The organism is Streptomyces sp. BK79 (genome assembly GCF_044142145.1).
Taxonomy (GTDB): Bacteria; Actinomycetota; Actinomycetes; order Streptomycetales; family Streptomycetaceae; genus Streptomyces.
This window is the reverse complement of the sequence record NZ_JBHVOC010000018.1, coordinates 1-115,343: the sequence shown is the minus strand read 5'-3', so window position 1 is coordinate 115,343 and position 115,343 is coordinate 1. Positions and strand designations below refer to the sequence as shown.

At 71.9% G+C, this 115,343-nt stretch carries 88 protein-coding genes and 4 pseudogenes (1 of these 92 running past the window's edge); 46 read left to right on the top strand and 46 right to left on the bottom strand.

Translation table 11 applies throughout. From position 1 onward, the window contains the following. The 9 genes from ACFIF2_RS23110 to eccD form a co-directional block, all read right to left on the bottom strand. On the bottom strand, window positions 1-4,557 hold the beginning of the coding sequence (locus tag ACFIF2_RS23110) for a lonely Cys domain-containing protein (RefSeq protein ID WP_395575112.1). It extends 23,340 nt beyond the left edge of the window; 4,557 of the gene's 27,897 nt are visible here — the first part of the coding sequence; the start codon lies at window positions 4,555-4,557; the stop codon falls past the left edge of the window. Window positions 4,558-4,560: 3 nt separating this feature from the next. Continuing rightward, the gene (locus tag ACFIF2_RS23105; protein ID WP_190011293.1) at window positions 4,561-4,914 is read right to left on the bottom strand and encodes a hypothetical protein; all 354 of its coding nucleotides are present in this window, start codon (window positions 4,912-4,914) and stop codon (window positions 4,561-4,563) included. Window position 4,915: 1 nt separating this feature from the next. Further along, a complete protein-coding gene (locus ACFIF2_RS23100) occupies window positions 4,916-5,404 on the bottom strand; it encodes a YbaB/EbfC family nucleoid-associated protein (RefSeq protein ID WP_395575111.1) in 489 nt (162 codons plus the stop codon). A gap of 50 nt (window positions 5,405-5,454) precedes the next feature. Then, entirely contained in the window at window positions 5,455-9,585 is a 4,131-nt protein-coding gene (locus ACFIF2_RS23095) for an AAWKG family protein (protein WP_395575110.1), read from the bottom strand. 66 nt (window positions 9,586-9,651) lie between these two features. Continuing rightward, window positions 9,652-10,125, bottom strand: coding sequence for a type VII secretion system-associated protein (locus ACFIF2_RS23090; protein WP_395575109.1), 474 nt, complete (start codon window positions 10,123-10,125; stop codon window positions 9,652-9,654). Window positions 10,126-10,237: 112 nt separating this feature from the next. Then, window positions 10,238-10,558, bottom strand: coding sequence for a WXG100 family type VII secretion target (locus ACFIF2_RS23085; RefSeq protein ID WP_395575108.1), 321 nt, complete (start codon window positions 10,556-10,558; stop codon window positions 10,238-10,240). A gap of 130 nt (window positions 10,559-10,688) precedes the next feature. Continuing rightward, entirely contained in the window at window positions 10,689-11,036 is a 348-nt protein-coding gene (locus tag ACFIF2_RS23080) for a hypothetical protein (protein ID WP_395575107.1), read from the bottom strand. Window positions 11,037-11,386: 350 nt separating this feature from the next. Next, complete coding sequence (gene eccB / locus ACFIF2_RS23075; RefSeq protein WP_395575106.1) at window positions 11,387-12,871, bottom strand: type VII secretion protein EccB; 1,485 nt, start codon at window positions 12,869-12,871, stop codon at window positions 11,387-11,389. Between the two features lie 21 nt (window positions 12,872-12,892). Further along, a complete protein-coding gene (eccD, locus tag ACFIF2_RS23070; protein WP_395575105.1) occupies window positions 12,893-14,290 on the bottom strand; it encodes a type VII secretion integral membrane protein EccD in 1,398 nt (465 codons plus the stop codon). Window positions 14,291-14,553: 263 nt separating this feature from the next. Here eccD and eccCa point away from each other — a divergent pair, with 263 nt between their 5' ends. Next, on the top strand, window positions 14,554-18,540 hold the full coding sequence (gene eccCa / locus ACFIF2_RS23065) for a type VII secretion protein EccCa (RefSeq protein ID WP_395575159.1): 3,987 nt from the start codon (window positions 14,554-14,556) through the stop codon (window positions 18,538-18,540). 182 nt (window positions 18,541-18,722) lie between these two features. On the opposite strand, the gene ACFIF2_RS23060 is transcribed toward eccCa, so the two are convergent. Further along, window positions 18,723-19,964: a S8 family serine peptidase gene (locus ACFIF2_RS23060; protein ID WP_395575104.1), complete on the bottom strand. Its 1,242-nt coding sequence runs from the start codon at window positions 19,962-19,964 to the stop codon at window positions 18,723-18,725. A gap of 101 nt (window positions 19,965-20,065) precedes the next feature. Between ACFIF2_RS23060 and ACFIF2_RS23055 the strand changes: the two genes are divergently transcribed. From ACFIF2_RS23055 to ACFIF2_RS23035, 5 genes are all read left to right on the top strand, one after another. Further along, complete coding sequence (locus ACFIF2_RS23055; protein WP_395575103.1) at window positions 20,066-23,434, top strand: right-handed parallel beta-helix repeat-containing protein; 3,369 nt, start codon at window positions 20,066-20,068, stop codon at window positions 23,432-23,434. A gap of 281 nt (window positions 23,435-23,715) precedes the next feature. Then, window positions 23,716-24,744, top strand: coding sequence for a sugar-binding transcriptional regulator (locus tag ACFIF2_RS23050; protein WP_395575102.1), 1,029 nt, complete (start codon window positions 23,716-23,718; stop codon window positions 24,742-24,744). 391 nt (window positions 24,745-25,135) lie between these two features. After that, window positions 25,136-26,014 (top strand): type VII secretion system-associated protein, encoded by an 879-nt coding sequence (locus ACFIF2_RS23045; protein WP_395575101.1) that lies wholly within the window; start codon window positions 25,136-25,138, stop codon window positions 26,012-26,014. Then, window positions 26,011-28,950: a hypothetical protein gene (locus tag ACFIF2_RS23040; RefSeq protein ID WP_395575100.1), complete on the top strand. Its 2,940-nt coding sequence runs from the start codon at window positions 26,011-26,013 to the stop codon at window positions 28,948-28,950. The genes ACFIF2_RS23045 and ACFIF2_RS23040 overlap by 4 nt, the downstream gene beginning before the upstream one ends. An 83-nt stretch (window positions 28,951-29,033) precedes the next feature. After that, window positions 29,034-30,245 (top strand): RICIN domain-containing protein, encoded by a 1,212-nt coding sequence (locus ACFIF2_RS23035; protein ID WP_395575099.1) that lies wholly within the window; start codon window positions 29,034-29,036, stop codon window positions 30,243-30,245. Between the two features lie 103 nt (window positions 30,246-30,348). On the opposite strand, the gene ACFIF2_RS23030 is transcribed toward ACFIF2_RS23035, so the two are convergent. Further along, window positions 30,349-32,859 (bottom strand): FtsX-like permease family protein, encoded by a 2,511-nt coding sequence (locus tag ACFIF2_RS23030; RefSeq protein ID WP_395575098.1) that lies wholly within the window; start codon window positions 32,857-32,859, stop codon window positions 30,349-30,351. Between the two features lie 135 nt (window positions 32,860-32,994). Here ACFIF2_RS23030 and ACFIF2_RS23025 point away from each other — a divergent pair, with 135 nt between their 5' ends. Together ACFIF2_RS23025 and ACFIF2_RS23020 are read left to right on the top strand one after the other, a co-directional pair. Beyond that, window positions 32,995-34,296 carry a sensor histidine kinase gene (locus tag ACFIF2_RS23025; protein ID WP_395575097.1) on the top strand — a complete coding sequence of 434 codons (1,302 nt, stop codon included), beginning with the start codon at window positions 32,995-32,997 and terminating at the stop codon, window positions 34,294-34,296. Then, window positions 34,293-34,982 carry a response regulator gene (locus ACFIF2_RS23020; RefSeq protein ID WP_395575096.1) on the top strand — a complete coding sequence of 230 codons (690 nt, stop codon included), beginning with the start codon at window positions 34,293-34,295 and terminating at the stop codon, window positions 34,980-34,982. The genes ACFIF2_RS23025 and ACFIF2_RS23020 overlap by 4 nt, the downstream gene beginning before the upstream one ends. Window positions 34,983-35,043: 61 nt before the next feature. Here ACFIF2_RS23020 and ACFIF2_RS23015 read toward each other — a convergent pair whose 3' ends face one another. Further along, the gene (locus ACFIF2_RS23015) at window positions 35,044-35,859 is read right to left on the bottom strand and encodes a hypothetical protein (protein ID WP_395575095.1); all 816 of its coding nucleotides are present in this window, start codon (window positions 35,857-35,859) and stop codon (window positions 35,044-35,046) included. A 365-nt stretch (window positions 35,860-36,224) separates the two neighbouring features. Here ACFIF2_RS23015 and ACFIF2_RS23010 point away from each other — a divergent pair, with 365 nt between their 5' ends. Next, entirely contained in the window at window positions 36,225-37,856 is a 1,632-nt protein-coding gene (locus ACFIF2_RS23010) for a long-chain-fatty-acid--CoA ligase (protein ID WP_395575094.1), read from the top strand. Window positions 37,857-37,868: 12 nt separating this feature from the next. Continuing rightward, a complete protein-coding gene (locus ACFIF2_RS23005) occupies window positions 37,869-38,966 on the top strand; it encodes a zinc-binding dehydrogenase (protein WP_395575093.1) in 1,098 nt (365 codons plus the stop codon). Window positions 38,967-39,051: 85 nt separating this feature from the next. Here the strand turns inward: ACFIF2_RS23005 and ACFIF2_RS23000 are convergent, their stop codons facing one another. Continuing rightward, a complete protein-coding gene (locus ACFIF2_RS23000) occupies window positions 39,052-40,035 on the bottom strand; it encodes a VOC family protein (RefSeq protein ID WP_395575092.1) in 984 nt (327 codons plus the stop codon). Window positions 40,036-40,193: 158 nt separating this feature from the next. Then, window positions 40,194-40,601, bottom strand: a complete 408-nt coding sequence (locus ACFIF2_RS22995; RefSeq protein ID WP_395575091.1) for a nuclear transport factor 2 family protein — start codon at window positions 40,599-40,601, stop codon at window positions 40,194-40,196. Between the two features lie 166 nt (window positions 40,602-40,767). Between ACFIF2_RS22995 and ACFIF2_RS22990 the strand changes: the two genes are divergently transcribed. Further along, window positions 40,768-42,300, top strand: coding sequence for an HD domain-containing phosphohydrolase (locus ACFIF2_RS22990; RefSeq protein WP_395575090.1), 1,533 nt, complete (start codon window positions 40,768-40,770; stop codon window positions 42,298-42,300). Window positions 42,301-42,324: 24 nt separating this feature from the next. Here the strand turns inward: ACFIF2_RS22990 and ACFIF2_RS22985 are convergent, their stop codons facing one another. Next, window positions 42,325-43,038: a GNAT family N-acetyltransferase gene (locus ACFIF2_RS22985; protein WP_395575089.1), complete on the bottom strand. Its 714-nt coding sequence runs from the start codon at window positions 43,036-43,038 to the stop codon at window positions 42,325-42,327. A 121-nt stretch (window positions 43,039-43,159) separates the two neighbouring features. Continuing rightward, window positions 43,160-43,957, bottom strand: a complete 798-nt coding sequence (locus ACFIF2_RS22980; RefSeq protein ID WP_395575088.1) for an SDR family NAD(P)-dependent oxidoreductase — start codon at window positions 43,955-43,957, stop codon at window positions 43,160-43,162. 174 nt (window positions 43,958-44,131) lie between these two features. Here ACFIF2_RS22980 and ACFIF2_RS22975 point away from each other — a divergent pair, with 174 nt between their 5' ends. Continuing rightward, a complete protein-coding gene (locus ACFIF2_RS22975; RefSeq protein WP_395575087.1) occupies window positions 44,132-44,977 on the top strand; it encodes a helix-turn-helix transcriptional regulator in 846 nt (281 codons plus the stop codon). A 683-nt stretch (window positions 44,978-45,660) separates the two neighbouring features. On the opposite strand, the gene ACFIF2_RS22970 is transcribed toward ACFIF2_RS22975, so the two are convergent. The 3 genes from ACFIF2_RS22970 to ACFIF2_RS22960 form a co-directional block, all read right to left on the bottom strand. Further along, entirely contained in the window at window positions 45,661-46,518 is an 858-nt protein-coding gene (locus ACFIF2_RS22970; RefSeq protein WP_395575086.1) for a hypothetical protein, read from the bottom strand. A 186-nt stretch (window positions 46,519-46,704) separates the two neighbouring features. Then, a complete protein-coding gene (locus ACFIF2_RS22965) occupies window positions 46,705-49,278 on the bottom strand; it encodes an FtsX-like permease family protein (protein ID WP_395575085.1) in 2,574 nt (857 codons plus the stop codon). Next, window positions 49,278-50,066: an ABC transporter ATP-binding protein gene (locus ACFIF2_RS22960; RefSeq protein WP_395575084.1), complete on the bottom strand. Its 789-nt coding sequence runs from the start codon at window positions 50,064-50,066 to the stop codon at window positions 49,278-49,280. Before ACFIF2_RS22960 ends, ACFIF2_RS22965 begins: the two co-directional genes overlap by 1 nt. Window positions 50,067-50,464: 398 nt before the next feature. Between ACFIF2_RS22960 and ACFIF2_RS22955 the strand changes: the two genes are divergently transcribed. Both ACFIF2_RS22955 and ACFIF2_RS22950 read left to right on the top strand, forming a co-directional pair. After that, window positions 50,465-50,746, top strand: a complete 282-nt coding sequence (locus tag ACFIF2_RS22955; RefSeq protein WP_395575083.1) for a hypothetical protein — start codon at window positions 50,465-50,467, stop codon at window positions 50,744-50,746. Beyond that, window positions 50,743-51,267: a CAP domain-containing protein gene (locus tag ACFIF2_RS22950; protein WP_395575082.1), complete on the top strand. Its 525-nt coding sequence runs from the start codon at window positions 50,743-50,745 to the stop codon at window positions 51,265-51,267. The genes ACFIF2_RS22955 and ACFIF2_RS22950 overlap by 4 nt, the downstream gene beginning before the upstream one ends. Before the next feature lie 68 nt (window positions 51,268-51,335). On the opposite strand, the gene ACFIF2_RS22945 is transcribed toward ACFIF2_RS22950, so the two are convergent. Further along, window positions 51,336-51,695, bottom strand: a complete 360-nt coding sequence (locus ACFIF2_RS22945; RefSeq protein WP_395575081.1) for a peptidase inhibitor family I36 protein — start codon at window positions 51,693-51,695, stop codon at window positions 51,336-51,338. Window positions 51,696-52,147: 452 nt separating this feature from the next. On the opposite strand from ACFIF2_RS22945, the gene ACFIF2_RS22940 reads away from it, so the two are divergent. Beyond that, complete coding sequence (locus ACFIF2_RS22940; RefSeq protein WP_395575080.1) at window positions 52,148-53,794, top strand: MFS transporter; 1,647 nt, start codon at window positions 52,148-52,150, stop codon at window positions 53,792-53,794. A 32-nt stretch (window positions 53,795-53,826) separates the two neighbouring features. Continuing rightward, window positions 53,827-54,462 (top strand): GNAT family N-acetyltransferase, encoded by a 636-nt coding sequence (locus ACFIF2_RS22935; RefSeq protein ID WP_395575079.1) that lies wholly within the window; start codon window positions 53,827-53,829, stop codon window positions 54,460-54,462. 454 nt (window positions 54,463-54,916) lie between these two features. On the opposite strand, the gene ACFIF2_RS22930 is transcribed toward ACFIF2_RS22935, so the two are convergent. Both ACFIF2_RS22930 and ACFIF2_RS22925 read right to left on the bottom strand, forming a co-directional pair. Then, the gene (locus ACFIF2_RS22930) at window positions 54,917-55,621 is read right to left on the bottom strand and encodes a response regulator transcription factor (RefSeq protein ID WP_395575078.1); all 705 of its coding nucleotides are present in this window, start codon (window positions 55,619-55,621) and stop codon (window positions 54,917-54,919) included. An 84-nt stretch (window positions 55,622-55,705) separates the two neighbouring features. Further along, a complete protein-coding gene (locus ACFIF2_RS22925; RefSeq protein ID WP_395575077.1) occupies window positions 55,706-56,311 on the bottom strand; it encodes a hypothetical protein in 606 nt (201 codons plus the stop codon). A gap of 487 nt (window positions 56,312-56,798) precedes the next feature. Between ACFIF2_RS22925 and ACFIF2_RS22920 the strand changes: the two genes are divergently transcribed. Further along, window positions 56,799-57,260, top strand: a complete 462-nt coding sequence (locus tag ACFIF2_RS22920; protein ID WP_395575076.1) for a DUF3237 domain-containing protein — start codon at window positions 56,799-56,801, stop codon at window positions 57,258-57,260. Between the two features lie 163 nt (window positions 57,261-57,423). Here ACFIF2_RS22920 and ACFIF2_RS22915 read toward each other — a convergent pair whose 3' ends face one another. After that, window positions 57,424-58,377: an NAD(P)/FAD-dependent oxidoreductase gene (locus ACFIF2_RS22915; RefSeq protein ID WP_395575075.1), complete on the bottom strand. Its 954-nt coding sequence runs from the start codon at window positions 58,375-58,377 to the stop codon at window positions 57,424-57,426. A 259-nt stretch (window positions 58,378-58,636) separates the two neighbouring features. On the opposite strand from ACFIF2_RS22915, the gene ACFIF2_RS22910 reads away from it, so the two are divergent. Beyond that, entirely contained in the window at window positions 58,637-61,033 is a 2,397-nt protein-coding gene (locus tag ACFIF2_RS22910) for a fibronectin type III domain-containing protein (protein ID WP_395575074.1), read from the top strand. Between the two features lie 123 nt (window positions 61,034-61,156). Here ACFIF2_RS22910 and ACFIF2_RS22905 read toward each other — a convergent pair whose 3' ends face one another. From ACFIF2_RS22905 to ACFIF2_RS22885, 5 genes are all read right to left on the bottom strand, one after another. Continuing rightward, window positions 61,157-62,011 carry a prephenate dehydratase gene (locus ACFIF2_RS22905; RefSeq protein WP_395575158.1) on the bottom strand — a complete coding sequence of 285 codons (855 nt, stop codon included), beginning with the start codon at window positions 62,009-62,011 and terminating at the stop codon, window positions 61,157-61,159. Continuing rightward, window positions 61,986-62,507 (bottom strand): hypothetical protein, encoded by a 522-nt coding sequence (locus ACFIF2_RS22900; RefSeq protein WP_395575073.1) that lies wholly within the window; start codon window positions 62,505-62,507, stop codon window positions 61,986-61,988. Before ACFIF2_RS22900 ends, ACFIF2_RS22905 begins: the two co-directional genes overlap by 26 nt. Before the next feature lie 409 nt (window positions 62,508-62,916). After that, on the bottom strand, window positions 62,917-63,888 hold the full coding sequence (locus ACFIF2_RS22895; RefSeq protein WP_395575072.1) for an NAD(P)-dependent oxidoreductase: 972 nt from the start codon (window positions 63,886-63,888) through the stop codon (window positions 62,917-62,919). Window positions 63,889-64,247: 359 nt separating this feature from the next. Further along, on the bottom strand, window positions 64,248-65,216 hold the full coding sequence (locus ACFIF2_RS22890) for an alpha/beta hydrolase (RefSeq protein ID WP_395575071.1): 969 nt from the start codon (window positions 65,214-65,216) through the stop codon (window positions 64,248-64,250). A 100-nt stretch (window positions 65,217-65,316) separates the two neighbouring features. Continuing rightward, on the bottom strand, window positions 65,317-65,946 hold the full coding sequence (locus tag ACFIF2_RS22885) for a helix-turn-helix domain-containing protein (RefSeq protein WP_395575070.1): 630 nt from the start codon (window positions 65,944-65,946) through the stop codon (window positions 65,317-65,319). Window positions 65,947-66,453: 507 nt separating this feature from the next. Here ACFIF2_RS22885 and ACFIF2_RS22880 point away from each other — a divergent pair. From ACFIF2_RS22880 to ACFIF2_RS22870, 3 genes are all read left to right on the top strand, one after another. Further along, window positions 66,454-67,314, top strand: coding sequence for a DUF3152 domain-containing protein (locus tag ACFIF2_RS22880; RefSeq protein ID WP_395575069.1), 861 nt, complete (start codon window positions 66,454-66,456; stop codon window positions 67,312-67,314). 220 nt (window positions 67,315-67,534) lie between these two features. Next, window positions 67,535-70,507, top strand: a complete 2,973-nt coding sequence (locus ACFIF2_RS22875; RefSeq protein WP_395575068.1) for a BTAD domain-containing putative transcriptional regulator — start codon at window positions 67,535-67,537, stop codon at window positions 70,505-70,507. Between the two features lie 71 nt (window positions 70,508-70,578). Continuing rightward, window positions 70,579-71,442 (top strand): alpha/beta fold hydrolase, encoded by an 864-nt coding sequence (locus ACFIF2_RS22870; protein ID WP_395575067.1) that lies wholly within the window; start codon window positions 70,579-70,581, stop codon window positions 71,440-71,442. Between the two features lie 109 nt (window positions 71,443-71,551). On the opposite strand, the pseudogene ACFIF2_RS22865 reads toward ACFIF2_RS22870, so the two are convergent. After that, window positions 71,552-71,842: pseudogene (locus ACFIF2_RS22865) on the bottom strand (IS5/IS1182 family transposase); the annotation flags it as partial. Window positions 71,843-72,199: 357 nt separating this feature from the next. Here ACFIF2_RS22865 and ACFIF2_RS22860 point away from each other — a divergent pair. The 5 genes and pseudogenes from ACFIF2_RS22860 to ACFIF2_RS22840 all read left to right on the top strand — a co-directional run bounded on the left by ACFIF2_RS22860 (window position 72,200) and on the right by ACFIF2_RS22840 (window position 76,387). Next, window positions 72,200-72,820 (top strand): sigma-70 family RNA polymerase sigma factor, encoded by a 621-nt coding sequence (locus ACFIF2_RS22860; RefSeq protein WP_395575066.1) that lies wholly within the window; start codon window positions 72,200-72,202, stop codon window positions 72,818-72,820. 24 nt (window positions 72,821-72,844) lie between these two features. Further along, window positions 72,845-73,263 (top strand): annotated as a pseudogene (locus ACFIF2_RS22855) (D-alanine--D-alanine ligase A); the annotation flags it as partial. Between the two features lie 71 nt (window positions 73,264-73,334). Next, the gene (locus ACFIF2_RS22850) at window positions 73,335-74,027 is read left to right on the top strand and encodes a trimeric intracellular cation channel family protein (protein WP_395575065.1); all 693 of its coding nucleotides are present in this window, start codon (window positions 73,335-73,337) and stop codon (window positions 74,025-74,027) included. A gap of 92 nt (window positions 74,028-74,119) precedes the next feature. Continuing rightward, complete coding sequence (locus tag ACFIF2_RS22845; protein WP_395575064.1) at window positions 74,120-74,851, top strand: hypothetical protein; 732 nt, start codon at window positions 74,120-74,122, stop codon at window positions 74,849-74,851. A 636-nt stretch (window positions 74,852-75,487) separates the two neighbouring features. After that, window positions 75,488-76,387 carry an alpha/beta hydrolase gene (locus tag ACFIF2_RS22840; protein WP_395575063.1) on the top strand — a complete coding sequence of 300 codons (900 nt, stop codon included), beginning with the start codon at window positions 75,488-75,490 and terminating at the stop codon, window positions 76,385-76,387. A gap of 683 nt (window positions 76,388-77,070) precedes the next feature. On the opposite strand, the gene ACFIF2_RS22835 is transcribed toward ACFIF2_RS22840, so the two are convergent. After that, entirely contained in the window at window positions 77,071-77,496 is a 426-nt protein-coding gene (locus ACFIF2_RS22835; protein ID WP_395575062.1) for an OsmC family peroxiredoxin, read from the bottom strand. A 324-nt stretch (window positions 77,497-77,820) separates the two neighbouring features. On the opposite strand from ACFIF2_RS22835, the gene ACFIF2_RS22830 reads away from it, so the two are divergent. Next, window positions 77,821-78,174, top strand: a complete 354-nt coding sequence (locus ACFIF2_RS22830) for a DoxX family protein (RefSeq protein WP_395575061.1) — start codon at window positions 77,821-77,823, stop codon at window positions 78,172-78,174. Between the two features lie 49 nt (window positions 78,175-78,223). Here the strand turns inward: ACFIF2_RS22830 and ACFIF2_RS22825 are convergent, their stop codons facing one another. Further along, a complete protein-coding gene (locus tag ACFIF2_RS22825; protein WP_395575060.1) occupies window positions 78,224-78,904 on the bottom strand; it encodes a TetR/AcrR family transcriptional regulator in 681 nt (226 codons plus the stop codon). Between the two features lie 251 nt (window positions 78,905-79,155). Between ACFIF2_RS22825 and ACFIF2_RS22820 the strand changes: the two genes are divergently transcribed. The 4 genes from ACFIF2_RS22820 to ACFIF2_RS22805 all read left to right on the top strand — a co-directional run bounded on the left by ACFIF2_RS22820 (window position 79,156) and on the right by ACFIF2_RS22805 (window position 82,587). Next, window positions 79,156-79,956: an SDR family NAD(P)-dependent oxidoreductase gene (locus tag ACFIF2_RS22820; protein WP_395575059.1), complete on the top strand. Its 801-nt coding sequence runs from the start codon at window positions 79,156-79,158 to the stop codon at window positions 79,954-79,956. 52 nt (window positions 79,957-80,008) lie between these two features. Continuing rightward, window positions 80,009-80,473 carry an SRPBCC family protein gene (locus tag ACFIF2_RS22815; RefSeq protein WP_395575058.1) on the top strand — a complete coding sequence of 155 codons (465 nt, stop codon included), beginning with the start codon at window positions 80,009-80,011 and terminating at the stop codon, window positions 80,471-80,473. A 148-nt stretch (window positions 80,474-80,621) separates the two neighbouring features. After that, window positions 80,622-81,863: a sensor histidine kinase gene (locus ACFIF2_RS22810; RefSeq protein ID WP_395575057.1), complete on the top strand. Its 1,242-nt coding sequence runs from the start codon at window positions 80,622-80,624 to the stop codon at window positions 81,861-81,863. A 37-nt stretch (window positions 81,864-81,900) separates the two neighbouring features. After that, entirely contained in the window at window positions 81,901-82,587 is a 687-nt protein-coding gene (locus ACFIF2_RS22805; protein WP_395575056.1) for a response regulator, read from the top strand. A gap of 124 nt (window positions 82,588-82,711) precedes the next feature. Here ACFIF2_RS22805 and ACFIF2_RS22800 read toward each other — a convergent pair. Beyond that, window positions 82,712-82,854 (bottom strand): annotated as a pseudogene (locus ACFIF2_RS22800) (transposase); the annotation flags it as partial. Window positions 82,855-82,983: 129 nt separating this feature from the next. Next, window positions 82,984-85,074 carry an ATP-binding protein gene (locus tag ACFIF2_RS22795; protein ID WP_395575055.1) on the bottom strand — a complete coding sequence of 697 codons (2,091 nt, stop codon included), beginning with the start codon at window positions 85,072-85,074 and terminating at the stop codon, window positions 82,984-82,986. Between the two features lie 748 nt (window positions 85,075-85,822). On the opposite strand from ACFIF2_RS22795, the gene ACFIF2_RS22790 reads away from it, so the two are divergent. From ACFIF2_RS22790 to ACFIF2_RS22780, 3 genes are all read left to right on the top strand, one after another. Beyond that, the gene (locus ACFIF2_RS22790) at window positions 85,823-86,659 is read left to right on the top strand and encodes a thioesterase family protein (protein WP_395575157.1); all 837 of its coding nucleotides are present in this window, start codon (window positions 85,823-85,825) and stop codon (window positions 86,657-86,659) included. A gap of 201 nt (window positions 86,660-86,860) precedes the next feature. After that, a complete protein-coding gene (locus tag ACFIF2_RS22785) occupies window positions 86,861-87,979 on the top strand; it encodes a glycosyltransferase (protein WP_395575054.1) in 1,119 nt (372 codons plus the stop codon). A 40-nt stretch (window positions 87,980-88,019) separates the two neighbouring features. After that, window positions 88,020-89,024: a zinc-binding dehydrogenase gene (locus ACFIF2_RS22780; protein ID WP_395575053.1), complete on the top strand. Its 1,005-nt coding sequence runs from the start codon at window positions 88,020-88,022 to the stop codon at window positions 89,022-89,024. Between the two features lie 15 nt (window positions 89,025-89,039). On the opposite strand, the gene ACFIF2_RS22775 is transcribed toward ACFIF2_RS22780, so the two are convergent. Next, window positions 89,040-91,100, bottom strand: a complete 2,061-nt coding sequence (locus tag ACFIF2_RS22775) for an ATP-binding protein (RefSeq protein WP_395575052.1) — start codon at window positions 91,098-91,100, stop codon at window positions 89,040-89,042. A 116-nt stretch (window positions 91,101-91,216) separates the two neighbouring features. Next, complete coding sequence (locus tag ACFIF2_RS22770; protein ID WP_395575051.1) at window positions 91,217-91,789, bottom strand: TetR/AcrR family transcriptional regulator; 573 nt, start codon at window positions 91,787-91,789, stop codon at window positions 91,217-91,219. A gap of 280 nt (window positions 91,790-92,069) precedes the next feature. On the opposite strand from ACFIF2_RS22770, the gene ACFIF2_RS22765 reads away from it, so the two are divergent. Beyond that, window positions 92,070-92,831, top strand: a complete 762-nt coding sequence (locus tag ACFIF2_RS22765; protein ID WP_395575050.1) for an SDR family NAD(P)-dependent oxidoreductase — start codon at window positions 92,070-92,072, stop codon at window positions 92,829-92,831. A gap of 155 nt (window positions 92,832-92,986) precedes the next feature. After that, window positions 92,987-94,429, top strand: coding sequence for an MFS transporter (locus ACFIF2_RS22760; protein ID WP_395575049.1), 1,443 nt, complete (start codon window positions 92,987-92,989; stop codon window positions 94,427-94,429). Between the two features lie 374 nt (window positions 94,430-94,803). On the opposite strand, the pseudogene rsgA reads toward ACFIF2_RS22760, so the two are convergent. Further along, a pseudogene (rsgA, locus tag ACFIF2_RS22755) lies at window positions 94,804-95,232 on the bottom strand (GTPase RsgA); the annotation flags it as partial. Between the two features lie 244 nt (window positions 95,233-95,476). Beyond that, on the bottom strand, window positions 95,477-96,796 hold the full coding sequence (locus ACFIF2_RS22750; protein WP_395575048.1) for a radical SAM protein: 1,320 nt from the start codon (window positions 96,794-96,796) through the stop codon (window positions 95,477-95,479). A 106-nt stretch (window positions 96,797-96,902) separates the two neighbouring features. Between ACFIF2_RS22750 and ACFIF2_RS22745 the strand changes: the two genes are divergently transcribed. After that, the gene (locus ACFIF2_RS22745; RefSeq protein ID WP_395575047.1) at window positions 96,903-98,159 is read left to right on the top strand and encodes an FAD-binding protein; all 1,257 of its coding nucleotides are present in this window, start codon (window positions 96,903-96,905) and stop codon (window positions 98,157-98,159) included. A gap of 82 nt (window positions 98,160-98,241) precedes the next feature. Next, on the top strand, window positions 98,242-98,994 hold the full coding sequence (locus ACFIF2_RS22740) for a 1,4-alpha-glucan branching protein (protein ID WP_395575046.1): 753 nt from the start codon (window positions 98,242-98,244) through the stop codon (window positions 98,992-98,994). Window positions 98,995-99,017: 23 nt separating this feature from the next. On the opposite strand, the gene ACFIF2_RS22735 is transcribed toward ACFIF2_RS22740, so the two are convergent. The 3 genes from ACFIF2_RS22735 to ACFIF2_RS22725 form a co-directional block, all read right to left on the bottom strand. Then, the gene (locus ACFIF2_RS22735) at window positions 99,018-100,286 is read right to left on the bottom strand and encodes an MFS transporter (protein WP_395575045.1); all 1,269 of its coding nucleotides are present in this window, start codon (window positions 100,284-100,286) and stop codon (window positions 99,018-99,020) included. A gap of 100 nt (window positions 100,287-100,386) precedes the next feature. Beyond that, the gene (locus ACFIF2_RS22730; RefSeq protein ID WP_395575044.1) at window positions 100,387-100,911 is read right to left on the bottom strand and encodes a hypothetical protein; all 525 of its coding nucleotides are present in this window, start codon (window positions 100,909-100,911) and stop codon (window positions 100,387-100,389) included. Further along, entirely contained in the window at window positions 100,908-102,641 is a 1,734-nt protein-coding gene (locus ACFIF2_RS22725; RefSeq protein WP_395575043.1) for a PHP domain-containing protein, read from the bottom strand. The genes ACFIF2_RS22730 and ACFIF2_RS22725 overlap by 4 nt, the downstream gene beginning before the upstream one ends. Before the next feature lie 150 nt (window positions 102,642-102,791). Between ACFIF2_RS22725 and ACFIF2_RS22720 the strand changes: the two genes are divergently transcribed. Next, entirely contained in the window at window positions 102,792-103,409 is a 618-nt protein-coding gene (locus ACFIF2_RS22720) for a TetR/AcrR family transcriptional regulator (RefSeq protein ID WP_395575042.1), read from the top strand. On the opposite strand, the gene ACFIF2_RS22715 is transcribed toward ACFIF2_RS22720, so the two are convergent. Together ACFIF2_RS22715 and ACFIF2_RS22710 are read right to left on the bottom strand one after the other, a co-directional pair. After that, window positions 103,379-104,131 carry an isocitrate lyase/phosphoenolpyruvate mutase family protein gene (locus ACFIF2_RS22715; protein WP_395575041.1) on the bottom strand — a complete coding sequence of 251 codons (753 nt, stop codon included), beginning with the start codon at window positions 104,129-104,131 and terminating at the stop codon, window positions 103,379-103,381. The two genes, ACFIF2_RS22720 and ACFIF2_RS22715, sit on opposite strands and share 31 nt — an antisense overlap. Beyond that, a complete protein-coding gene (locus tag ACFIF2_RS22710) occupies window positions 104,128-104,595 on the bottom strand; it encodes a hypothetical protein (protein ID WP_395575040.1) in 468 nt (155 codons plus the stop codon). Before ACFIF2_RS22710 ends, ACFIF2_RS22715 begins: the two co-directional genes overlap by 4 nt. Window positions 104,596-104,711: 116 nt before the next feature. On the opposite strand from ACFIF2_RS22710, the gene ACFIF2_RS22705 reads away from it, so the two are divergent. Continuing rightward, complete coding sequence (locus ACFIF2_RS22705) at window positions 104,712-105,248, top strand: hypothetical protein (protein ID WP_395575039.1); 537 nt, start codon at window positions 104,712-104,714, stop codon at window positions 105,246-105,248. On the opposite strand, the gene ACFIF2_RS22700 is transcribed toward ACFIF2_RS22705, so the two are convergent. The 4 genes from ACFIF2_RS22700 to ACFIF2_RS22685 all read right to left on the bottom strand — a co-directional run bounded on the left by ACFIF2_RS22700 (window position 105,239) and on the right by ACFIF2_RS22685 (window position 109,158). Continuing rightward, window positions 105,239-106,342 (bottom strand): family 43 glycosylhydrolase, encoded by a 1,104-nt coding sequence (locus ACFIF2_RS22700; RefSeq protein WP_395575038.1) that lies wholly within the window; start codon window positions 106,340-106,342, stop codon window positions 105,239-105,241. The genes ACFIF2_RS22705 and ACFIF2_RS22700 overlap by 10 nt on opposite strands. A gap of 160 nt (window positions 106,343-106,502) precedes the next feature. Next, the gene (locus ACFIF2_RS22695; RefSeq protein ID WP_395575037.1) at window positions 106,503-107,162 is read right to left on the bottom strand and encodes a response regulator; all 660 of its coding nucleotides are present in this window, start codon (window positions 107,160-107,162) and stop codon (window positions 106,503-106,505) included. Continuing rightward, window positions 107,159-108,322 (bottom strand): sensor histidine kinase, encoded by a 1,164-nt coding sequence (locus tag ACFIF2_RS22690; protein ID WP_395575036.1) that lies wholly within the window; start codon window positions 108,320-108,322, stop codon window positions 107,159-107,161. The genes ACFIF2_RS22695 and ACFIF2_RS22690 overlap by 4 nt, the downstream gene beginning before the upstream one ends. Beyond that, window positions 108,319-109,158: a lysostaphin resistance A-like protein gene (locus ACFIF2_RS22685; RefSeq protein ID WP_395575035.1), complete on the bottom strand. Its 840-nt coding sequence runs from the start codon at window positions 109,156-109,158 to the stop codon at window positions 108,319-108,321. Before ACFIF2_RS22685 ends, ACFIF2_RS22690 begins: the two co-directional genes overlap by 4 nt. Before the next feature lie 157 nt (window positions 109,159-109,315). Here ACFIF2_RS22685 and mmuM point away from each other — a divergent pair, with 157 nt between their 5' ends. From mmuM to ACFIF2_RS22655, 6 genes are all read left to right on the top strand, one after another. Further along, window positions 109,316-110,224 (top strand): homocysteine S-methyltransferase, encoded by a 909-nt coding sequence (gene mmuM / locus ACFIF2_RS22680; protein ID WP_395575034.1) that lies wholly within the window; start codon window positions 109,316-109,318, stop codon window positions 110,222-110,224. A gap of 119 nt (window positions 110,225-110,343) precedes the next feature. After that, on the top strand, window positions 110,344-111,276 hold the full coding sequence (locus tag ACFIF2_RS22675) for a DUF4129 domain-containing protein (RefSeq protein ID WP_395575033.1): 933 nt from the start codon (window positions 110,344-110,346) through the stop codon (window positions 111,274-111,276). Continuing rightward, window positions 111,273-111,860 carry a hypothetical protein gene (locus tag ACFIF2_RS22670; RefSeq protein WP_395575032.1) on the top strand — a complete coding sequence of 196 codons (588 nt, stop codon included), beginning with the start codon at window positions 111,273-111,275 and terminating at the stop codon, window positions 111,858-111,860. Before ACFIF2_RS22675 ends, ACFIF2_RS22670 begins: the two co-directional genes overlap by 4 nt. Further along, entirely contained in the window at window positions 111,850-112,851 is a 1,002-nt protein-coding gene (locus ACFIF2_RS22665) for an AAA family ATPase (protein ID WP_395575031.1), read from the top strand. The genes ACFIF2_RS22670 and ACFIF2_RS22665 overlap by 11 nt, the downstream gene beginning before the upstream one ends. Then, window positions 112,848-114,209, top strand: a complete 1,362-nt coding sequence (locus tag ACFIF2_RS22660) for a DUF58 domain-containing protein (protein ID WP_395575030.1) — start codon at window positions 112,848-112,850, stop codon at window positions 114,207-114,209. The genes ACFIF2_RS22665 and ACFIF2_RS22660 overlap by 4 nt, the downstream gene beginning before the upstream one ends. Next, a complete protein-coding gene (locus tag ACFIF2_RS22655; RefSeq protein ID WP_395575029.1) occupies window positions 114,206-114,808 on the top strand; it encodes a hypothetical protein in 603 nt (200 codons plus the stop codon). The genes ACFIF2_RS22660 and ACFIF2_RS22655 overlap by 4 nt, the downstream gene beginning before the upstream one ends. The last annotated feature ends 535 nt before the right edge of the window (window positions 114,809-115,343 follow it).

Genomic DNA, 115,343 nt, shown 5'->3' with positions numbered 1-115,343 from the left:
CGGGAGCTTGTAGGTGGGGCCGATCTCGTCCGTTGCCGGGTCCAGTCGTGCGAAGTGCCTCGCTTCGGACAGGGTTCGGTAGAACCGCTCGTTCTCCGCCATGTCCTGGTTGTCGTAGAGAACGCGTCCTGTCGATTCCCGGGTTCTGGGATCCACGATCGTGTGGGAGAGGAGATCCTTCTCCCAGAAGGTGGCGCCCGCCGTGGATTTGATCGTGTTCTCACCCGGAGGGGCCACCATGCCGGGCCGGCTGTGAATCCACTGACCGACCGGGACGTCGCCGTCGGTGTCGATGAATCCCACGAGTGTGTCGCCGTTGGTCTGCTCGACAAGCCGGTGACGGGCGTCCGTGGACCATACCGGTGTCCCCAACCGGTCGGCCAGCAGGCGCGGCTCTTCCAGGGTGCTGGAGACCGGCGCCACGAGGAGCACGGGAACACCGGCCGGCCGCTCCGGGTCGTCGACGATGCCGTCGATCAGCCCGGGTTCCCAGACGTTGGCGACGACCGCCCAGACCCTGGCGCCTCCCCAGGGTGTGTCGTCCCGCGACTGCATGCGCCCGGCCGTGTCCACCACGGCGTAGCCGGAGGTGCGGAGTCCGGAGAGCGGCCTGCCGCTCCAGTTGCGTCCTTGCCTGTTGCCTCTGGGGGTGCGGAGCAACGTGTGTGCTCCGTGGGAGACGTCGTTGGCCGGGGCCGTGGCGGAGGATGTGCTCTGAGGTGCCGGGGCCCCAGGGCCCGCCGCCCACGGGTCCGCCGACCGGAACGGTGAGGGCATGGCGGGGCGGCCACCTGGCCCGGGGCTGAACGGGCTGTAACCAGGCGGCAGTTGGCCCAGTCCCGGTACCCCGCTCCGGGAACCGGGGCTGAACGGGCTGGAGACCGGCGGCAGGTCGCCGGGCCCGGGTTCTCCACTCCGGGAACCTGAGCTGAACGGGCTGTAACCAGGCGGCAGGTCGCCGAGCGGTTGGCGCCGTCTCCCCCCGGAGTTGACGTCCCGCGGGTCGGGGTAGCCGATGTCCGTCGTGGAGTCGGTGGTCGTTGCGGGTACCGGCTGTGAGGCGGGCGGGGGCGGGGTCCCGGGGGTCACCTGGACGAAACTCGATCGGTTTCCGGGGTCGTCGTCGAGGACGTGGATGGTCGCGGAGTCGGTGCGCCCGTCCGCCGATGGTGTCACCGCGACGGGTCCGTACGGGGCGTACACCGTCAGTCCGCTGGCTTCGGCGAGGCGGCCGGCCAGTTCCCGGGCTCGCTCCCTGCCGCCCGGCCTGAGCCGCGTGCCACAGGCCAGCACCGTGATGCTGGTGAAACCGTCCCGTGCCACGCCGCTCAGCAGCCGGCCCACGTACGAGCCGTCGTCCACGCGCCTGCTGCCGTCCGCCGATGACAGTTCCAGCCCCAGTTCGCCTCCGTGCGAGGCGAAGAAGAAGGTGCCGGGTCCACCGGGCAAGGGGCGGACGGTGGCGGTCCGCCCGGACCTTGTGCCGGTCCAGCTGACGTACGTGGAGGCCGCGTTCAGGTTCTGGTACGCGGGTTCCCTCCTGGCCCAGTCCGTGTCACTGAACGAGGTCAGAGCGATGCGCCGCCCGTCCCCGGTGAACACCGACCGCAACGTGACGTCGGACTGCCGCGCCCATCCGGTGGCCGGGCTCGGCCTGTCGGACACCGCGTCGACGGGTGGTGTGTTCCAGGTCGCTGCCGAGACCGCGGGCGTGGGTGTGGGTACGTAGGTGGACGGACCGCTGTGAACGACCGGGCCGGTCGCCGGAACGGCGGTCCGGACCTCGTCGGCCGGAAGTGCGGTGTCGGTACTGCTGGTCTGGACCGTGGGAGTGCCACCCGGCAGCGCGGTGGTGGCGGTGTCGGGCCGGGACGCCTCCGGTCGGGTGTGCCGTGTGCCGGGGGTGTCGGAGTCGCGGGGCCCGTCGAGTGACGTGACGTCCTGGACCGGCGACGACGGAGACGAGGACGAGGACGGGATTGCGTCGACCGGGGTCGAATCCGTGGTCCCGGGGATACCTGCCGTCTGGTCCGGTCGTCCCTGAGTCTGCTGGCCGACGGACGGCGGCGGGCCGCCCGCGGCGGAGAGGACGCCCGTGGGAGCGGCCACGACCGGTGACGGCCGGGTGTCGGCGGGCGCGATCACGGTGTCCACCGGGACCGGGCCGGTGGGGGCGCCGAGGGGATCGGCCGGGACGGGAGAACCCGATTCGGTCGACGCGTGAGGTGTCGGAAGCGGTTCCACCCCGGAGGTGACGGGGCCCGTGACCGACTGTGTGTCGGGGGTGGTGTCGGCCGTCGGGGCGGCGGTCGCGGACGTCACGGGTCGCACCGGTTGATCGCCGGCCGAGGCGGCACCGTTCTGGTTGCCCGGCCGCGGCGTGGAGGGGTCGGACGGCCGGGTCGAGGGTGACTCGGTGGACCGCTGGTCCGCGGAGGTGGGGGCTCCTGTGCCGACGGCTGTGGCGAGGTCGGCGGTGCGGGAGTCGGGAACGGTGGTGATGTCATCGCGCGCTTCCGTGGATGGAGCGGCGGCGTCCGGGCCTTCGGTCGCCGGTGAGCCGGGTTCCGTTGCCCGCGTCGCCTCGGGGACCGGGTGCGTCGCGGACACGGGCGTACCGGAGCCCGGCGTGCTCACCGGCGCGGGAGCCGTCTGCACCGAGGCAGTGCCTGTGCCCGACGCAGGGTCGGAGAACGTACCACTGCCGGTGACAGCGGCCGGGACAGCCGCGGGCGCGGCCACGTCCACAGGGGCGGGCGAAGGGTTTCCGCCCGACGTCGTATCCGCCGACGGGATCGCGGTCGGGGTCTCGGTCGTGGCAAGGACCTCTGCCGCCGCCGGGGTCCCGGACGGGCTGAGTGCCGAGAAGACGGTGCCGGCGAGGGGTTTCGTCTCCTCGACCGCCGTGAGCGGTGGCGTGGTGCTGGTGACATCGGTGACGTCGGGTTGTGTGGACGTGCCGCCCGTGTAGTCGGAAGCGGTGGGGAGAGCCCCGACGTCGTTCAGGTCGGCCACATCGCTGAGGTCGCTCACCACACTCGCGTTGTCGAGATCGACCTCTTCGCCCGGGCCCAGCGCGCTGACGACGCTGTAGACGGACGCGCTGTCATCCGCCGGATCGGCCACGGGACCGGTGACCGGGGCGCCGCCGGGATACGTCACACCCGTCAGCGGGGGAACACCGTACTGGACCGGAGGAACGGCAACGACCGGGTCGGTCACGGAAGCGGTCGGAGGCTGCTGGTACGTGTCGACGGGGACGTCGACGGGGACCGGGGCAGGGGTCACAAGCGGCGGACCCGTGACGCTCGTGTCCGTGCCGGTGCCGGTGCCGGTGCCGGTCGCATCGGAGGCGTACGTGCTGCTCGAGTCCGGTGCGGAGGAAGTACTCGGGGGCGGGCTCGTGTAGGTGTCAGCTCCGCTGCCGGACGGGCGGCCGGCAGCCGGTGTGCCCGACGGCTGGGCGCCGGCGGCGACCGGCACGTACGCGGTGACGTCCCCGCTGCTGCCGACGGGGCCGCCGGCCTGGTTCACACCGTCGACGGACTGACCACTTCCACTCCCCACGGTCGTGGGGTCGGCCCCCGCACCGCTCGCGTTGTACTCAGGGAACTTGTCAGCGCCGAAGACCTTGCCGTGAAGCCACTTGCTCCCCCCGCCGGCGGCAGTCATGGCCGCGTCGGTCAGGAGTCCACTGAGACCACCACTGACGAACGTCGACGCGTCGAGGCCGAACTTCCCCTCGTACGCCAGCTTCGTGAAAGCCTCGGCGAAGGTCTCCGCCTGTCCCTCGTTCACGAATGACGCCGGAAGCTCCGCCGCCTCCTTCTTCCACTCCGGAGCGTCGTCGAGGAACTTTTTCGCGGCCGGCTGGAACGCCTGGCCGAAAGCTCCCGCGAAGAGCCCCGCGAACGCGCCCGTCACCGCCGACCGGCCGATGTCCGACCAGTCGAAACTCTTGCGGCGCTGCCCGGGGTCATCGGGCACGCTCATCGAGAGCATCTGGGCGCCGAAGGTGACGAACGCTTCCTGCACCGCCTCCAGCGCCGCCGCCAAGGGGGTCGGCACCGCCCGCCCCAGCCGCTGCAGAATGAGGGCCATCGCCAGCGCGCTCCGCGCTTCGGCGAGGGCTATCTGCCACACCGACGTACCACCGGTGAAGAAGGACGTCGCGATGATCGCCGCGATCGACGCCTTCAGCTCGACCCACTCAAGGATGAGTTCGTACTTGTTCTCCCGCAGACTCATCGACATGGTGGACCGCTTGTCCGCCCGGTCACGGAGGTCGTCCGCGAAACGCGTCAGATGATTCTGCCCCTGGTCATCGACGAACTCGTTCAACGCGGATTTGAACGCCCTGCCGACATCACCGGGGAGCTTGTCCCCCACGGCGGAGATAGCACCGTTCATCTCGTCCGCCCACAAACGGATATCCGTCTCCAACCGGGTCAGAGACCGTCGGCTCTGGAAGCCGAGGTCCTCGTCGCCGGTGGGGACGCTCGCTCCGAGGAAGACTTGCAGAAACTCCCGGAGAGCGGGCGAGAATTCGATTGCCATGACCTACCGCTTGGCCCCGTCCGCGGAAGCACCGCTCGCCTGGTGAATAGTGTCCAAGGCCTCCGACTGGGCCGCCCGAGCGTACCCCGCCTCGTTATTCACAGCGCCGATCAGGTGGAGGAAACCAGAGGTGAGGGCATCCAAGGTCTCGGCGATCTGCTCCCGCTCCAACCTCATCTGCGGACCCACCTGATCGGCGAAGTCATCACCCACGTTCTCCTGGCCCCACCAGTTCTCGTACTTGGAGAATTCCTCGTCGAGCAGCCCCCGCAAGCCCTTGATCTTCGAAATGATCTCACCAAGGGGGCCCGTATTGAATTCTTCGAAGTTGAACTCGTAGCTCTTCGACTGCGACATGTTACTCACCCGCCGTTCGGTTGGTCTCCCCGCCCGGGGGGCCCGGGACTTCGTCCTCGTACATCTCGTCACGGAGCCGGTTCATCGGACCGGGGCGAGAAGGAGTCTCGGTTTCGCTGATCAGGGAACCGAATATCTCGTCCCAGTCCAGCCCCGAGTCGTGCGAACGGCTTCGGTCACCGGGCGTCCGCCGCACGACGGGATCGAACACGTCCATCACGCGACGCGCCATGTCCGCGCGGGCCGCGTTGATGGCCTGGAGAATCACGGAGGAGAGGTCGGTAGGGGACATCTTCTTGTACTTGCCGTCGAGGAACTCCAGGCTCGTCACCTCACCCTGAGGTCCGACAGACACCCGCACCGACCTGTCCGGGGAGTGCTTCGACACGGATGCCCGGGACAGGTCCTCCTTGGCCCTGGCCACGGCCTCTTCCGTGGCCTTGAGCTGTGCCATCGCCCGGGCGACCCGGTCCTCCATCGGCTGGCTCACTGTCTTCCCTTCACTCATCACGGAGTACGGCGGTCATCGGGGCGGGCGCCTCATCGGCCCAGCGCCTGTGGCACGCCGCCCTCGTCGGTGCCCCACACGTCCTCGTCCTCGGGCAGCCAGGCCGTACGCTCCCGGTCTCCCTGGCTCTCGGTCTGCTGCCCTGCGCCGCCCATGGGGGCGCCGCCCATCGGAGGCATGAAGGGTGCGCTGCTCGCCGTCTGCATGCCACGCGTCGCGACGGCGTGCTCCTCGTCCTCGACCGTCTGGGCCGGGCCGGCCGCCCTCGCGGTCCGGGCGGTGGTGGGTTCGACGACGGTACGGACACGTTCGCCGGCCGTACCGCCCTGAGCCATCGGCGACATCATCCCCGGCGAGCCGGTACCCGCGTACGGGCTGCCCACGGAGCCCGACGAGCCGGCGGAGGCGTCCTGGGAGCGGCCGAGGGCGGAGGACAGGTCGTCCTGGTTGTAGAGGTTGTCGGTGAACGCCGACGCGTAAGGGGAAGCGGCGGAGGTGCCGGCGGGCAGATATGCCGAGGCGTCGTCGTGCTCGGGCAGTGCCGCGATGCGCTGCCGGATCAACTCCTCGTAGTCCGTGCCCTGCTGGGCGGTGTCGTCGTAGGCGGCCTGGATCTCGTTCATCCGCGCGTCGTACGCGGTCCGGGCGTCCTGACGAGCCTGCGCGGCGTCCGCGCGGGCCTGCTCCCGGGTGTCCTGTGCCGCCTGCTTCTCCTGCTCGTACTCCCGCTTCGCCTCGGCTTCCGCGGCGTCGGCCTGGTCGACGGCGTCCTGCTCCGCGGCGTCGATCTCGGCTATCCGGCGGTCGTAGTCCTCGCGAGCGGTGTCCTCGCTCACCCCTTCGGCGAGCTGGCGCTCGTACTCCTGCCTGGCTTCGGTCCGTTCCTGCTCGGCCTGCTCACGAGCCTGGTCCCGGTCCTGCTGCGCCTCGGCCTTCTGCTGCTCGTACTCCTGCTTGGCTTCCGCCTGCTGCTGATCGGCCTGCTGCTCCGCCGCGTCGCGTTCCGCCTGGGCGTCGGCCTTCTGCTGCTCGTAGTCGGCCTGCGCCTCGTTCTTGGCCTGCTCGGCCTCCAGCCTGGCCTGCCGCTGCTCCTCGAGCTGCTCGTTACGTGCCTGCTCCTGCTGCCGCTCGACTTCGGCTTTCTGCTGCTCCTGCTCCGCCTTCGCGGCCTCCTTCTCGGCCTCAGCCTCCGCCTTCGCAGCCTCCTGCTCCTGCCGGGCAGCGGTCTTCTCCTGCTCAGCCTCCGCCTTCTGCTGCTCCTGCTCCTCCTTCGCCTCCGCCTTCTCCTGCTCCTGCTCCGCCTTCGCAGCCTCCTTCTCCGCGGCAGCCTCAGCCTTCGCCGCCTCCTGCTCCTGCTTCGCCGCGGCCTTCTCGGCTTCCTGCTCCTGCTTCGCGGCAGCCTGCTCCTGCTCCTGCTCCGCCTTCGCGGCCTCCTTCTCCGCGGCAGCCTCAGCCTTCGCCGCCTCCTGCTCCTGCCGGGCAGCGGTCTTCTCCTGCTCAGCCTCCGCCTTCTGCTGCTCCTGCTCCTTCTTCGCCTCCGCCTTCTCCTGCTCCTGCTCCGCCTTCGCAGCCTCCTTCTCCGCGGCAGCCTCAGCCTTCTGCTGCTCCTGCCGGGCAGCGGTCTTCTCCTGCTCAGCCTCCGCCTTCTGCTGCTCCTGCTCCTGCTTCGCGGCAGCCTTCTCCTGCTCCTGCTCCGCCTTCGCAGCCTCCTTCTCCGCGGCAGCCTCAGCCTTCGCCGCCTCCTGCTCCTGCCGGGCAGCGGTCTTCTCCTGCTCAGCCTCCGCCTTCTGCTGCTCCTGCTCCTGCTTCGCGGCAGCCTTCTCCTGCTCCTGCTCGGCCTTCGCGGCCTCCTTCTCCGCGGCAGCCTCAGCCTTCTGCTGCTCCTGCTCGGCCTGCGCCTCGGCCTTCTCCTGCTCCTGCTCGGCCTTGGCCGCCTCCTTCTCCTTGGCCGCCTCGGCCTTCTGCTGCTCCTGCTCCTTCTTCGCCGCGGCCCGGTCCTTCTCCGCGTCGGCCCGCTGCTGAGTCGCCTGCTGGGCCGCCAGAGCGGACTGCTGGGCCGCCTGCTCCTTCGCCTCAGCACGGTCCTGTTCGTTCTGAGCCTTCGCCGCCTCCTGCTCCTTCTTCGCCTCCGCCTTCTCCTGCTCCTGCTCGGCCTTCGCGGCCTCCTTCTCCGCGGCAGCCTCAGCCTTCTGCTGCTCCTGTTCCGCCTTCGCCTCGGCCTTCTCCTGCTCCTGCTCGGCCTTGGCCGCCTCCTTCTCCTCGGCTGCCTCGGCCTTCTGCTGCTCCTGCTCCTTCTTCGCCGCGGCCCGGTCCTTCTCCGCGTCGGCCCGCTGCTGAGTCGCCTGCTGGGCCGCCAGAGCGGACTGCTGGGCCGCCTGCTCCTTCGCCTCAGCACGGTCCTGTTCGTTCTGAGCCTTCGCCGCCTCCTGCTCCTTCTTCGCCTCCGCCTTCTCCTGCTCCTGCTCGGCCTTCGCGGCCTCCTTCTCCGCGGCAGCCTCAGCCTTCTGCTGCTCCTGCTCGGCCTTCGCGGCGTCCTTCTCCGCAGCGGCTTCCGCCTTCTGCTGCTCCTGTTCCGCCTTCGCCTCGGCCTTCTCCTGCTCCTGCTCGGCCTTGGCCGCCTCCTTCTCCTTGGCCGCCTCCGCCTTCTCCTGCTCCCGTTCCGCCTTCGCCTCGGCCTTCTCCTGCTCCTGCTCGGCCTTGGCCGCCTCCTTCTCCTTGGCCGCCTCCGCCTTCTCCTGCTCCCGTTCCGCCTTCGCGGCCTCCTTCTCCTTGGCCGCGTCCGCCTTCGCCTCGGCCTTCTCCTTGGCCGCCTCTTCCTTCTCCTTCTCCTTCTCATTCTTCGCGTCGGCCTTCTCCTTGGCCGCGTCAGCCTTCTCCTTCTTGTTCTCCTCCTTGGTGGCGATGTCCGACAGGGACCGCTTGTCCTTGTCCGTCACGGTGGCGTCGAACGCTGCCGACGCCGTATGCAATGCATCATTTATTTTCGTGATCGCCTGGGCGCCGGCCGCCCCCAGCACCTGCTGCGCGGATTCGTTCCAGCGACGAACCGCCTCCTCACCGATCTTCTTCCAGGTCTCCATGTCATCGATCACGCCATAGGACTTCCCGCCGATGGAGATGTCGACCTGGAACCCGGCGGCCGCGCGCACAATGGTCCGGTAATGCCGCGGTCCCCCTTCGGTGTCGATCTCCGTGGGGGTGATGTTCTTGTCCAGGACATGCATGCGGGCCTCTTGCAGCATGTCGTACAGCCAGCGGTGCGGAGAGCTTTCGGGCCGCCAGGCCCGCCAGGCGGTGTGCAGATCGTTCGCCGCGTTGTAGAGAAGCGTCTGGGCCTCGGCGAGAGCACGCGCCGGTTTCGATGTGACGACGTTGTCCTCAAGCATGTTGGACGAGCCGTGATCGCCGCCGCCGACCTGCTCGGCATAACCCTTGTAGTTCTGCGCGAGCTTGTGGATCAGTTCCTTGAAGATGCTCGCCCCGGTGCCGGCCCACGACTCGCTGCCGTCTCCGATGCCCTTCGTCTCCCACTGCCCGACGGTGTCGGCGGCGTCCTCGAAGAATTTGACCACCCGGTCGAACGTCTTCGCCGCGTCGTTGAAAGAGCCCAGGTCGACGGCGTCACCATCGGCTACGGAGATCCCGTACTTCTCGTACCCCTGGGTGGTGAAGGGCCAGAGCATCAACTGCCACAAGGCGTCGGAGGAACCGTTCACATACTGCGCGAGAGGCTGCGTGTTCCACTCGACATAGCCTCCTTCCTTGTTCCAGCCGCCCTTGTCCTTCAGGTACTCACTCGTCCTCTCCGTTCCTTGCAGCACGTCGTCCCCACTGGGGGGCAGCGCGCTGCCGGACCGCCCGATGAACGTGATGTGCACCCGATAGGCGTCGAGCTTGGTGCCGGAGGAGGTCTGATCGTGATGGTCGTAGTTGCGGTAGAACGGGATCGTGTAGTCCGTGCCGTGAGTCCGCCAGCCGCCCGACGCGATGAAGCCGGAGACCGGAGCCCGCCCGACGCGGTCGAGCCGGACATGCATCAACGGAATGTCGTCATTGCCTTTGAGATGGTCGAACAACGCACTCCGCTCGGGCAGCACATAGCCCGTCAGCATGTCAACTGCCTTTTTCCAGTTGTCATCGTTGTTCCGCTGTGCGTCGACCATTTCAGCGCTCCGGGGCGGCAATTCAAAAAACGGATGAGGTTACTTTCTACGTCCCGCTCCGGGGGCCTAACTGCCCTTCGACCCGGCGCCGGTGGTCGAGGTGGAGGCCTGGGCCCCGTCACTCAGGTCACCTTGTACGGGCTCGAAGATGTCGGTGAACTTGGTGGCCGACATCTTCTCCAGGCTCGCCTGCTGTTCCTGCTTCATCTCCGCGATGGTGTCCCGGAGCGCCTGCTCGATGTCCCCGAAGAGAACCTGGTGATCCTTGATGACCTTGCTGATGCTCTCCGCCAGCGCCTGGATCGCCTTGTTGAGCGAGGCGCCGGCGACGCCGCTGCTGTCGCCCGCCATCCGGCCGATGGCCAGGGGCTTGGTCGACGCCAGGGTGCCCGGGGTCAGCTTCCCCTCGGCGATATACGTGATCGCGTTCCCGTTCGCGTCATCCTTCATGATCTTCGACAGATCATTGGCGAACTCTTCTATGTGGTTCCTGATGAACTGGTTCAGGAATTCGGTGTCGAGAACCGTGGTCTTGGCCATGCCATTTCCCCTCCACTCGCGATGCCGCGGCAGCCGGCGGCCGGACGACCGATGCCGTCGGCCCGGCCCGGCACGGCCGGGCCGACGACATGCGGGTGACTCGGTCGGCCGTTCAGCCGCCGATCTTGACGGTCGACCAGGACTGCACCCGGCTGGCCTCGCGGCGCTGGTAGTCGCCGGAGATGTCCCCCAGGAGGGCACTGTGGGTGCTCAAGAGCTTCGAGATGTTCTCCACGGCCTGGTTCCACGCCGCCTGCACCCGGGCATAGACGTCCTTGTCGTCACCGATCCAGCTCTCCTTGAGCTCGTTGAGCTCCATCTCGAGGTTGCTGACGATGGTGGCGATGGCCTGCGACTGCTGGATCATGTCCTGCCCCGCGTTGTCCGCGTGGTTGTAGTCGACATGGATGAAGCCGTCACTGAAGTTGCTCATGTGGTCCTCGTTTTCGCCGAGTGAGTGGCAGTTCCCGGTGGGCCAGTGGGCGGGGCCCGCGGGGTGAGCGGTCGAGCGGGTGCCGGCGGCGGCGTTCACCGCAGGCGGTGGGGCCGTCAAGCGGGCGGGCCTAGGCGCTGAGGGTGGTCCCGTTGAGGGCGTCGAACACGGACGTCGAGCGGGCGTACGCCCCGTCGATCGCCTCGTTCGCCGAACCCTGCATCAACTGGTTGTCCTTGAGCGTGTTGTTGAGCTCGTCGACCATCTGGTCCATGTTCTTGAGGATGATGTCGACGTGGCCGTCCCACTGCTCCAGCAGCTTCTGGAACGCGCCGCCGTCGGCCCCCTGGTAGGCGGTGGCGAGGTTGCCCGAGGTGCTCTGCACGTCCTGCTGGCACCGGAGAACGGCGGTGAAAGCCGTCTCCAGCGCCATGATTCCGTTACGTGTCGCCCGCTCTTCTGACTGCTGAATGGCCATGGGAGGAATGCCTTTCGGTGGGAGTCACCGAGCCATGGGCGTCTACGGCCCAGGGCCGGCAACACAGTTCTGCCGGCACGTCGGATCACCGGATCATGGAGACCAGATGCTAAGCAGAAAAATCTGGCCATGGCAATTACTCACTTGCGCTCCACCAGGCCGAGTAACCCCTCCCAATAGCGCTCAATAGAGCGGCATTCCCTTTTCTCGGCCGCTCTGATGAGCACCACCCCGCAGAGGTTCGGACGGATAGGACATTCGCGGCCACCCCGGTCACCGCCGGTCAGCCCGGCATCACGTTGCGTCCCGGGAAAAGTTTGAGGTTTCCCTGAGGTGTGCGGCAGGTCGGCTCAGTCGTCCGTCGCGCGCACCGGGCAGCGCAGGCTGATCCGCGCCGTCCCGTTCTGCGCCGCGGTCGTGGAGAGGTCCGGTCCGCTGGGGAGCATGGAGAGCAACTGGGCCGGGACGGCGACACGTTCGGCATCGCCGTAACCCAGTGCCTTCAGTGCTTCCTGGGAGGTGACGCGGTACTTGATCCCGTCGTCGGTGACCGCGTACGTGGTGTCCCCCAGGACGTTGCCACCGGCTCCCACCACGTTGACGAGGGCACCTTTCCCCGGACGGACCGCCACCGCGTCCACCGCCAGGCAGGCGGGCCGGACCTGCGGCGCCGGCTCCTGCGCGGGCCGCGGCAGCGCGGCGTCCGGCAGCAGCCGCACGTCCACCGCCAGTTCGCCGTCGGCCGAGCTCACGCCCGCGCAGGCCACGGCGCCGGCGGGCACGGGGACCAATCGGGGCGGCGCGGCGGGCAGACCGGCGTCGGTGACCGCGGCGGAGGACGGGGCCAGGTGTTCGCCGAGGGCGTCGGCCCCCAGGGTGCGCACGGTGACGTCCGCACCCGCGTACGCCTTCGCGCGCGTCCGCGGGTCGCCCATCAGCAAAAGCGCCTCCGTGTCGCTGACGGGGACCAGCCCCTCCTTCAGGAGCAGGTGGTACCGCGCGGCGGAGCCGGGGACGAGCACCCGGAAGAGCTGGCCGATCCGGCTGCTCCGCCCGGCGAGCGAGGGGCCTTGTGCGCCCTGACCGGGCACTTCGAGCGCCGCCAGGTCCGACCCCTGCGGGAAGGCGTCGAGGAAGGCGGCCGAGACCGGGCGCGGGTCGGTGGCCCCGTAGCCGAGGGAGTCGGCCGCCCGGGCGGCCGCGTCGAGCCGCAGTCGCATGCCCCGCCACAGCAGGTACGGGGTCCGGTCGGGGCCTTCGACCAGGACCGCCTCCGACGCCCCGAGGCCGTGCCCACCCGGGACCCGGTCCGACCCGTCCGCCCCGATGGCGAGGACCGTGGCGGGCTGCACGACGTCCGTGCTGCGGGCGCGCAGCGCCGAACACACCAGCCAGGGGCCGGTGTCCAGGTCCGCCGGCGCGGGCAGCGCCTCGGGGCCGTCCGGGATGCCCAGGGGCGTGCCGTGCGGGGTGCCCTTGAGCGAGGAGGTGCGCACCGACTTGACCGCCAGCTCACCGCCGGCGATCAACTGGGCGGAGGCGAAGTTGCGTACTGGCCGCAACCGTCCGTCCAGGTAGAGGTACCGGGCGCCGGTCTGCTCGTCGAGGACCAGGTTCCGCGAGGATCGCCAGGTGTCGTTCCCGCCGGGTTTGACGAGCCCGAACACGAAGAAGCCGGCGCAGAGCAGCAGGGCGATGAGGACGCCGATCGCGGCGCCGCGGTTGGTGCGGCCCAGAGGGCTCTCGGGTTCGTCGGGGTCGCTCCTGAGCATGGCCGAGGCCAGCCTGCCCATGATGAACAGGTGCGCCTGTATCTGGTCGCGTTTGCTGTGCATGGTCGCCGTTCTCCGAGGTCGTCAGCCGTTGAGGCCGCGCAGATAGCCGTAGAGCCCCACCGACCAGAGCAGCAGCGGGATCAGGCTGAGGGCGGCGAGGGAGTGCAGCAGTTCGGCCGCCCGCCCCCAGTAGGGCAGCAAGCGGCGGCCGGGTACGGTCCAGGAGGCGACGACCACGACGACGGCCAGGCCCATCAGGCCGGCGGTCAGGGCGAGCCGGTCCCCTGCGTCGACCGCCCGGGCGGCCGCGAAGGTCAGCAGGACGGCGCCCCAGGCGCCCGCGGCGGTCAGCGCCAGGCGCTGCCAGACGTTGCCGAGTCCTCTGCTGTGCAGGAGCAGCAGCAGGGACAGGGCGATGACGGTGCAGATCTCGGCGGGGTCGGCGAAGACGAGCAACCCCGTCAGACAGGGCAGGCAGAGGATGCCGATCGCGCCGTAGAACGCGGTCATCCAGCCGTCCGCCAGGGCCGACCGCTCCTCGACCTGGGCGGCCGGGTAGGGGTCGATGCCCTGCTGGAGCTGCTGGACGTTGGTCGGCAGTGGCGGCATGTGCATGCCTGCCAGGCGGAACGAGAGCGAGGGGACGAAACCCCCGAACAGCACGAGGACGACCGCGACGACGTTGGACGCCTCCGCGACGCCGAGGTCCGCCAGGACCAGGCCGGCGCCGAGCGCGCCCGCGACGGCCAGGGTGGCCTGGCCCAGGAAGAGCGCCGGGTACATGCCCACCGCGGCCAGGGCGAGCACCGCCGCGCCGCCTCCGCCCGCGCAGGCGGCCAGCAGCCGGGAGCCGAACACCTCGTGGCCGTCGGCCCCGCCCAGGCCGCCGCCCGGCAACAGCCATCCGGCCAGGGCGAAGTAGGGCCCCGCCATGAGGCCGAGCAGCGCGCCCGCCCCGGAGTCGCCGACGGCGCGGGTGGCGGAGCCGGCGCCCGCGACGAGGAGCATCCCGGCGACGGCGGCGACCAGGGACCTGGCCCAGCCGGGCGCCCCCGGCAGGGCGAGGACGACCAGGCCGACGACGAGGACGACCACGGCCAGGCCGTGCAGCAGGCGCCGGCTCGCCTCGGCGGACCAGCCGTGGGGGCGCCGCTGCATGCTCGTGGAGATGCCGTCGACGAGGTCGTCGAGGTGGACCTCGGGCAGCGCCTCGGTGTGCGGCCGCAGGTAAAGCCACTCGCCGTCACGCAGCCCGAGTGAGTCCAAGGTACTCTCGGGGTCGAGCGGTGGGCCGCCGAGGCGTTGCAGTACCCAACCGCCGTGCTCCAGCCCGGACTCCGCAAGGTCCTCCCCTCCGTAGCCGATCACAGTGGGCAACAGATCGGCCACGGGGACGTCGGAGGGCACCGCCAGGTCAACGGTCCTGGCCGGCGCGCGTACGGTGAGGCGGCACAGCGAGGCCGCCTGAGTATCTGTCATGGGTGGTCACGCTCTCTGCAGACCCGGTGCGGGTGTGACGGAAGCTGGATCGGGCGCGCCGGCCAGGCTGCCGAAAGCAGCGAGAAATGTGAGCGGGGCGCGTGTTCCGTGATTTCTACGCCACCACGCGAGAATACGCAAGCGCGCTAGCCGTCCGGTTTCCCGTAGCCACCTTTCGCAATGCTTCTTTTTTCCCTACAGCAATGTCGGGCACCCCTTTCTCGTATTTCCCCGGACTTCTTTGAGGAGGCCATTCCTTGAGCGTGATCCTGTTCCGGCGGCCGGCTCGCCGTCGCGGCCCGGAACTGCCGTCCGGAGAGCTGAGTCTTCAGGAGCCACCGACCCTTCCGGAGGTCGTGCCGGACAGTTCGGCGGTGTGGACGTACCTGCCGATGGCCTTGATGTCGGTGTCGATGATGCTGATGTTCATGCGTCCGGGGATGAGCGGCGCGAGCGGCGGGTTCATGTACGTCGCGCTCGGCATGATGGTGCTGGGGTCCGCGGCGATGATGGTGGGCCAGGTGATGCGCCGCAATGCCGAACGCAAGCAGCGGACGAAGGGCGAGCGCCGCGACTACCTGCGCTACCTGGCCCAGACCCGCCGCAAGGTGCGGGCCTCGATCGGCGAGCAGCAGCGCGCGTTGGCCTGGCGGCATCCGGAGCCGGGCACGTTGTCGTCCTTCGTGCGCACCACCAGGCTCTGGGAACGCCGGGCGTCCGACGAGGACTTCGCCGAGGTGCGCATGGGGGTGGGTGACCAGCGCATCGCGATGCGGCTGACTCCGCTCGCGACGAAGCCCGTCGAGGATTTGGAGCCGCAGTCCGCGCACGCGCTGCGCAGCTTCACCCGGGCCTACTCCACGGTGCGCGACCAGCCGGTGGCCATCTATCTGCGAGCCTGGTCGAAGGTGCTCCTGCGCGGTGACGAGGAGGAGATCCGGGGCCTGGTACGCGCGTTGCTGGCACAGTTGGCGGTCTTCCACTCCCCCGACGACCTGTGGATCGCGCTGTGCGTGTCGGACGAGCGGCGGGCGGAGTGGGAGTGGGCGAAGTGGGTGCCGCACAGCCTGCACCGGCACGAGCAGGACGGGGCCGGCCCGGTCCGGCTGGTCACCTCGGCCTTCGGTGAGCTGGAGAACCTGCTGGGCCCGGAGTTCCAGGAGCGTCCCGCCGCCGACCCGGACGCGGTGCCCGGCCGGGAGGAGCCCTACATGGTGATCGTCCTGGACGGGTCCTCCGTGCCGGGCGGCCACCGCTTCGACGGCCACGGGTACCGCAATGCCGTGGTGCTGGACCTGTCGGGGGCGCTCGCCTGGAAGCCGGGGCGGACCACCCTGCGGCTGGAGGTGCTCGACGGCGCGGTGTCGCTGGTCCGTACGGACCGGGACCGCAAGGAGCAGACGGCGCTGCTGGGCCGCCCGGACCGGATGGGCCCGGCGGGGGCGGCGGCGCTGGCCCGGCTGCTGGCGCCGTACCGGATGAGCGTGGGCGGGGACGACACCAAGCCCCTCTCCACGGACGTGGAACTGACCGCGCTGCTGAACATCCCGGACCTGTACCGGCACGAGCCGGCCGATCTGTGGGAGCGGCACACCGGCAGTGCGCGGCTGCGGGTCCCGATCGCGGTGAGCAGTGACGGCAGGCCGCTGGAACTGGACATCAAGGAGTCGGCGCAGGGCGGTACGGGGCCGCACGGGATGCTCATCGGCGCGACCGGTTCCGGCAAGAGCGAACTGCTGCGGACGCTGGTGCTGGGGCTGGCCCTGACCAACTCCTCGGAGACCCTCAACTTCGTCCTGGTGGACTTCAAGGGCGGGGCGACCTTCCTGGGGCTGGACGAACTCCCGCACACCTCGGCGGTGATCACCAACCTGGCCGACGAGGTGTCCCTGGTCGCCCGCATGCAGGACGCCCTGCACGGCGAGCTGATGCGCCGGCAGGAGCTGCTGCGCGCGGCGGGCAACTACACCTCCGCCCTGGAGTACGAGAAGGCACGGCAGTCGGGGCTGCCGCTGCAGCCGCTGCCGAGCCTGTTCGTCGTCGTGGACGAGTTCAGTGAACTGCTGGCCGCGCACCGCGACTTCATGGAGCTGTTCGTGATGATCGGCCGGCTCGGGCGCAGCCTCGGGGTGCACCTGCTGCTGGCCTCCCAGCGGCTGGACGAGGGACGGATGCACCAGCTCGAAGGGCATCTGTCGTACCGGATCGGTCTGCGGACGTTCTCCGCGATGGAGAGCCGCGGGGTGCTGGGTGTCCCGGACGCCTACGAGCTGCCCTCGCAGCCGGGCAGCGGCTTCCTCAAGAGCGGGGTGGACGCGCTGACCCGGTTCCGGGCGGCGTACGTCTCGGGCCCGTACCGGCAGCGGCACCGCGGCCCGGCGGTGCTGGCGCAGGTGGCCCGGCAGGTGGTGCCGTGGACGGCCGACTGGGTGGTGCCGCGGACCCCGGCGGACGGCGGCCCGGGGGAGGACGGCGAGGACACCGGGTCCGGTGCGGACGCCGCCGACGACGGTGACACGCTGCTGTCGGTGGCGCTGGACCGGCTGCGGGCCTCGGGTCCACCCGCCCACCAGGTCTGGCTGCCGCCGCTCGACACACCGCCGACCCTGGACCAGATCCTGCCGCCGGTGGCTCCCGATCCACTGCACGGTCTCACCACGCCCGACTGGCCGCTGCGCGGCAGACTGACGGTGCCGGTGGGCATCGTGGACCGGCCGTTCGACCAGTTGCGCGACCTGCTCACCGTGGATCTGTCGGGGGCCGGCGGGCACCTGGCCGTCGGCGGTGGACCGCAGAGCGGCAAGAGCACGCTGCTCAGGACGGTCATCACCGCCCTGGCCCTGACGCACACACCGCGCGAGGTGCAGTTCTACTGCCTGGACTTCGGCGGCGGCACGCTCGTCGGCCTGACCGGGCTGCCGCACATGAGCGGGGTGGCGTCCCGCGTCGACAGCGAGCGGGTGGGCCGTACCCTCGCCGAGGTCAACTCGATCCTGACCCGGCGGGAGCGGTTCTTCATCGAGCAGGGCATCGACTCGATGGCCACCTACCGCCGGCGCCGTGCCGCGGGCGAGTTCCTCGACGAACCGCACGGTGACGTCTTCCTGGTCGTCGACGGCTGGTCCACCGTCCGGCAGGACTTCGACCGGCACCTGCCCACCTTCGCCGCACTCGCCGCGCGCGGACTCAACTACGGCGTGCACCTGATGATCGCGACCGCACGCTGGGTGGAGCTGTCCTCGGCGGTCCGCGACCAGATCGGCACCCGGCTCGAACTGCGCATGGGTGACCCGATGGACTCGCAGATCGACTCCCGCAAGGCGGCGACGGTACCGCGCAGCCCTGGACGCGGTCTGACCGCGGACAAGCTGCACTACCTGGCGGCACTGCCGCGCATCGACGGGGTCGAGGACGCCGAGGACCTGGCGGAGGGCGTGGCGGGGCTCGTGGCCTCGATCGCCGAGAGCTGGACGGGACCGGTGGCGCCCCAGGTGCGGATGCTGCCGGCGCGGCTGCCCCTCACCGAGCTGCCGCCGCCTCCCGCGCAGCGGCCCCTGCGGATCGCCATCGGTCTGGACGAGAACGAGCTGGAACCGGTCTGGCACGACTTCAGCGAGACTCCGCACCTGCTCGTGGTCGGCGACGACGAGTGCGGCAAGACCAACCTGCTCCGGGTGGTCGCCAAGGGCATCACCGACCGCTACACCCCGGCGGAGGCCCGGATCATGGTCGTGGACTACCGGCGCGAACTGGTGGAGGCCGTTCCCGAGGAGTACCGCATCGGGCACGCCGTCTCCTCGGACATCCTCAAGGAGCTGCTCGACGGAGCGGCCCAGGCGGTGCGCGGCCGGCTGCCGGGCGAGGACGTCTCCACGTCCCGCATGAAGCTCTGCGACTGGTGGACGGGCCCGCGGCTGTTCGTCCTGATCGACGACTACGACATGATCGGCTCCGGCCCGATGACGCAGCCGTTCGCTCCGCTGCTCGACCAGCTCGCGCTGGGCTGGGAGGTCGGACTGCACATCGTGGCGGCCCGCTCGTCCGCCGGCGCCGGCCGGGGCCTGGGCGAGCCGATGCTGCGCAAGCTGCAAGAGCTCAACACGCCCGCGCTGCTGATGTCCTGCCCGCCGAGCGAGGGCTTCCTGTTCGGCAGCGTCAAGGGCCGTGAGCTGATACCGGGCCGCGCGCTGCGCATCGCCCGCCGCAGGAGCGTCCAGGTGCAGACGCCGCTGTTGGAGGACTCCCGGTGACGACACGGGCGGGCCGGGCCGGCACCCCTCGGCCGGGCCGCGCGCACCGCCGGACACCCTGGCACGGTCACCGCGCGAGCGCGCGTCCCGGCCCCGTCCTGCCGCCCCGCCCCGAGGACGGCCGGCACCGGGCCCGCCGCCCGGTGCGCGTGCCGCACGGTGGCCGGTGGACGGGGCCGGCCTCACGAGGGGGGTGTGGCGCGGCCGGTCCGGCGGCCCGGCGGCAGCCAGCCCCTGGCCCGGCCGCGAGGTATCACCACCGCCGCCCAGGCCAGCAGCAGGACGAGTCCGGTCACGGCGCCGGCGGCGGCGAGGGCACGGTGACGGGGCGTCGGATCGGCGGCGGCGGGCAGCCGCGCGGGCGGCGCCCCGCCGGACTGGGCCCCGCGGTCGTCCGCGTCCCGCACGAGGGTCAGCGCCGCGGTGGGATCGAGCCGCGGCGGGTCCGCCGGGTAGGCGGTCTCCAGGAGCCGACGGCGGACGGCCGCACCGCTCAGCGCGGGCTGGCGGGCCCGGACCAGCGCGGCAGCGCCGGCCACCTCGGCCGCGGCCAGCGAGGCGCCGGACCCGATGTAATGGCCCGAGCCGCGCGGGCCGACGCTGACCATGCCGCTGCCCGGTGCCGCCAGGTCCGGTTCCCAGGCGGGCGGAGCGCTCTCCTGCCGGGTGCCGCCGGCGCCGAAGTCGACCACGGCCAGGGCACCGGGCGCGGCGGCCGGCCAGTAGGGGCCGGCGGGTTGCGCCCCCTGCGGGCCCAGTTCCTGGTCGGGCACGGCGTCGGGGGCCGCGGGTGCGACCACCAGCGCATTGCGGCCGTAGGCGTGGGCGACGGCGTCGGTCAGCTCCTTCCGTCCGGTGCGCAGGGTGTGGCCCACGTAGATGACCTGCGCCCCGCGGTCGGCGGCCGTGCGGATCGCGTCCGCGACGAGCGTGGCGTCGGGCACCCCGCGGTCGTCGGTGCCGCGCAGGGCGAGCACGTCCGCTGCCGGTGCGACGCCGACGACGCCGCTGCCCTTGCGCTCGGCGGCGGCGATGAGACCGGCCGCGAAGGTGCCGTGCCCGACGCAGTCGTCGCCCGCTCCGGCGATGGCCGTCACCCTGCCCGCCAGGGCGGGGGCGTCCGGGGAGACACCGGTGTCGACCACCGCCACCGTCACCCCGGCGCCCCGGGTGACGCGCTGGGCGGCGGACAGCCCGAGGGTCGTCTGCGACCAGACGGCACCGGTCGCGGTGGTCCGCGACGCGCCGGTGCAGGGCCGTCCGTCACCCAGGCGGACCGGCAGCGGCGGCAGGAGGGTGGTGCCCGGGTCCTGGCTTCGGACCCCGGCACCCGGTGCCGCGGCGGCGGGCACCGCGGTGACCGTGAGCAGCACGGCGGCGGCCACCGCACAGGACGTATGACGATATGCCAGGAAAAGTGCCATGCGCCGCATCATACGCGTGGCGCGCACCCCGTCGACCGTCAACTCGGTTGTCCGGCAATCGAGTTGCGTTTTCCACACCAGCACCAGGAGGTCTGAGGCACGTGTCACGGCAACTACTCATGGTCGGCGCGCACCGGCCGGACGGACTCCGGACGATCGGTGAGGCCCTGGCGCAGGCCCGCACCGGCGCGGTCATCCGGGTCCACCCCGGCCGGTACGCGGAGAACCTCGTCATCAGGAACCGGGTGACGATCGTCGCCGAGGGCGATCCGGGCGCGGTCGAGATCTGCCCCGGCTCGGGCACCGCCGTCACGCTCCTGGCGGATGCCGTGATGCTCAGCGGTGTGACCCTGCGCGGCCGCGACAAGGAACTCGCGGTCGTCGACATCCCGACCGGGCAGGTGGCCCTGGACTCCTGCACCGTGGTGGGCGCGGGGTGGACGGCGCTCCTGGCCCGCTCGAAGGGTTCCCTCGCCGCGCGCGGCAGTCGGGTGTCCAACCCCGGGGGCGCCGGGTTCGTGGACACCTCCGAGGCGGAGAGCGTCGTGGAGGACTGCGGGTTCGAGAACTTCGGCACCTCGGCGGTGGTGATCGGCGAGACCGGCCGGCCGTTGATCCGCGGCTGCCGCGTCCGCGGTGCGCGGGCCAACGGCGTCCTGGCCACCGGGGAGGCCACCGGCACCGTCGAGAACTGCGACATCTCCGGTACCGACAAGCCCGGTATCGCCCTGGAGGGGCACAGCTCCACCCGGGTGGTCCGGACCACCGTGCATCACACGTCGGTCGGGCTGCTGGTGACCAGCGTGGCCCGCCCCGAGATCCAGGACTGCGTCTTCGAGTCGCTCGCGGAGAACGCCGTCGTCGTCACCGGCGGCGCCGACCCGGCGCTGCGCCACTGTGTCACCCGGCGCACGAAGCTGAGCGGTCTGCTGGTCATGGACCGTTCCCGGGGCACCTACGAGAGCTGCGAGTTCCTGCGTGCCGAGGCCTCCGCCGTCCGCGTCCTGGAGGGCAGTTCGCCCCTGCTGCGGGACACAGTGGTACGGGACTGCTCCGACCCGGCCGCCGCCGTGCTGGTGGCGGACGACTCCACCGCCGAGTTCGACCGCCTGAGCGTGTCGGGGGCGGCCGCGACGGGTGTACTCGTCCGTGCCCTCGCCGACCCCCTGCTGCGCCACGCCCGGATCACCGGCTGCGGCGGGCACGGCGTGGAGGTCACCGGCGACGGCCGGGGCCGGCTGGAGCACTGCGAGATCGAGGCGGCGGCCGGGGCCGGCCTGAGGATCGACGACTACGCGGCTCCGGAGATCCACGACACGGTGGTGCGCGGTGCCGGACAGACCGGCGTACTGGTCGGCGAGCACGGTCAGGCCGTCCTGCGGGACTGCGCCGTCGAGGGAAGCGCCGACGCGGGCGTGAGCGTCGGACGCGATGCCGAGGTGACCCTGGAACGGGTCCGGGTGAGCGGGGCGAGGGCGCACGGCGTCCAGGTGCTCGCCGGGGGCCGGGGGGCGCTCACCGCCTGCGAGGTGACGGGGAGCACCGGGGACGGGGTGCGGGTGGACAGCGCCGAGACCGTCTCCGTGCTGCGCTGCGTGGTGCGTGACAACCGCGGTGCGGGCCTGCGGCAGGCGGTGGCGGGTGCCGGGCTCACCGTCGAAGCCCTCACCAGCTCCGACAACGGCGACCCGGACGCCTGGGGCGAGGACGCCGGTGCGTCGGCCGCCCCCGGTGGGGCGGGCGGGTCCGGGGAGCCGGGCTCCGACGAGGGTCCCCTGGCGGCGCTGCGGTCGCTGATCGGGCTGGAGAACGTCAAGCACCAGGTGGAGACGCTGGTCAACCTCAACCAGCTCGCCGAGCGCCGCCGCGGGCTCGGGATGCCCGTCGCCTCGATGAGCCGGCACCTGATCTTCGCCGGACCGCCGGGCACCGGCAAGACGACGGTCGCCCGGCTGTACGGCAGCATCCTGGCCGAACTGGGGGTGCTGCGCTCGGGTCACCTGGTCGAGGTGTCCCGCGCCGATCTGGTCGCGCAGGTCATCGGCGGTACGGCCATCAAGACGACCGAGGCGTTCAACCGGGCCCTGGGCGGTGTGCTGTTCATCGACGAGGCCTACACCCTCACACCCGAGGGCGGAGCCTCCAACGACTTCGGCCGCGAGGCGGTCGACACCCTGCTGAAACTGATGGAGGACCACCGCGACGACGTGGTCGTGGTCGCGGCCGGCTACTCCGGGGAGATGGAGCAGTTCCTGTCCGCCAACCCGGGTCTGGCCTCGCGCTTCACCCGCACCATCGGCTTCACCAACTACACGGTGGACGAACTCGTCACCATCACCGAGCACATGTGCGCGCGGCACCGCTACGAACTCGGGCCCCTGACCCGGGAGGCGCTGGTGCTGCGTTTCGAGGGCATGACCCGCGACGCGGCCTTCGGCAACGGCCGGGCGGCCCGCGCGGTCTTCGAGGAGATGGTCGACCGGCAGGCCTTCCGCCTCGCGGCCGCCACGGACCCCGGCGAGCGGGACCTGGTCCTGCTGCTGCCCGCGGACGTCGGGGACATGGAGGCGGCCGCCGTCGGCGGCGACGGCGCACCGGCCGCGGACGACGACGGTGACCCGATGGCCGAGCTGACCGCCATGGTGGGTCTGGAGTCCGTCAAGCACGAGGTGACCGACCTGGTCAGCCTGCTGTCCAACGCACGCCAGCGGATCGCGGCCGGCCTGCCGAGCCCTCGTATCAGTCACCATCTGGTCTTCACCGGGCCGCCCGGCACCGGCAAGACGACCGTGGCCCGGCTGTACGCCAGGCTCCTGCATTCACTGGGTGTGCTGCCCGGCTCCCGCCTGGTGGAGGTGGCCCGGGCCGATCTGGTGGGCCAGTACATCGGGCACACCGCGCAGCGCACCAAGGAGGTGTTCAACAGCGCGCTGGGCGGTGTGCTGTTCATCGACGAGGCGTACACCCTGACGCCCGAGGGCCAATCCGCCAACGACTTCGGCCGCGAGGCCGTCGACACCCTGCTGAAGCTGATGGAGGACCACCGCGACGAGGTCGTCGTCATCGTGGCGGGCTACACCGAGGAGATGGAGCGGTTCCTCGCCTCCAACCCCGGGCTCTCCTCCCGGTTCTCCAAGTTCGTCACCTTCGAGGACTACACCACGGAGCAGCTCGTCACGATCGTCTCGCGGCACGCCGCGGCGTCCGGGTACACCTGCGGCACCGACACCCTTGCCGCGCTGCGCGCCCACGTGGACGCGCTGCCCAGGGACCGCTCCTTCGGCAACGCCCGGCTGGCGCGGCAACTGCTGGAGACGATGATGACCCGGCAGGCCCGGCGGCTCGCCGCGGTCGGCTCACCGAGCGTCGAGCAGCTCACCGCGCTGCTGCCCGAGGACCTGCCCGCGACAGACGGTGGCCGGGTGCGCCCCCGGCCCGCGCCGGCGGCGGAAATACCGGTCGCGCGGTGAACCAGGGCGCCGTGCGGTCCGTTCCCCGCACGGATCGTTTTCCCCGTGAACCGTGACCTGACCGAGGAAGGAGCGCCGTGTTGCCAGCATCCGAGGCGGCGGTGGCCGTACTGGCCGGTCCCCGTCCCGTGCCCCCCGTTCCGGCGGACCGGGCGAGCCCGGACCCCGGCACCGGTCCGGGGCGGGCCCGGACCCCTCACGCCCCGGTCTCCGCCGGACCGGTGCGCCACGACGGCCCGCCGCGGCAGGACGCGGCCCGGACGGACAGGAGGAGGGACGGCATGACACAGGACCAGGGCACCGGGACGGCGCCGCCCGTGGACGTCCTGCTCGCCGCCACCGTCGCCCGGCGGTTCTACCTGGCCCAGCAGTCGAAGGTCGAGATCGCCAGGGACCTGGGCATCAGCCGGTTCAAGGTGGCCCGGTTGCTCGACGCGGCCGTCGCAAACCGCATCGTCCGCATCGACATCAGCGTCCCGGCGCAGATCGACACGGGCCTCTCCCGGCGGATGCGGGAGCGGTTCGCGCTGCGCCACGCGGTCGTCGTCGACCTGGCGCGCGAGTGCCCACCCGCCGAAGCGGCGCCCGTCCTGCCGTGGCTCGCGGAGGCGGGCGCCCGGCTGGTGACCGAACTCGCCCGGGAGGGCGATGTGATCGGCCTGGTGTGCGACCCGGTGACCGACGCGCTCACCACGGCCGTCGACCGGCTGCCCCCGTGCGAGGTGGTCCAACTGTCGGGCACCGTGGGGCCCGACCCGTTCGGCGAGGAGGCCGTGGCACCGGTGCGCCGGCTGGCCGCGGCAGCGGACGGCAGGGCCTTCACCCTCCATACGCCCTTGGTACTGCCCAACCCGCTGACGGCGTCCATCCTGGCCCGCCAGCCATCGATCGCCGACACCCTCCGGCAGTTCGGCCGGGTGACCCGGGCCGTCGTCCCGGTCGGCGGGTGGGAGGCGGGCGGCTCCGCCCTGTACGACGCGTCGACACCGGACGAACGCACGGAGTACCACGCCTGCGGGGCCCGCGCGGAAGTCTGCGGCCTGGTGCTCGACGAGGACGGCCGTACGGTGCCCACGGACATGGACAACCGCATGATCTGCGTCGACGCCGGCACCTTGCGCGCCGTCCCGGAAGTGATCGGCGTCGCCGGCGGCGCGGGCGCGCACACGGCGCTGCGGGCGGCCCTGCGGTCCGGCTGTCTGAGCGGCATCGTCACCGACGCGGAGACGGCCGTACGGGTCCTGCGTTCCCCGGGGACCCGGCCGGACGGCACCGCACCGCGGCCGGGATCCCGGCCGCCCGCTCGATGACGCCCCGTCACAACGGCGTCGGCGGCCCGCCCTCGACAGTCGGTCCGTGGCGCGGATGTCACCGCCCCCGGTCACGCACGGAGCCGGTGTGACCGCTAAGGTGGGACGGCAGGATCACGCGGTCCCGGGCCCGGGCGGAACGACGCCAGGCCCGGCGGCGATCCGTCCCGGACGGCACTCCGGGGGCGGAGCGGCACCGGACCCGCGTTCCCGCTCTTCCCTGTGGACACCGGCCCGGCACCGCCCGGACGGCCCATGGTTCCTCCCTCCCCACGGCCGTCGTGGCACCCGCACGGCCCCCTCCCTCCGCCGTCGTGACGCGTGCGGGGGCGGCCCGCCGTCGGCTCTGGTGACGGCCCGGCAGCGCGCACCCATCCGATCGAGGACAGTGATGACCGAACAGACTTCTGCCGAGACGACAGCCGAAGAGGCACCCGTGCCCACGGCCCCGGCCTCCGGCCTCGCGCCCGGCGACGACCTCGCCCAGGCCGGCGGCGCCGGCGGTGAACCGGTGGCCGACCCGCCCGGTGAGGACGGCCCGCCCGTCCCGGACGAGATCCGTGAGGCGGGCCGGCTCGCCCCGGACCACTGGCTGGGCATGGTGGACCCGACCTGGACCGGTGACGGCGAGCCCCCCGAGTGGGCCACGGTCGGCCGGTGGCGGTCGGGGCTCGACGGTGAGATCGAGGAGTGGCAGGACAACCCCGAGTACCGTCCCTCGCCGCGTGCCCTGGGCTGGCCCGAACCGGAGGACGAGGTCGATGCCGCGGTGCAGCTGGCGGCGACCGGCTACGGCCCCGGCGAGGCCGTCGCGCAGGCTCTCACCGGCCGCGAGGTCGCCGTCCTGACCGGTCCGGCGGGCACCCCGGTGACCGCCGCCACTCCCGAGGGCGAGCCCGTCGTCCCCCTGTTCACCTCTCCGGTGTTCCTGCACACCGCCGGTCGCTTCGCCTTCGAACTGGTCCGCGTCGACGACCTGCTGCCGCAGCTCCCCGAGGGACACGCGCTGTACCTCAACCCGTCCGGGCCGGTCAGCATGACCCTGGACCCGCAGGCCCTGCGCGAAGCCGCCGGCGCGGCGGGCACTGGGGAGGCGGCGGCGCCCGCCGGGGCCGACGGCGTGCCGACGACGCACCGGATCGCCACCGCCGGTTCGGACGCTCCCGGTTCGGACGCTCCCGCGACGGACCCACCCGGCGTGCCGGAAGCGGCGGAGCAGGAAGCCCGGGACACCGGTTCCACGGCGGCACCCGGCGGGTCGCAGGGGTGAAGCGCTGGTCATCCGCCCGCACGCACCGGCGCAGGGGTGCCGGTCCCGGCGCGGACGGGGCCGGACCGCCGCCGTCGGCCGTCCCGCTCGTCGAGGACGTGGACGGGCTGCTGCTGCTGCGCTCCTCCGAGGACGACTCACTCAGCCTCGCGGACCTGGCCGAGGTGGCTCGTGCGGTGGGGGTGGAACCGGAGACCGTCACCGTGCTGGTCGGCACGCCCGACGACGGCCCGGCCGGGCACGGCGTCTGGACCCGCCTCGGCACGCTCCTGGACTCGCTGCGGAACAAGGGCACGCGGCAGGTGCGGCTGGTCATGCCCGGAGCCGGGGACGACCGGGGAGAGCGCACCAGCGTGGCCCGCCGGATCGCCGACGCCTGGCACCTGGACGTCATCGCGCCCGACGGTCCAGTCCTGATCACTCCGGGTGGCACGCTGTTCGTGGACGGCGAGAGCCCGGCCGCCGGTGCCTGGTGGCACTTCCCGCCCGGCGACCGGCCCCGCAAGCTCGGTCCGCGGGCTCCCGCACCCGACTGGCAGGCCGCGCTGGGCCGGCTTCCGGCGCGGACGGACGGCGGGTGCCTGGTGGAACAGATACCCACCGGTGTGCTGATCCGTCCCGCGCAGTCCCCGCGGCCGGACCCGCGCCACCTCTGCTTCGCGATCCCCATGGACGCCGTACGGCCCACGGTGGTGGTCGGTCTCCCTCAGGCCGAGGACGTCTCGGCCGACGAGGTGGCCGCCGCCCTCGGCGCGTTGCCGGCCGCGCAGCGTGGCGCCGCGCGGCTGGCCCCCGGCGGTCGGCGGGACCTGCTGCGGCTGGCCCAGTCGGTGGCCGACATGCTCGCCGCCGAGGTGGAAGTACTCACCGGCGTACCGCTGTTGCCCGAGCACCCGGACGGGCGGACGGGCGTGAGGCCGACCGTGGTGGGCTCGGACGGGAAGCCGGGATGGCGGCCGTTCGTGGGTGCCGTCGCCTGCCGCCCGGCCGGCCCGGACGGGCAGCCGCCCCCGCTGCGGGTGGTGGAGGGACATCCGCTGCCCCTGGGCCGGCCGGGCAAGGGGACCGTGCCCCTGACGGAGCGGTGGAACGCCACTGCGACCCGGGCGGGACTGGTCGTGTGGGACAGCGGGGGGCCACCCCCGCCCCTGGCCGAACTGGCCGTGGACTCGGACACGTGCACGGTCGAACTGGGGCTTCCGGGACAGCCGGTGGACGACTCGATCCTCCCGGCGCTGACCCGGCTGCTCATCGCGTTCGGGCCGCGGGCCGCCGCGCGGGTCACGCTCCTGGTGCGGGGCAGGCTCCTCGGCGACGAGAGCGGCCTGCGCCGCCTCGCGGCCCAGCACGCCATTCCCGGCATCCGTTACATCACCTCCCTCGGCACCCGCGGCACGGTACGGCGGGACGGCGCGACCCCACGGACCGCGCCGGTGCGACACGGCACGGGCGGCCTGCGGACCGGTTCGGCGCCCGCCGCCCCGCCGCCGTCCGCGAAGCGGGAGACACGCTCCGAAGACTCCGCCGGCGACGGCGGTCACGTGCCCGCGGGAACCGCGGATCGCGGCGGGCCGGAGCGGGCCGGAGCACCGCCGCGTACGAGCGGTACCGCTCCGTCGCAGGAGGCGGTACTCGACGTGCTCTCGGGGACCGGCCCCCGGCCCGGAACCGGCGAAGGTGACGACCCGCAGCCCCGCGTGCCCCCTTCCGCCGCCTCCCCGACGGCCTCGAACCCGGCACCCGCGTCCCGGCCACGGACCACCGCGGCCGCCGACGCGGCGGCCCACCGGACCGCCGGACCGCCGGAGACAGGTTCTGGGCCGCCGGAGTTGGAGGAGATGCCCGCGCACCATGAGCCGGCCGGGCGGACGGCCGGGCCGGCCACGCCGACCCCTCGTCCCGACGGCGACGAGGAGGCCGACCCCACCGGCCGAGAGCGGTCGCCGGCCGGACCGCCCGCGGACCCGGCGGAACCGTCCCGGCACACGGACGCCGAGGAGTCGCCCGCCGGAGCCTCCCCGTCCGGCCCGGGAGCCGCCGGCCCGGCGACCGTTCCGTCCGGTCCCGCCACCACCCCGCGCCCCGCCGGCCCGGAGGTGTCCGGCGAGACGTCCCCGGCCGCCCCGAGCGAGCAGCCGGCACCCCGGCCGGCGCGGGCCCCGGCAGGCGCGGCGCCTGCCCTGCTGCCGGGCCATGTGAGCAGCGACGGCGAACGGACGGCCCTGCGCGACCTGGTCGCCGACTGGGAGCGGCACGCCGCCGCCGTGGCCCGCGTGCTCACCCGGATGCCGGCCCTGCGCGGCCAGCAGATGGAAGCGGCGCGGACCGACCTGGTGGCCGCACACGTGTACCTGACGGCGACGGAGGGCCCGCTCAGCCACCGCGAACTGGTCCGGGACCTGCGCGCCGGCGAGGGCCGGCTGACCGCCTACGCCGCCTGTCTGGCGTCGGCGCTGCGCAGGCTTCCGTCCTATCGCGGGGTGGCCCTGCGCGGCGCGGCGGCCGAGGGGGGCTGGGAGCCGCCCGAGGTGGGCCGGCTGCTCCAGGACCCGGGCCCGGTCAGCGCACTGGCCGCCACCGGCCCGCTGCCCGGCGGGACTGCCGTGGCCTACGCCGTCTGGTCCGTCACCGGACGGAAAGTGCGGCAGCTCCTGGACCACGCGGACGGTGCCCGGGAGTGCCCGGACGAGATCGTCTTCGCGCCCGGCAGCGGGTTCCGCGTGCTGGGCACGCGGGACGTGGCCGGGTCGACCACCGTCCTGCTGCGCGAACTCCCGCCCACCACGACGGTGTACGTGGACGAGGTGGCGGAGCTGAGCCAGCTCGACCGCAAGGCATTGTCCCGGCTCGAGGAGGCGCTGACGGGACCGCTCCCCGTGGAGCGGGACCAGACCTGGCCGGAGCGCTGTACCGGCCATGTGGGAGCGGAGGCGTGACCCGCCGTCTGTCCCCCGGCCCGCCGGTCCCCGCTGCGGGGCCGACGGGTGACCGAACGACCGACCTAGCCACAGGAGAACAAGTGTCACGACGTCAGACACGGTCCCCCGAGCCGTCGTCACCGCACGCGGCGGCCGGCCGCGGGGTCCCCGAGGCGGACGTCCGCCGGGCCGTCGCCATGCCCGCCGTCCCGGCGGATCCCGGCACCGCCCTGGCCCCGTCCGGTGGCGCGGCGGCCGCCTCGGCGGAGTCCGGACGGCCCGACGAACGGCAGCCGGAAGCCGCCGCGCCGGTCCCCCCGGCCACCCCGTCGCCCGCCCGCGCGAGCGGGATGGCCTCGTTGCTGGGCCGCCGGGCCGGCCGGTCGGAGAGTGCCCCGGCCGCCGAGGGCGGCACGCGGGCCCGCGCGGCGGACACGGCGGAGACCGAGGCCATGGCGGTGACAGTCCCCACCGCCACCACCGCGGCCGCGGGGAGCGGGCGGGATGATGACGACGACGGTTCCCGCGGGGGCAACCCCAAGAAGCCGTTGCTGGCCGCGGCCGGCCTGGCCGGTGTGGTCCTGATCGGGATGCCGCTGCTGATCCTGGCCACGGACGACGACGAGAAGAAGGACCGGACGGTGTCGATGGGGCAGACCGCGCCCCGGCCCGACGAGGGCGTCGTGGAGGTCCCGCAGGGCGACTACGCGCCGCAGGAACCGTCCGACGAACCCTCGGCCGAGCCCTCGGCCGTGGGCAAGAAGTCCGCGGCACCGGATGCGGCACGGAAGAAGGACGACGCCGGGGTCGGGGACGCCAAGGCGCCCGTGAGGGCGTCTCCTTCCGCCGGGGCGACGACCGACACGCGCAGGCCCTCCTCGAGAGAGGTGACGGTGCTGAAGCGTGAGACGAGCGCCCCGGCTGCCAAGGACCCCTCGGTGCGCACTTTCAAGCTGGTGAGTTCCGACACAGGCAAGTGCCTGACGGGCAGCGCAACGGCCGCGGCCCAGTTGGTGGTCCGGGCCTGCGACGGTTCCACGGCCCAGCAGTGGAAGTTCGCCAACGACGGGACGATCCGTACGAAGGGCATGTGTCTGGACCTCTACGACGGCACCAAGTCCACCGAGGCGAAGGTCGAAGTGTGGCCGTGCAACGGTGAGGCCTGGCAGCAGTTCCAGCTCAACGCCGCGGGTGAACTGGTCTCCAAGTACTCCGGGCACTGCCTGGACGTATGGCACGGGAAGTCCGACGGCACCAAGGTCACGACCTGGCTCTGCAACGGCCAGCCCAACCAGCGCTGGAGCCGCGCCTGACGCGCGGCCCCGGCCCGGACGGCCGGCGGCCCGCCGCGGGACGACACCGCGGCGGGCCGCCGGTTTGTGCTCCCCGGCCGCCGCGCACCGGCGGCGGCGCCGCTCATCCGACCTCGCCGCCCACCGCACGCGTCACCGGGACGCGCGCCGCGCGGACACCGGGGCCGAGCGCGGCGAGCACACCGACGACGCCCGCGCCCGTGAAGACCGCGAGCAGGAACACCCACGGCACACCGACCACGGCACCGGCGCCGGCGGCCGCCGCCATGCCCGCCGCGGTACCGGCGAGGACGCCCAGTCCCGCGCCCAACACCGACACCACCACCGCCTCCACCCGCAGCATCGACCGCACGTCGGCCCGAAGCAGGCCGACCGCCCGCAGCAGGCCGATCTCCCGTCCGCGTTCGAAGGCCGCCATGCTCATGGTGTTGGCCACGCCCAGCGCCGCCACGGCCACGGTGACGCTGAGCAGGGCGTACAGCACGGACAACAGTGAGCCGAAGCCCTGCCGGGCCGCCCGTGCCGCGTCCGCCCGGTCCTCGACGAGCAGCATCGGATTGCGCAGCGCCCGGTGGATCTCCGCCTTGGCGGCGCCCGTCCGTCCCGGCTCCGCCCGCACCAGCACCGCGTTCACCTCGGCCGCCGGCAGCCCGCCTCCGGTCACCGCCCGTTCCGGCAGCAACGCGGGGCCGAGGACCTCGGGACCGTCGTACACCGCGACGATCTCCCGGTCCAGCGGCGGGCCGTCGGGCGTGCCCGGGTCGGACAGCCGCCGGCCGGTGACCCGGTCGCCCACCCGCCAGCCGCGCTCCTCGGCCAGGTCCGTCGTCACCGCGATGCCGCGGGACAGGCGCGAGAGGTCACCGGAGCGCACGCGGAGGCCGACCAGGCGGCCCTCGTTCACCGCGTGCGGATCGACGGCGGCCGTCCACAGGTGGGAGCCGTCGGGCAGGCCGAAGCCCGCCTCGCGCACCGAGCCGGCCGCCGCCACGTGGGGCAGCCGCGCCACCCGGGCAGCCGTTCCGTCGCCGATCTCCGCGAAATCGACGGCGGTGATGCGCAGGTCACCGGGTACCGCCGTCCTGGCCTGCTGTTCCGCCGTGGCACCGAGCGAGGACACCGCGACGGTGACCGCGCCGACGAGCGCCACGCACACGGTGAGGGCACCGGAGGTCGCCGCCGTACGCCGCGGATCACGACGGGCGTTGGCCAGGGCCAAGGTGCCGCGCACACCGGTCAGTCGGCGCACCGGGATCCGCAGCGCGCGGGTGACGCCCCGTGCGAACAGCGGGGTGAGCAGGACCAGCCCGGCCAGCAGCACGGAGGTGGCCAGGCAGAGTACACCGAGGTCCTCACCTACCGTGACCAGCGCCGACGCGCCCAGCACCGTACAGACGCCACCGGCCCAGGAGCGGCGACGCGAGACGTCCGCCGCGACCGGCAGGCCGCTGCGCAGCGCCGCCACGGGGGCGGTGGCGGCGGCCCGCCGTGCGGGCAGCCAGGCGGAGACGGCGGTGCACCCCACGCCGAGACAGAGGGCGGTCACCAGGGGAAGCGGGGCCAGGATGTCGGGCCGGACCGCACTCGCGGGACCGGCCGCCGGACCGAACAGGGCGCCCAGCAGCATGGCCACGCCGACGCCCAGCACATGACCGACGACGGCCGCGACGGCGCCGACCACGGCCGCCTCCGCGAGCACCTGCGCCAGTACCCGGCCCCGGCCCGCGCCCACCGCGCGCAACAGGGCGTGTTCGCGGGCCCGCAGCGCGCTGAGCATGGAGAAGGTGTTGCCCACCAGGAAGACGGAGACGAACAGGACGACCCCCGCGAACAGCAGCAGGATCGTGCCGAGCTTCTTCCGGTCGGGGGCCTGTGCCGCCTCGGCGTCGAGTTCCGCGCGGGTGGCCACGTCCAGGCCGCGCGGCACGACGGCGGCCACGCGCTCCGCCAGCGCCGCCTCGGACGTGCCCCCGGCGGCCGTCAGGGTCACCGACTCGTACCGGCCGGGACCGGGTGCGAACAGGGCGCGTGCGGTGGCCGCGTCGAAGGCGGTGACCGTGCCGCCGGCCGCGGTGGCGGGGTCGTGCACGGCGAACACACCGGTCAGCCGGGCCGTGCGGACCTCACCGGCGACGACCACCCGCACCCGGTCGCCGACCCGGTACCCGGCCCGGTCCGCCGCCCACCGGTCCACGGCGACCTCGTCGGGGCCGTGCGGGCCGCGGCCGCCGGTCATCGGGTAGCGGGGATCGGCACCCCGCGCGCCGGGGAGGTGGTCCACGCCGACGTCCGCGGACGGCTCCCCGACCAGGGTGCCGTCCGGTGCCACCAGGAAGGCCCGGCCGCGCAGGGTGCCGCGGGCCGCCGCCACCCCGGGCAACCGCGCGAGCCGGCGCCGCAGGGCCTCGTCGGTCGCCGCCCGCTCCCCGGTGGCACGCACCTCCACCGACACATCGGGGCGGGAGGCCCGCTGGAGGCACTCCGCGTCCCGGGCCAGCGAGCCGGTGTAGAGCAGCGAACCGCTGACGCAGGCCACGCCGATCAGTACGACGAGGGCCGGCAGGGCGAAGCGGTGCCGGTCGCGGAGCACGGAACGCAGGACGATACGGAACATGGGGCCTTCCGGAGCCGTGGAGGGGTACGTCGGCGCCGTGGTCCGGCGGCCGGTCCGATCCTGCGTCGGACGGGTGGGCGCGCGGATCGGCCGCACGACCGAACCCCGGCCGCGGCCCCCGTAGGCTCCGTCCACATGAACCAGTTCTTCGACCTCCCCCCGGCGAGGGGCCGGCGAATCGCGGCGCTCTGCACGGCGCTGGCGCTGCTGGTCGTGGTGGCGGCCGAGGGTGCGCAGACCGGGTCCGTGCCGCTGGCGGCGGCATGGACGGTGTCCGGCGGTCTCGTCCTGGCGGCCGTCGTCGCGCGCCCGGACCGCTTCGCCGCGGTGGCCACCTCGGGGGTCACCGTCTCCTGCCTGGTGACCCTGGTGAACAGTCAGGTGGACGCGCGCGCCGAGACCACCTTCGGCCTCGTCGAGTCGGCGGCCCTGCTGCTGGTCGTGGCCCGCGCCGTACGACTGCTGCGGGCGCGGGGCGCCGTGCCACTGGCAGCGGGCGCGTTCACCGCGCTCAGCGCGCAGTTCCTGCGCTGTCCCCCGTCCGAGTACCCGGACCTGGTGTCGTTCGTGGTGCCCGTCCTCTGGTTCGGCGCCGTCCTCGGCACCGTGCTGGGTCTCTACCTGCGGCTCCTCGACCGCTACCGGAGCCGGGAGCGGACGGCCGAACTCCAGGAACAGCGGCTTGAGTACGCCCGTGACCTGCACGACTTCGTCGGCCACCACATCACCGCGATCATCGCCCAGACCAAGGCGGTGCGGTACACGACGGCGGCGGGCCGGCCGCCGTCGCCCGACGAGTTGGACGGCATGCTGGCCGCCATCGAGGACGCCGGGTCCCAGGCCATGCGGTCGATGAGGTCCATGGTCACCGTGCTGCGCGCCCCGAGCGACCAGGGCGCTGCACCGGACCCGGACGGCACACTCGACGAACTGCGCGTCCTGACCGGCCGGTTCTCCGAGACCGGTCCGCCCGCCGCCCTCGTGCTGGAACCGCGTCTCGCCGGGGGCGCCCTGCCGTCCGGCACCACCGCCACGGTGTACCGGATCGTGCGTGAGGCGCTGACCAATGTGCGCAAGCACGCGGGCCGGGCCACGGCGGTCACCGTCGACGTACGGCTGGAGGAGAGCGGTACCGAACGGCCCACCGTCGTCGTGGCGGTGACCGACGACGGGCCGGACACCGACCGGAACGTCCCGCCGACGGGTGGGTCACGGGCCGGCTTCGGCCTGACGGGTCTGGCGGAGCACGCCGCCCTGGTCGGCGGCACGGTCACCGCGGGGCCGCGGGCGGGCGTCGGCTGGATCGTCGAGGCACGCATCCCCCTCCCCGGGCCACTGGCGGACACCGGCCCGGCGGGCGGTGACCAGGTCGCCGTCGTGTCCGGCCCGGAGGCCGGGGCCGGGACGCGATGCCCGGCTGTCACCCTGGACACATGACGACCACCATCCTGATCGCGGACGACCAGCCGATGATCCGCTCCGCGTACGGCATGATCCTCGGCGCTCAGCCCGACATGGAGGTCGTCGCCTCCGTGGCCGACGGTGCGACCGCGGTGCGCGAAGCCCGGAGGCTCCGCCCGGACGTGTGTCTGCTGGACATCCGGATGCCGGGCCTGGACGGCCTGGAGGCGACCCGGCTGCTGGCCGGCCCGCAGGCGTCCGATCCGCTGCGCGTCCTCATCGCCACCACTTTCGACCTGGACGAGTACGTGTACCGGGCGCTGCGTCACGGCGCCTGCGGGTTCCTGCTGAAGGACGGGTCGCCCGCGCTGCTCGTGGAAGCGGTGCGCGCGGTGGCCGCCGACACCGCGTTGATCTCGCCGGCCGTCACGGTCCGTCTGCTGAGACACATGACCGAAGCCGGCGCCGGCACCGGCGACGGGCGGTGCGGTGCGGCGGGCACCGGTCCGCAGCCGCCGGGGCACCCGCTCACCGCGCGTGAGCTGGACGTCGTACGCCTCGTCGCCCGTGGCCGCACCAACGAGGAGGTGGCGGCCGAACTGCACGTCTCCCTGTCCACCGTCAAGACCCACCTCGGCAGCGTCCAGCGCAAGCTCGCCGCCCGGAATCGGGTGGAGATCGCCGCCTGGGCGTGGGAGAACGGCGTGTGCGCGGGCCGGTAGCGGAGCGACGGACCTCAGCCGGGGGTGACGGGGGACCACACGCCGCCGCGCCACCGGCCGTTCACCGCAGGCGGACGTAGACGGCGGTGAGCAGCGTCTGGACCGGGCGGAGGCAGACCGTGACGCAGAGCAGCGTGAGCGTCATCGCCGGCAGCACTGTCGCCGCCGCCTCGGCGGCGTACCCGTTCGAGGTGACATGGGCCAGGACCGCCTCCCGCAGAACGGGACGCAGGGGTGTGACCGCCCGCCATGCCGACAGCCAGACGGCGACGGCGACGAACGCGCCGAGTACGGCCGCGGCCAGGAACCAGGGCCAGACGCGCCGGCGCCGGACCAGTGACCAGGAGCGCCGCAGCGCGGTCCGGGCCGGCACACCGTCCACGGCGACGGCGGCGGGAGCCAGCAGGAACCCGATGCGCAGGGCGACCGGCACCGGCGCCAGCACCGACGCGAGCCCGGCCGGTGTCTCGAACGGTCCGCCCATGCGGAAGGGGGCGAGATCGGTGAACAGTTCCAGGACGGATGCCACCCCCACGGCCACCACCCCGGCGGCGAGCGTCGCCGCGAGCAGGAGGGCGGCGCGCAGGGCGTAGAGGACGAGTACGCCCGCGGCCGCGGGGCGCAGTCGCCGCCACGCCTCCCGCGCGGGCAGCCGCCGGTGGTCTTCTCCGCCGCTGACACCGGCGGCGGCGTCCGCGTGCACCACCGCACTGCCCGCGGCGACGACCAGCGCGCCGAGGGGCACAGCGAGGAGCAGGGGAGGGACGACGCCCAGCCAGTCGGGCGAGTAGGAGTCCTCGGCCGCGCGGGCGGCCAGCGCCTCGTCCCACAGCCCTTCGAACGCGGGCCGTGCCAGGGCGAACGCCAGCACGGTCATCAGCAGGCAACCGAGCCAGACACTCCCGAGGGCGCACAGGACGACGGCTGCCGACGGACTCCGGCGAGGTGGACGGACGTTCGCCTTCGGCCACATGCCCGCCGTCCCGCTCCGGTGCTTCCGGTTCTCTCGCATCGGCCCACAGGTACCACCGGGCGACGGCGCGGAAGTGCCTCGCGACGTGGGGTGAACAAGAACGGAGCAGTGTTTGGACAGCTTGTCCGACCTGCGGGGACGTCCTTCGGAGTACCGCTCTGGTTAGGCTCGCGGAGCAGCGGTCCGCCGCCCGGTCCCTCCTGTGCGACCCGGCGGCCCTCGTGCCGGAGCGGCACCGGAACCACTTCACCCCTCACCCCGGAGACCCCATGCGCAGCACCATGCACACCACACAACTGCAGATACGCCGCATCCTCGAACACGGGGCACGGGTGCACGCGAACAGCAGGGTCGTGACCGCCGGGCCCGGGGGCGCACGGTACGAAGAGGTGAGCTACGCGCGGACCGCGCGCAACGCCGCCCGGCTCGCGAACGCCCTGCGCGCCCTGGGCGTGGGCGAGGGTGATCCGGTCGCCACCTTCATGTGGAACAACCAGCAGCACGTCGAGGCATACTTCGCCGTACCGGCGATGGGCGCCGTCGTGCATCCGCTGAACATCCGGCTGCCCGCGGAACAGCTCATCCACATCGCGCGTCACGCCGGGGACGCCTACGTGATCGTCGACCACTCGCTGGTGCCGTCCTTCCTGCCCCTGCTGCCGCACCTGGAAGCGGTGCGGCACGTCATCGTGAACGGGCCCGCCGACCTGGCCGCACTGCGGGAAGCCGCAGCGGGAGCCGAAGTGCACGACTACCGGGCGCTGTTGGACGCAGCCGCGGACACCTACGACTGGCCGGACCTCGACGAGCGGTCCGCGGCCGCCATGTGCTACACCTCCGGGACCACCGGCCGCCCCAAGGGCGTCGTCTACAGTCACCGGTCGGTCTACCTCCACTCGGTCGAGGCGTGTCTGCCCGACGCGTTCGCTCTCTCCCGGGAGGACATGGCGCTGGCCGTCGTCCCGCAGTTCCACGTGCTGGCGTGGAGCCTCCCCTACGCGGCGTTCCTCACCGGAGCCTCGCTGGCGCTCCCCGACCGGTTCCTGGCGGCCGCGCCGCTCGCTGCCTTCATCGCCGAGGCACGGCCGACGAAGGGCGCCGGCGTCCCGACGATCTGGGGCGCCCTCCTGCGCCACGCCGAGGAGAACCCCGAGACCGACCTGTCGTCCCTGCGGGAGATCGTGGCCGGAGGCGCCGCCGTCCCCGCGTCCATGGTGCGGGCCTACGCGCACCGGCACGGCATCGCCCTGTTGCAGGCATGGGGCATGACGGAGACCTCACCGCTCGGCTCCTTCTACCGGCCGGGCGGCCCGCACAGCGCCGGGGCGCCGGTGACCCAGGGCCGTTTCACCCCGTCCGTGGAGGCCAGGCTGGTCGGCGCCGACGGACAGGAGCTGCCCTGGGACGGGCAGGCCGTGGGCGAACTGCAGGTGCGGGGGCCCTGGGTGACCGCCTCCTACCACGGGGACGACGAGACACACGGCAGCGCGTTCGACGACGGCTGGCTCCGGACCGGTGACGTGGGACGCATCCTCGACGACGGCCAGCTCGATCTGACCGACCGGCTCAAGGACGTCATCAAGTCGGGCGGTGAGTGGATCTCCTCCCTCGCGCTGGAGAACCACCTCACGGAGCATCCCGCGGTGGTCGAGGCCTGCGTGGTCGGCGTACCCGACGACACCTGGGGGGAACGCCCCCTGGCGTGCGTCGTCCTGGGAGCGGAGCCCGTGGATGCCGCGCTGCTCAAGACGTTCCTCACCGAGCGGCTGGAACAGCGCTGGCAGGTGCCCGAGTACTGGTCCTTCCTGTCGTCGATCCCCAGGAACTCCACCGGGAAGCACGACAAGCGGGAGATCCGCGAGCGGCACCGGAACGCCGCACTGACCGTCATCACCGTCTGAGAGGGAGACATCATGGTCGCCGTCGTCGTCATGCCCGAGCCCGGCGCGTCGCTGGAGCTGCGGGACGTCGATCCGCCCGCTCTCGAACCGGGCGGCATTCTCCTGCGGACTCTGGGCAGCGAAGTCTGCGGGACCGACGCGCACCTGTGGCAGGGGCAGCTCGCGGGAGTCCCCTACCCCATCATCCCGGGACACGTCAGTGTCGGCCGCGTCGCCGCCCTCGACGCCCGCGCGGGCACACCGCGGGACGTGTCCGGGGCACCCCTCGCCATCGGCCAGGTGGTCACCTTCCTCGACGTGTACGGAACGTGCGGCCGCTGCTGGTACTGCACCGTGGGCCACGCCACCACGCGCTGCCCCGAACGCAAGGTGTACGGCGTGACCCTGTCGGCGGACGACGGACTGTACGGCGGCTGGGCGGAGCAGATCCACCTGAAGCCGGGGGTGCATGTGGTTCCGCTCCCCGATGAACTCGGTTGGCGGGAGTTCCTGGCCGGCGGGTGCGGCATGCCCACGGCCCTGCACGCGGTCACCCTCGCGGACATCGCCTTCGGTGACACCGTGGTGATCCAGGGTGCCGGTCCGGTGGGCCTGTGTGCCGCCGTACTCGCCCAGTTGCGGGGGGCGGGCCGGGTCGTGGTGGTGGGCGGGCCCGAGGTGCGGCTGCGCACGGCGTCCCGGTTCGGGGCCGACGCCGTCATCGACATCACCCGCACCACCGTCGACGAACGCCGGGAAGCGGTGCTGGAGTTGACGGGAGGGCGGGGCGCCGACGTCACGATCGAGGCGACGGGCGTCGCCGACGCGGTCCCCGAGGGTATGCGCCTGACCCGGGACGCGGGACGGTACGTGGTCGTCGGACAGTACACGGACGCGGGTGCCGCGTCCTTCAATCCGCATCTCGACCTGAACCAGAAGCACCTCGACGTCCGGGGCTGCTGGGGAAGCGACGCGGGTCACCTGTACCGGGCCGTCCAGGTGATGGCCCGCTACCGTGACCGGTTCCGCTGGACCGAGCTGATCAGCCGGGAGTACTCCCTGGCGGAGGCGCAGAACGCGCTGGAGGACGTGACCGGGCAGCGCGTCGTGAAGGCACTCGTCGTGCCCTGAGCCGCGGAGGAACACCAGTACGGGCCGGCGCTGTGTGCGCCGGCCCGTACCGTGCCGGGTCCGGGGCGGACGACCGCCCCGGCCGTCAGTACTGCGGAAGCCGCCCGGTGCTCGCCCAGTGCTCCATCACGGGCTTCGCGCCGGGGTGCGCCAGCTCGATGCTGATGCCGGTGGCGTCACGGGACGTGATGGCGGCGATCGGATCGGAGTCGGCGTCCATCCGTATGACGGCGTCCATGGTGAAGCCCTGTTCCGTCAGCCGCGCAAGGCGCTGGGCCATTTCCGGCTCCCAGCAGGCGTAGTACATCAGCGCTCCGGCGCGGTCCGGTCCGAAGACGCCGTCACCCGTCGCTTCGATCAGCTCGACGTAGGGCTCGCGCGTGCGGGAGATCGCCTGGCGCTGGCGGAAGGGGGTGTGCACCACGTCGCCCTCCACCTGGTGAGGGCTCTCGGTCCAGGCCGCCTCGGTGAACGGCACCCCGAGCACCGCGGTGCACCGCTCGATCGCCGCGTCGATGTCCGGTACGACCATGCCCACGTGGTAGTAGGACTCGGGCAGCCGGCCGCCACCGTGTTCGCGTTCCACCCGGTCGGCCCACTCGTCCCGTAGCGCGGCACCCACGTAACAGAGCCGGGTACCGCAGAGGTCGGGCTCCGTGACGATCATGGCCGGCGGCGCGTCGGGGCCGATCGCGTAGGTCGCGGTGATCCCCACGCCCTGCGCTCGCAGATGCCGCAGCCGTGCTTCCGTGTCCTCTTCCCACCAGCCCCAATAGGCGAGGGAACCCACCTGGCTCCTCGCGTAGACACCCTCTTCCCGGTCCTGTACCTCGACGAGCACGAAGTAGGGCTCCTGCGTGAGGGAGACACACGTCCGCACGGTCTCCTGTGTGACCCCGCCGGTCCCGCGTACATACGGGAAGACACTGGTCACAGGCGTGGTGAAGGCGACACCGAAAACCTCGGCGAACCGCTTCACCGCCGCTTCCATGTCGTCGACGACCAAGGCCGTGTGGGAGAAGGAGAACGGCAGCTCGGCCGCCGCTTCCTCGTTCGTCGTGCCAGTCATGTCCGCACCTGTCCTGTGTGAGATCGAGCACCGTGCATGGGTCAGCCCGTCCGCCCGGACGGCAGGACGGGCTGGGTGGAGCCTAGGTTTCGCGCACCACGGCCGACCAGGTCATCTGGGGCTCAGTGCGCGCTCACCTCTGCTCAGGCGGGCAGGTGTCACATGGCCCGCACCATGGTGTGGGTGTCGAGGACGGTCTCGAAGTGGACGGGCACACCGTGCTCGAAGCGCCAGACGTGGGCGAAGCGAGTCCGCATCGCCTTGCCCGTGGACAGGTTGGTGCCGCTGTAGTGCCCCAGCGCCACGACCGTCTCCTCGGCGGCGATGACCTCGGCGGGCTCCACGGCGAAGCCCTCCCACTCCGTGACGAAACGAGCGAAGACGTTGTTCAGGACCGCCTCCCGGCCCCGATAGGTGCCTCCGTAGTGCAGGCCCGGCGGGACGACCCACTGGATGTCCTCGTACAGTCGGGTGAGCAATCCCTCGACATCTCCCTGGGCGAGGCGGTCGTACAGTCCGCGCACGACGGCGCCGGTGTCGGTGTTCGGTCGAGCGGCAGTGTTCATCAGTGTTCTCCGGGGCAGGTGAGCGGTCGGGCCGCCGCGCGGCACGTCGTGTTCCGCGCTCCGCCCATCCTCACGGGCCAGGAGTCCCGGCACATCGGCTGATCGACCTATGCGCGGGGCGGTGACGGTTGCCGGTGGGCTCAGGACAGGCGTTAGCCTCTGGCGGATGGAGACGATTCGGGTCGCGGAGATACTGGCGGCGTTCTCCCTCACCACCGACATGGCGGCCGGCATGCCCGTGGAGAAAGGGCTGCGCACCTGCGCGGTAGCCACCGTGTTCGCGCGGGACGTGCTCGGCGCGGGAGCGGACACGTGCCGGACCGTCTACGAGACGGCCCTGCTGCGTTCGGTCGGCTGCACGTCCTACGCCCCGGAGCTGGCGGCCCTCTTCGGTGACGAGGTCGCGTTCCAGCGCGCGCTGAAACACCTCGACCCGGCCGACGGGACGCCGATGGCCGAGCAGTTGTACCGGCTGGGCGGGTGGACCCGACAGGCCGCACACCAACTGACCGGTGTCCTGGCCGAGGTACTGCCGAGCGCCGGCGTGGAAGCCATGCGCAACGGCTGTGAGACGAGCCGGGTGCTCGGCAAAGGGCTGGGGCTGGGCACAGGTACCCTCGCGGCGTTGGACGACGTCTACGAACGCTGGGACGGGCTCGGCATCCCGCACGGCCGGAAGGGCCCGTGCCTGCCCCTGGCCGCGCGTGTCGTCCACGTCGCCGAGCAGGCCGTACTGGCCCATGCCACGGGCGGGGCGCCGGCGGCGGCACTCGAAGTGGCGCGGCGGGCCGGGGGACATCTCGATCCCGGCCTCGCCTCGGCGTTCACGGAGGCGGCGGACACCGTGCTGGCTCCCCTCCGCGTGCCGGACGCCCTCGCCGCCGTCCTGGCGCTCGAACCCCGGCCGCACGCCACGGTGCCGGCCGCGGACATCGCCGGACTGTGCGCGCTGCTCGGCAGGTTCGTCGATCTCAAGAGCCGGTGGCTGATCGGCCACAGTGAGCACGTCGCCGGCCTGGCGGCCGGGGCCGCCAGGCTGGCCGGCATGGCGCCGGACGAGGTCGAGCGGCTGCGGTGCGCCGCCCTCCTGCACGATCTCGGGCGGGCGACGGTCTCCGCCGGCGTATGGGACAGCGCACACCCGCTGACCACGGCCGACACCGAGCGCGTGCGGCTCCACGCGTACTGGACGCAGCGGACGCTGGAGCGCATACCGCTGCTCGCCCCACTGGCCGCCCTGGCCTCCTCCCACCACGAGCGCATGGACGGCAGCGGTTACCACCGCGGCACGAGCGCGCCGCACCAGTCTCAGGCCGGTCGTATCCTCGCCGCGGCCGATGTCTTCGCCGCGCTCACCGAACCGAGGGCGCACCGGGACGCCCACTCGCCCGAGGCCGCCGCCACCCTGCTCCGAGGCCAGGCCGCGGCGGGTGAGCTGGACCCCGGCGCGTGTGCTCTCGTCCTGCGCGCGGCCGGCCTGAGGTCGGACCGCCCCGGTCATCCGGCCGGGCTGACGGACCGTGAGGTCGAGGTGCTGAAGCTGGCCGCCAGAGGGCTGACCAACCAGCGGATCGGTGAGCGCCTGTCCATCTCGGACCGCACGGTCGGCCACCATCTGGCGCACATCTACGACAAGACCGGACGGCGCACCCGCGCCGGGGTGGCCGTCTTCGCCATGGAACACCAATTGCTGCCGTAGCGCCGACGGTGTTCTCCGTCGGCGTCAGGCCCTGCGGGCCGGTGCGGGCACGCGGACCATGGTGAAGGCCGTCCGGCGGCGCACGCGGAACCCCAGGGACTCGTACAGCCGCACGGCCCGTATGTTGTCGGCCGTCACATGGAGGAAGGAGCGGTCGCCGCGGTTGCGGGCACCGGCCACGACGGCGCGGACGAGCCGGGCGGCGAGGCCCTGTCCCCGGTGGGTGGCGGCGGTGCAGACGGCGCTCGTCTCCGCCCAGCCGGGCGGACGCAGCCGTTCACCCGCCATGGCCACGAGCTCGCCGCCCCGGCGGATGCCGTAATACGTGCCGAGTTCGATGGTCCGTGGGTGGAAGGGGCCGGGGCGGGTCCGCTCGGCGAGGGCGAGCATCTCCTGTACGTCCGCGGCCCCCAGCCGGAGCACTTCCTGGTGGGGGACCGCGGACGCGTCGTCGTGGTCCTCCAGGACCATCTGGAAACCTTCGAGCCGCCACTCGACGCCCCAGCCGGCCGGTGGCACGGCCGCCGAGGCGGGAAGGAGGGCACGGTTGCCAGGACCGGCGAGCGCGGCGAGGTCTTCCCAGTCCGCCGCGACGGGATCGTCGGGCAGAGCCACGAACCACGACACCTCACGCGGGTAGCGGAGCACGCGTCCCCGGCGCTCCGCGAAGCGGGCGTGGGGCCCGGTCAGGGAGGCGAGGGCCGGGTTGTCGAGTCGGTGGTCCGTGACCTGTCGCATGGGAACCTCGCTGGGTGGGTGTGATCACTCCGGTCCCGGGACGCTAACGCGCGGACGCGGACAACGGTCAGCCGCTTGCTGTCCATCTTCTGCTCACGCGCGGGACGTCGGCCGGGCGGGGTCAGCGGCCCACGTGGTGGCCGCCCTCCGCCGGGAGCACGGCCCCGGTGGTCCAACGGCTCTCGTCGGAGAGCAGGAACAGGGCGGCACGTGCCATGTCGTCGGCCGGGGCCACGTGGTTCATCGGTGACATGGCGGCGAGGTGATCCTGCGTCTCGGCCGGAAGCATCTCCCACATCTCGGTGCGTGTGGAGCCCGGCGCGAGGGCGTTGACGCGCACGTTGTGGGCGGCGAGTTCCAGGGCCGCGCTCTTGGTGAGTCCGTTGACCGCCCACTTGGAAGCCACATACTCGGAGATGCCCGCCACGCCGACCATGCCGCCGATGGAGGAGACGTTGACGATCGATCCGCCGCCGTGGGCGAGCATGGCGCGGACCTCGTACTTCATCGAGAGGAAGACGCCCTTGGCGTTGACCTCCATGACCCGGTCGTAGACGTCGGTGGGCTTGTCGTGGACGGGGGTGCCGTCACTGGTCACGCCGGCGGCGTTCAACGCACCGTCGAGGCGACCGAACCGGTGGACGGCGGCCGTGACCGCCGCCTCGACGGAGGCTTCGTCGGTCACGTCGAGGGGAACGGCGAGCACCTCGGCGGTCCCCGTCGACAACTCGGCGGCCAGCTTCTCCAGACGGTCGACACGCCGTGCGCCGGCGACGACGGTCGCTCCCTCGGCGGCGAAGCGCCGCACGGCGGCCTCGCCCATGCCGGCGGACGCGCCGGTGACCAGGATGACCTTGCCCTCCAGGCGCCGGGCCCGGAGCGTGAGCGGCGCGGGATTGTGGTTGGGTCGCGTGTTCATGGCAGGTGACTCCCGATGAGGTGACGTACGGCGTGGTGACCGTGAAGGCGTGCGGCGGCTGTGATGACCGCCGCCCCCGACGATGGGGCTCGCGTCGGCCCGACACCAGAGGCCGCGTCAGGCTAGGACCGACAGGGCGACCCTCACCCGTGCGATCCGGGTGACCATGGAGTCATGGAACGCCAAGAACTCGCCCGATGTCTGCGCGGCTGGCGCGACCGCCTCACTCCAGCAAGCGTCGGGCTGCCCACGGGAGGACGTCGACGCGCTCCCGGCCTCCGGCGCGCCGAGGTCGCGCTGCTCGCCGGTCTCTCTGTGGACTACCTCGCCCGTCTCGAACAGGGACGGGCGGGCAACCCCTCCCCGTCGGTGGTGGAGTCCCTGGCCCGGGCGCTGCGCCTGTCCCACGACGAGAACGCGTACCTGTTCCGGCTCGCGGGGCACGCCGATCCGCGCGTCAACGGCGTCAGCAGGCACATGGCGCCCGGGGTGCGGCGCATGCTGGACCGGATGACCGACACCCCGATCCTCGTGCTGGACGCCGCCTGGCAGGTGGTCGCCGCCAACCCACTGCTCATCGCCTTGCTCGGGGAGCTGTCCGCAGGTCCGGCACGTGACCAGAACCTTTTGTGGCGGCACTTCACCGGTGTCCCGTCGCGGGTCGTCAACACCGCCGAGCAGGACGCCGCTTTCGAGTCCGCGGCCGCCGCCGACCTGCGTGCCGCCGCCGGGCGGTACCCGGACGATCCGCTGCTGCGCGGCCTCATCCTCGACCTGCGGAGGGTGAGTCCCCGGTTCGAGTCCCGGTGGCAGGAGCGCGCAGTGGCCCGCCACGCCTCCAGCCGCAAGACGATCCGCCACCCGCAGGTGGGCCCCCTGACCCTCGACTGCGACGTGCTCACCGTCGAGGGCAGTGATCTGCGTGCCGTTCTCTACACGGCTGTTCCCGGGTCGTCGGATGACGACACGCTCGCACTGCTGCGGACCATCGGGACCCAGTTCTCGGCAAGCCCGTCGTAGGGACGGCTCGCGGCTGGGCCGGCGGGAGTCCGCGCGACGAGGAGGGGAAGGCCCAACCGCGCCAGTCCGGTCAACGCGTCCAGGGGGTCGGGCTTGAGCCGGCCCGGGGTTCGTCCTCGCACCCGCCCGGACCAGCAGAGCCATACTGACCCCGTGGGGGGGGCGGGGCGGCCGGCAGGAGGGTGACGCGGCGCGCGGCCCGGTCTCCGGCGCACCTCATGACGCACCGCCCCAAGCAGCGCGGCCGCGGCCTCGGCCAGCGCCCCGCCCGGCGGCCTCCGGCCCTACGACGACCATGCGCCCGGCCGCTCCGTCGATGAGCAGCAGCGACCGGGAGGCCCGCCGTTCGGGTGCCGACGGGCCGCCCTCGGCCCACAGGGTGGTGAGCAAGCCCAGCAGCCACCGCCTCTCCCTCCGGACGGCCTGACGCACAGGACGTGGGAGGTCGACCCGTTCGGTCGTGACGTCGGGGAAAGCTCGGCCCCGTCCGCCCCTGGGTCACTTGGTCTCGTACCGGTGTGCCAGCCACGAGAACACCGCCTGCGGGCGAGCGGCGGAATCTTCCGCACCTGCCGTCTTGGCGACGGCGTCCACGCCGGTGAGGCCGAGGCCGCGGCCGCGGAAGACCTCCCCGGCACTTCCGGTGAGTTGGCTGCGGGCACTCCTTCGAGGACCCCTGAGACTCAACTCGCCAGTGAGGCAAGGTTGCCGCAGCGCGCCGCTTGCTCCCGCGCCTTCTCGGCCAGCACGACGTGGATCAGCACCTCGCACATCCGCAGCCCGTCGGCCATGGGTGTCATGTAGGGCCGGGTGCGGAGCCACTGGAACGCGGACGTGGCCTGGCTGCCCACGGCGGCCCGCAGGCACCCCTCCGTGACGACCCCCGCGGCGGCGGCGACCGCCAGTGTCCTGCGGTGCAGGGCCGTCGGCGCCGGACCGACGAGGCGGCCGAACAGGAACGCCGTGGTGGAAGGGCCGGGGGCCCACGTCCCCGTCGCCCCCGCGGACGGAACGGGACGTGCCAGCGCGTCGGCCGCGGCGGCACGCAGGGCGAGCGGGTGGCCGGCCGCGAACGCCTTGACCGGGGTGCGCAGCGGCCGTGGCACGTGGAGGCCGTCGAGGAGACGGTCCGCCTCGTGGTCCGTCAGGCGGGCGAGCCGGTGCGTACGGGCATGGCGGGCCCACCCGGGATCAGCGGTCCAGGCCGGGTCCGGTCGTCGGCGGCCGGCGAGGACGACCACCGCGTCCTCCGACAGGGACGGCAGGAGACACTCCCGCAGCCACGGTTCGAGGCCCTCGCACCGGTCCACCTGGTCGACGAGCAGCACCGGACCGGTCAGGTCCTGGATGTCGCCGAGGGCGGCCGACAGAGCACGCGGGGTGCCGAAGCGGCTTCCGTCGGCCTCGCGGACCGTTCTGCCGGCTTCGGCCGCGTCGAGCGCGAACCGCCTCAGCAGCGCGCTCTTCCCGGCACCGGTCATCGCGTACAGGTACTGCACCGCCGGCGCTTCGCGGTGACCGCGAAGCGCCGAGCGGAACACCGCCCGCTCCCTCGCCCTGCCGACGAACGGGGATTCCGGAGCGTCCGGGAGACCGTCGTGGACCGCCACACCACCCGGGGGGCACACAGGTTGTTCCGTCATGTGCACTGGATCACTCACCTGTAAGGGCCGGCAGGGGATTCACGCGGTCAGTCCGCCTCTCCCCCGCGAGCGCTCGTCATGCGGTCATTCCTTCGTCCCGATGGCGTCCACCGGCCGGGCGCGAAGCATCAGACGGCTGGGCAGCATCGCCCCGGCCACCGCCAGCAGACCCGTCGCGCCGACGATGAGGAGCCAGCCCGCCACCGGCACCGTGGGCATCGGCCCGCCCGTCAGGGCGAGCGCCACCAACGCCAGCGGCGGAACGGCGAGAAGCGTCCCCAGGGCCGCTCCGACGACCACCACCGCGCCGCTCTCCCGGCGCACCATCCCGAGCAGTTGCGCGCGGGTGGCGCCGGTCAGCCGCAGCAGGGCGAACTCCCGCCGCCGGGCGGCGGTGTTCATCGCCTGGGTGTTGACGACGGTGAGCGCGGTGTAGGCGATGATCAGACCGACCACCACGTAGTTCACCCACGCCATCGCCCGCTGCTCCGCCACCAGGTCGTCCGCCGCCAGCGCGCCGCTCAGTGCCGTACCCGGGTAGGCGTGGGCCAGCTTGGAGAGCTGACCCGCGACATCGCCGGTTCCGGACTCGGTCCGGACCAGTACCGACTGGTCCACGCCCGCGGTGGTGTGCGAGAGCAGCAGATCGTGGTCGAAGGTGAGGTCGGCGAAGCCGAGCCCGCGGCCGTACACGGCGATCACCTCGCCCGTGAAGGGTGTGCCGTCACCGAGATACAGGTGGGCCCGGTCCCCGACGCCCAGCCCGAGCCACGATGCCGCCGTCGTGCTGAGGGCGACCGTGTTCGGAGCGAGGGCCGAGAGGTCGCCGTCGCGGGCCTCCAGGTCGATCGTGGCGGACAGGGCGGACGGCTGGAGGCCCTGCGCGGTGAGGGAGACGGTCTCCTCCGTGCCGAGCAGGGAGCCCACGCCCACGGCCTTGGAACGGACGATTCCGGTGGCGGCCGACACCCCGGGCAGTGCCGCGGCCCGGCGCGCCAGGTCCGGGGACACCCCGTCGGTGGAGGTCAGCACCTGGTCGGCCACCGTGCCCGAGCGGATCTCCTGGGCGGACCGGTCGAGTTGGGTGGTCTGGGTGAAGACGACGGTCGCGGCGAAGGACACCGCCAGGATCAGCGGGGTGACGGCCGCCGCCGTCCGGGCGGCGCGCGCCCGGGAGTTGGCCGCCGCCAGCCAGCCGGCGGCACCGGTGCGCAGCAGCAGCGGGGCGAGCAGAGCGGTCGCGGCGCGGGACAGCAGCGGGCCGAGGACCGCTGCCGCTATCACGAGCAGCAGGACCAGCGAATTGGCCATGCCCACCAAGGTCATGAAGTCGGTGCGGTAGGCCAGGCCCAGGCCCAGTACGGAGGCCGCCAGGGCGAGCAGCACCCCGCCGGTCACCAGTCGCCCGCGGCCCAGGCGGTCGGGTTCGCCCGCCGCCTCCCTGAGGGCCTCGGTGGGGCGCACGCGCGCTGCCCGCCGGGCGGCGAACCACGCTGCACCCACCGCGGTCAGGACGGTGGCCGTCACCGCGGTGAGGAAGGGCAACGGCCCGACCACCGGCTGGAAGTCCGGCGGCACGATGCCGCGTCCGGCGAACTGGCCACTGAGCCAGTACACGACGCCGATGCCGAGCGGGCAGCCCAGCACCCCGGCGGCCAGTCCGGCCACGGCGGACTCCGCGGCGATCATGCGGTGGAGCTGCCGCGGGGTGGTGCCGATCGCGCGCAGCAGTGCCATCTCCCGCCGGCGGTGCCGGATGGCGAGCGACGTCGTCGCGCACAGGACGAAGACGGCCACGAGCATGACGTTGCCGCCGATCGCCGTGGCCAGCTCCACCAGGGTGGCCGCGCCGACCGCCACGTCGGTGAACTCCGCCTTGCCCCGCCCGCCGCCCGTGTACACGGACGCGTCGGTGTCCTTCAGCGTCTTCTCGATCTGCGCGGCGATCCGCTCCGCCGGGATGCCGGGGGCGGTGAGGACGCCGAACGCGTCTACCGACGTGCGCGCGGCCGGTGCCAGCTCCTCGACCGCGGCCGCGGAGGCGAAGAGCACCGACTGCCGGGGCGTTCGGCCCCCGTCGAGGGTCACCAGGCCGGTGACCTCGAAGGTGAGCGGCGTGGCCGTCGACATCAGCCGGACGTCATCGCCGACGCGGAGCCCGGCCCGCTCGGCGAGGTCGGTGTCCAGGACGGCCTGGCGGGAGCCCTCGGGGCGGTGCCCCTCGGTGAGACGGAACCCGCCCAGGACGCGGCTCTCCCAGGTGTGCGCCTGGGGCACGGCACCGTTCGCGCCGGTGACGGAGCGGTCTCCGGCCAGCAGACGCACCGTCGCACGGCGGTCCGGCACCACCGAGGTGACACCGTCGAGTGCGGCGATGTCGTCGGCCAGGGAGGCGTCGAGACGGGGCCGTTCGGTGAGGGCCTGCGCGCTCCGGTAAGGGGACCCGTCCGCTGACTTGACCTCGAGCTCCACGGACGGGCTCGCGGCCACGATCACCGGTGCCTTGTCGTACCGTTCCGGCGGGAGCGCGGAGCGCAGCCCCGATTCGAGGAGCACCCCGCAGGCGCTCACCACGGCCGCCGCCAGCAACAGGGCCGTGAACGTTGCGGCGAAGGCACCCGCGCGCGACCGCAGGGTCGCCAGGGCGAGACGCAGCATCAGTACTTCCTCCGCAGCTCACTCATGACGCTCGTGATCCGGGCCACGGAGGGTGCGTCGACGGAGTCGACCACTCGGCCGGCGGCCAGGAAGAGCACCCGGTCCGTGCGCTGGGCGGCGGCCGGATCGTGGGTGACCATCACCACGGTCTGGTGCAGGTCGGTCACCGCCTGCCGGAGCAGGGCGAGTATCTCCTCGGCCGTGTCGGGGTCGAGTGCGCCCGTCGGCTCGTCAGCGAAGATCACCTCGGGTCGGGTGATGAGGGCGCGAGCGATGGCGACGCGTTGCTGCTGGCCCCCGGAGAGTTCGGCGGGGCGGCGGTCCAGGAGGTCCGCGAGGCCCACGGAGGTCGCGATGCCGTGCAACGTCCCTTTCTCGGCCCGGGTCCCGGCCAGCCGCAGGGGGAGGGTGATGTTCTGCTCCACGGTGAGGGAGGGCAGCAGGTTGAACGCCTGGAAGACGAAGCCGATCCGGGTCCGGCGGAACTCCGTGAGCTGTCGTTCCCCGAGGTCCCCCAAGTTCTGCCCGCCGAGCTGCACCACTCCGGACGTCGGCTGATCGAGTCCGGCGGCACAGTGCAGGAAGGTGCTCTTGCCCGAGCCCGAAGGGCCCATGACGGCGGTGAACGTGCCGGCGGTGATGCCGGTGCTGACCTGTTCCAGTGCGACGACCGCGGACGGTCCCCGGCCGTAGGCCTTGGTCACCTGTGTGAGTCGTACGGCGCTGCGGGTGGGGTCGATTCCGATGGGCGCGCCGGGGGGTGTTCTGCGGCTGCGTACTCCGAGCATGCGGGGACCTTCGATCGGTGCGGTCAGTGGTATCCACAGTCCACCGGCACGTCGCGGCAGAATCCTCCGTCCCGGTGTCTATACGGCGCCTCCGCCACGCAGACGACAGGGCTGTCGGCCTCCGCCGTACGGAGGAGAGAGACAGGCGTCCGGGCACACCCGGAGAATCCGAGTTCCTCCTCCAGGAGGGAACCGTCGAAAGGACCGCGCACCGTGTTCCTCGGAGCCGACGAGAGGCTGACGGGCCACCAGGGGTGAGCAGCGAGTGAGCAGAATACGAACAGGACCGACAGGGTCAGCAGGCGCGCACGACCTTCGAAAGCCCACTCGTGCCCGATATGATGTGCAGCCGCCTATCGGCCAGTTCCGTCATGCAGCAAAAAGGAAGAGAAGCACACATGGACGTCCTCACAGGCCTTCTCGCGATTCTCGTGGGCTTTACAACCATGGCGGCGCTGGAGAACCGAGGGCGTCGGCTGGATCGGCGAATCACGCGCCTGGAACAGAAGATCGACCTCCTTCTGAAGCAGGGGAACGTGCCGGATCACGATCTCGTGCCGAAGGAAGTCGCCGCGCTCGCCCGTGCCGGGGAGGATATCTCCGCGATAAAGAAGTACCGCGAGGCCACGGGGGCCGGCCTGTTGGAGGCCAAGGAAACGGTGGACCGGCTCAAGGGATGAGCACGAACGCCCCTGATGCTCAATGGGACAGCGGCGAAGGACGCATCCGATTCCTGGGTGCTCCCTCCGGAAGTGACCAGGACGGCGCGCCGCGGACCCGTCGGACCGCGGACGCGTCCGCCATCGGCGGCGATGCCGTACGACGTTCGCTGGAGAACCCGGTCACCGTGCTCGTGAACCGAGAGCGCGCCGTGCGAGGCATGGAACCCTTGATCGCTGACGAGCGTCTGCGGACGTCCGCCCGCGGTCACAGCGCGGACATGGTCCACCTCGGCTACTTCGACCACGTGGCTCCGGACGGTACCTCGCCGGCGGAGCGCATGCTCGCGGCCGGCTTCCCGCTGCCCGGTGGAGAGAACATCGCTTTCGGACAGCCGACGCCGGAAGCGGTGGTCACCGACTGGATGAACAGCCCGCCGCATCGGCGAAACATCCTGCACCGAGAGTTCCGCGTGATCGGTGTCGGTGTGTTCATCACCGCTCTGGGTCCCATGTGGACCCAGAACTTCGGGTACTCGTGAGCCGTGAGTCCCCGACACAGCCTCCCCGAACGTCGGCTCGACGCAGGGGAGGCTGGTCCTGGTCCCGCTCAGTACGTGAAGTAGCCGGAGATACGGTTGTCCCAGTCGACAGAAGCGACCCAGCTCTGGTGGGGGCCGATCTCGATCCAACTTCCCTGGTAGTTGTTGGCCTCGAAGACACGGAGCCGGTAGCCGGAAGCGTTGATGATCGATGAGATCCTGTCGTTCTTTCCGGCGGGCAGCACAGGCGTCCACACCGGGCTGTTCTCAAGCAGACCCGTGAAGTCGGCCCCGTCGAAGACGCATATCGGGTCGACCGTCGGATAGGACCTGGGGCACGCGGCTGCATCCGTCGACGCCGAGGCGACCGGCGCCCCGGTCGTCAGCAGTGTGGCGGCGAACATCGCGACGCCGACCGTGTAACCCATGCTGCGAATTCTGCTCATCGAGCGCACCTCTTTCTCCCCGCAGGGTTCTCATAATGATGTTGAGGATTTAATCTTGCCTCAGCGATCAATGTCAATGACGGAGAAAAAAGTGGCGAGAAATTCGCTGCGGCAACGCGAATACCGGCGGCTGGATCGGTTCGCACCATCATGCCGAACACCTAATGAGCAATCCTTGGGCAGAAATTGAGCAGCTCACCGGGTATACGTATCGAGCTGCGTCGAATGAGCATTCCGCAGACCTGCTCGGGGCACGAGCGGGGACCGGCAAGTGCCCACTCACCGTCTCAAAATCCGTCCATGCGCTGTTCAACCTGCGGTGACAGGCACATCTCGCGGATAGCGTGCCAACATGCCGCGGCCCTGACAGCCACCTCCGCTTCGCGGACTGCCACACCGATCGGCCAACCGACCTCCAGCCCTCCGGGACACCCATGCCTGCCATCCGCCCTGCCCACACCACAGTCCACAGCACGGACAGAAGACGCGGACTCGCCATGGTCGCGTTGGGCAGTTGCTTCCTCGTGGTCATGATGGACAACACCATCCTGAATGTGGCCTTGCAGACCATCCAGACCGATCTCTCCGCCTCCAACGGGCAGTTGCAGTGGGTACTGGACTCGTACATCCTGTGCTACGCGGCCCTGATGTTCACGGCGGGCGTCATGGCCGACGCGTGGGGACGCCGACGGGTACTGCTGGCCGGGCTTGCCCTGTTCACGGTGGCGTCGGCCCTGGCGGCATTCGCCGACTCCCCCGGTGAACTGATCCTCTGGCGGGCCGTGATGGGCGTCGGCGGGTCCGTGGTGCCTCCTGTGTCACTGGCGTTGATCAACGAAATGTTCGACGAGGACGAACGCCACAAGGCCATCGGTGTCTGGTCGGCACTGGGCGGACTGGCCATCGCGCTCGGCCCGTTGACGGGAGGGGCACTGCTCCTGCGCTTCTGGTGGGGCTCGGTCTTCCTCATCAATGTGCCGGTCGTGATCACCTGTGCGGTGATGCTGCTGCTTCTGGTGCCCGGCTCCGGCACTTCTGACCGCCTCCGCATCGACATTCCCGGCGTCGCGCTCTCCGCCGTGGGCGCCGGCCTGGTCGTCTACGGGGTCATCCACGCCGGAGAGAGCAGACAGTGGTTCGCCGAAGGTACGCTGCTGCCGCTGGGGACGGGCGTCGTGCTGCTGTCGGTACTGGTGTGGTTCGAACGGCGTGCTGCCACACCCGCCGTGGATGTGCGCCTCCTGCGCAACCCCGCCTTCGCGGTCGGCACGCTGGGCCTGGCCCTGGCGTACTTCGCACTCACCGGCGGGACGTTCCTCATGGTGTTCTACGGGCAGGGTGTCCGCGGGTATTCCCCCATGGAACTCGGGTTGAGCGCGCTGCCGATCGCGGCGGGCACTGTCCTCGCCGCGTCGTTCAGCGGCCGGGTGCGCGACCTCGTGGGTGTCCGGGTGACCGTCTCGAACGGCCTGGCCCTGATCGGCGGATCCTGCCTGGGGCAGGCGTTCGTGACAGCCGGCACTCCGTTGTGGATCTACGAGTTCGTCCTCGCGGCGTCCGGGCTCGGGATGGGGCTGGTCCTCGGCGTCGCGACCACGGCCGCGATGAGTACCGTGCCCCCCGACCAGGCCGCAGCCGGGGCCGGGATGAGCAACGCACTGCGGCAGATCGGCTCGGCGCTCGGAGTGGCCGTGCTGGGCTCCGTCGTGTCGGCGGCCTACCGCGACAGGATCGACGATGTCGCAGGGGCACTGCCCCCGGCCGTGCGGGAGACAGGGTCACAGTCCCTCACCCACACCTTCGGCGTCCTCGACGCACTGGCCGCCGACCCGGCCCTGCCCGGGTCGCTGCGTGACACCCTGCCGGACCTGCGGGCCGTCGCTCAGGACGCCTACGTGGACGCGATGCGGCTGGCCTTCCTCATCGCCTCGTTCACGGTGGGCGTCGCCGTGGTGGTGACGGCGCGCTGGATGCCGGAACCGCGTCACCCGTCGTCACGGACGCTCTCGGGACGCACTTCTCACCCGGTGCCGATTCCGGCCGGAAAGTGCTCCGACGCCCGGCAGCGGCAGGGCACGTGATGGGCGGCCCCACGGCATGGTTCCCCCGGTCCGTGACTGCTCAGGTGATATTCGCCCGCCCGGCCGGAGCTGTCACCCCGGCCGAGTGGACCACCCGGCTGCGCAACGGGGCAACGACCCGTACGCGGCTCGCCACCATCGGTGACCTGCCCTCCGTCAACGCCCTGCACACCCGCAGCTCACGACGGAGCCTCACCCTGCGCTATCTCACCGGCAGGCAATGTCTCTCGGCAGCGGAGTGGCGTGCTCTGACCGCGCCGTCGGCCGGCCTCACCTGGGTCACCCACCCGGCGGGCGATCCCGGCCGTGTCATCGCCGTCACTCACGTCCTGCACACCGACAGGACACCTGGCTTCCACCCGGCCCGTGGAGCCGATCACGGCCCCGCCGAACTCGCCCTCCTCATCGATGATGCCTGGCAGGCCAGGGGACTCGGCTCGGTACTGGCGAGGCGGGCGGTGGCCATCGCCCGGCAACGGGGCCACAACGAGCTGCACGCCCTGGTGCTGTCGGAAAACCGGCCCGCCCTGGCGCTGGCCCGCGTGCTCGGCGCTGTCGTCACCACCCAGGGCACCCAGTGCACGGTGAGGTTGTCGTTGACGCGGCAGGACGAGGCCGCACCGCGGCGGTCTCCCCCTACCGACGCCGGTGTGCCGGGCGACGGCTGAGCACCTGGGGGCAAGGAGTGGGCTCGGACCGGTCTTGTCCGGAGTCCGCCCCGGCACCGGTCCTCCATCGACATACGCGTGCCAAGCCCAGGTACTCGGGGCGCGGTCGGACCGTCGCGCAGACGTCCGCCGCCCCCGGGGCGGCGTGACTCGTGACCGTGTCCCGCTGGTCCGCACACCGCCGTGAACCATCCGGGCACTTGGCCGGTGTCGATACACCAGATCTCCGACCGGGCCGGGAGATCCGTCGCCCAGCCCTTCGGTCCGCGTGTTCGTGCGGATCCCGCGGAACCGGTCCCCCGGTAGGCATCCGGCGCAAGGGCGGGGCAGCGACACAGTCCGGCGGCACGGGAACGAAGACGGCACCGTCGGCCGTCAGGTGACGTCCGGCGGGCCGTCGCGCTCCATCCGCCCCTTTGGAGGCGGGCGTTCATTCATGGAGTGTGGCGACACCTCAGCCGTCAGTTCCACCGTCTTGGCGCACACGAAACCGGTAGCCCCTCCCCCGCACCGTTTCGATGAAGCCCGGCGCGCTGCGCGACTCGCCCAGTTTCAGCCGCAGGCGCTTCACACACGAGTCGACGTTGCGCGGGTTCGCCTCGGCGTCGGTCTCCCCGATGACGGCCATGAGATCCGCGCGACTGAACACCTGGTCCGGCGCCGCGGACAGAGCGAACAACAGCATGCGCTCCGAACGGGCAAGGCTGAGTCGCCGGCCCCGCAAGGTCACGTCCACCGCGACACGGTCGATGACCAAGTCACCGTAGCGCTCCACCGGCGCCCGTTCCGGCCGGGCCCGGCCGCGGTGTCGCAGGGCCGCCGCGACACGGGATTGCAACACGCGAGCGGCCACTGGTTTCACCAGGTACCAGTCCGCTCCCGCGTCCAGTCCCGCTATGACGTCACGGTCGTCGTCCCGTGCGGACAGGAACAGAACAGGCAGGGGACTCGCCGAGCGGATGCTACGGCACACGTCCACTCCGCCGATATCCGGCAGATCCACGTCCAGCAGCACCAGATCGGGACGGTGCTGCTGGAAACTCTCCAGTCCCCGACCACCCGTCGACGCCACGAACACCTCGACCTCAAGAGGCAGCAGGGCCCGCCGTACCTCCTGGCACAGCGCGGGATCCTTGTCGATCAGCAGAACACGAGCCATCCTGCGAGTATTCGCAGGACTCCTGCGGAGGAATGGACGTCAGCCGGGCATGGGCGGAAACCGTTATGACGGTGTCCGAGTCACTCACTGATCGTCGACGGCCGGGCCTTCGTCCGGCGCCGATCGCTCGGTGATCCTGGTGGCGACGCCCTGCTTGACGACCACGTCCGCGGCGATGGACCCGCTCTTGGTGCTCCTCTCCAGGTCGTCGAGGGAGCACCGGGTAGTCGCCCGCGGGCTGTAGCTGCCGCACAGCGTTCCCGCTCCGTACACGACGGTGCTGTCGGACACGAAGAACTGCTGGTCGGCACCGGACACACTCACGATGTACTTGCCCGGCGCCAGGTACTCGACCACACCGTCGGCGAACGTGCCGCTGATCCCACCGCTCACCCCGGCACCCCTGTCGTCCGCCACCGCGTCCTCGCCGGCCGCGTCGTCGTCGGTCGCCGCATCCTCGTCGCCCACTGTCGCCGCTTCCCCGTCACCGGCAGCCGGCTCATCCGCCGTCGGCACAGAAGGTGAAGCGGACGCCGAGGCAGATGCCGATGCCGAAGCCGGAACAGTGCTCGCCACCTCGACCGCGGCAGCGTCCTTGTCGGAGTCACCTTGACAGGCGGTGAGCAGCGATACACCCGCCACGGCGACCACGGCCAGCAGACGCGCACGGGAACGGTGATGGGAAAGCATGAGATCTCCTAGTCGAAGAGTGAGGGCAACCGCCCTACGGCTGTGCCCTCGTCGCGGGCTCTGTGACCACCATGCACCCGCCCACCCGCTCGAAGCCGCGAAGTCCGCGGCCCATGACCGCGTTGTCACCCCGTTCGAACAGTTGATACATGTTGGCCTTGCACCGAAGGCGCCCTGTCGTGGTGAGGAGCTTTCGGTTCGTCAACGGAGCCTGCGTTCGGGCATGATGAGTGCGCCAGGTATCGGAACGGTCGGCCGTGTGTGCCACCTCCGAACCCAATGGGGCGCTGCCACACCGTCCACGGCGACGGTGCTTGGGCCGGGACGAACGCCGCCACCGACAGGAGCCCGGCTACGGCCGGCCAGTTCATCGGTGGTACGCGCGTCGACGTGGGAGCCGACGACACCCTCGTGGGCCCATGACACCGGGCATGTGACCGGGTTCGCCGGCACGGACTTCACCGCTCCCCATCAAGAAGGGAAGAACATGGCCACTCTGGTCAAGGAATTCAATTTCTACGTCGACCTGTCGACGGAACACATCGGTGAGGGTCCCTTCGGCGAACGCATCGTCGCCGAGGGCGTGGGGGGAGGGATCACGGGAGACAGGCTGAAGGGGACCATCACGGCCGGCGGGGGTGACTGGCTGCTCGTGGGCGACGACGGATACGCCCGGGTCGACGTGCGGAGTACCTTCGACACCCACGACGGCGCGGCCATCTACGTCCAGTACTTCGGGCTCATCGAGATGACGGACGGGATCAAGAAGGTCCTCGCGGGCGGTGACGAACCAACCGCCTTCGGAGAGCAGTACTTCATGATCACGCCACGTATGGAGACAGGGGACAAGCGGTACGCCTGGGTGAACCAGACCGCGTTCGTCGGCGAGGGAAGACTCCTGCCCGGATTGCGCGTCGAGTTCCGCGTGTACAGCGTCGCCATCTCCTGAGCACCGGTCACATGGTGAAAGCGGTGCGCCGCACTGCACATCCTGTGCTCCCGCCCGACCGGTGGATGCACCGGGCGGGCGGAACCCCAGTGGGGGCGTCGGCTGTTGATGGCCGGACCCGGCGCGGGGCCACCGCCTTCGTGCGCCGGTTCCGGGATGGCCGTCAGAGGGTCATGGCTCGCTGTGTGTCCTCGGTGATGAGATCGAGGTTCAGCCCGGCCGCCGCCCTCAGTCCGGCCGCCGCGGACCCGATCACTGTCTCGGTGACACTCGTGACGTTACCCGCCGCGAACACACCGGGCACACTGGTCGCGCCTTGCGGGTTGGCCGCCACGAAGCTACCGGCGACCTGCCCGAACATCTCCCAGTTCGTGACCTCAAGGCCCAACCCGTCCAGCCCGGTGACACGAGCGGTGAAGCGGGGCGCGACCACGAGCTGAGTGAGGTCGACGCGCCGCCCGTCCGCGAGCAGCGCCGCCGCCAACCGGCCGTCCACGACGTCCAGCGCACGCACCTTGCCTTCGACCACCCGCACCGATCGGGCGTTCAGGCGGGCCCGCGCCGTGTCGTCGAGGGGCGGCCCGGTGTGCGCGAGCAGGGTGACCTCGTCGCTCCACTGGCTCCACAACAGCGCCTGCTCCACGCCCACCGCGCTCGTGGCCAGGACGCCGATGGGCTGATCCCGTACCTCCCATCCGTGACAGTACGGGCAGTGCAGCACGTCGCGCGCCCAGCGCTCGGCGACACCGGGCACGTCGGGCAGCTCGTCCACCAGTCCGGTGGCCAGGAGCAGCCGACGCGCTCGTACCGTGGCGCCATTGTCGAGCATGAGGCCGAAGCGGGTTTCCGTCTCACGCGCTGCGGCGATCACCGAGGCCGTCACACGCTCCACGCCGAAGCGGGAGATCTCGCGTCGCGCGAGGTCAAGGAAGTCGGCAGGGGCGATGCCCTCGTGTCCCAGGTAATTGTGGATCGACCGTGCGGGGGCGTTGCGCTGCTGCCCTGCATCGACGACCAGCACGGAGCGGCGCGCACGCCCGAGGGTGAGCGCCGCGTTGAGGCCGGCCGCGCCTGCGCCGATCACGACGGCGTCGTACAGAGGGTGTTCGTCGGTCATGGTGTTTCCTCTCGTTCGCCGGTGATCTTGCGACCGTCCGGCGGGCGCGGCCAAGGGCGCTTGCCAACCCGGCAAGACGAGGGGGTGAACACGATGAGGTGAGCGGTGTTCCGCATCTGGTGCGCCCTGTCACCACACTCCGGCAGGACCGGCAGACCCGGTGTGTCCCGTCCGGAGGTGAGGGCGCCACGGGTAAACCGAGGTGCTGCCTGATCCGTTCTCGCAGTGGCACAGCCAACACATACGGAAAGGACCCGAGGTGCGCTTCTCCCCCGCCGGCTCCGGCAGCCGGTACACGTCTCCCGTCAGACCGTGGACGGCCGCACTACTCACCGGAGCGGTCGGCGCCACTCTCCTCACCACCACCACGGAGGTCCACGCCGCGGAAGGCACCGCGACGGTGACCACCGCGCCGGACCCGGGCACGGATATCACCGGTAACGGCGGCAAGATCACCGCTCAGTACGCGGAGACCGGCGCCGAATCGGAGTCGAAGCTGATCGACGACGATGTCACGACCAAGTACTTCACCATCCGCTCGGCGATGTGGGTGCAATACCAGTCGACCACCGCCGCGACGATCGACCGCTACACCCTCACCTCCGCCAATGACGCCCCCGACCGCGACCCGAAGAACTGGACGCTGCAGGGCTCACTCGATGGGTCCGCCTGGACCACCATCGACACCCGCACGAACCAGACGTTCTCCGCACGCCACCAGACGCGGGGGTTCAGCGTCACGCCCGGCACCGCCTACACCCACTACCGGCTCGTGGTGAGCGGGACCAACGGTTCGTCCACCTCCCAGCTCGCGGAGTGGGAATTGTGGGCGGGCGGCAACGGCGTCCCAGCTGCTCCCTCCGAGCTGACCGCGACGCTGGACGGTGACAGTGCCATGCTGGACTGGACGGACAACTCCAGTTACGACACCGGCTACGCCGAGTCCGGCTTCCAGATCGAACGTTCCACAGCGGGCGGCCCGTTCGAACCGCTGGCCACCGTCGGCACGGACGTGCACTCCTACACCGATCCCGTGCTGGACGCCGGCACTTCGTACTCCTACCGGATCCGCGCGGTGGGTGTGGGCAACGGGCTCTCGGACTACTCCGACACCGCCGACCTGGCGGTGGGGGTGTTCGACATCACCGACCTGCCCGGCACGGTCACGGATCAGTACAACACCGGCGGGGCGGAGGGCGGGCAACGGGTCGCGGACAACAGCCCGTACAGCAAGTACCTGGCGAACCACGCCACCACGTGGCTCCAGTACCAGCCCGCCGGCTCTTCCAGGCTCACGGGTTACACCGTCACCTCCGCCAACGACAGCCCCGACCGGGACCCGAGGAACTGGACGCTGCGGGGCTCGGTCGACGGGACCACCTGGACCGATCTCGACACCCGGAACGGTGAGTCGTTCACCCGCAGGTATCAGAAGAAATCGTTCACACTCGACACCGACCGTTCCTACCGCTACTTCCGACTCGACGTGACCGCCAACCATGGCGCCGGGCAGACACAGTTGGCGGAGTGGGAACTGCTGGGCACCGGCAACCCCTCCTCCCAGGTCGACGCTCCCGAGGCGCCGAGCGGCCTGTCCGTGAAGGCCGTCTCCGGTGACCAGGCCGTGCTGAACTGGACGGACAACTCCCGTCTTGAGCAGTCTTTCCGTGTGGAACGCTCCCTCAACGGCACCGACTGGAACTGGTCCCGCGTCGTACCGAACAGCACCACCGCGTACACGGATCTCGGTCTGGCCGACAGCACCACCTACTATTACCGTCTGCGGGCGGAGAACGCCGGTGGCCAGTCCGCCTACACGGCGCCGATGACCGTGACCACCCCAGCGGGCACCATGCCGGCCACCTGGCAGGAGCACTGGCTGGAGCACGTCCAGTTGCTCGACAAGGTGCACGAGAACGACGATGTCGCGATATACGTCGACGATGACATGGACCGTTCGCAGACCTGGCTGAACGATTACGTCACCAGGCTCTGGAAGTACACCAAGCAGAACTACGGCAGCTTCAGCAACCCGCAGCTCGCCGCCGTCTTCCACCAGGACAAGTACAGCGGCGGTCACCCCGCTACCGTCTTCGACGCGTCCCACGACTACCGCAACGTGATCGACATAGGTCTCGGCGACTGGAGCGAGACCAACTCCCAGGCGCGGAACGTCACTTCGCACGAGATAGCGCATATCGTCGAGTTCTCGGCCTACGGCGTCAAGGGATCACCTGCCTTCAAACTGTGGGACGACAGCAAGTGGGCGGAGATCTACCAGTACGACGCCTACCTCGGAGCAGGTATGACCGCTGACGCCGAGGACTGGTACAGCAAGGCCATCGCGAAGACCGACAACTTCCCGCGGGCCAACACCGCCTGGTTCCGCGACTGGTTCCTGCCCGTCTGGCGCGACCACGGCAAGGGCGAGGTGCTCGCTTCGTTCTTCCGGCTGACGGCCGAGCAGTTCACCCAGCACAACGGCTCCTACGTCCGCGACATGAACATGGGCGAGTTCGTCCACTTCTGGAGTGGGGCCGCAGGCGCCGATCTGCGGAAGCGGGCCGAGACCGCTTTCGGGTGGACGGAGGAGTACGGAGCACAACTGCGGCAGGCGCGACTGGACTTCCCCGACGTGCCGTACACGCACTCCTGACCATATGACCCGGGGGTGCGGTCCGGTCCCGTATCGGTTCGCAAGCCCCCTGGCATGGGCGGCGCGGTCACGCGCTGTGTGACCGCGCCGCCAAGCGAAGCCCGCCGCCGCGTGCCGCCGAGGTCAGCCGGTGCGCTCGCGCAGCCGATGCGGATGAGCCGGATACACCCCCAGGACGCGGACCTCGGAGGAGAAGAAGCGCAGCTCCTGCAGCGCGAGGGCGACATGCGGCTCGTCGGGGTGCCCCTCGATTTCCACGTAGAACCGGCTGGGATTCAGCCCGGGACCCATCTGGTAGCTCTCGATCTTGGTGAGGTTCACACCGCTGCTGGCGAATCCGCCGAGCGCCTTGTACAGCGCGCTGGGGATGTTCCGTACGCAGAAGAACAGGCTCGTCATCGTTGGCTCCTCCCGGTGGGGATCGAGTGGAGCGATGGCGGCGTCCCGGGAGAGGACGACGAACCGCGTGGTGTTGTCCGGGTCGTCCTCGACCCCCGCCCGCAGGACTTCCAGACCGTGCAGGGGCGCCGCGGCGGGCGGGGAGAGCGCCGCGTGCCGGGGGTCACCCAACTCGGCCACCTCGCGGGCCGCTCCCGCCGTGTCGTCGCTCACCAGGGTGCGCCACCCTCCCTCACGCAGCACCTTCCGGCACTGCCCAAGGGCGTGCACGTGACTGCGGACGCACTCCACCTGTTCGAGAGTCGTACCGGGCACGCCCATCAGGTCGAAGCGAATGGCGAGGAAGTACTCGGCGACGATGAACAGTCCCGATTCGGGCAGCAGGTGATGCACGTCCGCGACGCGTCCGGCGGCGGAGTTGTCGACCGGAATCACCGCCACGTCGGCTGCGCCCAGCGTCACGGAGTCCAGGGCTTGCTCGAAACCCGTACAGCCGAACTCACGGCTGCCGGGGTACAGATCGCGGGCGACGGTCGCCGAGTTGGACCCGCGCTCACCCTGATACGCGACGGTCGTCACCATGATCAGCCTTCCGCGTGGAGATGTCTGTCGCCGGGCGGCGGAGGTCCACCGCGTACCGCGCGTGTTGAAGTATCGGGGAACCGCCCTCGACCACACACAACAGGGGGTGCCGGTCGTCCTTCGCGACGGCGGTCAGGGCGTGTTCGTGCGAGGCGGCGACCAAGGTGTGGACCACGCGAACGGCTCGCCCGACCTGTTCGGCCAGCGCTTCCACGACGTCCGGCGGCCCGTCCCGCCCCGTGGGCGAGGCGGCGTGCAGTGCTGCGGCGAGGTTCGATCGCTCGTCGTGCAACACGGCGGCCAGCTCGGCCGCAGCGACGGGCGCCGGGGCCGACAGAGTGTCGGTGAGACGACGGGCCACCCCGAGGGCCATGCCGGTCACGGCCGTCCAGTGGAAAGCCGCGGCGTCCGTCCGCAGGGCACTGGCCGCCGACCGGGTGGCGAATCCCGCCGGCACATAGACGTCGTCCAGCCGGAACTCGGAGCCGGACACTTCCGCGCCGCCCCTGCCGTGGGGCCCTCGGAATGGTCGGGGAAGCACCTTCGACGAGACCACGAGGAGGTCCGGACCGGCCTCGACCGCCGGGCCGCCGGCTCGCTGCCGGATGCGGGTGAGCGGCAGGGCCAGCCATCTCCCAGGCCGTCCGGGCGATGGCACGCGCCACCGTCCGGACAACGAGAAACCGCCTCGGACCGGCCGGGCCGCGAAGCTCGCCGCGCCGTCGCCGCCGGGCACGGCCGTGGGCAGCGGCGCGGCCCAGTTCCACGTGCTGGTGAAGGTCTCCCAGGCAGCGCCTGGGTCGTGGTGACCGTCGCACTCGAAGGTCTCAAGTACCCGGACGAGAGCCGTGTCCGGTCCTGCCGCCTCCGGCACGCCGAAGCGCGCGACGGTCCTCGTGTGCCTAGGCAGCCCGCTCACCGCCCAGGGACCCGGCCGTCGTCAGGACGACGTTGTCCAGTTCCTCACCCCGCGCATAGCGGTGAAGCTGCTGGCGGAGGAACTCCGCGGACATCGCGGGGAAGGCGTCGGTGAACGCCGCCACATGCGGAGTGATCAGCGCGCCGGGCAGGTTCCAGAGGGGATGGCTGCCGGGGAGGGGTTCCGGATCCGTCACGTCGAGCGCGACCCGCAGCCGACCGCTGCGCACCTCGCGGACGACGGCGCCGGTGTCCACGAGTTCCCCGCGGGCGACGTTCACCAGGAGGGCTCCGTCTTTCAGGAGCGCCAGCGCGTCCGCGTCGAACATGCCGCGCGTCCACTCCGTCAGCGGTGCGCACAGCACCACCGCGTCCACCGTGGGCAGCAACGCGGACATCTGCGCCATCCCATACACATGAACCGCCGGGGTGGTGCGCTCGCTGCGGGCCACGATGACCGGCTCGCACCGGAACGCACGGAGCCGAGCCGCGACGGCCGCGCCCACGGCGCCGTATCCGATGATCAGGACCCGCTTGCCGACCAGGGTGGTCCGCGGTTCAGGGCCCCAGCGCCCCTCGGCCTGCCGGGTGATGAACCGGTCGATCCCCCGGCACAGAGCCAGCAGAAGGGTGACGGCCAGTTCGGCGGTGGCCTCCCGGTGCACTCCGCGCGCCGTCACCAGCCTCGTGCCGGGCGGCATGTCGTTCAGCATTGGCATCACGTAGTCGTATCCGGAGCTGAGGAGCTGGAAGACCTCCAGCCGTCCCATACGCGGCAGCACACTCCGCAGAGCGTGCTCGGCCCCCGGTGCCGCGGGTCCGGCGAGGAACCGGACCTCGCCCGGATCTCCGGGCAGCGGGCCGGAGCCGTCCCAGTGGCCGTACGTGAAGGCGTTCGGCAGGCCGGGGATCTCCTCCTGGGGATACGGGAGCCACACGGTCGCGCCGTCCTTCATGGTGCATCAGCTTCTTCCGGTTCTTGTGCCACGCGGGCGAGGGTTGACGACGTCCCACTGCCGTGGCCGACGTCTGGACATATCACTGCGTGAACGGGGGCGTCGCGGAGCACGGTTCACATGAAGCACGTCACAGGAGGAGGTCATCGCCCCGGCCAGAGGCATACGCCCGCCGAAAGGACTTTCCAGTCCCGTCGGGCCGCTACGGTTCTCTGGAGGCCGGTGCGGTGGCGGTTCCCGTCGACATGTTCCGCGGAGCACGACACGCGCCGGGCCGCGGTGCCGCGGTCCCCCGCCGACCGTCACCGCGCGGGCCTCCTGGAGGGTGTGTGTTCGCGGGGGCCAGTGATCCGGCCCCCTCAGGACCGCGGAGGCAGTGTCCGGCGCAGCCACTTCAGCCGGGCGTCCCGTGCGTCCCGGGACAGGGCGGCTCCGGGCACGAAGAAGTCGAAGCCGTGGAACCCGCCGGGGAACACGTGCAGCTCCGCGTCACCACCCGCCGCCCAGATCCGTGAGGCGTAGGCGACGACCTCGTCCCGGAAGATCTCGGCGGACCCGGCTTCGAGGTAGGTCGGGGGCAGCCCGCCCAGGTCTTCGGCACGGGCGGGCGCGGCGTAGGCGGGTATGCCTGGGGTCCCCCGACGCGCACCGAGCACGTGGGTCCAGGCGGCCTCGTTGGCAGCACGGTTCCAGCCGCCGGACTCCGCGAGCTGGACGGTGGAGAACGTGTCGTTGCGGTCGTCGAGCATGGGGCAGACCAGCATCTGCCCCAGTGGGCGCAAGTCCCTCGAGTCCCGCAGGCGCAAGGTCAGGCCGGCGGCCAAGGCGCCACCGCCGCTGAACCCGACTACGAGGACGCGTTCCGGGTCGATACCCGATTCCCGAGCGTGAGTGGCGATCCAGGTGATCCCGGCCAGGCTGTCGTCGAGAGCCGCGGGGTAGGGGTGTTCCGGGGCCAGGCGGTACTCGACCGAGACGACGGCCGCCCCCAGTTCTTCCGCCCACTCCAGGACGTGGTCCAGGTTCTGCCGGGCATGGCCCATGACCATGCCGCCCCCGTGCAGGTAGTAGAGAACAGGTAGCCTGCCCACGGCTCCGGCAGGTCGGCACAGCAGCAGCGGCACATCGGCGCCTCCACCGTCGGCCGGCCGGGCGCGGTGCTCTTCGATGACGAAGTCACCACCGCGACGCAGCTCGCTCAGTGTCGGCGTAGGCGCAGCCGCGGCCCGCATTTTTTCGATCACCTCGTGGGTGAGGGTGATACGCAGGGAGTCGAGATCGACGGCCGCGGCGAGTTCCGGGTCGATGGGCGGTGGTGAGATGGGCATGGTTGTTTCCTGAGGTCACTCGGGTATCGGGCAGCGCGATCATGTACGACTCGTCGGCAACGAGACCGAATCTTCTTGCTGCCCTGGCAAGAAGTACCCGTCAGACCGCTTCGCCGCCGGTGCGGGCTGCCCCGGTCGTCTCCTCCCATGAACTGACGACACGCATCCGCTCACCCTGGGCGCCGAAGAGACTCAGGAACTCGACGGGTTGCTCACCCGCGTTGCCGAACGCGTGGGGCAGGCGGGTGTCGAACTCCGTCGCCTCCCCTGCCGACAGGACCACCTGTCGGGATCCGGCGGTGATGCGCAGGCGCCCGTGCAGGACGTAGATCCAGTTGTAGCCCTGATGGGTGTGGAGTCCCTGCTTCGATGCGGTCGTCACTCCCGTCGGGAGCACGTGCTTGTGGGCGTGAGGGCCACCGTAGTGGCGGACCAGGGGCAGGATCGTCTGATCCTGCCCCGGTACGGTGACGGGCCGCAGATGGATGCGCGGGTCACCCGTCGGTGGTCCACCGACGAGTTCGTCGAGCGGAATGCCGTAGGCGGCGGCGAGCGGCAGCAGGAGATCGAGGGTGTACTTGCGCTGTCCGGACTCCAGTCGGGACAACGTGCTCGGGGAGATGCCGCTGCGCTCACTGATGTCGTCGAGTGTCGCGTGCCGCTGCAGCCGCAGAGCCCGCAGACGCCCCCCGACCATGCGGAGTACCGCCTCCAGATCATCGTGATTCACACCCGCCATCTTGCCAGTCGGGATCTGCCGGCGGCCGGTCACCGCGGCCTTGCCGAACGAGAGGAACGCCGTGGAGGGGCGGGATTCCACAGCTCGCTCGCACCGGTCGACCGGTGCGGGCCGGAAGCAGGAGTCACTGGTGGCGTGACGGTGGTCGTGTCCGCCCTGGTTCGGCGTATCGGTCAAGAGGTACCGGGGGGTCATCGGGGCCGGCCTCCTTGAGGCCGGGGCCTCTGCCGGATCCGCCGTGATCCGAGACGTACGGGGTCGGCCGGAGGCCGAGAGGGAGCCTTCGGCGGGACAGGGAGCGGATGCCCCCTGTGGCTCCGGAGGGGGTCACGCCTGCGGATCGCGTGCCGACGGCTGGGGGTCTTCCCCGGCGGGGGCACGTCTGGTGCTGAGTGCCGGGGGGCCGGTGTCCAGCGGCGGTGGCGAGTGGACGGGTGCAACCGCGAACGGAGAACACCGGTTGGTTGAACCTCGTACCACTCAGCTCCGTTAACGGCCATGCACCCGCTTTCGACACACCCAGCGCACCTCGCGCGCTCCGAAGGAGGAATCATGCGGCGACATCTGTCCAGTCCTACCGAGACGGCCCGTGGGAAGCGGCTGAGCGCCGCGCTTCTGGGCTGCGCACTCCTGGCGCTCGTCCCGCTGATGAGCGGGTGCCAGGATCAGGCGGCCCCTGCCGCCGATGGAACCGCCGGCGGCGGGCCCGGTGCCTGGAGCACCCAGACTCGGTCGGCGTCACCCCCACAGCCGACTCCCTCCACACCCACACCCACACCCACACCCACACCCACCGTGCCGCTCACCGGATCTGGAACGTTCACCACCGCTCAGGAGAGTTCGGCCCCGGTCGGTTCCGGTACGCCCATGAGGTACCGCGTTCAGGTGGAAGACTCCCTGGACGTGTCTCCGGCGGAAACGGCGCGGGAGATAAACTCCGTCCTGGCCGACCCCCGAGGGTGGACGGCTGGCGGACAGGCGTTTCAGATGGTCACCTCCGGACCGGCCGCGCTGACCGTGCAGGTGGCCTCGCCGGGCACGGTCGACGCCATCTGCGGAGCCGCCGGCCTGGACACGCAGGGCGAGGTCAACTGTTCGGTGGGCTCGGTCGTGGTGGTCAACCTCAAGCGCTGGATGCTCGGATCCCCGCAGTTCGACGGCTCCCTGCACGACTACCGGGCTCTCATCATCAACCATGAGGTGGGGCACCGCCTCGGGCATGGTCACGAGGCCTGTTCAGGAGAGGGCCGGCCCGCACCCGTGATGATGCAGCAGATCAAGGGCCTGCACGGGTGCACGGCCAACGCCTGGCCCTACGACAGCGACGGCGTGTACATCAGTGGCCCACCCCTGTCCTGACCGGCCGACACCTTCAGGTGTTCATCGCACACCGGCACTTCCGGGGAGCGTACGCCTTGGGACGCTCGTCTCGTGATGGGCATCCATGTCACGAATGAGGTTCGGTCGGCCAGTGAGAGTAGGCGGATACACGCGGGCCTGGGCCCTGAAGCTTCCCGCGCTGCGCCGCGACGACGAGCGGACCGCAACCGCTGATACAACTGAAAGTAATCTTCACCGCATGGATTTCGCACTGTTGGGCCCTCTGCGCATGCTGCACGACGGGGCAGACGTTCCTCTGGGCCGTCCACGGCATCAGGCCCTCCTGGCGGTGCTCCTCGCCCACAGGGGGAGTTCGGTCTCCTACGACCGGCTGGTACTGGACTTGTGGGGGGACACCGCATCGTCGAACGCGGTCCCGATGCTGCACGTACGCATGTCCCAACTGCGCAAATGCCTGGCCACCTCCGGTATCGACGCGCACAAGGTGCTGGTCACCACCCGTTCGGGATACGTGCTGAACGTGCCGCCCTCGGCCGTGGACGCCCACCGCTTCGAGGACTTGGTGGCGTCAGCGCGTACGGCCGCGTCACGCGGACGGCACCAAGCCGCCGGAACGCTGGCGCGCGAGGGACTGGGGCTATGGCGCGGGCGGCCCTTCGGCGACTGGGCCGACGCGCCCTTCGCCCAGCCGGTGACGGCGAAGCTGGAGGCGTTGCGGCTGGACGCCGTGGAACTGCGTATCGAAGGGGACCTGGCCCTGGGCGAGCACGAAGCTGTCGTGCCCGACTTGGCGACACTGACCAGGGAGCATCCGCTGCGGGAACGGCTGTGGTATCAGCTCATGCTCGCCCGGTACCGCGCTGGGCGGCAGAGTGAAGCGCTCGACACCTTCAGGAGAGCGCGGGAGGCGCTGCTCGACCAACTGGGTGTCGAACCCGGTGAGGAGCTCAGCGCTCTGCACACAGCGATCCTGCGGCAAGACCAGTCGTTGCTGCGCGCCCGGTCCGTAATCACCGCCGGCTCGGAGGACGGGCGCGAGCAGCCCGTATCCCGGCAGGTGCTCCGCGGAGAGCCTCCCGCAGCTCTCACTCCGTTCTTCGGCCGGGAAAGGGAACTGGAGCAGATCGCGACCGAACTCGCCAGGCACCGGCTGGTCACGCTGGTGGGCGCCGGCGGGAGCGGCAAGAGTCGGCTGGCTCTGGAGGCCGCCGCACGGATGCGGGCCGCTTCGGCCCGCGCGGTCGTCTGGGTGGAGCTGGCCGAGGCATCCGCCGGACCAGGCACGCGAGAGGAGGTCACCGACGCGGTCGCCCTCCGGCTGGGTCTGCTGGCCGCTCCCCCGCTCACCTCGCTCGACATCGTCGTCCGGGCTCTGCGCCACTCCGGTGCCCTGCTGGTCCTGGACAACGGCGATCGCCGGCTCGCCGACGTCGCCCAGGCTTCGGCGACCCTGCTCGCACGGGTCGAGGACCTGCGCATTCTGGTGACCAGCCGTCAGCGCCTGGGCATCGGCGCCGAACAGGTGATCGGCGTGTCCGGACTTCCGGTGCCGGATCTGGTGCGGGAGGGCGCGCCCGCCGCGGTCGAGGCCGCTGCGGTGCGGCTGTTCACCGACCGGGCCGCCAGGTCGGGCGATGCCTTCCAGCTGACCGGGGCGAACCTGCCCGACGTCGTCGCGGTGTGCGAGCGCGTCGACGGGCTGCCGCTGGCCGTCGAACTCGCCGCGGCGAACACGCGCAGCCTTGCCGTGGCCACCATCGCCGCCCATCTGGCCGAGCGGCCGGACGGCCTGCGCACGCGCGGCGCCCTCGCCTCGGCTCGGCATCGGACACTCCAAGAAGTGATCGCCTGGAGTCACGACGCGCTCGACCCGGCCGAGCAACGCCTCCTCGCCTACCTTTCGGTCTTCGCCGACGGCTTCGACCTGGCGGCCGCGGAAGCCGTCTGCGCCGGTCCCCGCACCGGTTTCGACAAGCATGAGGTCCTCGACGTCCTCAGCGGTCTGGTCGAGAAGTCGATGGTCTCGGTGGAGGTCACCGAGAAGGGACACTACCGCTATCGGATGCTGCGGATGATCCGGGCGTTCGCCTCGCGAGAGCTGCGCCGCCGCGGTGAGCGCCACACCCTGATCTGCGCCCGACATCTCACTCACTTCGCGGACTTGACGGAGTCCGCGGGCGAAGCTCTGCGCAGCGGCGCGTCCCCGGCGTGGTTGCGTCGGCTCGAGACCGAGTACGCCAACATCCGAGCGGCCCTGGACCGATCCCTGCAGACCCGTGACGCGATGAGCGCCCTGCGCATGGCCGCAGCCCTTGTGCAGTTCTGGGAACTGCACGGCCGGTACGCGGAAGGCCGACGGTACGTCAGTGACATCCTGGCGATCTGTGACGACGAGACCCCGGCGGCGTTGCGCGCTTACGCCCTGGCCGGGGCGGCCTGCCTGGCGACGATCCAGGGCGACCTGGCCGGGGCGGAGGACGCCTGTGACGAGGCGGCCGCGCTCTTCGACCATCTGGGCGACATCGAGGGACGCACCTATGTCCTGGTCAGTCGCGGACTCGCGGCGGTCACGGCACAGGACCTGGACCGTGCCGAGCGGCTGCTGCGGACCGCCACGGAGCTGGCCGCAGAACTGAGCCACGGCTGGCTGCAGCAGTGGGCGCTCATCTTCGACATCATGCTCGCGCTGAGCCGCGTCCTCGGTGAGCGGTCGACGTCACCTCGGCCGCTGCCCTCCGCGCTCTCCGCAGTGCCGACCGCCCACGACCCCAAAAGCATCGCCTGGTACGGCGTCGTGCGGGCCGGCGCCGAGCTCGAGGTCGGCCGACCGGCCAGGGCCACCGCCTATCTGGAAGAGAGCTGTCGGCTGTTCGCCGAGATGGACGCGGTGTGGGGGCTGTCGGTGACGTTGCTCGCCGTGAGCCGGACGGCCTCGCAGGCCGGTGAACACACCCGTGCCTCGACCCTGCTGGGCGCGTCCGAATCGCTGCGGCGATCCGTGGAAGCCGACTGCTGGCCCGTCTTCGCCGCCTGGCGCCGGGAGGTCGAGGTGGAGGGGCGGCGAGCGCTGGGCACCGAGCGGTTCCTGCACGTTCGAGCGACCGGAGAAGGGATGCCCCGCTCCGCCGCGCTGGACCTGGCCCTGCGCGGACGACCCGCGGGAACCGCCCCGAGGGGGACGGCGGACGCCGCGTGGTCCGCCACGGGGTGAAGGCCGTGTGCAAGCGAGTGTGAAGGAGGCGTTCCTAGGCTCGCCGGGCCAAGCACAGAAAGAAAGGCGGCATGACCTTGCGTACGACGGTGAACGGTGTCCCCCTCGCGCTGGAAACCGAATCACATGGGGAGGGCCCGGCGGTCCTGCTCGTGCACGGCTTCGCCGACACCCGGCACGTGTGGAACGCCCAGGTGCGCGCCCTGACGGAGGCGGGCTACCGGGCCATCACCCTGGACGTCCGCGGGCACGGCGGGTCCGACAAGCCCGCGTCCGTCACCGACTACGACCTGGTGCACCAGGTCGTGGACCTGATGGGGGTCCTGGACCAGTACGGAGTCGACAAGGCCCACCTGGTGGGGCACGACTGGGGTGCGGCAACGGTATGGGCGCTGGCCTCCGTACACCCCGAGCGTGTTCTCAGCCTCACCGCGCTGGCTGTCGGCCACCCCACGGCCTTCGGTGACGCCTGCACTGCCGAGGCGGACTTCGTGCAGCTGCGACGGATCTGGTACATGCTGCTGTTCCAGTTCCAGGGGGTGGCCGAACAGTGGCTGTCCGCGGACGACTTCCACAACTTCCGGCACTTCCTCGGCAGCCACCCGGACCTGGACGCCGTGGTGGAGCGGATGAAGGAGCCCGGCGCTCTGACGGCGGCGCTGAACGTGTACCGTGCCGTGTTGCCCCCGGAGTCCCTGACCAACTCCGTCCAACTGCCGCCGGTGCCGGTCCCGGCTCTGGGCATATGGGGAGCGCACGACCCGTACAACACCGAACTCGGCATGACCGGGTCCGCCGCCTACATGAACGCACCGTGGCGGTACGAGCGCCTGGACGAAGCCGGGCACTGGCCCCACCTGGACGTCCCCGACACAGTGAATGAGCTGTTGCTCGACTTCCTGAGCAGCGACACGGTGAAGGAGCAAGAAGGCTGACGCACCGTGGGGGAGCAGGTGACCGGCGTCCGCGGTGGCTCGCTCCCCCGCCATCGGCCGCACGAACCGGCCTGGTCAGGGGTGTGCAGACCTCGATCAAGGCGCCGTTTCACTTGGTCGGCCTGCGGTGCCGTACAAGGGGTGCAGCGATGGCGGTGATGGCAAGGAAGTAGTCCGGCTTGCGCCCGCCGCAGCGGTGCAGGCGGTGGCAGCCGGACAGCCGGGGCACGGTCTCCTCCACGACCCAGCGGTGCCGTACCAAGTGTCGGGACGACTCGATGCCCTTGCGGTCAAGGCGGTGCCGGATGGCACGGGAAACGAGCCATCGCCGCAGGTGGCGGTAGTCGCACCCCGGGACACCGCGCACCTTGCCAGGCCGCCGACGTCGCGGGCCGCGACGCGGAGTCGATCGCGCACCGCGGTCGCCTCGCCGACGGTGTCCCCCGCTCGACAAAGTGCAGCGGCCATCACCCCGGACTGCACGAGATACTGCCCCCGGAAGTGGCGCCTTACCCGTCTCCCGGGTCCCGCCGAACGGTTGACGGCGTCGGCTACCTCGCCTCGTCTCCCCTTACTGCCTCATAGGGGAGGCAAAGCGAGGTAGTGCTCACATGATGACCAATCAATGCTCATTCGCCGGTGCACACCGACGACTCTCAGTAATATTACGTTCCGTGAGGCGCACAGTTCTCGATATCGACGACGACTGACCTCCGCCCGACGTCATCAGGTCCTGACCCTTCAGCGACTTTCCGAGATGACGAAGCTTCCGAGCATCTCCATGCGGAGTTTCGAGGTTCATAAGGAGGTCAGAAAGTTGTCATCAGATGTTCAGCCCAGGAATGACATGCTGCGCGAGGCCGAATCATACGAGACCTTGGTGGACATATATCGACAACACGGCGCGGATCTCAGGCGATTCGCTCACCACAAACTGGGAGGTGACTGGCACCGCGCCGAGGATCTATTGCAGGAGGCAATACTGCGAGCCTGGCTCCAGATGCGCGACAAACCGGAAAGGGAATTGCGCGTCAGGCCGTGGCTGAAGACTGTCATCAAAAACTTGGCCATAGACGAGTTCCGGTCGAACGGGAGCCGATTCGAAGCCGTGACCGACGTCGAGGCCGGCGACAAGGAAGCAACCGATCACACCCGCTCCGTGCTCGCCGAACTCGTCATCCGCGATGCTATGAGGGATCTGAGTGAGAACCACCGACAGATTCTGCAGCGCGTCTATCTCCTCGACCTCAGCACCCGCGCGGTGGCGGAAGATCTGGGTATCCCCAGCGGAACTGTCAAGTCGCGCTCGTACCACGCGGTGAGAGCATTGAAGTCGGCATTGGCGACTCGGGGCGTCACCCGCGAAATGGCTCTGTGATGCGAACTCGGCCCGTCCGGGACTGTGGAGGTCGGCCCGTACGTGGTGATCCGGCCGCGCGAGTGGGAGCGGGACGCCTGCGCCGCCCGCAAGAGGATCGTCGACTTCGCCGGCGAGCACGGCTGGCCGCTGTTCGTGAAGTCCGCGCGGGCGGGCTCCTCGATCGGCATCACCAAGGAGGACGGCCTGGCCGGGCTGGACGAGGCGATCGCCGAGGCCCGCCGGCACGACCCGAAGCGGCGTCCTGCGAGGGGCTGGTCCGCGCGGACTTCTTCCTCACCGACGACGGCGAGTCCGTCATCAACGAGATCAACACCATGCCCGGCTTCACCCCCATCTCGATGTACCCGCAGATGTGGCAGGCGGCCGGGGTCAGCTACCCCGAACTGGTGGACCGCCTGGTGCAGGCGGCGCTGCGCCGCCGGCCGACCGGGCCGCGCTGACCGGAGGGCGGCGGACCGCGACCGCCCGCGTACGACACCAGTCCGAACCAGCCGAACCGAGCCCTTTGCCGATGAACTCCCTCTTCACCGCCGTCCTGTACCCCCTGGACCTGGCCGGTATCCTCGCCTTCGCCCTCTGCGGTGCCCTCCTCGCCGTTCGCAAGGACTTCGACTTCTTCGGGACCCTGCTGCTCGCCGAGGCCGCGGGCACGGGCGGTGGTCTCTTCCGGGATCTGGTGCTGCGCCTGCCCCCGGTGGCGTTCACCGACATCGGGTACTGCCTGGTTCCGCCGGTGGCCGCGGTACTCGTCTTCGTCCTGCGGCCCACCCCGCGCCTGATCTCCGTCTCCGCCGTCTGCGACGCCGGCGCGTTGGGCCTGTTCAGTGTGACCGGTACCGTCAAGGCACTGGACCACGGCTTCGCACCGCTCCCGGCCGTCGCCCTGGGCGTCACCACCGCCGTGGGCGGCGGTCTCGCGTGCGGTGTCCTCGCCGGGGAGATACCCCCGGTACTCCGGTGGGACCAGGACCTCTACGTCCTCCCGGCCCTCGTCGGCGCGGGCGGTACCGCCGCGCTGCACGCGGCCGGCCACCTGGGCGTGACCGGTGCCGTGTGCGCCGCCGTACTCGCCTTCGCCCTGCGTATCTCCGCGCTGCGCCGGGGCTGGCGGACGCCCCGGTCCGCTCTGTGGAGGCAGCGCGGTGAGACGCCGACAGCCCGGTCCGCCACTTCCCACCGCTGGACATCGCCGAGCAGTTATTGAGCATGGCCATGACTTCACACGGGGACGAGTGCCCGCGCAGCATATCCACCTATCCGCATACGCACTCGACTTTCCTGCCAGAAGGCATCAACATGCTTCTTGCCGACCTGTCACCCGCCTCGCCCCTCCGACATTTCGCTGAGGGTGACGCCCCCGTCACCTACCCCGTCGACGTCGTCCTCTCGCTGCACCGCGAGCGAACGGCCGCCCTGCTCCGCAGCCTCCGCAGTCAGCATGTGTTCCCGACGCTGATCCACGGCTGGGGCACGGAACGGGCGTACAGCACCCTGCTGCACGCCCGGCAGAGGTCACTCACCGTCCTCGACGTCCCGGACTGCCGGTGGAACGAGACACTGGCCCAGCGCGTACGCGCACTCAGCAACCTCTCGGCGGTCGTCGTCCTCGTCCCCGAGGAGTCCGACCCCGCCCCGCTCCTGCTCGCCGGTGCCGCCAACGTGATGTCCCGCACTGCGCCCGCGAGGGAACTGGCCAGCCGGATCGCCGCCGAACGACGCTGGCTCGACTCGCGGAAGCCCAGCCGCGGGAACCTGCTGTACGCCCCGGGCAGCCACCCGCTGCGACCGCGGCAGTCCTCCCAGGCACTGCTCTTCGACATGCTGTGCCTCGCGACGCGGCCCTGGTGCTGCCATGAGCTGAGGCTTCTGCTCGGTCCCGTGGACAGGCCGATGAGCAAGCGCGCCTTGCAGGCGAGGATCGTCCGCCTTCACGAACGACTCGGCCGGGCCGGCCTGTACGTCAACTGCTCCACGCAGCGGGGGCGCACCCTCCTGCTGGGCCTCTCCGACGGCCACGACAGTGCTTGAGCACGGTCATCCACGTCCGGCGTGCCCGCCCGACCGCACGGCGTGTGCCCGACGGCCGAAAGCAGGGCGCACCACCCAGGGACATACCACCAACGCACCATGGGTTCTGGACCCACGAGGAACCGGAAGAGATGCCGTTCCCACGACTGCCCGTCAGACCTGTGCAGGCGAAGGAGTCCGGGCGACAACGGCACAATGCGTAGACCGTGCCGACGCCTTGTACCGGGCCGCGCGGGAAAGACCGAGGCTGACCGGCGGCACCCTTCGCTCGGCGACCTGTGCGCCCGGGTACCCGCCCGAGCAGTGGGCGACGGGACTCCGGTCACCACCGCGCCGTGTGACGGTCCGCCGGCCAGCGGTTCGGATGCTGCGGTCACGCCCTGATCGCCGTGGCAACGGTCCTCTGCGTCGGAGCGGCGGGCACCGAGGTCGCGCTCCGGGGAACGCGACGGCCACGATAATCAGATGCGGAGGCTCGGCTGACGTGCGGTCCGTGCCGCACGCCCCAGTGGTCCGGCCGGGACACCGCGCCGCAGTCAAGCCTCCGCACACCGCACCACCCACGGCGCGGACCATGAGGGCTACGGGAAGTCCCCGCTCCCTCACCCGCACCCCTGACCTCGGAAAGACCCGCCCATGCCCGGTCCGACACCGCCCGTCGACCCTGAACTCGCCTCCCTGGCCCGCCCCGGCCCTTCGCGCGGCACACCCACCCTCGACGACCTCCGGCGCGACGGCGCCTTCCTCATCGAGGAGCGCCGGGCGTCCGTCCGGGGTCCGGCACCCGACGTGCCCGTGCTGGTGTGCCGGCCCGCGGAAGCCTTCGGCCGGCTGCCGGTGCTTCTCCTGCCTCACGGGGACGGCCCGAGGGTAGGTCCCACACGTCAGAATCTCGCCTACTACCTGCGGCTGGCCCGGGAGCTGAACGCCGCGGTCGTCGCCGTCGACCCCCGGTCCGCGCCGGACCACCGCTCCCCGGTCACGTCGGAGGACTGTCTGACGGTGGTGACCTGGCTGAGCGCCTGCGCCTACGACCTCGCGGTGGACGCCGAACGCGTCGTCCTGCTCGGCTTCGGGGGCGCGGGCACGCTGGCCGGAGGACTGACGCTGCGGCTGCGCGACCGCCTCCATCTGCGTCCGCTGGGGCAGATGCTGCTCTCCCCCATGCTCGACGACCGTACCGGCACGGCGTCGGCTGCCCGGCCCGCCCCTCCGTGCGCCGGCGCCCCGAAAACGAACGAGGACGCCTGGGCCCACGTCCTCGGCGACCTGCCTGGCGCCTCGGACATCACCCCCTACACCGCTCCTCTCTCCGGCCTGCCACCCACCTATCTGGAGGTCGGTGCTCTCGACATCCTCCGCGACGAGGTCGTCACCTATGCGCAGCGCATCTGGGCGGCCGGCGGTGACGCCGAACTGCACGTGTGGGCCGGCGCCTTCCCCGGCTTCGACTTCCTCGCCCCCGCCGCCGCCCTGTCCCGGCAGGCCCGCGCCACCCGGCTCGACTGGCTGCGGCGCATCCTGATCAGAGACTGATCCGTGCCGACGCGAGCCGATTGTCCACCACCCCGTCACACTCGCGGGCGCCCGGTCCCGAGCGGGTGAGAGCAGAGCTGAGCACCTTCTGCCCGTAGCCGTCCACGGGACCGATCCCGTGTCCCGCGTCGCGACCACGCATCAGCTCGAACGCCATCCGGCCGTGCGCCTGGTCGACCCGGCGTCCGCCACCCCGGCACGGTGGCCGTCTTCGTCGCCGACACCTGGGACGGCACCACCGCAGCGCGATCGCACGGTCACGGCCGGGGAGCGGACACCCGCTCGGTCCTGGTGGTGCGGCACCTGAGCGACTCGGATCTGCTGGCAGCCCTCGCCGCCCGCGTGCGGGCGATCATGCGGTCCGAGGAAGCCTCCCTCCGAGCACCTGTACGAGGCCGCTCTGACGGCGCTCCGAGGCGACGGCACCCTGCCGTCCGACTCCGGGGACGGCTGTTGCGGCGGATCGCCGAGCTGAGCCGGTCCCGTTCCGGTGCCATGACCGCCCGGACGGACCCGCCCTCCCCGTGGGAGATCGCCGCGCTCCGCCCGCTGGCGGACGGATGCGACACCGAGGAGACGGCGAGGGCCCTCGGCTGCCCTCCTCCGACCGGGCCGGACCCTGCCACGGCGGAACGCCGCGTCCCACGTCGTGGGGCGCGGCGTCGCCGAAGGACCCGACCGGCTCAGACGAGCTTGGCCGACAGGGCGATGGGCGTGCCTGACAGGGCCTGGCTGACGGGACAGTTGGCCTTGGCGTCCTCCGCCGCGGCGGTGAAGACGTCGCCGTCGACACCCGCGACGGTGCCCTCCACCGTGAGGTGCACGCCCGTGATGCCCTCACCCGGCTGGAAGGTGACGTCGGCCGAGGTGACGAGCTGGGTGGGCGGGGTGCCCGCCTCGGTCAGGGCGTGCGCGAGCGCCATCGAGAAGCAGCTCGAATGGGCGGCTGCGAGCAGTTCCTCGGGGCTTGTCCTGCCGCTCGCCTCCTCCGCCCGCGAGGGCCATGTCACCGGCTGCCGGCCGGTGCCGGAGGAGTCGAAGGCCACGACTCCGGTGCCTTCGGTGAGGTTTCCGTCCCACACGGTGTGGGCGGAACGCGTGGTTGCCATGCTGCATCCTTCGTGTCGTGCGGTGTGTCGGCGGCCGGCTCAGCTCCCCGGCCGGAGAACCGGCGCCGCGTCACGACAGGACGCGGGCCGACGGGGATCTGGCGGACACCGACAACGTACGCACCGCGCGCGGCGGCCGGGCGCCGTGACCGGCGAACGAGCCGCATCCGGCCAGTAAGTGAGCAGTCGCCGGTACCCGCCCGGTCTCCTTTTGCGCACACCCCGGCCGCTGGGCGAGGACGGTGCCGGGCGGGAACGACGATGAGGGGAGGACGCGCCGACGATCACCAGCGCGTCCGGACTTCACGGAAGGACGGACAGAAGATGCGTCTCGTCACGACGGTCGTGGCACTACTGCTGTGCGCGGTGTACGTGGGTGCGGGTACGGCGAAGATCGTGGGAGCCCCGGCGATGCGAGCGGACGCTGGGCGGCTCGGGCTTTCGGTCCGGGGCCAGCAGGGCATCGGGGTGCTGGAAGTCATCGGCGGAGCGGGACTGGCACTCGGTCTGTGGTATCCACCGCTGACGACCGGTGCGGCGATCGGCATCGTCCTCTTGATGGCCGGTGCGCTCGTCTTTCACCGGCGGGCCGGGGATACGGTCGTCACGGCCATGCCCGCCCTTGTCCTCGGTCTGGCGGTGGCGCTCACCGCCGCACTCGACCTGGCCGGCCGCTGAGACGAGACGGCCGGGGACGCAGGCGCCCGCACCCGTGCCGTCTCCTGGGTCACACGGCGGTTCCCGGTCCCGTGCCGAAGACACTGCGGATCCAGATTTCCGCGAGCGCGGCCACCCGCTGCTCGTCGGACACCTTCGGTTCCATGCCGAGGAGCGCGGCGTAGAGGTTCCGCTCGCTCATCCAGACCAGAGTCGTGGCCAGCGTCGCCGCGTCGGTTCCCGCGGGGGCGCGGCCGGTGGCACGCTCCTGTTCGATCCACGCGGTGGCCGGCTCGATGAAGAGTCTGAGCAGTCCGGTGTACACCTCGCGCAGTTCCGCGTCGGACGCCATCGCGTCCGACGCGGCGACCACCACGGCGGAGTGCTCGCGCCACAGCGCCAGGATCTCCGCGTAGTTCTGTTCGAAGGTGCGCTGGGGATCCGGATCGGTCTCGGTGGTGCCGAAGCCGCGCAGGGCGATCTCCAGCTTGTCGTGCATGACCCGCTCCAGCAGGGCGGCCAGCAGCGAATGCTTGGTGTCGAAGTAGAAATAGAAGGTGGGCCGTGAGATACCCGCTCTGGCGGCGACCTCTCCGACGGACACCTCGGTGAACGGTTTCTCCGCCAGCAGCGCTTCGGCGGCGCTGAGCAGCGCCTCCAGACGTACGTCGCCGCGAGGGGCGGGCCGGGCCCAGCTACGTGCGGCCCCCGGGGACGGTTGTTGTGCCGGGGTCTGCGGACGTTGTCCCACTTGCGTGTCCCTTCCACTCCTGCGGCTCTCGCCTGAGGCGAGGCGACGGGTGGCCGCTCCCGACCTGCGCCAGCCCATGGTAGTCGGCCCCCTCACCCACCAGGGGCACGGCCATGGCGGCGTGGGCGCCCGCCAGTCCGGCAAACACCTGTCGACAGACTCAACACATGTTGAGTTACGCTGACACTAGTTGATCGCCCGGCCGACGGCCGGGAGACATCGCCACACCCACCGCCCAGAGAGGCCTTGCCATGGCCACCATCCTGATCACCGGAGCGTCCGACGGACTCGGCCGAGCACTGGCCGAGGACCTCGCCCAGGACGGACACCACCTACTGCTGCACGGACGAAACACGGCACGGCTCGCCGAGGTGGCCGGGATCACCGGAGGTGAGGTCTTCTCCGCCGATCTGGCCTCCCTCTCGGCCACCCGGCGTCTCGCGGCCGACGTCACCGCCCGGTACGACCACCTGGACGTCCTCGTGAACAACGCGGGGGTGGGTTTCCGGGCAGGCAGTGCGGACCGGGAGATCTCGGCCGACGGACACGAGCTGCGCCTCGCGGTGAACTACCTGGCCCCGGTCCTGCTCACCCAGGAACTGCTGCCCCTGCTGCGGAAGGCAACCGCCGCTCGGATCGTCAACGTCGCCTCGGTCGGCCAGCAGCTCTTCGACTTCGACGACCCGCAGCACGAGCGCGGCTTCAGCCAGGCGGACGCCTACTGCCGTTCCAAGCTGGCCCTCATCAGTCACTCGGTGGACCTCGCCCGCCGGCTGGAGGGAACCGGCATCACGGTCAACGCCGTCCACCCCGCGACCTTCATGGCGACGACCATGACGAAGGACTCCGGCATCCCGGCCGACGAACCCCTGGCCAAGGGCGTCGCGGCCACCCGCCGCCTGGTGGACGATCCCGGACTGGCCGGGGTGACCGGTAAGTACTTCCACAGTTTCGACCAGTCGACCCCCTCGGAGCCGGACGCCCTGTCTCCCGAGTACCGCCACCGCCTCGCGGCGGTGACCCGGGACCTCCTCGCCACCGCGGGCGTCTGAGCACCCGCGCACCCCGCGCGAAGCAACCCTTCCAACACATCGGAGCACGTTCATGGCCCGCACGTATGTCAGCACTGTCGTCCCCGCCCCCGCCGACGCGGTCTGGGAGGTCGTCCGTCCCTTCGACGGCCTGCCGCTCTGGCATCCGGCGATCGCTTCGAGCGTCCTGGAGGAAGGCGGCCCGGCCTCGGTCGGGGCGCTGCGGCGACTGCGGTTCGCCGATGGCGACACCGAGGTCCTGGAGCGCCTGACCGCCCTCGACGACGCACGGCGCACCTTCACCTACGAATTGGTGGAGCACCCCTTCCCGGTCCGCCGCAGCGTCTCGACGCTCCGGGTGCTGCCCGTGGTGGACACGGACGAGGCGTTCGTCGAGTGGTCGGCGGAGTCGGAAGAGGACGCGACGGACACCGCCGGCGCCCGGGCACTCGTCGAGCAGCTCTACGGCAGTGGTCTGGCCGCCCTCCGCCAGCGCTTCGCCGTCGACGGTCCCGCCCCGGATCCCGCGGCCGGCTGAGCCGGCGGCGCGGGTCCGCGACCCTGCGCACGCCGGCATGGTTCCCGCTGCCTCCGCCCTGAGGAGGAGGCAGCGGGAACGAGAGGCGGCGGTCCGGCTCCACCCCACGTACGGTGGCCCGGCGCCGGAGCCGCCCTACTGTTGCACCATGAGAGCGATCAGGTCCGTGGCCGGGCACGGCATACCACCCGCCGTGACCGACGCGGGGCTGGCCCTCCTGGTGATCGGGGGCTGTCTGGCGCTTCCCCGGATCATCCCCGCGGACGACCAGGCGCTGCGCACACCCGACACCTGGTGGCTCGTCCTCGTCCTGCTGACCGCCGCGCCGCTCGCTGTGCACCGCCGCGCACCCCTGGTCAGTCTGCTGATCACGGCCTCGGCGGCGACCACGTTGCAGGGGCTCGCCTACGTGCCGCAGGTGGCCGGGCCGCAGGGCACCTCGATCGGTCCCACCTACCTGGCCGTCGCCACATCCGTGTTCCTCACGGCGGTACGCCGGGGACCCTGGCTCACCACCGCCGTCGCCGGGGTGTTCGTGCCCCTCGACGCACTGGCCGAGGGGCTGCTCGCACCGGCGGGACACCGGCTGGCCGCGTGCGCCACCGTGGTCGTGCTCCTGCTTGCGGCCTGGGCCTTCGGCCGCCTCGCGAGAGCCCGTACCGCGATCCGCGACGAAGCCCTCGAACGCGCGGCCGCGCTGGAGCGCGAGCAGGCCGCCAACGCGCGCGCGGCGGTGATGCACGAGCGAGCGCGCATCGCCCGCGAGCTGCACGACATCGTCGCGCACAACGTGAGCCTCATGGTCGTGCAGACCATCGCGGCCGACCGCGTGCAGGACCGCACCCCGGAGAAGGCCCATGAGCTGCACGCCGCGGTGGAGCAGACCGGCCGGGACACCGTGACGGAGCTGCGCCGGCTGCTGGACGTGCTGCGTACCGAAGAAGAGGAGGAGGGACGCGACCCCTCCAAGGAGCCGCCGCAGCCGACCGTCGACGCCGTGCCCTCGTTGGTCGACTCGGTGCGGGCCACCGGCTTGGACGTCGACTTCGCCGTGTCGGGCACACCGATCGCCCTGCCCGCCGGTACGCACCTGACGGCCTACCGCATCGTTCAGGAAGCACTGACCAACACCTTGAAGCACGCCGGTCCGACCCGTGTCCGGGTCAACCTCGTCTGGGACGATCAGCCGCAGCGACTCACCATCCGGATCTGCGACGACGGCCCGGCCGACCCGGCGCCCGCACCACGGGACACCGCGGCGGTCGCACCCGGCGCCGGTCACGGCCTGGTGGGCATGCGTGAGCGGATCGCAGCGGTGGGCGGCACCCTGCACACGGGGCCACGGCCCGGGGGCGGCTACTGTGTGCACGCCGTGCTCGACCTGTCATGATCCGACCGACGACACCTTGACGAGGGAACTCAGACCAATGCGGCCCATCAGAGTATTGCTGGCCGACGATCAGCCCATGATCCGTACGGGTTTCCGGCTCATCCTGGAGGCCGAGGGCGACATCGAGGTCGTGGCGGAGGCGTCCGACGGCCAGGAAGCCGTCACGGAGACCGAGCGGCTGTCTCCCGATGTCGTCCTCATGGACATCCGGATGCCCAACATGGACGGTGTGGAAGCCACCGAGCTGATCGTCCGCAACAACCCGTCCAGCCGAGTCATCATCCTCACCACCTTCGATCTGGACGCCCATGTCGTGGACGCGCTGAGGTCCGGAGCGAGTGGCTTCCTGGTGAAGGACGGGCCGGCGGATTCCCTGGTCGAGGCGATCCGCATGGTGGCGACCGGGGATGCCGTACTCGCTCCCCGTGTCACGCGACGGCTGCTCGACCGCTTCGCCGGTATGCCGTCGCAGACCACTCCCTCACCGCCCCCTCGCCTGGACGCACTCACGGCACGCGAACTGGACGTCCTGCGGACGCTGGCGCGAGGGCTCTCGAACGCCGAGATCGGGCGGGAACTGGGGATCGGCGAGACCACGGTGAAAACCCACGTCGCCCACATCCTGGAGAAATACCACCTGCGCGACCGGGTTCAAGCCGTGGTGCTCGCTTATGACTGCGGTCTCGTGGCACCCCGCACCTCATCATCGAACGACGCGGTCTGAGCTTGCCGGTTCGTGGAAGTCGCGCGCGCGTTCCGTCACCATGACCGCCGCCGCGACCCGCGCATCGTGTGGGTCTGTGTTGATCGGAATGCCCAGGCACCTGCAGAGGCGATGAGCCGGTATTCGAGCCGAGGGAGCGGCCAGGGCCGGGGTGGGTGGGTTTCGGTGCACCGGCCGGCCTCCCTGTCTTCGCGCGCAGAATCCTGAACCCGCGACGGACCCCCGGGCCGGGGTGAGCCTGTTCGCTCCCGCCGGTCGCTCCAACGGGCCGCCGACCGCAGGACCTGGCTCGTCCTGGCCGCATACGCCCAGCTCCGCCTCGCGCGACCACTCGCGAGGGACTTCCGCCGAGCGGGTGCGCGCCTGCCGGCGCACCCGGCCGGCAGGCGCACGGTGTCAGTCAGGCACGTGTCCCTGTGTCTCCCACAGCCACACCCGTTCCTGTACTTCATCGATGGCTCGCGTCAGGTAGCGACGGTACGTACTGAACGCCATGTTGAGGCGCCGTGCCATGGCCTCCTGGGTGAGCGACGACTGGAAGGTCGTCGTCAGTACGGAGTGCAGGTGCCGGGTACGGGGGTTGGCCTGGAGCCGCTGGACGGCCTTGTTGAGCACCTCCTGCAGAGCCGCCACCGCCTCAGGGCCGTCATCGGGTTCGATGATTCTGAACTTGAGCAGCGGACTGACGGCGAGCGCATCGGGGTCGAGCCAGTTCCGCAACGCTTCACGGACGGCGGCGTCGGACTCCTCACGTGTCAGAGCGACGACGGCCCCCCTGGGTTCCTCCGCGGGCTTCTCCGGAGGTCCGCTCAGCAGACGGACATCGATGCCGTCGGCCCACTCGTCGACACGCACGGCACGCCAGTCATGACAGAACAGTCCCGGTGTCCGTCCGGCCCGGCCCGGCGGCTGGAACATGTCCATGTAGGTCATCAGCGGCTCCCAGAAGCCGGGATCTGCCATCACCACACAGGACCACGCGCAGTGCCTCGCACGCAGCAGTTCGAAGATGATCCGCATGTGGACCAGGTCCCAGGCCCGAGACGGGCGGTGCGGAGTGTGCCGGTGCACCATGAACCGGGCGACACCGACGTGTTCCCCGTGGCGCGGAGGGGCCATGTCGCTGACGGCGTCCCACGCCTCCGCAACGACGGGATCGGCCCGCCGCGTCTCCGCGTCGGGCCACTCGACACGCAGCCACGCCATGAATCCCAGCAGTTCGTTGGAGCTGTAGCGACGGTGCACCTTAAAGGAATCGGGCTGCCTGGCCAGCCAGTACGAGACCGCGGCCGCGCTCTGCTCGCCCTCGATCTCGCGTGTCATCCGCACCAGCTCGGCGGCGTCCTCCGGACGCGCCGTTTCCTCGTAGGCGCCTCCCTCGTCACGGCTGCCGTGGAACTTCCGGATCCACGGCGCCCTGGAGATGATGTAGTTGTAGGCGCCGGTGGCTCTCAGCGCCTCCCGCTCGGGCGCGTTGCGGATGCGCTCGACGAGATGACGGCGGATCGCCCGGTGCATCGCCATGTACCGGTCCGGGTCCCGCCAGCGGAAGTCGCTGTCCAGCGAGTCACGGATGACGTCGTGCGGGTATACCCCGTATCGGCCGGAACGGACGAAGGGAAGCTGCCTCAACCACGCGAACAACTGGGTGGCGTCTTCTTCCGGAAGTACCACCCGCAGCAGGTCTTCCGTCGTGTCCAGCGCGTGGCCGCAGACTTCGAGAGCACGACGGTGGGCGGGAGAGGGCAGTTCGCCGACGAGGTGGGACAGCAGTTGTTCGATGACCGCTCGGGACGGCGCCCAGACCGTGCCGTCCGTGTTGCCGTGAGCGGCGACCTCGGCCGCCAGCCGCAGGGCGAGTGGATTGCCTCCCGCGAAGCCGAGGAGTGCCCGGTGGGCCGTCGGGTCGGCGCCTTGTCCTGCCAGGAGTGCCGCCGCCTGGTCTCCGTCGAGTTCGGGGAGTTGGACGACCCTCATCAAGTCACGCCATCCGAGGTCGGCGCGCCACAGGGGATCGGGCGGCAGCCGTCCGGCGAGGACCACGAGGACACCGGTGGGCAGCCGGGGAAGGAAGCGGTTGCGGACCCACTCCTCCATGTCCCGGCAGCGCTCGAAACTGTCCACCAGCAGGACGCAGTCGTCCTGGAAGAGAGCACCGGCCGCCGCCTGCTCGAAGGCGGTCGGGGAGGGGTAGATCGTGCGGGTGTCGACGGAGACGACGGGCCGGCCCGCGCCGCGGGCCTCGACCGCGTAGCGCTGGAGCAGCGCGCTCTTGCCGATGCCGCCCGGTCCGTGCAGGACGATGACCGACGGCGCGGACGGCTCTCCCCGGAGAGCACGGCGGAAGAGTGCGACTTCCTCCTCACGGCCGACGAAGTTGTGCATTCTCGCCGTGGCGAGCTTGTCGGCGAACCGGCCGCGCCGGTCCGGAGCATGCGGGCGAGAGGTCTCGCCGGCGGAGCGGGAGGCGGAGTCTTCCGTCGCCATTCCGTTCCTGTCCTTCCTCACTGTGCACCGCGCTGGGCTGCCCGCCCCGTGCGGCTCGGTGTCTGCCTGCGCTCGTGGAGCACGGTCGATCTCACGTCACCCCTTCCCCATGACGCACCGTGAGCCAGACAGCACACAGCTGTGTCACGCGGCGTGACTCACCGGCTTCGGTGACACCGTCACGCTGAACGTCCGCGCTCGGCCCTGACGCGCGGCGCGTCACCGCATACGGGGCCACATGGGCGTCGTACAGATCGATCACTTTATAGGAGGAAGGGCCTCATCCTTCCCGTCCGCAGTCCCGCTCCGGACCGCGAGCGGGGCCGCGGACGGGAAGGATGAGCGCGAAACCCTTCGACCAACGCGGTAGTCACCGGGAGTGTCGGTCATCGCGGCTCGGGCATCGTTTCAGCAGACGAAGTGGGTTTCGGACACTCCGAGTGCCTTCTGGAGCATCAGCGTCCGGGGGAACCGGCCCTCGGTCGCCGACGGAACAGCGGGTCGCGGGCGCGAGGTGAAGTGCCCACCTTTTTCTGTTTGCGGCGTCCATGCCTGGTGACGCTCACAGATACGCCAACTTCTGCTCAACACTGCTCACTCGTCACTGCGGAGGGGCTGTGCACACCGACGCCCCCGCGGCAAGGCGGCACCCCGCCGGAACCGCCGAACTCTGCCCACCCGATGATCATTCGGTGTTCATCTCGGTATGCGTGTGCGGCCTGGCTCATACCATCCCGAGGTGCAACAGATGGAGAGCGCCAACAGCACCGACTTCCTGACGGCCACGTCCGTCGTCGGACGAGCCGGCACGCCAGGGACATTCGACAGTCATCTGTCACCGGTGTGGGGCACGGCCGAGGGCATCGACGGGGGGATCCTGCTGGCCGTCGCCGCCCGCGCGACGGCGGCGGCCACGGCCGTGCGTGCGGAGCGCTTCTTCCCCAGCTCCGTCAGCGCCTCCTTCCTCACCGCCTCGCGCCCGGGCGCGGTCCGCGTGCGCACCGACGTCATCCAGCGCGGCAGCCGCTTCACCACGAGCCAGGTCTCGCTGACCCAGCGGACCGAGGACGACCGTGAGATCGAGCGGATGCGTGCCCTCGTGTCGCACGGAACCCTCGCCTCCCAGGCGGCCGCGGACACTCCGCTGCCACCTGTCATCACCCCGCCCTCGGCCTGTATCAGCCGCGACGACGCCCCGGGCGGCAGGGCGGAACGCCTCGGCCACCTCGCCGGGGTGGACATACGGCTGGCGCCCGAGTGCGCCGGCTGGGCCTTCGGTACTCCCTCACACACCGGACACTTCGACGGCTGGTTCCGGCTGGCCAACGGGCGTGAACCGGACCCCCTGGCGCTTCTGGTCGCCGTGCACGCGCTGCCTCCGATCTCCTTCGCCTTCGGCCGTGTCGGATGGCTCCCGACCGTCCAGCTCACGGCCCATATCCGCGGTTACCCCGCCCCCGGCTGGCTCCAGATACGCACCAGCACCAAGGCGCTGAGGGACGACCACGTCATCGAAGACGTGGAGGTCTGGGACTCGGCCGGCGAACTGGTCCTGCAGTCACGGCAGTTCGCGGCCCTCGTGTGAACCCGGCCACGGTGGCGGCCCTGGGCGGAAGTGAGCAACTCCGAGCGTCCCGCAGCAGGGGTCGCGGCCGACATGACGCCCCAAGATGGGAGGACGAGGTCCGGCTCCGTCCGTGACGGCCGGACCTTCGCGGGCACTGCCACGCCATTCGCCGTGGCATGTTCCTCGTCGGCCCGACGATCGCTCTGTCGAAGGTGTTCCATGCGCATCCTGTTCTCCGGTACCCCGGCCTACGGCCACCTGCTGCCGTTGCTTCCCCTGGTGAGGGCCGCCCGCCGGGCCGGTCACACCACCGCGTTCCTCACGCACGCGTCGCTGACTTCCGTCGTCGCTCCCGCTCCGGTGGTCCCGGCAGGGGCCACGCTGGAGGCGACCCTGGTGGAGTTCCAGCGGCGGACCGGGAAGGACGCCACCACCGACATGTCCCCGGCGACCGCCGGTGAGTTCTTCGGTGGCACCCGGGTCGACCTGGGCGCCGACGAGGCGCTGGCGGCGGCCCGTGCCTTCGCCCCCGACCTGGTGATCGCGGAGTCGGCGGACTTCCTCGGCCCGCTGGTCGCCTCGGAGCTGGGAGTGGAGTGGGCGTCCCACGGTGTGGGCATCGCACTGGAGGCACCCCTGGCCGAGGCGATGCGGTCGACGGCCGTGGCACGCGCCGCGGAGCGCGGCATCACCCTGACCCGGCCCTTCGCGTCGGTGGACCCCTGGCCCGCCTGTCTCCAGCGTGACGACTGGAAACCGTCGGCGGACCGCGTCACCATCCGACCCGAGGCGCATGAGTCCGAGGCGGCCACCCGGTGGCGCCGGCCGTCGTTCCCCGGCCGTGAGCACCTCCCGCGCGTGCTGGTGACCCTGGGCACCATCATCGACGACTCCGCGGCCCTCATGAAGATCATCGCGTCGCTCGCCGGCGAGAACGTCAACGTGGTGGTGGCACTACCGCCGTCGGCCGAGGGGGAGACGCTGCCGGTGAAGGGCGACGGCGTCCAGGTGACCGGCTTCGTACCGATGGGGCTGCTGCTCCAGGGGGTGGACGCGGTCGTCTCCTCCGGGGGTGCCGGCACGGTGCTGTCGGTGCTCGGCGCCGGTGTCCCGATGGTGATCTGGCCCCTGGGACTGGACAAGCCCTTGAACGCGGAGCGGACCGCTGCCCTCGGTGCCGCCGAGGTCATCAGCGCGGCGGACCAGGCCGGTGCCGCCGTCACCCGGGTGCTGGGACAGCCCTCTTACCGGACGGCCGCCCAGCACGCGGCAGCACACATCGCGGCCATGACCCCGGCCGAGGAGGTCCTCACCCTGCTGACCGGTCGGGGCCATTGACACTGCCGCGGGCCAGACAGGACATCGGAAGAGGAACATCATGTACGCAGCGAGGCAGCACGTCTTCGGCCCCCCGGAGACACTGGTGTACCAAGAGGTCGCGACTCCCTCGCCGGGACCGGGCGAGGTCCGTCTCGCCGTGACGGCGGCCGGCGTCCACCTCATGGACACCGTGCTCCGCGCGGGCAGAGAGCTGGGAATGGCGCTGCCCCGCCTCCCGATGACACCGGGCCGGGAGGCCGCGGGCGTCGTGGACGCCGTCGGTGCCGGGGTCGACGCGGGCTGGCTCGGCGCCCGGGTGGTGGCCTACCTCGGGCAGGAACGCAACGGCGGCTACGCGACGCACGCCGTGGCGTCGGCCGACAGTCTGCACCGCGTCCCGGACGGTGTGGACGACGCCGCCGCCGTCACCATGATAGGAACAGGCCGCACCGCCGTCGGCGTGCTCGAGCAGGCGGCGCTGTCGGCCGGGGACGTGGTGGTGGTGACCGCGGCGGCCGGCGGGCTGGGGACCCTGCTCGTCCAAGCGGGGCGACAGGCCGGTGCCCGGGTGATCGGCCTGGCCGGTGGCGGACGCAAGACCGAGGCGGTGCTGGAGCAGGGCGCCGACGGTGCCGTGGACTACACGCTGCCCGACTGGGAGGGACGCCTCGGTGAGGCGCTGCGGGGTGCGGCGTCCACCGTCGTCCTCGACGGGGTGGGTGGCCGTCTCGGCCGGAGCGCCGCGCAGTCGCTGGGCTCAGGAGGCAGACACCTGTACTACGGCTGGGCGTCCGACGAGGGGCACTTCACCACGTTCACCGAGGCGGAGCTGGAGGAGTACGGCATCACCTCACAGTTGGTGGTGGGGCCATCCCTCTCCGCGCTGCCCGGTGGCATCCGGCGACTGGAGGAGTCCGCATTGCACGGGGCGGCGCGGGGGCTGTTCCGTCCCGTCGTGCAGTCGTTCACCCTCGACCGTGCCGCGCAGGCGCACGCGGCGCTGGAAGCACGCGAGACCATGGGCAAGGTGGTGCTGCGGCCCCGGCCCGGCGACCGTCCGTGACCGTGCGACCGCGCATCAGGGCGGAAGCAGGGGCAAGCCCGACTGTTCGTGTTGCCACAGCTTCTCCTCGATGCGCGCGGTCGCGGTCGTCAGATGTCGGCGGTAGGTGCTGTACGGCATTCGCAACCGCCGCGCCGCCGCCTCCTGGGTCGGTGCGCCCTCCAGGAAGGCTTGGGCGGCGACTTGGTGTGCCTTGTCGCCACCACGGCCGGTGACGAGTCCCGCGACGGCGGCGGACAGTACGTCCCGCAAGGTCATGCCATGGTCGGCGACGAGCCGGCTGTTGCGCAGCGGGTTGGCCTCCAACGCTTCCGGGCGCCGAAGGTCCCGCAGGGCCGAGCGGACCGCGGCGGCGAACTCCGACCGGGACATCGGCTGCGACGACGTCGGCACCGTAACCCCGGACAGGTCCGGGACGGTGAGATCCTCGTCACCGACCGTGTCGGTCAGCAGGGTCCGCTGCTTCTCGGCCAGCCAGTTCCTCGGCGACATGTCGCGCCAGTCGTGGGCGAAGAGCCGGTAGGGGTGTCCGCTGACCATGACGGGCCGGTCCAGCGGCGTCATGTCACAGAAGCTCATGTGGGCGTCCCAGAAACCGTCGTCCCGCAGCACGATGAACGACCAGGCCAGGTCGGTGTCGCGCAGCAGTTCGCCCAGCATGCGCCAGAGCATCAGGTCCATCACCGGCGAGGGTCTCTGGTAGTGGCGTGGGTACACGTGGAAGCGGCCGAGCACCATGTGCTTCCCTGGCGTGAGGGGGCCGTGGGCCGCCACGTGCTCCCAGGCGGCCTCCGCGACCGGATCGTGTGCGCGGCCCTGGGAGGGTTCCGGGCGCAGCCAGGCCGAGAAGGCGGCGGCTGCCGACGTACCGCGCAGCCGTTGCACGCGGAAGTCCTGCGGCCGGGTCTGGAGCCAGTAACGGACCGGACCGGTCGCGTCGGGGCCTTCGGCTCGCTCGGCGAGGGCCAGGACGTCGGCCTCGTCCGAGGCAGCGTAAGGGTGGTCCTCCACCAGTCCCGGTGTGTACCACGCATGGCTCTGTGCCATGTAGCCGGCGCCCCGGTAGAGGAATTGCAGGGAGCCCACGTCCTGGAGCAGCCTGCTGCCGGGGGCGGAGCCGATGCGCTCCACCAGATGGCGGTGGAGACGTCGGTACAACTGGTCGAACCGCTCGGGATCGCGCCACTTCAAGTCGGCCGCGAGTGCCTCACGGACGACGTCGTGCGGGAAGACACCCTCGGCACAGCGGTCGATGAAAGGTTGTTCGCGTATCCATGCGAAGAGTTCGGGCGCGTCGTCACCGACCACGGCACGCAGCAGCGTCTCGGTGGTCAAGTGCGCCTGTGCGCAGACTTCGAGGGCCAGTCGGTGCCGTGGGCCGGGCAGGTCCCCCAAGATACTGGACAGCAGCGGAGCGACGACCTCGGCTACGGGCTCCCAGGGCCGGGAAGCGGGCAGTTCATGCCCGGCGGACGCGTGGGCGGCCAGCGCCAGAGCGAGGGGGTGGCCGCCGGCGAACGCCAGCAACGCGCCGCGTCGGGCCTGATCGACTCCGCGCTTCTCCAGGAAGGCCTCCGCCTCGTCCGCGGCGAGGCTTCCAAGGGTGATCACCTTGAGTACGCCCGCCCATCCCGGATCCGCCGACCATTTCGCGTCCGGTGCGTGCCGGCTCGCCACCACGACCAGGACGTCGACGGGCAGTCCCGGCAGGAACTCGTCACGCAGCCAGCTCTCCAGGCTTTGGCAGTGCTCGAACGTGTCGATCAGCAGCAGCGCCCGCGGAGCCCGCGCCGCCGCCTCGGCAGCCGTCTCGAACGCCCGGGGAGCAGCCGGCACCGCTCGCCCGTCGACCTGCACGACCGTTCGTCCGGCGACGGACGCCTCTCTGGCGTACTGCCGGACGAGCGCCGACTTGCCGACGCCTCCGGGGCCGTGCAACCACAGGACGGAAGGCGCGTCACGGTCCCCTGCGAGGGCGTCCCGCAGCAGACGCAGTTCGGCTTCCCTGCCGACGAACAGTTGGTCCCTCGCCACCCTGATCCGGTCGGCGATCCTGCCACGTGGTGGCGCTTCCATCACTTGCCTTTCACAGGGCTGTCGCCCGGGTCACTGCGTCATGTCGGACGGTTCGCGTCCTCGGCGCGAACGGGGGCGGAAGTCGCACGGGACCGACGGCCGGCGTCGTCGGGCGCTCAGGTGCCGGCACAGAGGCCGTCGAGCGTGAGGTCGAGGAGCCGCTCGGCCTGCTCGCGCTGTTCGGGTCTGCCCGAGGCCAGGGCGATGCCGGTGAGGGCGGCGAACATGTCGGTCGCCTGGATGTCCCCGCGGACGGCGCCGGCTTCGACGCCGGCGTCGAGCAGTGAAGTGAGCGCCCTGAGGATCAACTCATGACTCTGGGCGTACGGGTTGACGCCCGATGCGACCAGGGAACGCAGCGCGTCGGCCATGCCGAACTTGGCGGTGGCGTAATCGATGAAGCGGCCCATCCACGCACGCAGGGCGTCGCGCGGGGGGAGGGCCGACAACAGCGCCGGTGCGGCGTCGCAGAGTCTGGCGAGTTCGTTGCGGTAGGCCGCCTCGATGAGGACTTCCCTGGTGGGGAAGTTGCGGTAGAGGGTGCCTGAGCCGACACCCGCTTCTTTCGCGATGCGCTCCAGGTGGGCGTCGAGCCCCTCCTCCGCGAACACCCGCACCGCCGCGGCCAGGATCTTGTCCCTGTTGCGCTGGGCATCGGCCCGCAGCGAACGCCCCGTTTCCTTCGGCATGAGACTCCCGTCGGTTCCTGACACGCACGCCCGGACTTGCCAAGCGGGGGCGCCTCCACTTAACGTACTCGAAGTGGAGGCGCCTCCACTTCGTTAAACGGCGACGCCTCCACTTCTAGTCTATGGCATCGCCTTCCTCCCCATGGATCCCCGTCCGCACAGCCGGACGGGCGACCGCGCCCACCGCGGACGCACCACGCGCTTCCCGTGGAATCACCCCCGCCCGCCTTCCCGCACGACGGCGTCGACCGGCTCGGCGCCCCGGACTTCAGGAGCAATCATGAGCATGACACTGGACGGCGAGGTCGCCGTCATCACCGGAGGCGCCTCCGGAGTGGGCTTCGGCATCGCCCAGGAATTCGCCGCACACGGTGCCCGGGTCGTCCTCACCGACCTCGACCGGGCCGATCTCGACCGGGCCGTCGCGCAGATCGACGGTCCTTGCACCGGCATCGTCGCCGATGTCACCGATCCCGTCGCCATGGACCGCGCGCTCCGTGAGGCGAAGTCGGAGTACGGACGCCTGGACGCCGTCGTCGCGAACGCGGGGATCGGCGCGCACGCCCCCCTGGGCCACATCACCGAGGACCAGTTCACCCGCACCTTCGACGTGAACGTCAAGGGCGTCCTCTTCACCGTCCAGCCCGCACTGCCACTCATGCCGGACGGCGGATCCATCGTCGTCATCGGCTCGACGGCCTCCGTGCAACCACCCGCGGGCATGAGTCTCTACGGCGGTTCCAAGGCCGCGGTCCGCTGTCTCGTACGCGCTTGGATCCAGGACATCAAGGGCTCGGGCATCCGGATCAACGTCCTGAGCCCCGGCGCGGTCGACACCCCGAGCCTGCGGCGGGCGGCGGAGCAGGCTCAAGGAGCCGAAGCGGTGGTCCCGCTCGTCCGGGCCATGGGCGAGGGCAATCCCACCGGGCGCATCGCCGACCCGCGAGAGATAGGGAAGGCCGCCGTCTTCCTTGCCAGTGACGCCGCGAGCTTCGTCACCGGTGTCGAGTTCTTCGTCGACGGAGGCGTGGCGCAGGTGTGATCCACCCGCGGCCCCAGCAGCACGGTGCGGATCCGCCATACCGACGCTTGCCGGGGCCACGACACGGACCATCGGCGCCACTCACCGTCGCAATCGCCCGCCGAACCCGCCACCCCCGGCACTCCCACTCCTGCGACCCGAAAGCCACATAGTTCATGCCATCCTCCCGCCCCGCCTCCGCCCCGCCGACCGACACACTCTCCGGCCACCGCCCGCAACGACGCGTCAGTTCCCAGACCATCGGTATCGCCGTCGTCCTCGTCGTACAGCTCATGCTCGCTTTGGACACGACCATCGTGAACGTGGCGCTGCCACGCATCGGCTCCGGCCTCCACTTCGGCCCGGCCGGGCTGTCCTGGGTGCTCAACGCCTACACCCTCGCCTTCGGCGGCTTGCTCCTGCTGGGCGGGCGCCTCGGTGACACCTACGGCCGACTGCGTGTCTTCGAGACCGGACTCGCCCTCTTCACCGCCGCATCGCTCGCCGGAGGCATCGCCGACACACCCGGACTGCTGATCGCCGCCCGGACCGCCCAGGGCGTCGGCGCCGCACTGGCGGCGCCGGGCGTCCTCGCCCTCCTCACCACGAACGCGCCCGACGAGAGCGCCCGACACCGTGCGCTGGCGCTCTTCTCCGCCGTCAGTATCGGCGGCAGCACACTGGGCCTCGTCCTCGGCGGCCTCGTCACCGAGTACGGCACGTGGCGCTGGACGCTGTTCATCAATGTCCCCCTCGGTCTGGCCGTCCTCGTCCTCGCCCGGCGCTTCGTCACGGAGACGCCGCGCCGACCCGGTCGCTTCGACACGGTGGGGGCCACCGCGGCCACCGGCGCCGCGGTGGCCGTCGTCTGGGCTCTGATCGGGGCACCGGACCACGGCTGGGCCTCGCCGCGGACAGTGGCCGGGTTCGCCATCGGCGTCGTGTGTGTCGTGGTGCTCGTGGTGACCGAGCGGCGCGTGTCCGGCCCCCTGTTGCCGCCGGCTCTCTTCCACAGCCGACGACGGCTCGGCGGACTCGCCGTCACCGCCCTGGTATTCGGCTCACAGATGTCGATCTTCTTCCTCGTGGTGCAGTACCTCCAGCGGGTCCTTCACTTCAGCCCGCTGCGTGCCGGTCTCGCCTTCGTGCCGATGACCCTCGGCATCTTCGTGATGTCCCGGATCACACCCCGACTCCTCGCCCGCTTCGGTCAAGCCCCCCTGTTGATCACCGGCACGCTCGGCCTCACCGTCAGCTACGTGTGGCTCGCGGACGTCGGCAGCACGGACACCTACGCCGCCGCCGTCCTCGGCCCGCTGGTTCTCAACGGGATCTTCGCCGGTCTGACGTTCATGCCCGCGGCCTCGCTGGTCGTGGGTGACGTGGAGCCCGAGCACGCCGGATCCGCCTCCGGCCTGCTCCAGACCACCCAGCAACTCGGCGGCGCGATCGGACTCGCCGCGATCGTGTCGGTGTACGCCGCCGGAGCCGTGCCCGGCGCCTTCGTACCCGGCGTCCGGACGGCCTTCTTCACCGCGGGAACACTCACGGTCGTCGCCTGCCTCATGGCGTCCCTGCTCTATCCAGCAGACCGCCGACGAACTCTCGTGAGCAGGTAAGACATCCGTCGGCACAGGCAGATCCACGGCTTCCCTGCCGCGAGAAACGGGGCGGCCCCTCCTGGGCGAGGGACCTCGACATGTCTGCCCGGCGGCTGTCGCGAGCGTGAGCACCTAGGGGCCTGTCACTCTTCCGTTCCCGGGTCCAGATGCTCACCGCATCCACCGAGGGTCACTCCACCAGCCCGACACTCGCCATCTTCTGGACCCCACCGGGGTGGTAGGTCCAAGCCACTCCCGGAAGTGAACTCACTTGACGCGGTCGGCATCCGTACGCGTATGTGGCGTCGGAGCGGCCGGATGGTGCGTACCGGGGCGAACCCGCGACCCGCCTACAGGCCGTCGTAGATCGCGCCGAGGTGGTCTTAGTCGGCGCTCTCCCAGGCGAGGGCGAGGAACCGCTCGATCCGGGCGAGGTCCAGCTCGGCCGCGAGCGACACGGCGACGATCGCGTGGTCGACGTTGGCCGCGAGGATCTGCCCCTCGGACCGCTTGGAGGAGGTGGAGCGCACGAAGGCCGTACGGCGCGGCAGGTACGTCCGTACGTAGCGCGGGTTGCCGCCGGGTTCGACGGCGACCCAGTCGCCGGTGCAGACGACGCGCAGGGGGTCGTGCGGGGTGACGAACGCGGTGTCGGCCCGCAGGACGCCGTCGGCGGTGACGACGTCGCACTGCCCCCGGTCGACCCGGACGACGCGGCCGGGCAGCAGTCCTTCGGCGGCGTACGGGGTGAACGCGTCGGCCCAGGCGTCGTCCCAGCCGTAGGAGGTCAGGGCGGAGTAGGTGGAAGACGTGGAAGTCAAGGGGTGACCCTTCAGGGTGCGGCCCCGGCGCGAGACTCAGGGAGCGGCTGAGATCAGCCGGTGGCCACGGAGGTGGACTCGATGGACTCCTGGATGCGGGCAGCGCCCGTCACAGTGACAGCCATTCGTCGACACCTCCTCGGCAATACCCCTGTCGGCGGCCGCTGGGGCCGCCGCTCGAACATCGGTCACCTTAGCCGCGCGCCCGAGGGCCGCGCCACCGAATAACCCCGGAACCGTCCGCTCACACCTCCACGGGCGCGTCCTCCGGCAGGCTGTCCATGAAGGAGCTGACCGAGAAGACCGCGTTGCCGGCGCCGGGCGGGCCGTAGCCGGGGGGCGAGGACAGGCCGTACTCGTCCATGGTGGCGCGGTAGGCCTCCAGCAGCCGGATGTGGTACTCCAGCGGCGCGCCCTGCGGGTTGGCCTTGCCGAGCGGGGTGGTGGGCTCGGGGCACCAGGTGGTGAAGCGGGGCGTGATGCCGTGCGACATGAAGAAGCGCAGGCCCTCGGTGGTGGAGGCGATGGCCTCGTCGACCGTCTTGAAGCCGAACGGCTCGGCCATCTCCACGCCGGCGACGAAGTTGGGGATGACGTTGCGGGCGCCGAAGACGTCGGTGGAGTCCAGGATGCGCCGGTGCCACTCGTCGCGGCCGACGTAGCGCTCCTTGCCGGGGCAGTACATCTTGAACAGGTACTCGTCCCACACCTCGAAGTTGGGGTGGTAGATCTGCACGCCGTAGTCCTTGAACCGCTGGACGTCCGGCTTGGGCAGAGCCTGGGCGACGACCTTGCCGATCCACCGGCCGGGGAAGTGCTCCTCGATGGCCTTGGCGTACCGCCCGTAGAAGTCGGCCTCGTCCAGGCCCTGGACCTTGGACGTGATCGCGCCGCCGGTGAGCGTGTACGCGGTGGAGATCCTGGCGGTGTCGTACTTGTTGATGATCTCCAGCGCCTCCAGGACCTCGTCCACGTCCTTGACGCCCGTGTACGGCCGCCCGGCCGCCTTGTGCTGGCGCCAGTTGTGGTTGATGTCGCAGTACTGGCACTCCTCCTTGGCGCCGAAGTACTGGCAGACGCGGAACGCGGTCAGGTAGATCAGGTAGCCCCACTGGATGGTCGGGGCCACCTCCATGACGGACTTCCCGTTGGAGAGCTTGTGCCGGTAGTACTCGGGCATCGGCGGCACACCGACGTCGGAGATGCGCTTGCCGTCGAGGTAGAGACCGAGCTGGTTGTGCTCGTCGGCGGCGACCCGGTAGGGGGAGGCCGGGTTCACGCGGACCGAGACGACGGTGCGCCGCAGGTCGTAGGGGCCGCCGGTGAGGATGATCTCCTCAGGCGGGCGGCGCAGCGCGGCCTCGCCCAGCTCGGGCAGGGTGCCGTGGTCGAAGGAGAAGATGAAGTACGACTTCGGCTTGACCTCGCCGTCCTCGTTGTCGCTCAGCGCCGAGGGGTCGAAGGCGACACCGCCCCGCAGGAGGTCCTCCTTGAAGACGGCCTCGCGCGGCACGTGCGGGAACCGCTCCATCAGATCCTCGACCAGCGCGGTACGGCTGTCCATCCCGTGTCTCCTCCCAGCTCCGGCGTTCGACTTCTCACGGTATGCCCCCGCCGGTGCGGCTTCCCGCCCGGGGGCCCTCCAGACGCGCCGGGTAGGTTTCCGCGGTATGAGCGACGTCACCGTGACCAATTGGGCCGGCAACATCACGTACACGGCCGGGGAGCTGCTGCGGCCGCACTCGCTGGACGCCCTGCGGGCCCTGGTGGCGGACAGCGCGCGGGTGCGGGTGCTGGGCAGCGGGCACTCCTTCAACGAGATCGCCGAGCCGGGCGAGGGGGGCGTGCTGCTGTCGCTGGCGGACCTGCCGTCCGTGGTGGACGTGGACACGACGGCGCGTACGGTGCGGGTCGGCGGCGGGGTGCGGTACGCGGAGCTGGCCCGGTCGGTGCACGCGCGGGGGCTGGCGCTGCCGAACATGGCCTCGCTGCCGCACATCTCGGTCGCCGGGTCGGTGGCGACCGGCACGCACGGCTCCGGGGTCGGCAACGGGCCGCTCGCCTCGTCCGTGCGCGAGGTGGAGCTGGTCACGGCGGACGGGGAGACGGTGACGGTCGCCCGGGGCGAGGAGCGGTTCGGCGGCGCGGTGACCTCGCTCGGCGCGCTGGGCGTGGTGACGGCCCTCACCCTCGACCTGGAGCCGGCCTACGAGGTCGAGCAGCACGTCTTCACCGAACTGCCGCTGGAGGGGCTGACCACGGCGACGCTCCGGACGGTGATGGCGGCGGCGTACAGCGTGAGCCTCTTCACCGACTGGCGGGCCCCCGGCTTCCGGCAGGTGTGGCTGAAGCGGCGCACCGACCAGCCGCTGCCCGGGTTCCCGTACGCCGCTCCGGCCACGGAGAAGACGCACCCGGTGCCGGGCATGCCGGCGGTCAACTGCACCGAGCAGTTCGGGGTGCCGGGGCCCTGGCACGAGCGACTGCCGCACTTCCGTGCCGAGTTCACGCCCAGCAGCGGCGCCGAGCTGCAGTCGGAGTACCTGATGCCGCGCGAGCACGCCCTGGACGCCCTGCGCGCCGTGGACGCGATACGGGACGTCGTCGCGCCGGTGCTCCAGACCTGCGAGATACGCACGGTCGCCGCCGACGAGCAGTGGCTGAGCCCCTCCTACGGCCGGGACACCGTGGCGGCGCACTTCACCTGGGTCGAGGACACGGCGGCGGTGCTGCCGGTGGTGCGGCGACTGGAGGAGGCGCTGACCCCGTTCGCGGCCCGGCCGCACTGGGGCAAGGTGTTCACCACCTCGGCGGACCGGCTGCGCGCGCTCTATCCGCGGCTGGACGACTTCCGGGCGCTGACCCGGGACCTCGACCCGGCGGGGAAGTTCACGAACGCGTTCGTGCGCGGGGTGCTGGCGGGCTGAGCGGCCCCGGCCGGCGCGGAGCTGGCAAGGTGTGGGCACCGCGTCCGGTCACCCGCCCGGCCAATGGAAGGGGATCCTCGGCATGGCCGTCATCCACGACACCACGCTCAAGCCGACCAAACTGGAGCTGCTCGCCTCCTGGCTGCCCTCGCGACCGTGGTACGCCGGCGGGAGCGAACCGGCGCCGGCCAAGGCCGGCGGGTTCCGGCTGGACGACCCGGAGGGTGAGGTCGGGATCGAGTTCATGGTGGTCACCGACACCTCCGGCACCCGGCCGTCGGCCTACCTGGTGCCGCTCACCTATCGGGGCGCGCCGCTGGACGGGGCGGAGCACGCCCTCATCGGCACCATGGAGCACGGCGTGCTGGGGCGGCGCTGGGTCTACGACGGCTGCCACGACCCGGTCGCGGCGGCCCAGTTGACGGCCCTGATCGAGGGCCGGGTCCAGGCCCAGGACCAGAACACCAGCGGCGTCCCCGACCCGGAGGTCACCGGCTCTCGCGCTGCCGGTGACGCCGTCGCCGCGACCGCCGTCACCACGACCGCCGTCGCCACCACCGCCGACGCCTCGGTCACCGACGCCGCGGTCACCGACGACCGGGAAGGCACCGAGCTGCGCGCACCGCACGGCGCGGTGCTCCGCCTGCACCGGGTCCTGCGCCCCGCCCCGGACGGCACGCCCGTGCCGCCGCCGGGAGCCGCCGGCCACGTCGCGGGCCCGTGGCGCATGCCGGACGGCACCCGGGCGCGCGGACTGTTCGCCGTCCTGCGCACCGGCCCCGACCCGCTCCAGGGCACGTCCGGGTCCGGCGAGGGCCTGCCGGGCTCCGCCTGAGCCGGCGCCCGCCGGAAGCCGGCTCAGGCGCGGCCCGCCCGCCGGACCGGGGTGAACAGCGCGGCAACCGCGATCAGGACGCAGCAGGCCCCGGCCACCAGGGCGACCGGTGCGGTGCCGCGCTCCTCCGCAGCCCAGGTGAGGACGGCCGCGCCGAGGGGCGCCACCGAGTACTGGAGGGTCCAGAAGGCGGAGGTGACCCGGCCGAGCAGGTGCTCCGGGGTCACCTCCTGCCGCAGGGACATCGAGCAGGTGCCCGCCATGCCGACGCAGGCGAGGAAGGCGGCGCTCAGCAGGGCGACAGCCGGCACCTCGGTGGCCCAGCCGAGCCCGGCGAACGCCGTCCCGCACACCGCGACCGCCCCGGTCCAGGTGCGGCCGAAGCCGAACCGGCGGCGTACCCGGGCCACCAGCAGCGCGCCGGTGATGGTGCCGAGGGCGCCGACCGCCATGACGGTGCCGACCGTGCCGTCGTCACGGCCGAGGTCGTGCTTGAGGTGGTAGATGACCAGGTCGTTGAGGCCGAGGGTGAGGAAGCTGAAGCCGCACAGCAGGACGGTGAGCGCGCGCAGCACCGGGTGCCGGTACAGGAAGCCGACTCCGGTGCGCAGGTCCTGCCACAGCCCCGCCCGCTTCCCGCTCCCCGGGGCGGTGTCGTCGGCGGGGCGGGGCCGGAAGCGGACCAGCGCGACGAGGGCGGCGGAGACGCCGAAGCTGGCCGCGTCCACGCCGACGGCCGCCGCCGGGCCGGACCAGGCGGCCACCACCCCGGCGCACAGCGGCCCGAGCACGCCGGCCCCGGCCGCGGTGGCGTTGAGGCGGCCGTTGGCCTCGGTGAGCTGTTCGGTCCCGACCAGTGAGCGCACGACGGTGACGTAGCCGACGGCGAAGAACATGCCGACCGCCTCGCACAGCGGCAGGACGACGTACAGCAGCCAGATCTGCGGGCCGAGCAGCCACACCAGCGGGACCAGCCCGTACAGGACCAGCCGCACGAGGTCGCAGCCGATGAGCAGCGCGCGGCGGTCGACGCGGTCGACCACGGCCCCGGCGAACACGGCCGCCAGGACGGCCGCCGCGCCGCCGACGGCCGTGAGCAGCCCCATCCGCGCGATCGACCCGGTCGCCTCCAGCACCAGCAGGGGCAGGGCGATCAGGGCGAAGGAGTCACCGAGGACGGAGAGGGTCTGGGCGGCCCAGAAGACACCGAAGTCCCGTTGCCGCCACAGCGGACGCCGGTCCCTGGGGGAACGGTCCGCCGCCCGCCCGGTGTCCCGCGCCCCGTGGGTCATCGGGCCGGTACCGTCCGCCGTCGCCGTCCCATGCCGGTCGCCTCCCCCGTCGTCCGGCGACGGCCCCCGCCGCCAGGTCGGCGACCACCTTACGGACCTGTCAGTGGTCCGCGCAGCAGGGCGTCGGGTCGGGGTCCTCGAAGGGGACCAGGGTGCCGCCGACGGCGGGCATGGCGGCCAGCACGAGGCGGCCGTCCTGCCACTGCGGGCGGACGTGGTCCCGGGTGACCAGCGGGGTGTCCGGGGCCGGTTCGTCCGGTGTGCCCAGGACGGTGACGCGGTCGATCGCGGAGCGCGCGAGCACTTCGGCGAGCGTCAGCGTGCCGGTGAGGGCGTCGGCGCCCGGGTAGCGGACGGCGCGGCCGACGGCGTCCCAGGCGCCGTCGCGGACCGCGTACCCCTGGGCGGTGAGCCGGTCCCGGGCGGTGCGCAGGACCGGCTCCGCCCCGGCGGCCAGGGACAGGGCGACGCGCGGGCGGCCGTCCCGCACCAGGTGCGTGCAGCCGTAGACGTCCTCGGGGAGGGCGAGTTCGGCCGCGAGCGCCTGGAGCAGGTGGTCCGCCTCGCGCAGTGTCGTCGCGCCGGTGTCGATGCCGAGGACGTGGGGCGCCGTGGGCGGTGTCACGACGGCAGGATCCACACCGGGTTGGAGTAGAACCACAGGTCGCGCCACGGGTCGGCGTCGCCGACGACGTCGATGGCGGGTCCGGCCGGGTCGACCTTGGCGCCCAGCGCGCCCACGGCGGAGCGGTTGCCGTCGCTGCCGCGGGTGCGGAGGTAGACGGGGCGGTCGACGCGGCCGAGGTCGTAGGTGAGCCGGACGGTGCCGGTGTCCTTGTTCACCTCGTAGGACTTGACCACCCGGGCGGTCGGCGCGGTGAAGGTGTCCCGGTCGGCGACCGGGCCGGTGACGTCGCCCTGGATGACGTCGACGCGGGCCAGCTTGGGCGTGAATCCGGCCCAGTTGGGGCCGCCGGCCAGGGCGACGTCGATCGACAGGGTGACCCGGGTGCCCTTGCGGACGTGCAGGGCGCCGCCGAGCGTGGCCCAGCGGCCGCCGCCCGTCACGCGGACGTCGAGGCCGCTGATGAGCTGGCCGTGGTCGACCCAGATACGGCCGGCGCGGATGCCGTCCATGACGGCGGCGTACGAGAAGCCGTCGGAGCCGACGTGGGTGCGGCTGTACTGGCCGGGCCAGAAGTCGCCCTGGCCGGTGTCGATCTTCCCGGCGTAGACGGGGTCGTCGTAGCGGCCGTTGGCGGCGAAGTCGCCGCCGCCGCGGGCGGCGGTGTCGGCGTACACCTGGTGGGAGTCGGAGTTGGCGGTGATCCACCAGGGGCGGCCCTCGGCGATGAGGCTGTCCCACAGGCCGCCGACGGTGGCGGTCATCCAGTCGAAGCCGCCCCAGGTGCGGTAGCTCTCCAGCGGGTAGCCGGGGAAGGAGTTGGCGCCCGGGCTGCCGTCGTAGATGCCGCGGGCCCCGCCCGGACCCGTCGGCTTGGGCAGACCGGCCGCCTGATGCCCGGGGGCACCCTCGAAGCCGACGGCGATCTGGTGCTCTCGGGAGGTGGCGTCGCGCCAGGCGCGGATCTCGTGCGGGGAGTCGATGCCCTTGCGCGCCGGGTGGTTGGCGAGCATCAGGGCGTCCTTGACCTTGCGCCGCTTGACCTGGTCGGCGAGGAAGGAGAGGCCGGCCACGGCGAGGGCCTCGTTGGCGGGCGTGGAGTCGCCGGCGCCCTTGACGCCGCCGTCGTAGTCGGTCTCGAACTGCTTGAGGACGGAGACCTCGTTCCTGCCCGGGTGGACGAAGACCGTGCCGTGCTCGGCGGCCGGGATGTTCCACTCCAGGCCCTGGAAGACGAGGGTGTCCTGGTGGGCGTCGCGGGCCGCGCGGATGTCGGGGTTGACCTTCTCCACGCCGATCCTGGCGTGGGTGACGCTGCCGTGGTCGGTGATGACCAGCCAGTCCATGCCGTGCCGGGCGCCCTGGCGGACCTGGTCGACGACGCGGTACTTGCCGTCGCTGCTGTACTGGGTGTGGATGTGGTGGTCGCCGGCGAGCCAGAGGAAGCCCTTCGTGCGACGGCCGCCGCTCGCGGCACTCGCCGGCGCGGCGGTCGCGGTTTGGGCGGTCGCGGTCTGGGCGAGGACGGTGCCGGCGGCCAGGCCGGCGCCGAGCAGGCCCGCGCGGCGCAGCAGGCCGCGGCGCGACTGCTGTTCGGGGCTCAGGGCTTCGTCGGGGACGCCGGCGTCGAAGGCGGCGGGCAGGGCCGGCCCGCTTGCGTGGTCGTAGTCGTGCGGGTGTGTGTGGCCGTGGTGGTGATGGCCGTGCGTGTGCCCGTGTCCGTGCCCCATGAAGCCCCTCCTGGATACCGCCGCCGTGCGCGGCTGTGAGGAGAATCGAGGCAGAAGGTGAACGTTGAACGACTCGGAGGTGAGCCCCGCCCGCCGCCCCGCCTGCCCTAGCATGAAACCTAGGAGTCCTAGGAAGCCGGAAGGTGGCCCATGCCCCGAGCGGGTCTTACAACCGACCGTGTCGTCAGGGCCGCCGCCGACCTGGCCGACGCGACCGGCTTCGAGAACGTCACCGTCTCCGCGCTCGCCCGGCACTTCGGGGTGAAGGACGCCAGCCTCTACACCCACGTCCGGAACCTCCAGGACCTGCGCGTCAGGGTCGCGCTGCTGGCCGGCGGCGAGCTGATCGACGAGATCGCGGCGGCGGTGGCCGGACGGGCCGGCAAGGAGGCCCTGGCCGCCTTCGCGGGCGCCTACCGCGCCTACGCCCTGCGCCACCCCGGCCGCTACGCCGCGACCCAGTCCCGCGTCGACCAGGCCCTGGCCGCCGGCTCCCCCGCCCTGCGCCGGACCGCCGAGATCACCCACGGGATGCTCCGCGCCTACGGCCTGACCGAACCCGACCTCACCGACGCCGTGCGCCTGCTGCGCAGCACCTTCCACGGGTACTGCGCCCTGGAGGCCACCGGCGGCTTCGGCGCCCCGCGCGACGTGCAGGCGTCCTGGGACAAGGCCGTCGACGCACTGCACGTGGCACTGGAGCACTGGCCGCGCGAGCGGCCGGCCCTGCCCGGCGATCAGTCCGCCGGTCCCCGCACCTCCTCGTAGGTGGGTGTCGCACCGCGCGGCACCCGGCCCGCGACCACGTCGGCCATCGCCTCCAGCGCGGCGCCCAGCGCCCGCCGGTACAGCAGCGAGCCCAGGCTGACCCGGCTCACGCCCAGGTCGGCGAGGTGCGCCAGGGTCGGCCCGGTGGGCGAGTAGAGGACGTTCAGCGGGACGTCGAGACGGGCGACCAGGGCGCCGATGCGGCCGGGGTCGGTGAGGCCGGGGACGAAGACGCCGTGGGCGCCGGCCTCGCGGTAGGCGTCGAGGCGGCGCACGGTCTCCGCGAAGTCGCCGTCCCCCGCCCAGTACGTGTCCGTACGGGCGTTGACGAACAGCCCGGGGGCCGCGGCCCGCACCGCGGCGATCTTCGCGGCGTGCCGGCCGACGGGGCCCAGGGCGTCCTCCAGGTTGACGCCGACGACTCCGACCGCCGCCAACTGCCGGGCCAGCTCCCCCACTTCGTCGGGGTCGTCGCCGAATCCGTCCTCCGCGTCGACGGAGAGCAGGAACGGCTCCGAGCCCAGGACGAGCGCCAGCCGCAGTGTCTCGTGGCGGGTCGCCGACGTCCCGTCGGGCAGCCCGGCCGCCGCCGCCACGCCGAGGCTGGTCGTGCCGACCGCCCGGAAGCCCTGCCCGGCGAGGGCGAGCGCGGAGGCGTGGTCCCAGGCGCACGGCAGGAGCAGGGGCTCCCCCGCGCGGTGCAGGTCGGCGAAGGCGCTCACGACAGGTCACCCACCGCGTCGGCGTAGTAGACGGACTCCGTCAGGTGCCGGGCGAGTTCGCGGAAGCTCCAGCCCTCGCCGGGCGAGTGGTCGAGCTGCTCGTCGGTGAGCGCGTCGAGCCGGTGGGCCCAGATCCGCGCGAGCCGGGTGAGGCGGCTGCGGGCCTCGTCGAGATCCTGAGGCGTGAAGGGGGCCCGGTCCGCCTCCGTGGTGATCGCCGAGGCGTGCCAGTGGTCGGGCTGCGTCTCCTCGCCCGCCAGCCGGGCCTCCAGCTCGGCGAGGTGGTCGACCATGTGGACGGCGACCCGGCGGATCGCCTTGTGCGGGGTGTGGACGCGGCCGTCGGCGTGGGCGGGCCGCCCGTCCCACGCGGTCCAGGTGGCGGCGAGGGCGAGGACGTGGTCGACCATGCCGGTGACGGCGCCGGCGGGGGTGGGGCCGGGGGCGGTGTGCGTGTCGTTCATGTCCCGCACGCTAGGCGCCGGTCGGTTCGGTGCCGGCCGAAGTGTTCACGCCCTCGCGCCGGGCAGACGTACGGTTCCCCGGCGTCGCGACGGGGTCCGTTGCCCGAGAGGTGGACATGAAGAGACGTGAACGGCGTGACGAGTTCTCACAGCCGCGTTGGCAGGACAGGCTCTCGGTCATCGGACTGGCCGCCCTGGCGGTCGGTCTGGTCGTCCGCCTGCTCCTCGACGGGGCCGAGTCGTGGCCGTCGGCCCTCGTCGGCGCCGCGCTGATGAGTGCCTGGGTCGTGTTCCTGGTACGCCGCCGCCGGCGCCGGGACGCGCGGGACACCGGCGCCGCCCCGGACGACGTACCGGCCATGGAACGGCGGATCCTCAAGGACGGGCCGCCGCCCGAGGATCCGCAGGCCCGGCAGACCCTCGCGGCGCTGGTCGACTCCCGTCAGCGGCAGCTGCGGCGCAACCGCTGGTGGGCGTTCCCGCTCCTGGCACTCATCTTCTTCGGCACGGCCGTCCTGGGGTTCGCCTCCGGGTCCGTCACCGCCGGGAGCTGGACCCTCGCGCTCGCGGTCGCGGCCATGGGCGGGCTGACCTGGTTCCACCTCCGTTTCGACCGGCGCCTGTCGCGGATGCGGCGCCGCCTTCAGAGCTGACCGGCCCTCGTCCGTCCGCCCGCCGTGTCCGCGACCGGCACCCCGAAGTCGGGGGTGCCGTCCGCGTTCCAGCCCAGTTTCTGGACGCGGGTGTGCCGGTTGGGGTCGTGCAGCGGATCGCCGTCGATCTCCTTGTACTGCCGGGCGTGATAGACGAGGACGTCGGTGCGGCCGTCCCGGCCGACGGTGAAGCAGTTGTGGCCGGGGCCGTACTGCCCGGTGGTGTCGTTGCTGGTGAAGACGGGGGCCGGGGACTTCGACCAGGTGGCCGGGTCCATCAGGTCGGCGTCCGCGTCGGCGGTCAGCAGGCCCATGCAGTAGTTGGCGTCGGTCGCGCTGGCGGAGTACGTCATGAAGAGGCGGCCGTTGCGCGCGATGACCGACGCGCCCTCGTTGACCTTGAACCCGACGCACTCCCAGTCGTACTCCGGTGTGGAGAGCCGTATCTGAGGGCCTTTCAGCGTCCAGGGGTTCTCCATCTCCGAGAGCCACAGGGCGGTGTTGTTGTCCATGCCGGGCTCGTGCTGGGCCCAGGCGAGGTAGCGGGTGCCGCGGTGGGTGAAGGTGGTGGCGTCGAGGGAGAACGTCTCCCAGGCGGTCTTCACCTGGCCGCGCTCCACCCAGGTGCCCCGGAACGGGTCCGGGTGGGCGTTCTCCAGGACCCAGATGCGGATGTCCCAGACGCGCTCGGCGGGCGCCGCGGCGAAGTAGACGTACCACTTGCCGCCGACGCGGTGCATCTCGGGCGCCCAGATGTGCGCGCCCATGTCCCCGGTGGCGTGCTTGCGCCAGATGACCGACTCGCGGGCCCCCGTGAGGCCGTTCAGGGTGCGGGCGCGGCGCAGGACGATGCGGTCGTACTCGGGTGCGGTGGCCGTGAAGTAGTAGAAGCCGTCGGTGTGGCGGCGGATGTGCGGGTCGGCACGGTTGCGGACGAGCGGGTTCTCGTACGCGGCGGTCTTCCCGGGCGCGGCGGACGCGAGGCCGGGGGCGGCGGGGACGGCCGCCAGGGCGCCCGCGGCCGCGGCGCCCTTCAACAGCAGGCGTCGGCCGGGGGCTGCGGGCCGTGCGGGCACTTCGTCGGCGCGGCTCATGCGGGCTGCCTCTCGACGGGGGTCCGGCACGCGGAAAGCCGCTCCTCACGGCCGTTCGACATGCCGAACGCCATCTGGAATGACGAACGTCGAAAAGGTAAGGGCGGGGCGGGGGAAGGTCAACGGGTCCGACGCCGGAAGTCCGGACGGCGACTCGGCCTCAGGTCACCAGGCCGTGCCGGTAGGCGTAGACGACGGCCTGGACGCGGTCGCGCAGGCCGAGTTTGGCGAGGATGCGGGAGACGAAGGTCTTCACGGTCTCCTGGCTGATCACGAGCACCCCGGCGATCTCGCTGTTGGACAGGCCGTCCGCGATGAGCCGGAGGACCTGCAGCTCACGGGGTGTCAGCGGAAGGTCCCGCGCCCCGTCCTCGGCGGGCCTGATCCGCGCGGCGTACCGGCCCACGAGCCGGCGCGTCACCTCGGGGTCCAGCAGCGCCGCGCCCGTGGCCACGGTCCGGATGCCGTGCAGCAGGCGGTCCGGCGGCGCGTCCTTGAGCAGGAACCCGCTCGCTCCCGCCCGCAGCGCCTCGTAGACGTACTCGTCCAGGTTGAACGTCGTCACCACGAGCACCTTCACGGGGTGCTCGACCCCGGCACCGGCCAGCAGGCGGGTGGCCTCGATCCCGTCGAGCACCGGCATGCGTACGTCCATCACCACGACGTCCGGGCTCAGTCGCCGGGCCAGTTCCACGGCTGCCCGCCCGTCGGCGCACTCGCCCGCCACCTCCAGGTCGGGCTGCGCGCCGATGATCGTCGACAGTCCGGTGCGGATCAGCGGCTGGTCGTCGCAGACCAGGACCCGGACGGGGGCGCTCACGCCGGGCTCCCGGCGGGTATCCGGGCCCGGACGAGGAAGCCGCCGCCGCTGCGGCCCGCGCTGAAGTCGCCGCCCAGCACGTCGACCCGTTCGCGCAGGCCCTCCAGACCCCGGCCGCCGCCGCCCGGGGACGCGGCCCGCGCACCGGAACCGTCCGTGCCGACCTCCACGGTGATCTCCCGCTCGCCGTGGCGCACCAGGACCGAGGTCCGGCCGCCGTGGTCGTACTTGAGCGCGTTCGTCAGCGCCTCCTGTACGACCCGGTAGGCGACGAGGTCGGCGCTGCCGGTCGAGGCCGGCGGCGTCCCCTCCTCCGTGAACTCCACCGGCTGCCCGGCCAGCCGCGTCCGCTCGACGAGCGTGAGCACCCGGCCGACGGGCGGCGTCCGGTCCTCGCCGCCGCGGCCGGTGCCGTGGTCGGGGTTGAGCAGGTCCAGCAGATGCCGCAGATCGGTGATGGCGCGCCGGCCGGTGTCGCTGACGGCGGCCAGGCTCTGGTCGAGGCGGTCGGGCGAGGCGGTCAGGTACCGGGCCGCCTCGGCCTGGACGACCATCGCCGTCACGTGGTGGGTCACGACGTCGTGCAGTTCGCGGGCGATCCGGGTGCGTTCGGCGGTACGGGCCTCCTCGGCGACGCGGGCGCGGCGTTCGGCCTCCGCGGCCCGGGCGGAGCGCGTCCACGTGCCGATGCCCCAGCACAGGGCCAGCACCAGGTAGAAGGTCACGAACTCGGTGGCCGGTTCGCCCGGCCCGCGCCGGTGCAGCTCGACCGACAGTCCCGCGAACGCCACGGTGGCGACGGCCGGGGTGACGCGCCGGTACCTGTCCAGGTACGACCCGGTGCTCAGCAGCGCGAGGGGCAGCGCGGTGCCCGCGACGAGGTGGTATCCGCGCACCTGGTCGAGGGCGAAGCCGCCCGACACCAGGGCGAGGCAGACCAGCGGCCACCGCCGGCGCACGGCGAGCGGCAGGCACTGCAGGACGGCCGCCGCACCGGCCAGCGCGTCGGCGGGCCGGTGCGGCAGACCGCCGACCTCCGTGCCGTCGCCGTGGAACACCGGCAGGAGCGAGGCGACGAGGAGCAGCACGCCGAGCGGGAGGTCCCGGACCGTGACGTCGAGCCGGTGCCACCACCGCGGGACACGCCGAAGACCGGTCACCGGGGCAGTTTAGCCGCGGAGTCGACGCCCGCGGCCCGCCGGGAACCGAGGGGCACGATGTTCCCGCGCCGGTGGGCGAGCCGCAGGAACACGAGGGTCAGCAGGACCCCGAGGCCCACCGAGTACACGCTGCCCTCCGGCCCGAACGCGCCGCCGGTGAACAGTTCCGGCCCCGACAGCGAGGAGTCGAGCAGCCCTTCGCCGGTGTCGTCGCCGGACACGTCGGTGCTGAAGATCCCGGCGGCGGCGAAGTTCCAGCCGAAGTGCACGCCGATCGCCGGCCAGAGGCTGCGGGTGGCGGCGTACACGGCGGCGAGCATGAAACCGGCCTCGATGGCGATGGCGAGGGCGCCCCACAGGGTGGCGTGCTCGTTGAAGAGGTGCGAGAGGCCGAACACCAGGCCGGTCAGGGCCAGCGCGAGGTACGTGCCGGTGCGCTCCTCGACGATCCGGAACAGCACACCCCGGTACACCACTTCCTCGGCCACGGCGACGCCGGCCATGAAGCCGAGCAGTCCCAGCGCGCCGGTCACCGAGCCGAAGCCGTCGACGTCGTAGTGCCCGGAGGCGACCAGGGTCACGACGACGGCCGCGAACATCCCGCCCCCGATCAGGACGCCCCAGCCGGTCTTGGTCACGGCGCCCTCCAGGGCCACGTCCAGGGCGGGCCGGTGCTCGGTCCGCCGGACCACCCACCCGTACACGAGCACGGCCGGCACTGCCGCCGCGAGGCCGACGACGAGTGCGAGCCAGTCGTCGTCCTTCACCGCGCTGATGGCACCGCCGCCCAGGGCGTACACCGCCATCACGGCCAGGAACTGCCAGACGAACCTCACGGGGACCCCTTTCCGGGCCGCGGCCGGTGTGCCGCGGACCGCACCGGACGCTACGGATCCGGGGGCCGGAGATCGTCACCTCACGGTGGACACCTCGCCGTAGCTCGCTCGGGGGACAACCCCGAAGCCGTCCCCCTCCGGTGGCTAACCTCAAGCCATGACCAGCGACTTCGCCGACACCCTCGCCTCCGGCCGCCCCCTCGTGCTCGACGGAGGCATGTCCAACCAGCTGGAGTCGGCGGGCCACGACCTGAGCGACGACCTGTGGTCGGCGCGGCTGCTCGCCGAGGAACCCGAGGCGATCACCGAGGCGCACCTCGCCTACTTCGAGGCGGGCGCGGACGTGGCGATCACCGCGAGCTACCAGGCCACCTTCGAGGGCTTCGCCCGGCGCGGGGCCGGCCGGCGGCGCGCCGCCGAACTCATGGCCCTGAGCGTGGATCTGGCCCGGCGGGCGGCCCGCCGGGCGCGGGCGGACCGCCCCCTGTGGGTGGCGGCCTCCGCCGGCCCCTACGGGGCGATGCTCGCGGACGGCTCGGAGTACCGGGGCCGGTACGGCCTGGGGGTCGCGGAGCTGGAGCGTTTCCACCGCCCCCGCCTGGAGGCCCTGGCCGCCGCCCGGCCGGACGTGCTCGCGCTGGAGACCGTCCCCGACACCGACGAGGCCGTGGCGCTGCTGCGGGCGGTGCGCGGACTGGGCGTGCCGGCCTGGCTGTCGTACACCGTGGCCGGCGACCGCACCCGCGCGGGCCAGGCGCTGGAGGATGCCTTCGCCCTGGCCGCCGACGCGGAGGAGGTGGTCGCGGTGGGCGTGAACTGCTGTGCGCCCGAGGACGTCCCCGGCGCCGTGGAGACCGCCGCCCGCGTCACCGGGAAGACGGTTGTCGTTTACCCCAACAGCGGGGAGGCCTGGAATGCTGGGGCGCGGTCCTGGACGGGGCGTTCCTCGTTCGACGCCGGGCAGGTCCGCCGGTGGCGGGCGGCCGGGGCGGGGATGATCGGCGGCTGCTGCCGGGTGGGGCCGGAGACGATCAGGTCGGTCGCGGCGGCGCTGACGGGGGCATGACCGGCGGACGGCGGACGGGGCGTCGGGGGACGCGCGTCGTGCCGTGGCCGACGCGCCCGGTGCCGGGATCGTGGTGAACTGACGTTCGGGGCGGGCGGGTTCGGCGGGCGGGGGACGGCATGGAGCACGAGGAGCGGGCGGGTCGGCGGGCGGCGCCGGGGGCCGTGGCCGCCGTCGGCGTGGTCGGGGCGCTCGCCGTCGCCGCGCTCGCGCTGCGGCCCACGGAGCGGCTGCTGCGCTCCGGCGAGGGACCGCTGGGCCACTGGGCCGTCGTGATCCTCTCCTCCCTCGCCTGGACGGTCGCGGTCCTGCGGGTCGTCGCGTACCTCCGCCCCCGGTTCACCACCTACCGCACCACGCTGCCGCCGGCCGAGGACCGGCTGCGGGAGATCGCCGGGCCGCTGCTGCTCGCCGGGGCGGGCCTCATCGGCGTCCTGGCCCTGGTGCTGCACCGGTTCTCGTCCGGCGCCCGGTCCGAGCAGCCGCCGCTCGTCCCGACGCCGCTCCCGGCCCCGTCGGAGCCGGGCGGACCGATGCCCACGCGGGAGCCGGAGGATCCGGCCCGCCTTCCGTCCGTGCCGCTGTCCCTCGTCCTGGGCCTGCTGGCCGCGGTCGCCCTCGTCATCGCCGCGGTGGTCGTCGTACGACGGCTGCGCCGACCGGGGTTCGGGGTGCCCCGGCACCCGGGCCCCGGGAGCGCCGGCGGCGAGGACGACGACGCGCGCCTGCTGCTGTCCGCCGTGCGGTCGGGGCGCCGCGCCCTGGCCGGCACCGGCGACGCCCGTACCGCCGTCATCGCCTGCTACGCCGGGATGGAGGACGCCCTCGCCGCGTCCGGTGTGCCGCGGCACGCCTCCGACAGTCCCGCCGATCTGCTCACCCGCGCCACCGGCGCGGGCCTCGCCCCCGGCCCGGCCGCGCCGCGGCTCGCCGCGCTGTTCCGCGAGGCCCGCTACTCCTCGCACCCGATGGACGCCTCGCACCGCGAGGCCGCCGCCCGTGCCCTGGAGGAGATCGCCTCGCTGCTGCGGGAGCGGGAGGACGCGCGGTGAACGGGCCGGCGGAAGACGCTCCGGAGCCGGGCATGCTCGCCCTGGGCCGGCTCGGGCTGCTCGGCGGCGCGGTCGCCGGCTCCGGGACCGTGCTCGTCCTGCTCCTCGACGGCGTCGAGGCGGCCTGCGCCCTCCTGGTCCTGCTGGTCGTGGTGGCGCTGCTCGTCGCCCGGTACGCCGCCGGGGCTGCCGCGTTCGACTCCGGACGCCGGGAGGAGGTGCGGCTGCTGCGGACGCGGGCGCCGGGCATGGGCGAGTGGCGGCGGAACGTGGGCACCGCCACGGGCCCCGACGGCGCGCTCTACTACCGGGCCGTGCTCCGTCCCGAGCTGCGCCACCTGTACGCCGCCGCGCTCGCCGAGCACCACCATGTGTCGCTCGACCAGCAGCCCGAGCGGGCGGCCGAGTTGATCGGCCCGGAGCTGTGGCCGTGGCTCGGCCCCGAGCCGCCCCGGACCGGGCCCGACGGCGAGGTTCCCGTCGACGTGCTGCGCCGCCTCGTCGACCGTCTCGAAACGCTCGGCGCACCCCGCACCCGTACCCCGTCCTCCGCACCGGTAAGGAACAAGCGACGTGACGACTGACCCCACGCCCGGGCCGCGCACCGCCGAGCAGGTCGGCGAGCAGGCCGGCGCCGTACTGCGCGAGATAGGCCGGGCCGTCGTCGGCAAGCCGGACGCGCTCGAACTGGTGATGCTGGGCGTCCTGGCCGGCGGGCACGTCCTCGTGGAGGACCTGCCGGGGCTCGGCAAGACGCTCCTCGCGCGGTCCTTCGCCACCACGCTCGGCCTGGACTTCCGCCGCATCCAGTTCACGCCCGACCTGCTGCCCTCGGACGTCACCGGAACCCCGCTGTACGACCAGCGCACCGGCGAGATGGTGTTCCACCCCGGCCCGGTCTTCACCCACCTCCTGCTCGCCGACGAGATCAACCGGACGCCGCCCAAGACCCAGGCCGCGCTGCTGGAGGCGATGGCCGAGTCGCAGGTGACCGTGGACGGCGAGACGCGGCCGCTCGCCGACCCGTTCCTGGTGATCGCGACCGCCAACCCGGTGGAGTACGAGGGCACCTACTCCCTGCCCGAGGCGCAGCTCGACCGGTTCCAGCTGCGCGTGCGCATGGGCTATCTGACGGCCGCTCAGGAGCTGGCGATGCTGCGGGCCCGGATCGACCGGGCCGCGCCCGAGGCCGTGCTCGACCGGCTCGCGGGTCCGGCCGACGTCGTGGCGTGGCGGGCGGTCGTGGAGCGTGTGGAGATCGACGACGACCTGCTGGAGTACGCCGTCGCGCTCGTCGGCGCGACCCGCGACCACCCCCAGATCAGCATCGGCGCCTCACCGCGCGGCGGGCTCGCCCTGACCCAGCTCGCGCGCGCCCGCGCCGTCCTGCACGGCCGTGACTACGTCGTCCCGGAGGACGTCAAGACCCTCGCGGTGCCCGCGCTGGCCCACCGGGTGTCGCTGCGCCCGGAGTTGTGGGTGCGCGAGGTGTCGACGGACGACGTGCTGCGCGAGATCGTCGGCGGTGTCGGCACCCCGGCGACACGGCGCACGGCCGCCGCCGTGTCGTCGTGACCGCGCCCGCCTCCGCGCCGCCGCCGGACGCCGCCGTGGCCCGGGCCGCCGTGGTCCGGGCCCTGGAGGGGCGCACCTCCCCGGCACAGCCGCCACCCCCGCCGCCCGACGGGCCGCGCGCGGGTGAGCGGACGCTGCGGCTGCTGACCGTCGCCGTCATCGCGCTGTCCGCCGCGCTGCTCACCGGGCGGGCCTGGCTGCTGGCCCTCGCGGCGGCCCCGCTGGTGCTGCTGGCACTGGCGCTGCCCCGCGCCCACCCCCGGCGCGTGGAGACGTCGGCGACCGTCGAACCGAGCCGTTGCTTCGAGGGCGACACCGTCACCCTGCGCGTCTCGGTGGCCCACGACGGCGACGCCGTCCGTCTCGACCCCGGCGTCACGCTCGGCCCCGGCCTGCGGCTCGACGAGGTCGTCGTCGGCCGGTCCACGGTGACGCTGCGCCACACCGCGCTGCACTGGGGCCGCTGGTCGCTCGGACCGGTGGACCTCGACGTGTACGACGCCGGGGGCACCGTGCGTCGCACCGTGCGCGTGGCGGCGGCCGAGGTGGCCGTGTTCCCGCACGCCACGCAGGCGCGGTTCACGCCGATCCCGGCCCGGCTGCCGCAGCGGCTCGGTGAGCACGCCTCGCCGCAGGCCGGAGAGGGGGTCGAGGTCGTCGGGGTGGGCCCCTGGGTGCCCGGGGAGCGCCAGCGGCGCATCCACTGGCCGTCGACGACCCGGCGCGGGTCCGTCCAGCTGCACCGGTTCGCGGCGGAGCGGGCCGCCGACACGGTGATGCTGATCGACGCGTTCGGAGACGTCGTCGACCCGGCGACCGGGGTGTCGTCCCTGGACGAGACGGTACGGGCCGCCACCGGCCTCACCCGGGCCTACCTGCGCACCCACGACCGGGTGGGCGTCGTCTCGACCGGGGGCACCACGCGCTGGCTGGCGCCGGGCACCGGCGACGCGGCGTTCTACCGCATCGTGGAGAGCGTCCTCGACGTCCGCAAGGACCGGCGTTTCGACGCGCCCGGCCTGGAACGGCTGCCGCCGCCCGCGCTGCCGGAGGGGGCCCTCGTGTACGTGTTCAGCCCGCTCAGCGACGCACGGGTAATGAAGGTGCTGCGGGATCTCCAGGAACGGGGGCGCCGCCCGGTCGTCGTGGAGATCCCGAGCGGCGACCCGTGGGTCGAACCGGGGGACGCGGCGGGCGAGTTGGGCCTGCGCCTGTGGCACGCCGAGCGGGACGCGATGCGCTTCGCCCTGCGTGACAGCGGCGTGCCGGTGCTGCGGCACACCGTGGGCGAGTCGCTGGACCTGGCGTTGGCGCCGCTGCTGTCGGGGCGGGTCGGTGGGAGGGGACGAGCGGGATGACGGTGCCCGATGCCCGGGTCGGTTTCCGGGCCGCTGTCCGGGAGTACCTGGCGTACTGGGCCGGCACCCTGCCGGTGCGGGTGCTCGGGGCGGCGGCGGTCGTGATGGCGTGGCGGCCCTGGACGACGGTGAGCGGTGGGCTCGGCGCGGTCGGGCTCGGATGCGCGGTCGCGTTCGCGGTGTGGGCGGCACCGGCGCTGGACCGGCGGCCGTCACTGGAGTCGGCACGGTGGTCCCACCGTCTGCTGCGACACCGCACGACGGTGCTGGCGTGCGGTGTCGTGGTGATCGCGGCGTCCGGTGATCCGGCCTGGTGGGAAGAGGCCGGCGTGATCGGACTGCTGGTGGCGTACCTGGTGACGAGTGAGACCTGGCCGTGGCGGTGGGGACGCGGAGCGGGGCGCGTGTGGGCCGAGGCCGCCGCGGCCTGTGCGGGGGCCGGTGTGGTGGCGGTCGCCGCGGCGGTTCCGGTGACCGGGGCGGGGTCCGGGTCCGGGACGGGCCGGATCATCACCGCCGGGGTGGTGGTGGGCCTGGCCGGGGCGTTGGTGGTGGCCGGTGGTGGAGTGATGGGCGCGCGGTGGCGGGGCGGGCGGTAGTCACCCGCGTCGGAGGAGCTGCCGTGGGGCCGCCCGCTTCTTGGCCAGTGTCGTGCTTCCACGAGCCGAGTAAAGGGCGCTCCCTGCGGTCGCGTCGGCTGCGCCGATGACCCTTCGGGTCACCCTTGACTCGGCTCGCTCCAGCACGGATGAGAAGCGTGCGGGCGGCCGGAGGGAACGGGTGGCCGAGCGGGGTTCGCGATCACCCGTCGGCTGCGTACGCCCCCGGCGTGGGCGGTGCGCACGGGCGCCTCGCATGCACGCCGCCAGGGCTTGGCGGCTGCTGGTGGGTCCGTGGTGCGGGCGGGCCCGCCCCGGCTCCGGTGGGGGCACGCCGCCACGGCTCAGCGACTACCGCCGGGTGCGTGGTGCGGGCCCGCCCCAGCCCGGTGGGCGCACGCCGGGTCGTTCCGGCGGGTGCACCACGGACGGGCGGTCCCCAGGGGCGTCTCGGCCACCAGGCGGGGCGCCGTCGGTCGTTTGTCCTGGGGCGGGGGACGAGTCCGGGGCCCCAGGAGGGGCGCGGGCTGTCATC

Excerpts from the sequence above, each read along its gene's own strand:
- ACFIF2_RS22780 (WP_395575053.1), top strand. The coding sequence starts at position 88,020 with ATGTACGCAGCGAGGCAGCACGTCTTCGGCCCCCCGGAGACACTGGTG.
- ACFIF2_RS22845 (WP_395575064.1), top strand. The coding sequence starts at position 74,120 with ATGCTTCTTGCCGACCTGTCACCCGCCTCGCCCCTCCGACATTTCGCT.
- mmuM (WP_395575034.1), top strand. The coding sequence starts at position 109,316 with ATGACCAGCGACTTCGCCGACACCCTCGCCTCCGGCCGCCCCCTCGTG.
- ACFIF2_RS22760 (WP_395575049.1), top strand. The coding sequence starts at position 92,987 with ATGCCATCCTCCCGCCCCGCCTCCGCCCCGCCGACCGACACACTCTCC.
- ACFIF2_RS22795 (WP_395575055.1), bottom strand. The coding sequence starts at position 85,074 with ATGGCGACGGAAGACTCCGCCTCCCGCTCCGCCGGCGAGACCTCTCGC.
- ACFIF2_RS22745 (WP_395575047.1), top strand. The coding sequence starts at position 96,903 with ATGAGCGACGTCACCGTGACCAATTGGGCCGGCAACATCACGTACACG.
- ACFIF2_RS22820 (WP_395575059.1), top strand. The coding sequence starts at position 79,156 with ATGGCCACCATCCTGATCACCGGAGCGTCCGACGGACTCGGCCGAGCA.
- ACFIF2_RS22965 (WP_395575085.1), bottom strand. The coding sequence starts at position 49,278 with ATGCTGCGTCTCGCCCTGGCGACCCTGCGGTCGCGCGCGGGTGCCTTC.
- ACFIF2_RS23045 (WP_395575101.1), top strand. The coding sequence starts at position 25,136 with ATGACCGAACAGACTTCTGCCGAGACGACAGCCGAAGAGGCACCCGTG.
- ACFIF2_RS22925 (WP_395575077.1), bottom strand. The coding sequence starts at position 56,311 with ATGCTTTCCCATCACCGTTCCCGTGCGCGTCTGCTGGCCGTGGTCGCC.
- ACFIF2_RS22980 (WP_395575088.1), bottom strand. The coding sequence starts at position 43,957 with ATGAACACGCGACCCAACCACAATCCCGCGCCGCTCACGCTCCGGGCC.
- ACFIF2_RS22880 (WP_395575069.1), top strand. The coding sequence starts at position 66,454 with ATGCACCCGCTTTCGACACACCCAGCGCACCTCGCGCGCTCCGAAGGA.
- ACFIF2_RS22955 (WP_395575083.1), top strand. The coding sequence starts at position 50,465 with ATGGACGTCCTCACAGGCCTTCTCGCGATTCTCGTGGGCTTTACAACC.
- ACFIF2_RS22835 (WP_395575062.1), bottom strand. The coding sequence starts at position 77,496 with ATGGCAACCACGCGTTCCGCCCACACCGTGTGGGACGGAAACCTCACC.
- ACFIF2_RS22890 (WP_395575071.1), bottom strand. The coding sequence starts at position 65,216 with ATGCCCATCTCACCACCGCCCATCGACCCGGAACTCGCCGCGGCCGTC.
- ACFIF2_RS22985 (WP_395575089.1), bottom strand. The coding sequence starts at position 43,038 with ATGCGACAGGTCACGGACCACCGACTCGACAACCCGGCCCTCGCCTCC.
- eccB (WP_395575106.1), bottom strand. The coding sequence starts at position 12,871 with ATGCACAGCAAACGCGACCAGATACAGGCGCACCTGTTCATCATGGGC.
- ACFIF2_RS23105 (WP_190011293.1), bottom strand. The coding sequence starts at position 4,914 with ATGTCGCAGTCGAAGAGCTACGAGTTCAACTTCGAAGAATTCAATACG.
- ACFIF2_RS22770 (WP_395575051.1), bottom strand. The coding sequence starts at position 91,789 with ATGCCGAAGGAAACGGGGCGTTCGCTGCGGGCCGATGCCCAGCGCAAC.
- ACFIF2_RS23030 (WP_395575098.1), bottom strand. The coding sequence starts at position 32,859 with ATGTTCCGTATCGTCCTGCGTTCCGTGCTCCGCGACCGGCACCGCTTC.
- ACFIF2_RS22870 (WP_395575067.1), top strand. The coding sequence starts at position 70,579 with ATGACCTTGCGTACGACGGTGAACGGTGTCCCCCTCGCGCTGGAAACC.
- ACFIF2_RS22990 (WP_395575090.1), top strand. The coding sequence starts at position 40,768 with ATGGAGACGATTCGGGTCGCGGAGATACTGGCGGCGTTCTCCCTCACC.
- ACFIF2_RS22950 (WP_395575082.1), top strand. The coding sequence starts at position 50,743 with ATGAGCACGAACGCCCCTGATGCTCAATGGGACAGCGGCGAAGGACGC.
- ACFIF2_RS22710 (WP_395575040.1), bottom strand. The coding sequence starts at position 104,595 with ATGAACGACACGCACACCGCCCCCGGCCCCACCCCCGCCGGCGCCGTC.
- ACFIF2_RS22920 (WP_395575076.1), top strand. The coding sequence starts at position 56,799 with ATGGCCACTCTGGTCAAGGAATTCAATTTCTACGTCGACCTGTCGACG.
- ACFIF2_RS22750 (WP_395575048.1), bottom strand. The coding sequence starts at position 96,796 with ATGGACAGCCGTACCGCGCTGGTCGAGGATCTGATGGAGCGGTTCCCG.
- ACFIF2_RS22810 (WP_395575057.1), top strand. The coding sequence starts at position 80,622 with ATGAGAGCGATCAGGTCCGTGGCCGGGCACGGCATACCACCCGCCGTG.
- ACFIF2_RS23090 (WP_395575109.1), bottom strand. The coding sequence starts at position 10,125 with ATGGCCAAGACCACGGTTCTCGACACCGAATTCCTGAACCAGTTCATC.
- ACFIF2_RS22995 (WP_395575091.1), bottom strand. The coding sequence starts at position 40,601 with ATGAACACTGCCGCTCGACCGAACACCGACACCGGCGCCGTCGTGCGC.
- ACFIF2_RS23020 (WP_395575096.1), top strand. The coding sequence starts at position 34,293 with ATGACGACCACCATCCTGATCGCGGACGACCAGCCGATGATCCGCTCC.
- ACFIF2_RS22740 (WP_395575046.1), top strand. The coding sequence starts at position 98,242 with ATGGCCGTCATCCACGACACCACGCTCAAGCCGACCAAACTGGAGCTG.
- ACFIF2_RS22945 (WP_395575081.1), bottom strand. The coding sequence starts at position 51,695 with ATGGGTTACACGGTCGGCGTCGCGATGTTCGCCGCCACACTGCTGACG.
- ACFIF2_RS23015 (WP_395575095.1), bottom strand. The coding sequence starts at position 35,859 with ATGACCGTGCTGGCGTTCGCCCTGGCACGGCCCGCGTTCGAAGGGCTG.
- ACFIF2_RS22960 (WP_395575084.1), bottom strand. The coding sequence starts at position 50,066 with ATGCTCGGAGTACGCAGCCGCAGAACACCCCCCGGCGCGCCCATCGGA.
- ACFIF2_RS22765 (WP_395575050.1), top strand. The coding sequence starts at position 92,070 with ATGAGCATGACACTGGACGGCGAGGTCGCCGTCATCACCGGAGGCGCC.
- ACFIF2_RS23010 (WP_395575094.1), top strand. The coding sequence starts at position 36,225 with ATGCGCAGCACCATGCACACCACACAACTGCAGATACGCCGCATCCTC.
- ACFIF2_RS23060 (WP_395575104.1), bottom strand. The coding sequence starts at position 19,964 with ATGGCACTTTTCCTGGCATATCGTCATACGTCCTGTGCGGTGGCCGCC.
- ACFIF2_RS23025 (WP_395575097.1), top strand. The coding sequence starts at position 32,995 with ATGAACCAGTTCTTCGACCTCCCCCCGGCGAGGGGCCGGCGAATCGCG.
- ACFIF2_RS22655 (WP_395575029.1), top strand. The coding sequence starts at position 114,206 with ATGACGGTGCCCGATGCCCGGGTCGGTTTCCGGGCCGCTGTCCGGGAG.
- ACFIF2_RS23000 (WP_395575092.1), bottom strand. The coding sequence starts at position 40,035 with ATGACTGGCACGACGAACGAGGAAGCGGCGGCCGAGCTGCCGTTCTCC.
- ACFIF2_RS23005 (WP_395575093.1), top strand. The coding sequence starts at position 37,869 with ATGGTCGCCGTCGTCGTCATGCCCGAGCCCGGCGCGTCGCTGGAGCTG.
- ACFIF2_RS22895 (WP_395575072.1), bottom strand. The coding sequence starts at position 63,888 with ATGAAGGACGGCGCGACCGTGTGGCTCCCGTATCCCCAGGAGGAGATC.
- ACFIF2_RS22720 (WP_395575042.1), top strand. The coding sequence starts at position 102,792 with ATGCCCCGAGCGGGTCTTACAACCGACCGTGTCGTCAGGGCCGCCGCC.
- ACFIF2_RS22915 (WP_395575075.1), bottom strand. The coding sequence starts at position 58,377 with ATGACCGACGAACACCCTCTGTACGACGCCGTCGTGATCGGCGCAGGC.
- ACFIF2_RS22700 (WP_395575038.1), bottom strand. The coding sequence starts at position 106,342 with ATGAGCCGCGCCGACGAAGTGCCCGCACGGCCCGCAGCCCCCGGCCGA.
- ACFIF2_RS22735 (WP_395575045.1), bottom strand. The coding sequence starts at position 100,286 with ATGACCCACGGGGCGCGGGACACCGGGCGGGCGGCGGACCGTTCCCCC.
- ACFIF2_RS22975 (WP_395575087.1), top strand. The coding sequence starts at position 44,132 with ATGGAACGCCAAGAACTCGCCCGATGTCTGCGCGGCTGGCGCGACCGC.
- ACFIF2_RS23080 (WP_395575107.1), bottom strand. The coding sequence starts at position 11,036 with ATGGCCATTCAGCAGTCAGAAGAGCGGGCGACACGTAACGGAATCATG.
- ACFIF2_RS22705 (WP_395575039.1), top strand. The coding sequence starts at position 104,712 with ATGAAGAGACGTGAACGGCGTGACGAGTTCTCACAGCCGCGTTGGCAG.
- ACFIF2_RS22675 (WP_395575033.1), top strand. The coding sequence starts at position 110,344 with ATGGAGCACGAGGAGCGGGCGGGTCGGCGGGCGGCGCCGGGGGCCGTG.
- ACFIF2_RS22805 (WP_395575056.1), top strand. The coding sequence starts at position 81,901 with ATGCGGCCCATCAGAGTATTGCTGGCCGACGATCAGCCCATGATCCGT.
- ACFIF2_RS23050 (WP_395575102.1), top strand. The coding sequence starts at position 23,716 with ATGACACAGGACCAGGGCACCGGGACGGCGCCGCCCGTGGACGTCCTG.
- ACFIF2_RS22850 (WP_395575065.1), top strand. The coding sequence starts at position 73,335 with ATGAACTCCCTCTTCACCGCCGTCCTGTACCCCCTGGACCTGGCCGGT.
- ACFIF2_RS22725 (WP_395575043.1), bottom strand. The coding sequence starts at position 102,641 with ATGGGGCACGGACACGGGCACACGCACGGCCATCACCACCACGGCCAC.
- ACFIF2_RS22840 (WP_395575063.1), top strand. The coding sequence starts at position 75,488 with ATGCCCGGTCCGACACCGCCCGTCGACCCTGAACTCGCCTCCCTGGCC.
- ACFIF2_RS22775 (WP_395575052.1), bottom strand. The coding sequence starts at position 91,100 with ATGGAAGCGCCACCACGTGGCAGGATCGCCGACCGGATCAGGGTGGCG.
- ACFIF2_RS22830 (WP_395575061.1), top strand. The coding sequence starts at position 77,821 with ATGCGTCTCGTCACGACGGTCGTGGCACTACTGCTGTGCGCGGTGTAC.
- ACFIF2_RS22815 (WP_395575058.1), top strand. The coding sequence starts at position 80,009 with ATGGCCCGCACGTATGTCAGCACTGTCGTCCCCGCCCCCGCCGACGCG.
- ACFIF2_RS22940 (WP_395575080.1), top strand. The coding sequence starts at position 52,148 with ATGCCTGCCATCCGCCCTGCCCACACCACAGTCCACAGCACGGACAGA.
- ACFIF2_RS22860 (WP_395575066.1), top strand. The coding sequence starts at position 72,200 with ATGACGAAGCTTCCGAGCATCTCCATGCGGAGTTTCGAGGTTCATAAG.
- ACFIF2_RS23095 (WP_395575110.1), bottom strand. The coding sequence starts at position 9,585 with ATGGTCGACGCACAGCGGAACAACGATGACAACTGGAAAAAGGCAGTT.
- ACFIF2_RS22930 (WP_395575078.1), bottom strand. The coding sequence starts at position 55,621 with ATGGCTCGTGTTCTGCTGATCGACAAGGATCCCGCGCTGTGCCAGGAG.
- ACFIF2_RS22790 (WP_395575157.1), top strand. The coding sequence starts at position 85,823 with ATGGAGAGCGCCAACAGCACCGACTTCCTGACGGCCACGTCCGTCGTC.
- eccD (WP_395575105.1), bottom strand. The coding sequence starts at position 14,290 with ATGACAGATACTCAGGCGGCCTCGCTGTGCCGCCTCACCGTACGCGCG.
- ACFIF2_RS23085 (WP_395575108.1), bottom strand. The coding sequence starts at position 10,558 with ATGAGCAACTTCAGTGACGGCTTCATCCATGTCGACTACAACCACGCG.
- ACFIF2_RS22785 (WP_395575054.1), top strand. The coding sequence starts at position 86,861 with ATGCGCATCCTGTTCTCCGGTACCCCGGCCTACGGCCACCTGCTGCCG.
- ACFIF2_RS22875 (WP_395575068.1), top strand. The coding sequence starts at position 67,535 with ATGGATTTCGCACTGTTGGGCCCTCTGCGCATGCTGCACGACGGGGCA.